Raw genomic sequence first — 114,213 nt, forward strand, 5'->3', positions numbered from 1 at the left:
AGCCGGAGCCTCCGCCGGCCGGGCGTCGACCAAGAAGGGCGCGTACGGCGGCTCGGTGTCGTCCGGGACCGGCGCGGTGATGGGCACGAGCGGCCCGTCGTGGACCGGTGGCGGCGAGGTGCGACTGGCCGACGGCCGGGTGCTGGCCGCCGATGCGGTGATCTCGACGATCGGGGTGCCCCGCACCCTGGGGGTGCTGGCCGACGAGGCACCCACGCTGCGGGAGGCCGGGGCGAGTCTGCACAGCGGTCAGTTCAACGTCGCGGAGCTGACCGTCACGATCGTGCACGCCGCTCCGGTCGCGCTGCCGTGGCAGGACACGGACTCGATCTGGTACGCGGCTGCCGCGCCCGACGACGTACGCCAGAACTTCGCCGAGGTGATCGCCGGTCAGGTGCCGTCCTCCCCGTGGTCGATGGTCGGCACGGTGGCACAGCCCGAGGGTGTCAGCGGCGGCGCGACCTGGCTGTCGGGGATCGTTCCCCTGGTGCCGGCCGACGGCCCGTGGACCGCCGAGCGCGAGCGCGAGGTCGGGGAATGGCTGATCGACCACGTCTCGTCCGTGATCGGGGTGGACCTGCGCGCCGGCCTGGTCGATGTGATCGTCTCGGGCCCGTTGACCTGGGCCCGCCGGATCGGGGGCGACGGCTCCCCCAACCACCTCGACAACACCCTCGACCAGCTGCTCGGCTGGCGCACCCCCGGCCACGCCGACCAGCGCACCGAGCTGCCGTGGCTCTTCCTGGCCGGGGCCGGGCAGAACCCCGGCGGAGGTCTCACCGGTGCCTCCGGCACGGCCGCCGCGGCGGCCGTGACCACCCCGGTCGGTGCCTCCGGCCGGTGGACGCAGCGGCTCGGTGCCGAGGCACGCGGCCTGCGACAAGGACTCAAGGCCTACGTGGCGATGCGAAAGGGACTCCAGTGACCGACCCGACCCCCGACCTCGGCGTCTACGCCGTGATCGACCTGATGACCGGCTACCAGCAGGCGGCGCTGCTCACCGCGGCCGCGCGGGTGGGCGTCTTCGACGCACTCCTGGCCGGGCCGCTGAGTGCGGCCGAGGTCACCGCGACCCTGGGGACCGATCCGGCGACCACGCTGGCGCTGCTCGACTCCCTGGCCGGACTCGGGCTGCTGGGGGCCGACGGCGCGGCGTCCGAGCGGCGCTACGCCACCACCCCGTCGGCGACCCGTCTGGCCAGCGGCGGGGACCTCCGCCTGGTCGCGGAGAAGGAGGCCTTCTTCGCCGGGGTGTGGCAGTCCTTGGAGACGACGGTCCGGACCGGGGAACGCCAGATCGCCTCGTGGCGCTCCCGCCTGGCCGGCGATCCCGCGCAGAGCCTGAACTTCCTCCGGGCGCTGGTGGTGCTGGGCCGCGAGACCGGCCCCGACCTGACCCGGCTCCCGGGGATCCGGACCGGCGCCAGGGTGGCCGATCTGGGCGGCGGTCTGGGTGCCTACGCGGTGCCGCTGGCGAGCGCCGGGGCCGACGTCACCCTGGTCGACCTGCCCCAGGTCTGCGCCTGGGCCGAGGCCGAGCTCGCCGACCTCGACGCCGCGGTGCGGGACCGGATCACCCTGGCGCCGGTGGATCTGGCTGAGGCCGGGGCGGCGGAGGTGCTGGGCGAGGACGGGTTCGACGTCGTCCTGCTCTCCCACCTGATGCACGAGGGCGACGATGCCGAGGCCGCTGCCCTGCTGGAGGTGGCCACGGCGATCGTGAGGCCCGGTGGCACCGTGGTCGTCTTCGAGCTGCCCGGCGATCCGGCTCCGGGGGTGGGCACGATGGCCGCCTTCGGCCCGATGTTCGACCTGATGATGCGGATCGAGACCGGCTCTCGGGCGCGGCGCTTCGCCGAGTTCGAGGCGCTGCTCGCCGGGGCTGGCCTGGTCGACGTACGTCGGCTGGAGTTCGCTCTTCCCGCCGGTGTCGTCGCAGGCACCCGCCCCTGAGCCGCCCCGGACTCCCCCCTCCACGAAGTTATCCACAGATCGGAGAAACCCCCTAGCGCCGGCTCCTCCGAGCAGGGACGGTGGACCCCACTCACCCACCTCTCTGGAAGGACTCCCATGACCGCCGCAGCAGCATTTCCACCAGTAGCGCTAAATCAGCGCTATCCTAGGGCTATGGCCACCATTCAGATCCGCAACGTCGATGACGCGACCTACACCGTTCTGCGCCGCCGCGCGGAGAAGTCCGGGCGCTCCCTTCAGGAATACCTGCGGCTCAGGCTCGCGGAGCTGGCGCGGCCGACCTTCGACGAGGTCGTCGGCGCCGCTCGCGCGGGCCAGACCTTCGACGACGCTCCGACGACGGAGCAGATCGTCCAGGTCATCCGCGAGGGCCGGGACGACTGAGCGATGCTGGTCGTCGACGCCTCCGCCATCGTCGATCTCCTCGTCGGCCGACAGCAGGTCAGCGACCTGCTGCGCAGCCACCTGGCCGACGCCGTCGCCCTCTGCCCGGAGTTGATGGACGTGGAGGTCACGCAGGCGCTCCGGCGCCTCCATCGCAGCGGCCACCTCAGCCGCGAGGGAGCCGAGCGCGCCCTGGGACAGCTCGGCCGACTGCCGGTCGAGCGGATCCCCCACCACGCCCTGCTGCCTCGGGTGTGGGAGCTGCGCGACACCCTCTCGGCCTACGACGCGACCTACGTCGCCCTCGCCGAGACGGCCGGGGCGGCCCTGCTCACCGGCGACCAGCGGCTGAGCGAGGCACCGGGTCTGCGGTGCACGGTGGAGCTGGTCGCCTGACCTTCAGGCGACTCCGTCAGCGGTCAGGAGTCGATCAGAGCAGGTGCCGCGGCTCCCACTCCCGCGCCCGCTCGGCAGCCAGGGCCGCACGAGCCTCGCCGACCTGGGTCCGCCCGGTCGCCACTCCCCCGGCGACGGTGGCCCGCCACTGCTCAGCCAGGGTCCGGAAGCGGCCCTCGATCGCGGCCAGGTCCAGGCCGGGAAAGGTCCGGTCCTGGTAGACGAACCGGCCACCGACCATGACGTCGGTGACATCGCCCGAGCGGGCTGCGGTGAGCACCTGGTTGGCCAGGTCGTTGGCCGGCAGGAACGCCCGGGCGCGCAGGTCGAGGAACGTCAGGTCGGCGCGGTAGCCCGCCTGGATCCTGCCGACGTCGTCCCAGCCACAGGCAGCGGCCCCGCCCTCCGTCGCCGCCGTCAAGGTCTCCTCGACGCTCAGCCAGTCCGCGGCCGGCTGCACGAACGCCCGCGACATCAGGGAGGTCAGGCGGACCGCGTCGAGCATGTCCAGCAGGTCGGCGGAGTTCGCCCCGTCGGTCCCGATCCCGATCCGTACGCCGGCACGGAGCAGCCCACGGACGTCGGCGACCCCGGACCCGAGCCGAAGATTGGAGCCCGGCACCGTCACCACGACCACCCCGGCCCCGGCCAGCGCGTCCCGGCTCTCCGCCGAGAGCCAGATCCCGTGGGCGGCGGTGAGCCGCGGGCTCAGCACGCCGAGCCGGGCCAGCTCGGAGACGATCGGGTGACCGAACCGCTCCTCCCCCGCCAGCGCCTGGACCTTCGACTCGGCCAGGTGCAGGTGGATCCGCAGGCCGTGCTCGACGGCGAGGGACTGCAGGCCCCAGATCAGCTCGGCCGAGCAGTGCGCGGGGATCGTCGGCGCGACCGCGGGTCCGACGCCGGCCAGGGCCGGGAAGCCCTCGACGTAGGTGCGGGTGCGGGCCACGATCTCCTCGGCGTCCAGGCCGGAGACGGGCACGCCGCAGCACTCCCCGATCACCGGCACCGCCTCGTGCACCGACCGGTCAGCGACCATCGGGGCGATCACGGTCCGCAGTCCGACCGAGGCGTAGCCGCGCGCGGCCGCCCACAGACCCTCGGGCTCGGGTCCGCCGGTCTGGCCGAGCAGGTCGAACGCCCCGGTGGCGCCGCTGGCGACCATCTCGGTGGCGGCGATGATCGCCGACAGCTCGCTGAGCTCCGCCGGTCGCGGACCCGCCATCCAGGCAGCGCCGAGCAGGGAGTCCTCCAACGTCGCCTGCCGCAGCACGCCCCGCACCGGCAGGGTGTGGGAGTGGGTGTGGCCGTTGACCAGGCCGGGCATGATCAGCCGGTCGGTGACGTCGAGCGTCGCCTCACCGGCCAGTGTCCCGGGTGCCCCGAGCGCGGCGATCCGGCCCTCGGCGACCTGCACGTCCAGCGGCGTCGGGACCCAGTCGGGACCGGTGAGCACGACGCCGCCACGCAGCAGGAGATTCATACCGGCTGAGTCTGCACCCAATGACGGGCGATCTCGGCCCGTGTCGCGACCCAGACGTCCTCGTGTCGCGCCACGTGGTCGAGGAACCGTGCCAGCCCGGCAGCGCGGGCAGGGTGCCCGGTCAGTCGCGGGTGCACCGAGACCACCATCATCCCGGCGCTGCCGCGGCGCCCCTCGTCCAGCAGCACGTCGAAGCAGTCACGCAGGTAGACGAAGGCGTCCTCCGAGGTCGACCACCACCCCTTGGCGTACTTGTTGTCGTTGTTGGAGAACGTGTGCGGGATGACCAGCTGGCGTGCGGGCTCGCCCGACGGCCCGGCGAGACCGGGCACGTCGGCCCAGTACGGCAGCTCGTCGTCGTACGCGTCGGAGTCATAGAGGAAGCCGCCGTGCTCGACCAGCAGGCGACGGGTCTGCGCCGAGGGGCCGTAGCGGCAGTACCAGCCCTCGGGGGCCGCGCCCCAGGTCCGCCGGAACGAGGCCACCGCCCGGGCCAGGTCAGCCCGTTCCTCGTCCTCGCTCATCAGGTAGTGCTTGGCGAACCGGTAGCCGTGCCCCATCAGGTCCCAGCCGGCCTCGCGGGCGGCGACGGCGATCTCGGGGTTGGCCTCCAGCGCGAGCGCGACCGCCGAGGTGGTGGCGACCATGCCGCGCTCGGTGAGCAGCCGGTGCACCCGCCAGAAGCCGACCCGGGAGCCGTAGTTCATCATCGACTCCCCGGCCAGGTCGCGGCCGGGGACGTCGGCGGAGGCCGCTGCCGCGTCGGTGAGGGGCGTCTCGGAGCGGTCGAAGCCGAGCAGCGGCGACTCCTCGCCGCCCTCCTCGACGTTGACCGCGATGGTCAGGGCGAGCCGGGCGCCGCCGGGCCAGGCCGGGTCGGGGCGGTGGCGTCCGTAGCCGACCAGGTCCCGGGCGGGGACGGCGTCACGGAACGGCAGGTCACTCATGGTGCCCATTGTGCTGTGCGTCGGGACGGCCGAGGTCGACCAGCTCGACCAGCCCGAAGTCCACGTAGTCGTCGAAGAACGCCGCACGGTCCTCCAGGAAGAGCGAGCGCGACAGCGCCTCGGCCAGCCGCCGACCGCCGGCCCCGAGCCCGGAGTTCATGTTGCCGTTGAGGCCCATCGAGAGCCGCGCGCCGTAGGTGAAGTCGTAGACCCGCTCCACCCAGGCGTCCTGCCCGGCCTCGGGGTCGCGGGCGGTGAACTCGAAGCTCGGACCGAGATAGGGGTACGCCGTCAGGCTCGGGTCCTCCCAGCCCTCGGGCGCCGTGAACCGGTCGGCCCAGGTCGCGACCAGGGGTGCGACAGCCTTGAGCTCGGGCCGGGCGGCGAGGTCGACGTTCGGCCCGGTGCCGGAGATGACGGCGTCGAAGCGGTAGCGCCGACCGCCGGCCAGCACCTCGATCTCCTCCCCCGGGGCACCGTCGGCACGCTGCACCATCCGCACCTCGTCCCACCCCGCCGAGGTGTGCCAGGCGAAGGTGTCATGCACCGTGCAGCGGTACCAGGTCGGCTGCGGCGGCGGCTGGTTGGTGCGGCCGAACTGGACGGTGAACTTCCACTTCTCCTCGTCGGGCAGGTCGGGGAAGTGCGCGCCGAAGGCGTAGAACTCCATCCACCGGAACGGGTTCACCCGCGGGATCTGCGCCCGCCGGTAGAAGAGGTCGACGCTGGCCGCACCGTTCTCCAGGGCCGAGCCGGCGTAGTCGAACGCGGACGCGCCGCCGCCGAGGACACCCAGGCGTTGCCCGGCGAAACGGGTGAAGTCGAGGCGCTCCCCGGTGCCGACGTACCGCTCGGAGGGGAGGTTGTCGCGGATCACCGCCGGCACCGTCCACTCCCCGTTGCCGGCCAGCCCGGAGGCCAGCACGACCCGGCGGGCGAGGAACTCACCGGCGGTGCTGCTCACCCGGAGCAGGTCGTCGACCGGCTCGATCCCGGTGACGGTGACGCCGTTGCGCATCTGCGGGGCGGTGACGGCGCGGAACCAGTCCAGGTAGGCCTTCCACTCCTCCTTGGGGATCTTGCCGAGGCTCTCCCAGGCCTCGTCGCCGTGGGCGGCCCTGAACCAGGACTCCGGGGTCAGCCCCGGCACGCCCTGGTCGGGGCCGGTGAGCCCCTTCGCGGTGCGCAGCGTGTGCATGGCGGCGTACGTCGTCCACGGACCCTCCTGCCCGGCGGGCTGCGCCTCCAGGATCAGGGTGTTGGTGATGGCACGACGCTTCAGGGCGAATGCGAGGGTGAGTCCGGCCTGGCCGCCGCCGACGATCAGGACGTCGAGCACGGGCTCGTCTCCGGAGCGACGCGGCTTGACCCAGGCGGGCCGGGGGAAGGCGGTCAGCTCCAGCTGGCGGACCACCTCGGCCTCCAGCGCGGCCAGGCGGGTGCTGCTGGGCGACTCCGTCGGGGTGGTCTGCTCGGTCATCTGGTCTCCTCCTCCAGGGCGGCCAGCCGTCGGGCGACGGCCAGCAGGTCGGTGTCGCGGCCCTCGAAGCCGAGCAGCTGGGCGCCGTGCGGCAGGCCCTCGACGCTCATCCACGGGGCGCTCAGCGCCGGGATGCCCAGCAGCGACGAGGTCGCGGGCATCCGGCGGTCCCCGGTGCCGGCATGGCCGGGCGGGGCGGGGTTGACCACCGCATGGGTGATCAGGACGTCGTAGTGCTCGGCCAGCCCGGCCCACTGGGCGCGCAGCCGGCCACGGTGGGCCCGTGCGTCGGCCAGGCCGACGGGGCCGATCCGGTCCGCGTGGGTGACCATCTCGGCCAGCCGCGGGTCGGGCTCCCCGGCGGCGACGTAGCCGCGCAGGGTCGCCGCAGACTCCCCGGCGAAGACGTCGAAGCAGGTCTGCCCGGAGCCGGCCAGGGCGGCGTCCATCGCGTCGAGGTCGGCGGTGTGCTCGCTCACCTCGACCGCAGGGTCGGCACCGAGCCGGGCGACCAGGTCGTCGAGCGCCTGCCGGGTGGCGGGGCGGGGCAGGCCGCCGTCGTCGAGGCGGAGCCGTCCGATCCGCAGCGGCCGACTGGTCACGTCGGCGGGCGTCGGGTCGGTCGCCTCGCCGCGCAGCACCGCGACGGCGGCACTCAGGGTGTCAATCGTGTCGGCGAAGACCCCCAGGTCGTCGAGGGTGTCGGCGAGCAGGTGCATCCCGTCACGTGGCAGCGCCAGGTGCGAGGGCTTGAACCCCCAGGCCCCGCAGTAGGACGCCGGTCGCAACGTGGACGCCTGCGACTGGGAGCCGAGGGCGAGCCGGACCATCCCGGCGCCGACCGCCGCACCGGACCCGGCCGAGGAGCCGCCCGGGGTGTGGTCGAGAGCGTGCGGGTTGCGGGTCGCCGTCGTCGTCCCGCAGGCGTACGGCGTGGTGGTGACCATCCCGACCACGACCGCCCCCGCAGCCCGGAGCAGAGCGACCGAGGCGGCGTCGCGTTCGGCGATCCGGTCGGCGTACAGCGGGGAGCCGTAGGTGACCGGCAACCCGGCCACGTCGATGATCTCCTTCACCGCGACGGTGACCCCGGCTAGCGGACCGCCGTCGGCGGCGGCCCGGGCGGCCTCGGCCAGCACCTCGGCCTCGGGCACCCGGTAGGTGAAGGCGCGCACCTCGGGCTCGCGCTCGGCGATGGTGCGCAGGCTGCTCTCGACGCTCATCGGCCGACCTGACTGGCCCGGCTGGCCTGATCGAGGGCCGCGACCGGGGCCGGCACCTGGGCGGCGTACCAGTCATGCACGGCCGAGGCGGTGACGAAGGCCGCCTCCTCGGTGGCCTGCACGGCCGCGACGATCCGCTCGATCTCGGCGATCCGGTGCGGGACGCCGACGATGTGCGGGTGCAGCCCGATCGGCATCACCGCGGGCTGCCCGCCGGGGGCGACGGCCTCGGCGACGTGGCGGGACAGGGTCCGCTCGACCCGGTCGGCGAGGGTGCCGTCGGCGGCCTGGGCGACCTGATAGGTGGTGACGTCGTTGAGGGTCAGGGTGTACGGCAGCCCGAGGATCGGCCCGGCGGCCGTGGTCAGCCAGACCGGCCGGTCGTCGATCATCCAGTCGTGGTTGAACTCCAGGCCGACCGCGCGCATCAGCTCGAGCGAGTCGTCGGTCTGGTTCATCCCCGGGGAGAGCCAGCCGCGCGGCGCACCGAAGCGTTCGGTGATCCGGCGTACGGTCTCGGCGATGACGGCCGGCTCGGCACCGACCGGATAGGACTGGATCGACTGCTGGCGTACGCCGTGGGCGACGACCTCCCAGCCACGCTCCTCGATCAGGGCGGCGACGGCCGGGTAGTGGTCGATGACGTCGGCGTTGAGGGCGACCGTGACGTGACGTCCGAGCGGGGCCAGGGCAGCAGCGAGCCGGGGCAGCCCGGCCCGCAGGCCGTAGAGCACCCAGGAGTGGTTGGCCACGTCCGGCACGACACTGAGCCCGCCCGGGGCGGGCAGCGCGGCCCGCGGCATCGGCCGGTCCAGGGTCCAGTGCTCCAGGTTGATCACCACGGTGACCAGCACGCTGGCCCCGTCCAGCGGTGCCAGAGCGGGACCGTCCGTGGCGAGTCGGAACGGAGCGGGGGCGACCCGCTCGGTCGGCGACGTGGTCATGCCTGCTCCCCTGCGGTGAGGGCGGCGGCGAGGCGCAGCAGCAGCTCGTCGTCCCCGGCCAGGCCGAGCAGGCTGACCCCGACGGGAGCGCTGGTGCCGGTCCTCGGGTGCGCGATCCGACCGGCCGGGACCGTCAGCTGCGGCACCCCGGCGAGCGAGGCGGGGACGACCAGGGCGAGGTTGCGGTCGCGCCAGGCCATCAGGTCCGAGTGGGGCAGGGTGCGCGGCGGGGCGGCGTCGATGGTGGTGGGCAGCACCGCGACGGCCCCGTCGAGCAGCGTCCCCAGCCGAGCCACCAACGCGTCGCGCCGTGCTGCCGCGGCGGCGACCTGGTCGTCGGTGACGTCGGCGGCGGCGAGGATCCGTTCCTCGATCCCCTCCCCCAGCACCGGTCGCTCGGCGCGCACCCAGGCACCGTTGGCGAGCCAGAGCTGGCGACTCATCAGCGGCCAGAAGACGGAGACGAGGTCCGCGGACGGGTCCTCGACGAGGCGTTCCTCGACCAGGTCGAGGCCCCAGGTCCTCGCCCAGCGTTCAGCCGTACGCCGGGTCAGCGCGGCGACCTCGTCGGTGGCCTGCTCGACCAGGTCGGTGAGGAGTACCAGCCGGGTGAGGGTGGCGGCGCTCCGTGGTCCGGGTCCGTCACCCAGGGCCGCACCCACGCCCCGGGCCAGCACCGCGAACGCCGTGGCAACGATCGCCACGTCCCGCCCCAGCAGCCCGCAGGTGTCGAACGCCGGAGCCATCGGGACCACCCCGTCGAGCGGGATCCGGCCGTGCGTGGGCCGCAGCCCGACCAGGCCCTGGAACGAGGTCGGCACCCGGATCGAGCCGCCGGTGTCGGTGCCGATCCCGAGCTCGGCCTCCCCGGCTGCGACCAGGGTCGCCGAGCCCGAGGTGGAGCCCCCGGGCATCCGGTCGGCCGCGGCCGCGTTGAGCGGGGTGCCGAAGTGGGTGTTGGCGCCGAACATCCCCATCGCCAGCTCGTCGGTGGCGGTCTTGCCGACCACGTCGGCCCCGGCGGCGAGGAGCCGTTCGACCACGGTCGCCGACCGCGTGGCGACCTCGGCGCTCAGCCGCGCAGGGGTGCCGGCGACGGTGCGCGTCCCGGTGACGTCGTACAGGTCCTTGATCACGACCCGGACCCCGTCCAGGGTCCCCGAGCCGGTGGGCGCAACGGAGACGGGGCCGCCGGGCGCCCACGCCGACCCGACCGGGCCGCTCTCAGCCACCGGCCACCCCGGCGCCGTAGCCGGCCAGGAAGTCCGCGACCAGGCCCTCGGCCTCGGCGAAGGGGTAGTGCCGGTAGGCGTACCCCTTCACCACCATCGCGTTGCCGGAGTAGAACCGCTCGTACTGGACGTGGCGTCCGGCGAACTCAGAGCCGACCACGTCCCAGGCGAGCTTGAACAGCTTGACCCGCTCCACCACCGGGAGCTGGTCCGAACCCATCACGACGTCCATCGCGGCGACCTCGTCGGGGTTGTCGAAGTCCGAGACGTGCGAGGGCACCTGGATCACGCCGCCACCGACGAGCTCGCCGAGCAGCTTGACCGCCCGCGGGTAGACCTCGGTCTGCTGGCCGAGCGCGGCGTAGAGGTACTTCCCCTCGGGCCGCCACACGCCCTGGGCGTCGGGGGCGGCGCAGCGGTGCGCCATCTCGGCCAGCGCCTCGGTGACGGTCTGGATGGTGGCGATCTCGGCGAGCTGACCACGCAGCGCCATGTCCTTGTCGCGGCCGTTGGCGGCCAGGATCCGCGAGGCGATCCCGGTCACGAAGCGCAGCTTGGCCGAGAGCCGGAGGATCGACTGCAGGTTGCCGATCTGGTGGGCGGCGGTGCCGAAGAACTGCGCGTTCACCGCCTCCACCGACCCGGCTGCGAAGACGTCGGACCACGGCACGAACACCTGGTCGAAGACCATCATCGCGTCGGTCTCGTCGAACCGGTTGGCCAGCGGGTAGTCGAACGGCTCCCCGGCCGAGGCGTAGGGCCGACGGCACAGCAGGCTCAGGCCGGGGGCGTTGATCGGCACCACGAAGCTGAGCGCCCGCGCGGTCTCGGTCGGCCCCAACGGGCGTACCGAGGTGACGAAGACGGCGTCGGCGACGGCCGCTCCGGTGCCGAGCATCTGGGCGCCGTCGACCACGATCCCCTCGGCGCTGACAGCGACCAGCTCGACCGGGCGGACCCGCGAGGTCGGGTCGGCGGGGTTCATCTGCGGCGGCACGATCGAGTTGGCCAGCCACAGACCCTCGGCCGCGGCCCGGCGGCGGTAGGCGACCACGTTCGCCCCGAGGGCCCGCTCCTCGGTGTCGAACACCTCGGGTCGGGAGGCGAACCCGGCCAGCAGTCCGGCGACGTGGTCGGGGCCGCGGCCGATGAAGCCGTGGCTGAGCCGGGACCACTCCTCCAGTGCGACCTTGCGCCGCTCGTGCTGCTCGGCCGTGTACGGCGTGGTGAAGATCGCCAGCTCACCGGTCTCGGGGTCGACCAGCACCGAGCCGGGCTCGCACGAGGCGTCGTAGATCCCTGCCATCGTCTCCACCACACCCGCGAAGGCGGGGTGGTCGGCGACGTTCTTCACCCGCTCGCCGTCGACGTAGACGGTCCGGCCGTCGTCGAGGGCGGCACGGTAGTCGGCACCGGTACGCATCAGAAGAGCTCCTCCACGGTGAAGCGCCGCGAGATCAGCCCGTCGGCGAGGCAGTAGTCGATGAGGGCGTCGAGCATCGGGCGGTTCGCCTCGATGCCGCTCGCCCAGTAGTCGGGGCCGAGCAGTCGCTCGGTCTCGATCAGGTGCTCCAGCTGCCAGGGCAGCATGGTGTCGACGGCGGCGGACTCCCAGAGCTGGGCGCGGGCGGCCTCCTGGGCCTGGGTGAACGCGGTCAGCAGGGCGTCGGTCAGGCCGGGGTGGGCCTCGGCGATCGGGCGCTTGACCGCCAGCACGTGCATCGCCGGGAGGATGCCGGTGGCGAGGTAGTAGTCCAGCTCGGCGGCCTTCGGGTCCTCGAAGAGGCGGCGCACCCGGTCGCCCGCCGCCCCGGTCCAGGTCGAGGGGGCACGTGCGGTGACGATCGCGTCGATGCTGCCCTCGGCCAGTGCCTGGGCCAGCGAGGTCTCCCGCTCGAAGTCGAAGGTGAAGCCCTCGGGATAGAACTGCGGGTGCTCGTCCCCGGCGTACGGGAACTCCAGACCGCCGATGACGTACGTCGGCGAGTGCCGGTCGACACCGAAGTGGTCGTGCAGGATCCCGCGCAGCCAGACCCCGGCGGCCATGTCGAAGACCGAGATGCCGATCCGCTTACCGACCAGATCCTCGGGCTTCACGATCTCGGAGTCGGCGTTGACGAAGAGGCACGAGAGCCGGAAGTGGCGCGAAGGGAAGACCGGGATGGCGAGGTAGGGGCGTTCGGGCGTCTCCAGGGTGCGCAGGTAGGTCGCCATCGGGAACTCGCAGGCGTCGAACGTGTGATGCACCATCTGGTGGTTGAAGAGCGCCTGGACCCCCATCAGGGTGACCTGGGGTTCGACGCCGGCGATCGGGATCTCTCCGCTGGCCAGGGGGCGGGTGCGGGCCGAGTCGGAGAGACCGAGGGTCAGGGCGAGCGGTGGCGTGGAGTCCACGGGTGGTGCCTTTCCGGTGAGGTCAGCGCGATGCGCTGATCACCTGGTCGATGCGGCCGCGCAGGGCCGGGGCGAAGCGGGCGTCGAGCTCCCACTCGATCGGGATGAGGTGCTCGACGGTGTCGGTGATCTCGGCAGGGACGGTGGCGGCGTTGTTGACCACCAGGACGGCGCTGCCAGCCAGAGCGGCCAGGTCGGCGGGAGGGCAGGTGGCGCTGTCGACCCCGACGATCCGGCCCGGGTAGTACTGCCCCACCAGGGCCGTCATCCACTGCACGCCGCGGTTGCTCGGGGCCACCACGGTGAGCTCGGGGTGGTCGCGCACCTCGATCAGGCGGCGCAGCGCCCGGGGCGAGGCCACCAGGTTGAGCTCGACGACCTGGTCGAGGGCGGTGACGTGGTCGGCGATGTCGTTGAGGTGGAAGATCGGGCAGGCGACGGCGTCGAACTCCTCGTCGAGCACCCGGCCACCGAGCTCGGAGAGCAGCACCGGGGCGACCTCGACGCCGCTGGCGAGCTGGACCAGCTGCTGGAGGCTGCGCAGGTCGCGCTCGTTGCACTCGACCACGGCGATCCGACGCATCGCGTCGACCCGGCCCAGGGACTCGGTCACCATCTCGGTCAGGTCGGCCGCGCTGAAGCCCAGCCGTCGCGAGCGCAGCAGGATCTCCTCCAGGTCGGTGAGGATCACCGCGCGGGCGTCGACCACCCCGGCGTCGGTCTCGGACACGAACGTGCCCCGGCGCGGCACGGTCCGGACCCGCCCCGAGGCGGCCAGCCGCCCGATCGCACGGTCGACGGTCGACGAGTTGGAGCCCAGGTCGGCCGCGAGCGCCCGGCACGACGGCAGCCGGGACCCGGCCGGGTAGAAGCCGGTGAGGATCCGGTCCAGCAGCCGGCGGTGGACGACCTCGACGCCCGGAGCGACCTCCATCGCCGGCTCAGCCGTTCCCCGGGCCCGGGGCCGCAGCCGCAGCCAGGACGGAGAGGTGACTCAGGCCGGCGCTGGAGACCAGGTCGCGGGCGTGCTCGCGCGAGACCGCGGCGACCTCGCGCGGGTCGACCTGGGTGACCTCGAAGTCCACCAGCGAGGCGGCACCGTCGACCCAGACCTCCCGGATCTCGCGGGACCCGGCGACGAAGACGAGGGCCTGGTAGGGGTCGTGGATGTTCGCCAGGGTCGGACCCTCGCCGTCGAAGACCACCAGGTCGGCACGCTTGCCGACCTCCAGGGAGCCGATCGTGGCCTCCATCCGCAGCGCCCGGGCACCCCCGATGGTGGCCATCTCGTAGGCCTCCTTCGCACTCATCGCGGTGGCCTGGAGGTCGCGCACCCGCGCCAGCAGCGGGGCGGTCTTGAGTGCCTGGAGGAAGTCCTGCGAGTCGTTCGAGGCGGCCCCGTCGACACCGAGCCCGATGTCGATCCCGAGGGCGTGCATCTCGGCGATCGGGGCGATGCCGGAGGCGAGGATGCCGTTGGCGACCGGGTTGTGCGCGATCCCGACCCGGTGCTCGGCCATCAGCTCCCGGTCGGCACGGTCCATCCAGACGCAGTGGGCCGCGAGCACCGGAGCCTCGAAGAGCCCGGCGTGGGCGCACTGGCCGACCACGGTGCGGCCGAAGCGCTGGTAGGTCGCGGTGACCTCCTCGCGGATCTCCTGGACGTGCATGTGGACGCCGTGCCCGCCGTCGACCGCGTAGGCGACGCTGGCCTCGAACATCTCGTCGGAGTGCGCGCCGATCGCACCGATCCCGAGCCTGAAGGTCTGCAGCCGCGAGCCGCGAGTGGCCTCCAGCAGGGCGTCGTGCTCGGCGAACTCGCGCAACAGATCGGTGTTCGGGTTGTGGTCACCCGACCCGTAGGAGATCACCCCGCGCAGCCCGATCTCGTCGAGCGCGCGCACCACGCCCGGCGTGATCGGCTGATCGGCAGGGTCGGTGACGAACATGTCGTTGGCCGTCGTGACACCGCTGCGCAGCATCTGCACCGCCGAGAGCATCGTGGAGACGTAGGCACGCTCCTCGGTGAAGTACGGCCGCACCGGCGCGATCAGGTCGTGGATCCACTCCCACAGCGTCAGGTCGGAGCCGATCCCGGTGATCAGCCCTTCGGAGAAGTGGCCGTGGGTGTTCACGAACCCCGGTCCGATCAGGTCGTACGCCGACCCGCGGACCGTGGCGGTCGGGAACCGGTCCCGCAGCGCGGCCCAGGGCCCGACGGCGACGATCGTGTTCCCCTGGATCGCCACGGCCCCGTCGGCGATCGGGGTCGGGGCCATCACCCAGCGACCGCGGAACAGGGTGATCGGTCCGGAGGCGGTGGGGACGGGGGTGGCCGCCTCCGGACCAGTCTGGGTGGGCGCGCTCATCGCGGCATCCCGGCGGCGTAGTCGAACGCGTCGGCCTGGGGCGCCACGAGATCGGCGTACAGCTCGGGACGACGGGCACGGAGCAGGCCGGGCACGGAGTCAAAGAGCTTCGGCTCGGCGATGGAGTCGTCGATCCCACGCAGGTGGCGCACGCGGTCCAGGTCGAGGTCGGCGACGACGACCTCCTCACGTCCGGCGAAGGCGAGCGGGTACTCGGGGCCGGTGATCATCGCGGCGCCGACCTCGTCGCCCCACAGGTTGTTGGTCAGGCCGACGTAGCAGATGTTCTCGATCGCACGGGCCTGGTTGATCAGCTGCCAGTTGCGGGTCAGGCTGGTGAAGCCGCCACCGGCCGGGCTGAGGATCAGCTCGGCGCCGCGCAGCGCGACGATCCGGGCGACCTCGGGGGTCCACATCTCCGAGCAGACCACGATCCCCATCTCGATGCCGTCGAGGGTGAAGTTCGCGAACTGGTCGGCCGGGCTGGTGAGCTGCCCGAAGGTCTCGGCCGCGGGGATGGTGGCGGGGTGGGTGCGCAGGTAGTGCAGCACCTCGGTGCCGTTGCGGTCGAGGACGTGGACCGCGAGGTGGTTGCGGGTCCCGTCGGGTCCGGCGACCTTCTCGTTGGCCGACCACACCACGTTGATGTGGTGCTCCCTCGCCGCCTCGGCCATCGCCGGAGCGGCGTCGTAGAACGCCTCGACGTCGATCGGACCGGGGCTGAACTCGGGGAAGCAGGCCAGGTCCGCGCCGGCCGCCGCGGCCCGTGCGATCAGCTCGACACCATGCTCGACGTCGGCCATCGAGCCGGGGCCGTGGCCGCCGACACGGAGGGGCTGCAGCAGGGCGAGGCGGTAGCGGGAGGGACTGCTCATGCCTCGAACAGTAGGGAGCGAAAACACCCGAAATGCCTGCCGTAACTGGCTGTTTACGGACCCCTCGGAGTCTTCTTTCCGGTGTTACACAGACCGGGACAGAGTGACACCGGCTGACACGGGAAAGCCCGCCGCAGGCCCGATCGGGGCGCCACACGGACGCAACATCACACGGCTACGGTGACCCTCGTGCGTCCCTGGATCCTCCTGCTCGCGTTGGTCGCGGCGTTCTCCACGGCCTTCACGGTCGTCGGGCTGCCGACGCCGACGCTCTTCGGCGGCCTGGCCGGTGCCCTGGTCTACGCCATCGCCCGTCCCCGCCGCCCGCTGGCCCTGCCCGCCTCCGGCTTCACCTTCGGTCAGGCCGTGGTCGGCATCGTGATCGGCCTGTCGGTGGACTGGGAGGCACTGTGGTCGCTGGGCTGGACCTGGCTGCTGGTGGTGGTCGTCTCGTGCTTCTCACTCGTGGTCTCGGTGCTGGTCGGCCAGCTGCTGATGCGCCACGGCGTAAGCCGGGTGACGGCGACGTTCTCCTCGATCGCCGGGGGCGCGGCCGGGCTGACCGCGATCGCCGACGAGCTCGGCGCCGATGCCCGCGTGGTCTCCACGCTGCAGTACCTCCGCCTGCTGGCGGTCCTGGTCACGATGCCACTGGTCGCCACCGTCGTGTACGGCGTGCACACCGCCGGGACCGACACCGGGACGACGTACCTGGATCTGGAGCACCTGCCGCTGGACCTCGCCTTCACCGCGGTCGCCCTGGGGCTGGGGCTGTGGCTCGGCCGGGTGCTGCACTTCCCCACCCACGCGATCCTCGGCCCGCTCTTCGTCTCGGCGCTGATGAGCCTCGTCCCGTGGTTCGACGGCGTCGAGGTGCCCTGGATCGTGGTGACGCTGGGCTACGTCTGCATCGGCGTGCAGGTCGGCCTCAAGTTCACCCTCGCCTCGCTGCAGCAGATCGGCCGGATGATCCCCACCGCGATGGTGACCATCGTGGTGACGATCCTGGCCTGCTTCGGGCTGAGCTGGGTGCTGGTGGCGCTCACCTCGGAGTCACCCCTGGACGCCTACCTGGCGACCAACCCCGGTGGCGTGTACGCCGTCCTCGGGATGAGTGCTGCAGCAGGCGGCTCGGTCACCTTCGTCGCAGCCGCCCAGGTGCTGCGTACGTTGATCATCCTGGCCTCGGCCCCGTTCGTGTCGGCGTACCTGACCCGTGGCGGCAGCTCGCACCGGGAAGTTTGACCAAAGCCCCCTCACCCGCTGGGAATCACCCGTACGGTCGACCTCTGCCCTCCAGCGGCAGACCGTCGGAGTGCTCGGGCGCACCACGGCGCACCACCGTTGTCGTCTTGCCGTGCCATCTGAATCTGTGGAGCCCTCATGCGTCGCCGCCTCGACCGTCTCGCCCTTGCCGCCACCGTGCTCCTGGCAGGAAGCAGGCACCGCTCGGGGCACCGCCCGGTTCAGCATCGACGGCAACCCCGTCACCCTCAACGGACTCTCGCAGGTCGGCGGCGTTTACCAGGTCAAGGCCGGCCAGTCCTCACCGCCGCCGGCCGTCCGCAGTGTCTCCGGCTTGTATCGACCGGCGCGCTGCAGAATGTCGCCCGAAAGTACTGCAGAATGTAGTTTGAAAAATCTGCAGATTGTAGTCTCAACGGGTGACCTCGCCTGCCAACCGCCGCGGCTACCGACCCCGCGTCCTTGACGTTCTCCTCAAGGATCGCCTTGAGTCATCCGGAGCTGTCCTGCTCGAAGGACCCAAAGCGTGCGGGAAGACCTCGACCGGCGAGCGACACGCCAGGAGTTCGGTCTTTCTCGACCGCGATCCCGCAGCGTTGACCGCGATCGCGGTGGCACCCGACGTTGCCCTGAACGGCACTCCGCCCATGCTGATCGATGAGTGGCAGTTGGACGCGACCAGCGTGTGGAACCACGTCCGAGCCGAGGTTGATCGCCGAGCCGAGTCCGGCCAGTTCATCCTCACCGGTTCGGCGACTCCGGACGACGACGCACGCCGTCACACCGGTGCCGGTCGTTTCGCACGCCTGATGATGCGACCGATGAGCTTGTTCGAGAGCACCGACTCCAGCGGGGCCATGTCGCTGGCAGCCCTCATGGCCGGCGAACGGCCTACGGCCCGGTCTATGTTGACCGTCCCTGACCTCGTGGACCTGGTGGTTCGCGGGGGTTGGCCCACCAATCTGGATCGCACGGTGAAGGCGGCGACCCAAGCAAACGCGGACTACATCCGCACGATCGCCGACGTCGACATTCCTCGCGTCGACGGCTCCCGCAAGAACCCTCAGGTGGCACTGCGCCTCATGGCCGCACTGGCCCGCAACGTGGCAATGGAGGAGAACGTCTCCAAACTCGCAGCCGAGGCAGGCGGCGAGTCCCCCGCCATCGCGCGAACAACCGCGTACGCGTATATGAGTGCACTCACTCGCCTCATGATCCTGGAATCGCAACCTCCGTGGGCGACTCATCTTCGCTCACGTGCTCGTCTGCGCGAGAAGGCCAGAACCCACTTCGTCGACCCCTCACTGGCAGTGGCGGCTCTGGGCGGCAACAGCGCACGTCTGCTGGGAGACCTGAACTCATTCGGCTACCTGTTCGAGTCGCTCGTGGTTCGCGATTGCCGCATCTACGCAGGCCCTCTGGACGGAACCGTCCACCACTACCGCGACAGCAGCGGCACGGAGGTAGATGTCATCATCGAGACCCTCGACGGCTCGTGGGGTGCGTTCGAGGTGAAACTCGGCGGTGAGGAAGCGGTTGAAAGTGCCGCAGCGGGTTTGCTGAAGTTCGCCGCCAAGGTAGACACGGCGAAGGCCGGGCGGCCTGCCGTCCTGGGCGTCATCACCGGAGGCCCCTACGGGTACACCCGCCCCGACGGGGTGGTCGTGATTCCGATCGGAGCCCTTGGCCCCTGACTCGGAAACCACACGAGCAGGCCCCCTCGCCCCACCACCAGGGCGTTGCGGAGGCCTGCTCGCAGGCGATCAGGAAGGCGCCAGCGACGCCGGAGGTCAGCGGAAGGAGACCCGACCGCCGTCGATCGCGACGCCACGTTCGGTGGCGACGGTGAAGAGGGTCTCGCCGGTCTCCGCGGAGTCCCACGTCGAGACGGTGAGCTCCTCGCCGGGGAAGACCACCGAGCTGAACCGGCCCTCGAGCGAGGTCAGGTCGGCGGGGTGGACGCCCGCGGCGTCGGCCAGCACCAGGGTCGCCGAGGCGACGGTGGCCAGGCCCTGCAGGAACGGCTTGGGCTGACCCGAGGCCTGGGCGGCGACCGGGTCGATGTGGATGTGGTGCCGGTCGCCAGTGAGGCGGTAGAGGGCAGCGGAGTTCTCCGCGACGGTGAGCGAGCCGGAGCCGGTCGCCTCACCCTCGGGGCCGGCGGGGCGCGAGGGGCCACGCTCGCCACCGAAGCCACCGGCGCCGGGCGCGAAGATGGACCAGGTGGCGACGACGTACGGCGACGTCACCTCGATCTCGAAGACCGCTGCCGCGCCCTTGTCCCACACGTTGGCGACGCGGGCCGACATCTCCATCTCGCCCGCGATCGGGATCTCGCCGAGCACGGTCAGCTTCTGCGAGCCGTGCAGCGCGGTGGCGACCTCCCACGCCCCGGCCTCGGCGAGGACGTCGGGGGCCCACTGGGCCAACGTCAGCGCGAAGGTCGGGAGCACCCGCATCCGGTCCTCGAAGACCAGGTCCAGGCGGTCGGCCGGAGCGCCGACGGCGAGGGCGTACAGGATCGCGTCGCGGTCCGTCCACGACACCGTCCGGGTGCCGAGGTCGCGGCCGATCCACTCCCCGGCGTGGGCCGGAGCGTTCACGGCGGCGCTCACCCGAGCCGCTCGATGATCGTGACGTTGGCCTGGCCGCCGCCCTCGCACATGGTCTGCAGGCCGTAGCGGCCGCCGGTGCGCTCGAGCTCGTTCAGCATGGTGGTCATCAGCCGGGTGCCAGTGGCGCCGATCGGGTGACCCAGGGCGATGCCGCCGCCGTTGACATTGACCTTCTCGTGCGGGACGCCGATCTCCTTCATCCAGGCCAGGACGACGGAGGCGAACGCCTCGTTGCACTCGAACAGGTCGATGTCCTCGACACTCAGGCCGGTCTTGGCCAGCGCCCGCTTGGTGGCGTTGATCGGGCCGGTGAGCATCCAGATCGGGTCGTCGCCGAGCACGGAGAGGTGGTGAATCCGGGCGCGCGGCTTCAGGCCGTGCTCCTTGACCGCTGCCTCGGAGGCGATCAGCATCGCCGAGGCGCCGTCGCAGATCTGCGAGGCGACACCTGCGGTGATCCAGCTGCCCTCGGCCAGCGGGTTGAGCCCCGCCATCTTCTCCAGCGACGTCTCGCGCGGGCACTCGTCGGTGCTGAAGACGGTGCCGTCGGCCAGGGTGACCGGGACGATCTCGTTCTCGAAGCGACCCTCGGCGATCGCGGCCTTGGCGCGCTGGTGGGAGGCGAGGGCGTACTCCTCCATCTCCTCACGCGAGGAGTCCCACTTCTTGGCGATCATGTCGGCGGAGTTGAACTGCGAGACCTCGACCGTGCCGTAGCGCTCGACCCAGCCCGGGGACTCGGCGAACGGGGTGGTGAAGCCGAGGTCGGCGGCAGCGGTCATCGCCGAGGAGATCGGGATGGCGCTCATGTTCTGCAGCCCACCGGCGATGACGAAGTCCTGGGTGCCGGACATGACGCCCTGGGCGGCGAAGTGGACCGCCTGCTGCGAGGAGCCGCACTGCCGGTCGATGGTGACGCCGGGGACGGTGTCGGGCAGACCGGCCACCAGCCAGGCGGTGCGAGCGACGTCGCCGGCCTGGGAGCCGATCGTGTCGCAGCAGCCCATGATGACGTCGTCGACCAGCGACGGGTCGATGCCGGTGCGCTCGATCAGGGCGCCCAGCACGTGCGCGCCGAGGTCGGCGGAGTGGACGGCCGCGAGCGAGCCGCCGCGCTTGCCGACCGGCGTACGGACGGCGTCGATGATGTAGGCCTCAGCCACTGGACTCTCCTTCGAACTGTTGGGTCGCGCCGCTCAGGCGTGCTGGCTGGACACGGCGACGACCTCGCCGGTCATGTAGGACGAGTAGTCGCTGGCCAGGAAGACCATCACGTTGGCGATCTCCCACGGGGCGGCGGCGCGGCCGAAGGCCTCCTTGCCCTTGAGCTCGGCGAGCAGCTCGGGGCTGGTGACCTTCTCCAGGAACGGGTGCATCGCCAGCGAGGGCGAGACCGCGTTGACCCGGATGCCGTACTGCGCCAGGTCGGCGGCGGCCGAACGGGTCAGCGCCTTCACGCCGGCCTTGGCGGCGGCGTAGTGCGACTGGCCGTCCTGGAAGCGCCAGCCGATCACCGACGAGTTGTTGACGATGACGCCCTTCTTGCCCGCCGCGACGAAGCGCTTGCCGGCCTCGCGGATGGCGCGCATGGTGCCGGTCAGGGTGACGTCGAGGACCAGGTTCCAGGTGTCGTCGGGCATCTCGAGGATGTCGTTGGTGCCACCCAGGCCGGCGTTGTTGATCAGCACGTCGACCCCGCCGAACGGCTCGGCGGCGTCGAAGAGGGCCGTGATGTCGGCCTCCTGGGTCACGTTGCACACGATCGAGGCGACCCGGTCGGCACCGAACTCGTCGGCCAGGGCCTGGTGGGCCTCGGCCAGCCGACGCTCGTGGGTGTCGGAGATGACGACCGCCTTGCAGTTCTCCTCCAGCACCTTGCGGGCGACGGCGGCACCGATGCCCGCGCCGGCGGCGGCGGTCACGACGACGACGCGGCCCTCCAGCAGGTTGTGGCCGGGGACGTAGGCAGGGGTGGGCTGCTCGGGCTTGCTCATGGGCGGGGCTCCTTCGGCATGCCGAGCACGCGCTCGGCGATGATGTTGCGCTGAATCTCGTCCGAGCCGCCGTAGATCGTGTCGGCACGGGAGAAGAGGAAGAGGGACTGCAGGCGATCGAGGTCGTACGGCGCCGCGTCGACGGTCAGCGCGGCACCGCCGGCGACGTCCATCGCGAGCTCGCCGAGGTCACGGTGCCACCGCGCCCACAGCAGCTTGGCCACCGACGCCTCGGGGCCCTGCGACCCGGAGTCGTACGCCGACAGGGTGCGCAGCGCGTGGGTGCGCAGCACCTCCAGGCCGAGGGCGGCCTGGGCGATCCGGTCGGCGATGTCGCCGTCCTTGATCCGCCCGGTGGCGGTGGCGAGCTGCTCGACCTCGGCCAGCTCGCGGGCGAAGCCGACCTGCTGACCGATGGTGGAGACGCCACGCTCGAAGCCGAGCGTGGCCATCGCGACCTTCCAGCCCTCACCGGGCGCACCGACGACCAGGTCGGCCGCGGTGCGGGCACCGTCGAAGAAGACCTCGTTGAACTCACTCGTGCCGGTGAGCTGGATGATCGGGCGGACGTCGACGCCGGGCTGGTCGAGCGGGACCAGCAGGTAGGACAGACCCGCGTGACGCTGGGAGTCGGGGTCGGTACGGGCCACCACGAAGCACCAGTCGGCCTGCTGGGCCAGCGAGGTCCAGACCTTCTGGCCGTCGACGATCCACTCGTCGCCCTCGAGCCGGGCCTTGGTCCGCACCCCGGCGAGGTCGGAGCCGGCGCCGGGCTCGGAGTAGCCCTGGCACCACAGCTCGGTGACGTTGACGATGCCGGGCAGGAAGCGCTTCTTCTGCTCCTCGGTGCCCAGGGCGATCAGAGTCGGGCCGAGCAGGGTCTCGCCGAGGTGGTTGACGCCGGCGGGGGCGTTGGCCCGGGCGTACTCCTCGTGGAAGATGACCTGCTGGAAGAGGGACAGCCCGCGGCCGCCGTACTCCGTCGGCCATCCGATGCAGGTCCAGCCCGAGGCGGCGAGGTGCTGGTTCCAGGCGAGACGCTCGTCGTGCGCCTCGTGCTCACGGCCGGAGCCGCCGAGCCCCTTCAGCTTCGCGAAGTCGCCGACCAGATTGTCCGCGAGCCAGGTGCGGACTTCGGTCCGGAAGGCCTCGTCCTCAGCGGAGAACGTGAGGTCCATGATGCTCCTACTCTCGCCCTCACCGGGCCGTGGGCTTCTGCTGTCACTGGACGGGATCGGTCGAACCGATCGCCGCACCGGAATCACCATAGCCCACCAAGCACTTGTTTGGTACTGTTCAAACCGCCCCACCGAGACGGGGCAATCCCCACCCGATCAACGAGGCAACGGCGGAGGACACGCATGAGTGACCACGGAACCGACAGCGGCAGTGGCCAGGTGACAGCCAGCCTGAACACCCAGGGCGAGCCGGTCGTCACCTACGAGGTCCGGGGCGAGATCGCCTTCGTGATGCTCAACCGCCCGGAGTACAACAACGCCCAGAACTCCAAGGTCACCTACGCGCTCGACGCCGCCTTCACCCGCGCGGTCAACGACGACGCGGTCAAGGCGATCGTGCTCGGCGGCTCCGGCAAGCACTTCTGCGCCGGCCACGACATCGGGACCCCCGGTCGCGACGTCGACGAGTCCTTCGAGCGCAAGGCAGTGATCTGGTGGGACCACGTCGGCGCCGAGGGCGTCGACAACCGCTTCGCGCGCGAGTCCGAGGTCTACCTCGGGATGTGCCGCCGCTGGCGCGAGATCCCCAAGCCGATGATCGCGATGGTCCAGGGCGCCTGCGTCGCCGGTGGCCTGATGCTGGCCTGGTCGTGCGACTTCATCGTCGCCTCCGACGACTCGTTCTTCCAGGACCCGGTCGTCCGGATGGGGATCCCCGGCGTCGAGTACTTCGCCCACCCGTGGGTGATGAACCCGCGTGCGGCCAAGGAGTTCCTCTTCACCGGCGACCGCTTCAGCGCTGCCCGCGCCGAGGCGCTCGGGATGGTCAACAAGGTCGTGCCGCGCGCCGACCTGGAGGCCGAGACCCTCGCCATCGCCGAGCGGATCGCGAAGATGCCGCGCCTGGGCCTGGCGCTCACCAAGAAGGCCGTCAACCAGGCCGAGGACCTGATGGGGATGCGGACCGGGATGGACTCCGTCTTCGGTCTGCACCACGCCGCGCACGCCCACAACGCCGAGGTCGGACTGGACTCGCTCGCCGGCCTCGACGCCAAGGCGATGGCCGCCGCCAACAAGAAGGCCGAAGCCGAAGGAAAGGGTCAGTGACCACACCGATGACAACCACCCGCCAGAACTCCGAGGAGACCCTCGAGTTCACCGAGGCCGAGGAGGCGTTCCGGGCCGAGGCCCGCGCCTGGCTCGCTGCGAACAACCCGGGCCGTCTGCCCTCGATGGACACCGCCGAGGGCGCCGAGCTGCACCGCGCCTGGGAGCAGAAGCTGGCCGAGGGCCGCTACTCCGTGGTGACGTGGCCCGAGCAGTACGGCGGCCGCGACGCCACCCTGACCGAGTGGGTCATCTTCGAGGAGGAGTACTACCTCGCCGGGGCGCCGACCCGGATCGCGCAGAACGGCATCTCGCTGCTCGCGCCGATCATCTTCGAGCACGGCACCCCCGACCAGCAGGCCCGCTTCCTGCCCAACCTCGCCAACGGCACCGAGATCTGGGCCCAGGCCTGGTCCGAGCCCGAGGCCGGCTCCGACCTCGCCGGGATCCGCTCGCGCGCGATGCGCGACGACGCCCGCGGCGGCTGGGTGCTCACCGGCCAGAAGACCTGGAGCTCGCGGGCGCCCTTCGCCGACCGCGGCTTCGGCCTGTTCCGGTCCGACCCCTCGGCCGAGCGGCACCGGGGCCTGACGTACTTCCTCTTCCCGCTCGACGCCGAGGGCATCACCGTCCGCCCGATCGACCAGCTCGACGGCACTCCGGGCTTCGCGGAGATCTTCTTCGACAACGTCTTCGTCCCCGACGCCGACGTGCTGGGCGGCGTCGGCCAGGGCTGGAACGTCGCGATGAGCACCGCCGGCAACGAGCGTGGCCTCTCGCTGCGCTCGCCGGGTCGCTTCTGCGCCGCCGCCGAGCGCCTGCTCACGCTGTGGGCCGAGCGCGGCGCCGACGCCCCGCACCTGGCTCCTCGCGTGGCCGACGCCTGGATCAAGGCGCAGGCCTACCGGCTCTACACCTGGAACACCGTCACCGCGGTCAACGGCGGTGCCTCGGTCGGCGCTGCCGGCTCGGTGAACAAGATCTTCTGGTCCGAGCTCGACCTGGCCCTGCACGAGACCGGCCTGGAGCTGCTCGACGAGGACGCCGAGCTGCGCGACGAGACCGCTGCCGACGACGGCCGGTGGGTGGAGGACTACCTCTTCGCCCTCGGCGGCCCGATCTACGCGGGCACCAACCAGATCCAACGGAACATCGTGGCCGAGCGCATCCTCGGAATGCCACGTGGCGACAACAAGAGGGCAGGCGCATGAGGTTCGGACGCACCGCGGAGCAGGAGTCGTTCGCGACCGCACTCAAGGACCTGCTGAGCTCCTCCGACGTGCCGGAGACGGCCCGTGCCTGGGCCGACGGCGACCACGAGCTGGGCCTGGCCCTGTGGGGTCGCCTCGCCGAGCTCGGCGTACCGGCGCTGCTCGTCGGCGAGGACGAGGGCGGCATCGGTGCCGAGCTCGCCGACGCCGTGATCGCCTTCGAGGCGCTCGGCTACCACGGTGCCCCCGGCCCGTGGATCGAGACCGCCGTCGTGGCCCCGCTGCTGCTGGCCGCCACCGACGCCGACACCTCGAAGCTCGCCGGCCAGATCGCCGAGGGCGAGGTGCAGGTGTCGCTGGCGACCGCGAGCACCCCGTTCTCCCCGCGCGCCCTGGACGCCGACATCGCCGCCACCACCCTGGTCGTGGACGGCACCACCCTGGCCACCGGCACGGTCGGGGCGGCCCGCCGCTCCGTCGAGCCGGCCCGCCACCTCTTCGAGGTCAGCGCCGGTGACACCCTCGGCACCCTCGACCCGACGGCCGCCGCCGTCGCGCTCGACGCCGGTGCCCTGGCCTGCTCCGCGGTCCTGCTCGGTGCCGGTGAGCGGATGCTGGCCGAGGCCGTCGAGTACGCCAAGTCCCGCACCCAGTTCGGCCGCCACATCGGCGAGTTCCAAGCGCTCAAGCACCTGCTCGCCGACGTCCGCGTCGCCCTGGACTTCGCCCGTCCGCTGATCGAGTTCGCCGCCCTGGAGCTCTCCGCCGGCACCGCGACCGCGAGCCGCGACGTCTCGGCCGCCAAGGTCGCCGCCTCCGACGCCGCCTACCTCGCCGGCCGCACCGCTCTGCAGGTGCACGCCGCGATCGGCTACACGATGGAGTGCGACCTGAGCCTGTGGCTGCTCAAGGTCCGGGCCCTGGTCACCGCCTGGGGCACCCCGGCCTTCCACCGTGCCCGGGTCCTCGAGGCCCTCGCCGCCGACGCGTCGAACGGGAGCAACTGATGCACTTCGCCCTGACCGAGGAGCAGATCGAGCTGGCCTCCACGGTGCGTGCCCTGGTGGCCCGCCGGGCCGGCACCGTCGACGTGCGGGCCGCGATCGTGACCGAGGCCGGCTACGACACCGAGCTGTGGAGCACGCTGTGCGAGCAGATCGGCGTGGCCGCTCTCGCCATCCCCGAGGAGTACGGCGGCGCCGGATTCTCCAGCTTCGAGACGCACGTCGTGCTCGAGGAGCTGGGTGCCACCCTGACCCCCACTCCCCTGCTCGGCTCCGGCGTGATCGCCACCCAGGCCCTGCTGCGCAGCGGCAACGCCGCGGCCTGCGAGCGGATCCTGCCCGACCTGGCCAGCGGTGAGTCCACGGCCGCCCTGGCCTGGGCGAGCGCCGACGGCGAGCTGCGCCCCGACGGTGCCGCGGTCACGGCGACCGGCTCGGCCGACGCCTGGACCCTCTCCGGTGCAGCCGGTCTGGTGCTGGAGGGTGCCGCGGCCGACGTACTGCTCGTCATCGCCGACACCGGCGCCGGGATCGGCCTCTTCGAGGTCGCCCCCGACGCTGCCGGCGTGACCCGGGAGGTGACGCCCGCGCTCGACCCGACGCTGCGCTTCGCCACGATCCGCTTCGAGAACGCCGCGGCGACGCCGATCAGCACCGACTACGCCGGTGCCCTGGCGGCGCTGTACGCGATCGGTGCCACGGCGGTGACCGCCCTGCAGACGGGGGGCGCCCGGCGCGCCCTGGAGCTGACCGTGGCCTACCTCAAGGAGCGCGAGCAGTTCGGTCGCCCGCTGGCCTCGTTCCAGGCACTCAAGCACCGTGCCGCGGACCTGGTCGTCGACACCGAGACCAGCGTCTCGATGTCCTGGTCGGCAGCGTGGGCGATCGCCCAGGCCGACCTGAGCGACTGGGCCCCGACGGAGGCCGCCGAGGCGGTCCGCCAGGCGGGCCTGGCCAAGGCCTGGTGCTCGGACGCGTTCAGCCACGTCACCTCGGAGATGATCCAGCTGCACGGTGGCATCGCGATCACCTGGGAGCACGACGCGCACCTGTACTTCAAGCGCGCGCACGCCTGCGCCCAGCTCTTCGGCCGTGCCGCGGAGCACCGCCGGTCGATCAAGGTGCAGCTCTAGCCGCGTCCCCCTCGGGGACGCGGCCTGAGCGGCGCATGTCAGCGGCGGAGGAGACCACCGTGGAGCAGGTCGAGGTAACGCTCAGCCAGCGTCTCCCAGGTGGTCTTCCCGCCGGGGCGGTACCAACGCACCGTGCCCCAGACCGCGTCGCGGATGAAGCGGTAGGTCATCTTGACCTCGAGGTCCTCCCGGAACTCACCCGAGGCGCGGCCGGCCTCCAGGACGCCGAGCCAGGTGTTCTCGTTGCGCTGCCCGCCCTCACCGACGAACTCGAAGCCGGCGACGCCGGCCAGGTAGTCCTGCTCGGACTGGTACAGCGCGACCGCGTGGCGGTCCACGTGGATGGTGCGGAACGACTCCACGACGAGGCCGTCGAGCGCCTCGCGCGGGCCGGCACTCTCGGCCACCACGGTGCCGAAGCGCTCCTCCAGACCACCCAGGAAGCTGGCCAGCAGCTCGGTGAGCATGGCCTCCTTGCTCGGGAAGTGGTGGTACAGGCTGCCCGACAGGATGCCGCCCGCATCGGCGATGTCGCGGACCGTGGTCTGCGCGTAGCCGCGATCGGCGAACATCTCGGCGGCGATCTGCAGCAGCTGGGCCCGGCGGGCCGAACCGGCAGCCGCGGACTTCGACTTGCTCGCCCGCGGTGCGCTCTTGTCAGTGGTGGTCATGGCCAGCCTTCCCGGCCGATCCGACGGCCCCTGCGATCGCCTCCCCACACGCCTGTACGGCGGGGGCGTCACCAGTCATTATCGTAACAAACAAGCACTTGTTCACAGGAGTTGTTCTCATGGCACCACGCACCATCCCGGGCCTGCTCGCCTTCGGCGCAGAGACCTTCGGCGACCACCCGGCGATCGTCGACGGCGACGTCACGATCAGCTACGCCGACCTGGCCCGTCGGGTGAACGAGGCGAGCCGTGGCTTCCTCGCGGCCGGCGTCGTCCCGGGTGACCGGGTCGCGATCTGGGCACCGAACCGCTACGAGTTCATCATCGCACTGCTCGCGGCGGAGAACATCGGAGCAGCGATGGTCCCGCTCAACACCCGCTACCGGGGCCAGGAGGCCCGCACCATCCTGGAGCGCTCGCGCGCCGCGGTGCTGGTCACCTCCAACGGCTTCCTGGGTGCCGACTACGTCTCGATGCTCGAGGAGTCCGGCGAGCCGCTGCCCTCGCTGAAGACGGTCGTCAACCTCGGCCCGACGCCGCACCCGCACGCCCTGGACTGGGACGCCTTCCTCGCCGCCGGCGCCGCGGTGACCCCCGAGCGCCTGGCCGAGGTGCAGGCCGAGGTCACCGAGGAGACCGTCGCCGACATCCTCTTCACCTCCGGCACGACCGGTGTCCCGAAGGGCGTGATGAGCGCTCAACGCCAGACCGTCGGTGTCGCCGACGTCTGGGCACGCGGCGCCACCCTGACCCCGGCGGACCGCTACCTGGTGGTCAACCCGCTGTTCCACAGCTTCGGCTACAAGGCCGGCGTGATGGCCGCTTTCACCGCCGGCTCGACGGTCTACCTGCAGGCCACCTTCGACCCGGTCCAGGCGATGGAGATCATCGGCCGCGAGCACATCACCGTCTTCCCCGGCGCCCCCACGATCTTCATCACGCTGCTCAACCACGAGCGGCGCTCGGAGTTCGACCTCTCCTCGCTGCGCTTCTCCATCGCCGGTGCCGCCTCGGTGCCGGAGAACCTCTTCCAGCAGATGCGCGACGACCTCGGCATCGACCAGGTCGCGCAGGCCTACGGCCTCACCGAGTGCGTGGTCGCCACCCAGTCGCGCCCCCACGAGGACCCGCTGCACATCGCCGAGACCACCGGCCCGGCCGTCCCCGGCCTGGAGATCCGCACCGTGGGCGCCGACGGTGCCGACGTCGCGATGGGCGAGGACGGCGAGATCTGGATCCGCGGCGACAACGTGATGCTGGGCTACTTCGAGGACCCGAAGTCCACCGCGGAGACGATCGACGCCGAGGGCTGGCTGCACACCGGTGACGTGGGCCGCCTCGACGAGCACGGCTGCCTCAAGATCACCGACCGGATCAAGGACATGTTCACCGTCGGCGGCTTCAACGTGTACCCCGCCGAGGTGGAGAACGTGATCGCCTCCCACCCGGACGTGATGGAGACGGCCGTGATCGGCATCGACGACGAGCGGATGGGCTCGGTCGGTCGCGCGTACGTCGTGCCGCGGCCCGGCCACGAGGTGTCGGCCGAGGCGCTGACGGCGTACTGCCGCGAGCGGCTGGCGAACTTCAAGGTACCGCGCGAGCTCGTCGTCCTCACGGAGTTCCCCCGCAACGCCAGCGGCAAGATCCTGAAGAAGGACCTGGCCTAGACCGCCCTTGGTCCCAGTCTTTCGGCCCCGGGTCGAGGTCGCACCCGTGCGACCTTCGACCCGGGGCCGTTGCCGTTCGGACAGGGCCTCTTGGGCCGTCCCGGCTTTTGTTACCCCGATGCCAAGTTATTGCAACAGTTTGGCCGCTTCCTGCCGATTGCATTGACCGGCCCTCCAGGGTGCTCAAGAGTTGAAGCACCAGACCAACGACCTCGGGGGATGTGAAAGGAAGCAGGACACCATGCCACGGTGGTCGACTCATCTGTCTGCGGGACTGCCGCATGCCAACCCCAAGCTCGCCATCGTCGGCGCCGTGCTCGTGATCGCCGGGATCGGCGGCTGGATCACCACGGAGTCGGTCTCCGCCCACCAGCCCGACTCCCAACAGGACACGCCCTCCCTGGTCACCCCGGCACTCAGTGCCTCTGACGTGCGCTGAGTCGCAGCTGCAGACCCGAGACTGATTTGTAAGCCGGATGACAACATTTGCATCCGTTTGAGATTCGGCAGCATCGAGCCTTTGCCCCTGCTGCCCCTTCGGCGCAGTGTCACAAACACTCAGCTCGACGAAGAAGGCTTCAGTGGTGTCATCACCAACGCTGTTCGCACGGCCCACCCCCAAGACGCTCCTAACACGAAGGGGCAGTCTTGTCGCGCTAGCAACCCTCACCCTGATCGGAGCGACATCGCTTCCAGCGACAGCTGGCGTTGACGGGACGTACCGGAAGAACAACGTCAAGATCCGGAGCGGTCCCTACACGTCATCAACCCTCCGAGGCCAGGGCTTTCTCGGGCAGGACGCCTGCGTCTTCTACGCCGCTACAGGAACGACCGTGGACGGCAACTCGACCTGGTGGTATCACCAGAACTACTCAACGGGTGTCGAGGGATTCAGCGCAATGGTTCGAATGGCGCTCTACGCCCCAGCTATCACCTGCCAAAAGGTCTAAGGAGACGCCATGAACTTCCACTATGTTCGTCGCCACAAGGCACTGACTGTCACCATCGGGTCGGCCGTCCTCGTTACGGCCATTGGCGGCCTTTCGGTCGCACAGGCTGTCGACTCACCCACCTCGGCCGGGAAATCAGTCAGCACCTCGCCGGCAACCTTGGACTCGACTACGAAGGTCACCGCAACGAGCACGAACGCGACGACCGGATGCCCTGACGGGACACTGCCTCACCTGGATATCGCCAGATTCCCAGACGACTCTGAAGCGGGCGCAGACACGGTGCTCTCAGCCTTGCAGGAGTTAGACCCATCGATCAAGGGCGACGACGTGACGACGACACCCTTTGGGCCCCAAGAGGACGCACCCGTATGGGCCGATGCGAGCGGGACGACCTACCTCGTTTCGGCGCTAGCCAAAGGTGGCTGGTTCGCCTCCCCCTCAACACTCAGCGGATGCGACTCACTGGACTCATCGATGAGTGTTGCGCGTTGACCTTGCACGTCATTCATGGGCGCACCCGCGCCTGACCTGCCTCTCATACATATGAACCAGGGCGAAGTAACGACGGCTGTCAATGCTTCGCCCTGGTTCACATGTATGGGGCATTACTCTCCCCCCGGCTCACCCGATCAGTTCAGGAGAGGCGCTCGAGCACCAGCGCCATGCCCTGGCCGCCGGCCGCGCACATGGTCTCGACGCCGAACTGCGCGTCACGCTCCTGGAGCGAGTGGATCAGCGTGGTCGCCATCCGGGCACCAGTAGAACCGAACGGGTGACCCAGCGCGATCGCGCCGCCATTGACGTTGACCCGGTCGATGTCCAGGCCGAGCTGGTCGATCGTGGGCAGCACCTGGGCAGCGAACGCCTCGTTCATCTCGACCAGGTCGATGTCGCCGATCGACAGACCGGCACGGGCCACGGCCTGGCGGGTCGCCTCGACCGGACCAACACCCATGATCTCCGGGCTCAGCGCGGAGACGCCGGTGGAGACGATCCGAGCCAGCGGGGTCAGGCCGAGCTCACGCGCCCGGACGTCGCTCATGATGACCAGCGCCGCGGCACCGTCGTTGAGCGGGCAGCAGTTGGCCGCGGTGACCGTGCCGTCGGGGCGGAACGCGGGCTCCATCGCGGCGAGCTTCTCCAGCTTCACGCCACGACGCGGGCCGTCGTCGGTGGAGACGACGGTGCCGTCGGGCAGCGTCACCGGGGTGATGTCGCGCTCCCAGAAGCCACGGTCGGCGGCCGCCTCGGCGAGGTTCTGGCTGCGGACGGCGTACTCGTCCTGCGCGGCACGGGAGACGTTGTAGAAGTCAGCGACGTTCTCGGCCGTCTCCCCCATCGCGATGTAGATGTCGGGCAGCTCGCCGTTGGCGCGCGGGTCGCTCCAGCGCTCGCCCCGGGCGATCCGGTCGGCGTTGCGCGCACCGGCCTTGAGGTAGACCGGGTCCTTGGTGTTCTCCATGCCGTCGGACTTGCCCTGCGCGAAGCGCGAGACCGTCTCGACACCGGCCGAGATGAAGACGTCACCCTCGCCGGCCTTGATCGCGTGGAACGCCATCCGGGTGGTCTGCAGCGACGAGGCGCAGTAGCGGTGCACGGTGGTGCCGGGCACCGAGTCCAGGCCGGCACGCAGCGCGACGATGCGACCGATGTTGTAGGCCTGCTCGCCGGCGGGCTGGGCACAGCCCATCATCAGGTCGTCGACGGTGGTCGGGTCGAGCGAGGGCACCTGGGCCAGCGCGGCGCGGACCATCTGCTCGGCGAGCTCGTCGGGGCGGAGGTCCTTGAGCGACCCCTTGAAGGCACGACCGATCGGGGAGCGGGCGGCGGAGACGATGACTGCTTCAGGCATGAGGCTTCCTTCAGGTGCTGGGTGGTGGAAGGTCGGACGGTTCAGGCGTTGGGCGTGTGCTGCAGGAAGGCGGGCCACTCGCCGCCACCGTCGACGTTGAGCACCGCGCCGGTGATGTGGGTGGCCAGCGGCGAGGCGAGGAAGAGGACGGCGTTGCCGATCTCCTCGGGCTGGGCGAAGACGCCCCGCGGGATGGTCGCCGCGACGGCGGCGTACTGCTCGGGCGTGCCGTAGTGGTCGGCCGAGCCGGGCGTGGCGACCAGGCCGCAGCTGACCGAGTTCACCCGCACGTCGGGGGCCCACTCGACACCGAGGCTGGTGGTCAGCGACTCCACGCCGGCCTTCGCCGCGCCGTAGACGGCCGTGCCCGGGCTGGGACGACGTGCCGAGATCGACGTGATGTTCACGATCGAGCCCTTGCTGCGGGCCAGAGCCGGGTACGCCGCGTGGCTGACGTAGATCGTCGCCATCAGGTTGAGGGCCGCGATCTTGTCGTGGAAGCGCGGCGAGGCGTCGGAGAAGTTCGAGTACGGCGCGCCACCGGCGTTGTTGACCACGATGTCGAGGCGACCGTGGCGGGCCTCGATGTCGGCGACCCAGGCAGCGACCTGCTCGGGCTCGCGCACGTCGACCGAGGTGAAGACGGTGGTCCGCTCGACGCCGTCGGGACCCGTGCCTGAGCGGAGCACCTCGGGCGCGGTGCGCCCACAGATCTCCACGTCCGCACCGGCAGCGAGGAAGACAGCGGCGATGCCGTCTCCGACACCGCGAGCACCGCCGGTGATGGCCACCACCGAGCCGGTCAGATCGACCTGAACCGCCGCCATTGTTGAACGTCCTCTCGTCACACCGTCTCCGATTCGGACGGCGAAAACCGATGCTAGAGGCAAAACCAAACAAATGCTAGGTTGCTGAGCATGAGCAGAGTGAGCGTCGTCACAGGTGGAGCACAAGGGATCGGCGGCGCGACCTCGCGACTGCTCGCAGCCCAGGGAGACCAGGTCGTGCTCAACGACATCGATGCCGGGGCCGCAGCCGTCACTGCTGCGGCGATCACCGAGGCGGGCGGCCGCGTGGTCGTCGTACCGGGCGACATCACCACCCCCGAGGTCGTCGCCGCCGTCCTGGAGGCCGCCGACGCGCTCGGCGGCGCCGACGTGCTGGTCAACAACGTCGGTGACTTCCGGCCCGCCTCACGGGACTTCCTGCACTCCAAGCCCGAGCAGTGGTCGCGGCTCTACGAGCTCAACCTCGGCCACGTCATCGCCGTCACGCACGCACTGCTGCCCGGCATGATCGAGCGCGGCCGCGGTGGCGCGATCATCAACAACTCCACCGTCGAGGCGTTCCGCGGCATCCCCGGCCACGTCGTCTACTCCGCCTTCAACGCCGGCGTCTCGGCGTTCACCAAGTCCCTGGCCATCGAGGTCGGCCGCTACGGCATCCGGGTCAACGCGATCGCCCCCGACCTCGCCGACTCCGAGCAGACCCCCGCCTCGGCGATGCTGCGCGGGCGCGACCCCGAGCTGATCAAGACCTGGGTGCCGCTCGGCTCCTTCGGCCGCGTCGAGCAGTACGCCGACGTGATCGGCTTCCTCGCCTCCGAGGCCGCCTCGTTCGTCACCGGTCAGACCGTCCCGGTCGACGGCGGCACCCTGGCCGCCTCGGGCTGGTACACCCGCGTCGACGGCAAGGGCTGGACCAACATGCCCGACCGCGCGTGAGCGCCCGCCGTACGCCGGCCGCGGCCGGCCCCGTGCTGCACAGCGTCACGCTGCGACTCGGGTACGCCGACACCGACCCCGCCGGGATCCTCTACTACGCCGCCTGGTTCCCCTGGATGGAGCGGATGCAGAGCGAGTGGTTCTGGCTCAACGACCTGCGCCAGGACGAGCTCTCGGGCCGGCACGGCTTCTGGACCGTCACCGGCCACACCGAGTGCGACTACCTGGTGCCGGTCGGCCTGTTCGACGAGATCCGGATCGACCTGCGGGTCGGCCGGGTCGGGCGCCGGTCCTTCGACATGTCCCACACGATGGTGCGCACCAGCGACGACGTGGTCGTGGCCCGGGCGCTGATCAGCATCGTCTCCGTCGCCCCCGACGGCACCTCCCTCGACCTGCCCCCGCTGCTGCGCGACCACCTCGCCGCGTGGAGCGAGGGCCGTCGCCTCGTCCCCCGGGAGTCCTGATGTCGGATGACCTCGTCCTCATCACCGGTGCCGGCGGCGGCATCGGTGCCGCGATCGCCCGCCGCCTGGTCGCGTCGGGTCGCCCGGTCGCGCTGCTCTATCGGCGTACCCGCCCCGAGGCGCTGATCGAGGAGCTCGGCGACGCCGTCGGCTTCGCCGGCTCCTGCGACCTGACCTCGACCGACGCCCTCGCCGCGACCCTGGAGAGCCTCACCGCAACCACCGGGGCACCCACCGCGGTGGTGCACTCGGCCGGGCCGCACGTGCCGATGGTGCACCTCTCGAAGGTCTCCCCCGCGCAGTTCGCCGAGCAGATCGGCCAGGACCTGGTGGCGACGTTCAACCTCGCCCACGCCGTCCTGCCCGCGCTGCGCGAGGCCCGCGGGTCGCTCACCTTCGTGACCTCGGCGGGCACCACCCGCTACCCGGTCCGCGACGGCCTCTCCTCGATCCCGAAGGCCGGCGTCGAGGCCCTGGCCCGCGCACTCGCCGCGGAGGAGGGCCGCTTCGGCGTCCGGGTCAACAGCGTCGGCCCCGGCATGCTCACCGACGGCATGGCCGAGCGGCTGATCGCCAACGGCGACCTGGACCAGCGTGCCCTCGACACCGCGATGGGCAACATCCCGCTGCGCACCTTCGGCTCGGCCGACGACATCGCCGAGGCGGTCGAGTACCTCGCCTCGGACCGGGCCCGGTTCGTCACGGGCCAGAAGATCGACATCGACGGTGGCTACGGCGTCTGACCGCCGACTTCCGGGTTCACCACCGCCCACATCCGGGTTCACCACCGCCCACATCCGGGTTCACCACCCCTCGAAAGGAATGCCCGTGGACTCCCCCCTCGTCTTCTTCTCCTTCGTGACCCTGCACGACGCAGGGCCCGAGGAGCATCGCGCCTACAACGAGTGGCACCAGCTCGATCACCGTCCCGAGAACCTCGCCCTGCCCGGCGTGGCCTGGGGTGACCGGTGGGCGCTGCCGGCGGCGTACCGCGACCAGACCGACGCCTCCGAGGCGCACCGCGGCACCGACTACGTCGCGATGTACTGGTTCCGCGACCCGATCGACGAGGCGCTGCGGGAGTGGACCCAGCTCGGCACCGACTCGTTCCAGTGGGGTCGCGGGCCGTTGATCCCGGGCGTCGAGCGGACGATGCTCGGCTTCTTCAGGCCGGTCAAGGGCTACGCCGCGCCGAGCGCCCTGGTCAGCGCCGACGTGCTGCCGTACCGCCCGAACCAGGGCCTACACCTGAGTCTCGTCCGGTACGACGACCCGGTCGGTTCCGACACCCACGAGCACTACGCCTGGTCGGATCGGGTCGAGATCCCTGCGCTGCTCGACCTCGACGGGGTGGCCGGGGCCTGGACGTTCTCGTTCGCCTTCCACCAGCGGCACAGCGACCTGCCGCTGGCGACCGGAGACGACGACGCCCCGGGCTCGCTGCGGCTGCGGCTGCTGTACCTCGATGGCGACCCGCAGGCCACGACCGCCCGGATCGAGGAGCGCACCGCGGCTCTGGCCACCTCCGAGCCGGCCGTTCGGGCCGAGACCCTGCTCCGCACGCCGTTGAAGACGATCGTCCCCTGGCAGGACTGGTAACCGCCGAGATCCGGGTTCGCCACGCGCGAGATCCGGGTTCCTCACGCACGAGATCCGGGTTGCGCACAGCTTGCTGTGCGCAACCCGGATCTCGTTGGTGGCTAAGCCGGATCTCGGCGGTGGTGAACCCGGATCTCGGCTAGGCGCGGACCGGCAGGGCGGCCAGGATGTCGCCGACCTTGTCCTTGGCGTCCCCGAACAGCATCTGGGTGTTGTCGCGGAAGAAGAGCGGGTTCTGCACCCCGGCGTAGCCCGAGGCCATCGAGCGCTTGAAGACGATCACGTTCTTCGCCTCCCAGACCCGCAGCACCGGCATCCCCGCGATCGGCGAGGACGGGTCCTCGGCCGCGGCCGGGTTGACGGTGTCGTTGGCGCCGATCACCAGCACGACGTCGGTCTCGGCCAGGTCGTCGTTGATCTCGTCCATCTCCAGGACGATGTCGTAGGGCACCTTCGCCTCGGCCAGGAGCACGTTCATGTGGCCCGGCAGACGACCCGCGACCGGGTGGATGCCGAACTTCACGTCCACTCCCGCATCGCGCAGCTTGCGGGTCAGGTTGGCGACGTCGTACTGCGCCTGCGCCACCGCCATGCCGTAGCCCGGCGTGATCACGACCGACGAGGCGCCGGCCAGCATCTCGGCCGCACCTGCGGCGTCGATCTCGCGGTGCTCGCCGTAGTCGGCGTCGTCGGCCGAAGCGGGAGCCTCGATACCGAAGCCACCGGCAATGACGGAGATGAACGACCGGTTCATCGCCTGGCACATGATGTAGGACAGGTAGGCACCCGAGGAGCCGACCAGCGCGCCGGTGACGATCAGCAGGTCGTTGTTGAGCAGGAAGCCCGAGGCGGCCGCGGCCCAGCCGGAGTACGAGTTCAGCATCGACACCACGACCGGCATGTCGCCGCCGCCGATGGAGGCGACCAGGTGCCAGCCCAGGGCCAGGGCGACCAGGGTCAGCAGGATCAGGACGATCGTGGAGGAGGCGGGGCTGCCACCGTCACGGGCGACGACGACGTAGACCACGGTCAGGACGGCGAAGACGGCCAGGGAGCCCAGGTTGATCAGGTTCTTGCCCGGCAGCATCAGCGGCGAGGACTTCATCCGGGCCGAGAGCTTGAGGTTGGCCACGATCGAGCCGGTGAAGGTGACCGCACCGATGAAGATGCCGATGGCGACCTCGGCCGAGCGGATGTTCCACAGCGACTGCAGGCCGTAGTCGCCCACACCGCCGATGTGGCGGCCTTCCAGGTGTCCCACCCACCCGATCAGCACGGCCGCGAGACCGACGAACGAGTGCAGCAGGGCGATCAGCTCAGGCATCCCGGTCATCTGCACGATCCGGGCCCGCCACAGGCCGACCGCGGCACCGATGGCCATCGCCACGATCAGCAGGACCACCGACAGCGAACCGCCCGAGCTGAGGGTGTCGTCGCTGGTGGTGTCGATCACGAGGATGACGGTCGCGATCACGGCCACCGCCATACCGGCGATTCCGGCCGACAGCCCGCGCTTGGAGGTCTCGTGCTTGGACAGGCCTGCCAGGGACAGGATGAACAACAGCGCCGCGATCAGGTAGCCGGCGGTCGCGATGGAGGAGGCGGTCATGGGTCAGTTCCCCTTGCTGAACATCGCGAGCATGCGACGGGTGACGGCGAAGCCACCGAAGACGTTGATCGAGGCGAGCAGGATCGCCACGGCGGCCAGGATCTGCTCGAGGTGGTCCGAGGAGCCGACCTGCAGCAGCGCTCCGACCACGATCACGCCCGAGATCGCGTTCGTGACGCTCATCAGCGGGGTGTGCAGCGCGTGCGCGACGTGGCCGATCACGTAGAAGCCGACGACGATCGCCAGCGTGAGCACAGTGAAGTGCTGCGGGATCGGGTCGGGAGCGGTGGCGTTGACCAGGAAGAAGATCACCAGGCCCGCGACGACCAGGCCGAGCTTCGTGCTCGGCGCCATCGTCGTCGGGGCCGGCTTCTCCACCACGGCGGCAGCCGGGGCTGCGGCCGGAGCGGCCGAGACCTGCACCGGTGGCGGGGGCCACAGGATCTCAGTGGCCGAGCCGTCGTTGTGCGTCACCGTCAGGCCACGCTGGACGACGTCGTCGAAGTCCAACGCCAGTACGCCGTCCTTGGCCGGCGTCACGAGCTTGAGCAGGTTGACCAGGTTGGTGCCGTAGAGCTGCGACGCCTGGGCCGGCAGCCGACCCGCAAGGTCGGTGTAGCCGATGATCGTGACGCCGTTGGGGGTGGTGACGACCTGGTCGCGGACCGAGCCCTCGACGTTGCCGCCCATCGCGGCAGCCATGTCCACGATCACCGAGCCCGGCTTCATCGAGGCCACGTCGGCAGCGGTGATCAGGCGGGGCGCGGGGCGGCCCGGGATCAGCGCGGTAGTGACGATGATGTCCACGTCGGCGGCCTGGTCGGAGTACAGCTTCGCCGCGGCAGCGTCATAGGCCTCCGACGTGGCCTTGGCGTAGCCGTCGCTCGACTTCTCCGCCGACTCGCCGGCCACCACGACCGGCAGGTACTCCCCGCCGAGGGACTTGACCTGGTCGGCCACCTCGGGACGCGGGTCGGTGGCGCGCACGATCGCACCCAGCGACGACGCCGCCCCGATCGCGGCCAGACCCGCCACACCCGCACCGGCGACCAGCACCTTGGCCGGGGGAACCTTGCCCGCGGCGGTGACCTGACCGGTGAAGAAGCGCCCGAACACGTGAGCGGCCTCGACCACGGCACGGTAGCCGGCGATGTTGGCCATCGAGGACAGCACGTCCATCGACTGCGCACGGCTGATCCGCGGCACCGCGTCCATCGCCAGCGCCGTCACGCCCTGGGCGCGCAGCGCCTCGAGCAGCTCGGGGCTGAGCGCCGGGGAGATCAGAGAGGCCAGCACCGCACCCGACCGCAGCCGAGGAACGTCGGTGATCTCGGGGGCGTTGACCCGCAGCACCACATCAGCACCCCAGGCATCGCCAGCGGCACCGATCAGGGCACCGGCCTCGGCGTACGCAGCATCGGAGAACGACGAGAGATCACCCGCGCCGGACTCGACCACCACCTCGTACCCCAGACCGATCAATTGCCTGACGGTCGTCGGTGTGGCGGCCACCCGGGTCTCCCCGGTGCGTTCGCGCGTGACTCCGATGCGCATCCTTGCTCCTCACTTGTACTGACGTGTGCCAACGTGCTCGTAGGGACCGGCCCAACGGGCCGGTCCCATGACATTGAGGGGTGAGCCTGCCAGTCCTGCAACGAACGTGGAAGGGATGTCTTGATGGCGAGATTGTTCTCCACCGCTAGGAACGTTCAAAGAGACGTACATCACACCGAACCGGCGACCTTTACAGTAGGCCGCGTGAATGACACCCCCCGCTGGCTCTCGCCCGCCGAGCTCGAGTCCTGGATGTCGCTGACCTACATGCTCTCGATGCTCCCCGCCGCCCTCGGCGAGCAGCTCCAGAGCGACGCGGGGCTCTCGTTCACGGAGTACTACGTGCTCGCCGGACTGTCGGACGCACCGGAGCGCAGCATGCGGATGAGCCAGCTCGCCCTGTTCGCCAACGCCGAGCTCTCCCGGCTCTCGCACATGGTCTCCCGGCTGGAGAAGCGCGGCTTCGTCACGCGCCGCCCCGACCCCACCGACGGCCGCTACACGCAGGCGATCCTCACCGATGCCGGCTTCGCCCACCTCGCCACCGCAGCGCCGGGTCACGTCACCCGGGTGCGCGAGCTGGTCTTCGACGCCCTGTCCCCCGACGAGGTCGACGCCCTGCACCGGATCACCGACAAGATCAACCGCCGGCTCAACCCGGAGGACTGCGGATCCCGGCCGTGAGCAGCCTCACGACCACTCCGTGAGCACCGTCGGCGGCGGCACAGCCGACCTCGCTAACGTCGATGGGTGAGCTCCACCGCAGCATCCGGCACCCCTGAGGCGCCGGGCCTTCCCCTCAAGCTGATCTGCGTCCTGGCGCTGCTCTCAGCCACCCCGCCGGTCTCGACCGACCTGTACCTGGCCTCCTTCCCGGAGATGACCAGCGGTCTGCACACCGACGCCCAGCACGTGCAGCTCACCCTGACCGCGTTCCTGCTCGGCATCGGCCTGGGCCAGCTCTTCTGGGGCCCACTCTCGGACCGGTACGGGCGCTGGCGCCCGATGTTCGTCGGCACCGTGGTGGCCACCGTGGCCTCGCTGATCAGCGCGATGGCCCCGTCCGTCGAGCTCCTGATCGGGGCCCGCTTCGTGCAGGCGCTGGCCGCGTCGGCGACGCTGGTGATCGGGCGCGCGGTGATCTCGGACCTGGCCCGCGGGTTCCGTGCCGCCCAGGCGATGAGCCTGATGATGACGATCAACTCCTTCGCCCCGATCGCGGCACCGGTGCTGGGCGGCCTGCTCGCCGGGCACGTCCCGTGGCGCGGAGTCCTCGGCGTGATCGGTGCCGTGATGGTGATCCAGACGGTCTGCGTGCTGCTCGTGGTGCGCGAGTCGCTGCCGGCGGACCGGCGTGCCCCAGCGCTCTCGTTCAGGCCGCTCGGCACGATGATCGCCCAGCCGACGTACCGCTCGTACGCCCTGACCGTCGGGTTCTGCTTCGGTGCGCTGATGTCGTACATCTCGAGCTCGTCCTTCGTCTACCAGAAGGTGATCGACCTGCCCGGGTGGGCGTTCGGCGTCGGCTTCGGGGTGAACTCCGTGGCCCTGCTGATCGCCGGAGCGCGCTCGACCCGGCGGGCGCACCGCCAGATCCACCCTGCGACGACGGTCAGGCTCGCCCTGCCCTGGCTGCTGGGCGGCACCGTCGGCGTGCTGGCCTGCACGCTCTCCCCGTGGCCGGCGCTGTTGCTGGCACCGTTGCTGGTGACCGTCACGGCGGTCGGCTTCATCATCGGCAACGTGGTCACCCTGGCGATGAACCAGGCCCGCCTGCACAGCGGCGCGGGCTCCGCCCTGGTCGGGGCCTCGCAGTTCCTGGTCGGCGGCGCCTTCTCCGCCCTGACCGGCGTCGCCGGCGAGGAGACCGCGGTCCCGATGGGGATCTGCATGGTCGTCTCGGCCCTGCTGTGCGTGCTCTGCTTCGGCCGGGCCCGCGCCACCCTCACCCCTGCCAGCGAGGCCGTCTTCGCCGCACCGGCGCCCACCCAGGAGGCGCCGGCCGACGAGGCGACCTGGGTCGGAGCCTCAGCCGAGCGGGGCGACGCCGCCGATCGCTGAGGTGGCCGCAGCGGTCGCAGCCAGCAGCGCATCGGCGTACTCGCTGACGGTGGCGGCCGGGACGGAGCCGGGCGGCCCCCAGACGGTGAGGGTGAAGGCGACGTTGCCGGCCGCGTCGAAGACCGGCGCCGACAGCGAGCGCAGCTCGACGGTCTCGTCGACCTGGTCACGGTTGTAGCCGTCGGCCACCCTGACGATCGCCTCGCGCAGCGCCTCGGGCGAGGCCTCGCCGGCGTGCAGCAGGGTGGAGGTGCGCTCCAGGCTGGAGGACTCCGAGTGCCCCAGCGCGATCGCGTAGCCGCGCTGCCGGACCAGGTCGGGCACGCCGACCAGCCGCTCGGACTGCTCCGGGGTGAGGTGGTCGGAGATGGTCGCCAGCCACTGCCGCCGTACGTCGTCCTCGCTGAAGGCCGCGAAGCAGCTGCCCAGGGGCGCAGCGAAAGGGATCCGCTGGCCGACGCGGGTCGGGTCCATCGCGATCTCGGCATGCCCGGCGGAGGCGGCCAGCACCAGCTCGCCCCGGACCAGGGCGATCGCGGTGACCTCGGTGCTCTTGTCCGCGGCGAGGCGCTCCATCCAGGGCCGGGCGAGGTCGACCAGGCGGAGCTGGTCGAGCAGGTCGGCGTCGCGGGCGGCCAGCGAGTGCGGCGTGAAGGAGCCGTAGCCGCCCCGGAAGAAGAGCAGCGGCGAGGCACCCTCGCCGAGCTCCAGGGACTGCACCCGGCCGATCACGATGTGGTGGTCACCGGCCTCGTGGATCGCCTCGGTGTCGCAGTCGATCCAGGCGACGGCGCCGGCGATCACCGGGTTGCCCGCGGGCGAGGTGCTCCAGGCGATGTCGGAGAACTTGTCGATCTTGCGCATCGCGACCTTGCGGCAGACGTCCTCCTGGTCGGCGTCGAGGACGTTGACGCAGAACCGGGTGCCCGACTCACGCAGCGCCTTCCACGAGCTCGAGCCCTGGTCGGGCAGGAACGCGACGAGCGGCGGATCGAGGGAGACCGAGGTGAAGGATCCGACGGTCATGCCGATCGCCTCGCCGGCTTCGTCGCGGGCGGTGACGACCACGACGCCGGTCGGGAACTGACCGAGAACCTGGCGGAAATGACCCGGGTCGATCACCGGGACAGCCTCGACATGGGCTTCAACAGACATCTTCTCCACACTTTCTCCGTAACGATCACTACAGAGATTGGCATGGACAGACCCGCCTCAGCAAGAGCCGCGGAGAGAAAGTTGTGACGCCGGGCACAGACGTGCCCGGCGTCAGCAGCGCACGTCAGCTGTGGCGCGCAATGGCCGACTCGACGGTCGAGGCGATCAGCTCGGCGAAGTGATCGGGCTCGTACGGCATCCCTGCCTGACCGGCCAGGAACGCCCCATCGGTGGCCGCCAGCACGATCCGCGCCAGCGACCGGGCGAGCCCGGGATCGCCTGCCACCACCTCGGGCCCGAGGTAGGACTCGACCCAGGAGGTGATCTCCCGCTCGGTCTCGGCACGGACCGCGAGGAACCACTGCCGCGCCTCGGGCTCGACGTCGCGACCCTGGAGCAGCAGCATGTGCCCGATCCGAAGGAAGGCAGGGCCGTCGGCGAGGCTGCGGATCGAGCGCGCCAGGATCGACCGGGCGACCTCGCCGATCGGCCGCGAGTCCCACTCGGCGTGCTCCCAGCGCGGCTGGGTCTCGTTCCACTCCGCGAAGCTGTGCCGGATGACCTCGGCCATCAGCTGTTCCTTGTCCTTGAAGAACCAGTAGACCGAGCTCGCCGGCAGCCCGGAGCGCTTGGTGATCTTCGAGATCGACGCCCCCTCGTAGCCGGCCTCGGCCGCCACCTCGGCGGCGGCCCGCAGGATCCGGATCCGCGAGGCCTCGTGCTCGACCCCCGGGGCTGCGCTGCGCGCGCCGCTCATGCCGCCTCCTTCAGCCACCGCACCGCTTGCGCGGAGAGTCCGTCCGACACCAGGTCGATCATGGTGTTGAGATCCCAGTCGTCGTTGGCGATCAGGCCCACGAACAGGCCGTCCATCAGGGCCAGGTGGAAGCGCGCCAGACGCCCGGCGAACTCCTCGACGTCCGCATCGCCCGGCGGCTGCGGAGCGGCACCGGACTCGATGATCGAGGCCAGGACCTGCGACCACCAGTGCGCGATCGCACGCTCGGTGTCGAGCCTGACGTCGAGGTAGCGACCCCGCGCCGAGGGCTCCACCGGGCGGCGCTCCAACCCGAGCATCAGCCCGAGTCGCCAGAAGGCCGGCGACTCCAGCAGCGCCCGCGCGGCGCGGTGCAGCCGGTCGTGGATCTCGGCAGTGGTGTCGCCGAACTCGACCCGGGTCTCCCAGGTCGGCGCACCCTTGCGCCAGGTGACGTAGCTGTACTCCACCGTGGCCGCCAGGAGCTCGTCCTTGTTGCGGAAGTGCCAGTAGATCGAGCTGGCCGGCAGGCCGGTGCGCTCCGTCACCAGGGCGATGGACGTGCCGTCGTACCCACGCTCTGAGGCGAGCTCCAACGTCGCCTGCAGGATGCGGTCGCGCGACTCGTCGCCTTGTTGATGGCGGCGCGGTGTCTTCCGAGTCACCTGGTCCCCTCTCTTTGACAGTCCCTTGTCATTGTTCCGCAACTTCGAGTCACAAAAACTTTTCGACTCCAACGCTTGTGACCGCGGCCACATTGTGGCTACGGTCACACCTGTCTCTGTAGTGACTGTTCCAGGCACTGTAGTGACCGATACGGATCGTTCGGGAGATCAGCACCCCCTGTCAACACCTCATCTGCTCGCCAGAGCTTCAAGGCCAGAGGAAACAGAACATGTTCACTTCGCTTCGCACGAGTCCCCTGAGGTTCGCCCCCATCGCGGTCTCCGTGATCGGCGCCCTCACGCTGTCCGCCTGCGGCAGCTCGTCTGACGCCACCAGCACTCCCGCCTCGGACGGTGCCAGCACCAGCGCGAGCAGCAGCGCCGGCGTCACCCACGCCAAGGAGCAGATCGAGAAGTACGCCGCTCCCCGCGAGCACTACGGCACGGTGCCCGCGATCTCCAGCGTCCCCAACCTCCAGGGCAAGACCGTCTGGTACGTCCCGATCGGCACCTCGGTTCCGGTGCTCCAGGCGATGGGCCAGGGCATCACCGAGGCCTTCAAGGCGCTTGGCGCCAGCGTCCACATGTGTGACGGCAAGTTCACCCCGACCACGGTCGCCAGCTGCATGGAGTCGGCCGCGAACCAGAAGGCCGACGCCGTCATCACCGGCTTCGTGGACTACGAGGCGGTTCCCTCGGCGTTCCAGAGCCTCGCCTCCCAGGGCATCCCGACCCTGGCCGCCGGCGTCGCCCAGCCGAAGGGTGTGCAGTCGAGCAAGACCCTCGGCTTCTTCGACCCCTCGGCCCTCACCCACATCGCCTACCAGCTGATGGCCGACGCCGTCATCGCCGACAGCAACGGCTCCGCCAATGTGATCCAGGTCGGCCTGACCGACTCCAGCACCACCAAGGGCAACACCCAGGCTGCCGCCGACGAGCTCAAGCAGTACTGCCCCTCGTGCAAGGTCACGACCGTCGAGACCACCACCGCCGACGCCTCGAACCTCGGCTCCCTGGTCAGCGCGAAGCTCTCGGCCAACCCGAAGACGAACTACCTGATCCTCCCGCAGGACTCGTTCTTCCAGGCCGCCCTCCCCGGCCTCCAGAGCGCCGGCTTCACGGACAAGGTCAAGGTCGTCACCGCGTCCGGCAGCCCCGCCGGTCTCCAGGCCGTCAAGGCCGGCCAGATCGCGTACAACATCGGCCAGGGTGCCATCGAGCAGGGCTGGGCGATGGCCGACGGCGCTGTCCGTCTGCTCTCCGGCGTCGAGGTCGTGCCCGAGGTCGACGGCCCGGTCCGGGTCTTCACCAAGGCCAACGTCGGCGACCTCGACATCAGCGACGCCAACTACAACAGCTCCGTCTGGTACGGCGGCGACGCCTGGAAGCAGGACTTCCTCACCGCCTGGGGAGTCAAGTAAATGGCACTCCCGGCCGCCCCGCGACTCCAGGTCGCGAACATCAGCAAGACCTTCGGACCCACCCGCGTCCTGACCGACGCGAACCTCGTGGTGCGGCCGGGAGAGCTTCACGCCCTGCTGGGCCAGAACGGCTCCGGCAAGTCCACGCTGGTCAAGATCCTCACCGGCTACCACGCCCCTGACGCGGGCGGCACGATCACCATCGACGGCCAGGACCTGCGCCTGCCCGTCGCCTGGGACGACGCCCACGCCGCGGGCGTGGCGGTCGTCCACCAGGACTTCGGCCTGCTCGACCACCTCAGCGTCGCCGAGAACATCGGCGTCGGAGGCTTCGAGCGGACCCGCTACCTGCGCCGCGTCGACTGGCGCGCCCAGCGCCGGGTCGCGGCCCGGGTCCTCGGCGACCTGCAGCTCGACATCTCCCCCACCACCCTGGTCGGCGAGCTGAGCGCCTCGCACCGCGCCGGCGTCGCGATCGCCCGCGCGATGCGCGACCTCGTCCCCGGCGAGGGCCTCGTCATCCTCGACGAGTCGACCCGCTCCCTGGGCCGCGAGGAGCTGGCCCAGTTCCACGCCATGCTCAAGCGGATCCGGTCCACCGGCACGGCAATGCTGCTGGTCAGCCACAGCCTCGATGAGGTGCTGCACCACACCGACAACGTCACGGTGCTGCGCGACGGCCACGTCGTCGGCGCCGGGCTCCCGACCGCCGAGCAGTCGGAGCAGTCCATCGCCCGGATCATGCTGGGCAAGGAGGTGGACAGCATCGAGGCCCGGCCGAGCGCGGAGGCGACGTACGCCGCCCAGGTGAGCATCACCGGACTGCGCGGCCCCGGGGCCGACGGCCTCGACCTCCGGATCGGAGCCGGCGAGGTGGTCGGCCTGACCGGGATGCCGGGCAGCGGCTTCGAGTCGCTGCCGTACCTGATCGCCGGCGCCACCCCCGCGTCCGCGGGTCGGCTGACGATCGGCGCCCAGGTCGTGGACCTGGCCAAGGCCACCGTCGACGCAGCGATCCGCGCCGGGGTGGTGCTCATCCCCGAGCGCCGCGACCGTGACGGGCTGGCGATGAGCCTCAGCGTCCGCGACAACATCAGCCTCCCGACCCTGCGCACGCACGGCAAGCGGTTCTGGGTCGGCAAGGAGTGGCAGGACAAGCAGACCTCGGAGGCGATCCGCACCCTCGGGATCCGCCCCAACGCCCCGAGCCGCCTGATCTCGGAGCTGTCGGGCGGCAACCAGCAGAAGGTGCTGCTGGCCAAGTGGATGTCGGTCGGACCGACGCTGATGATCATGCACGAGCCGACGCAGGCGGTCGACGTCGGCGCCCGCTCCGACATCCTCAACGCCGTGCACCGCGCGGCCGCCTCGGGCGTCTCGGTGCTGCTGGTCAGCGTCGAGTCCGCCGATCTCGCCGCCGCCTGCGACCGCGTCCTCGTCTACGAGGGACCCGACCGGCTCCGCGAGATCCGCTCCGACGACCCCGACGTCATCCTCGACGCCGTCTACGCCGCGGCCTCGGCCTCTTCCCCCTCCGCCTCCTGAAAGGCAGGACCATGAACTCCGATCACACCCACGACACGGGCCTCCTCTCCGAGGGCTCGCACGCCGACGGCCCCGAGCACCAGTACGCCACCCCGGCCGCCGACGCTGCGCTGGCGACCAACGAGGTCTTCCACCCGAGCGCGACCGATCTCGAGGAGCCCGCGCCCGTCGACCGCTGGGCCTGGGCCCGGTCACTGCCCAGCAAGTACGCCCTGGTCCTGGTCTGGGCCGTGATGGCGGTGGTCTACCTGATCGCCATGCCCGACACCTTCGGGCAGACCACCACGATCCAGTCGATCTTCGGCTCCCAGCAGCTGCTCGTCTTCCTGGCGATGGCCACGCTGACCACCCTGATCGTCGGCGAGTTCGACCTCTCGGTGGCCTCGGTGATGGGTCTGGGCGCCACGATCGTCCCGGTGCTCAACGGCCAGCACGGGGTCAACATCTGGCTCGCCTGCCTGATCGCCGTCGCCGCCACCACCGCGTGTGGGGCGGTCAACGCCTTCTTCATCATCAAGCTCAACGTCCCGTCCCTGGTGGTGACCCTCGGTAGCGGAACCCTGTTCATCGGCTTCGCGAAGTACCTGGTCGGCACCGGTGCGGCCTCGATCATCCCGAACGACACCTTCCGCAACCTGACCGTCTACCGGATCGCGGGCCTGCCGGTCAGCTTCTGGTACGGCCTGCTCCTGGTCGGCGCCTTCGCCTACATCTGCTCGTGCACCCCCCTGGGTCGCCACCTGATGTTCGTCGGCGCCAACCGCGAGGTCGCCCGCCTGGCCGGGATCAAGGTCAACCGGATCCGGGCCGGCTCCTACATCGTGGCCGGCTTCCTCGCCGGTCTGGCCGGCATCGTGCTGATCTCCTCGGTCGGCGGCTTCGACCCGACCAGCGCAGCGACGTACCTGCTGCCGACGCTGGCCGCGGTCTTCCTCAGCACCGCCGTCGTCCAGCCGGGCCAGTTCAACGCGATCGGCACGATCATCGGCATCTACTTCCTGGAGACCGGCATCTTCGGTCTGCAGCTGGCCGGTCTGACCGGCTGGATCCAGGACGTCTTCTACGGCGGCGGCCTGGTCTTCGCCGTCGCCCTGGCCACCGTGGTGCGTCAACGCGCCAAGAGCGCCTGACCGTCCTCCCCCTTCGAAGGCCCCGTGCTCCGTCAGGACACGGGGCCTTCGTCATCCACTCCCCCCACCCGTTCACGCCCGAAAGCGAGCAGATGAGCCTCACCATCGACCAGATCCCCGGCATCGCCACCATCGTCGGAGAAGGACCGTGCTGGGACGTACGCCGGCAGGCGTTGTGGTTCATCGACCTGCTCGGGCAGGAGGTACACCGGCTCGACGCCCAGGACCAGGTGACCTCGTGGCAGGTGCCGGAGTCACCGGCGGCCGTGATGCCCGCTGCCGATGGCCGGATCGTGGTCGTGGTGGACCGCGGCGTACGGCTCCTCGACCCGAGCAGCGGCGAGTTCAGCGCGCTGACCGAGCTCGAGCTGCCCGCCGGGGCCCGGTTCTCCGAGGGCAAGGTCGACCGGGCGGGGCGCCTGGTCGCCGTCGGCGGTGACGCAGGCTTCCGGGACCCGATCGGATCAGTGGTGCGCTGGAACGCTCCGGGCGAGCCCACCACCCTGGCCTCCGGCTTCACCCTCGGCAACGGCCCCGCGTGGAGCCGCGACGGTTCGGTCTTCTACGTCGCCGACAGCCTCGTCGACACGATCTGGCGGTACGCCGACACCGGCGGCGCCCTGCATGACCGGACGGCGTTCTTCTCCTCCGCGACTGAGCCCGGCTTCCCCGACGGTGCCACGGTCGACGCCGAGGACCACCTCTGGGTCGTGCTGCACCACTCCCCCTTCATCGTGCGACTGCGCCCGGACGGGACCGAGGACCGCCGCATCGAGATGCCGACCGACCAGATCTCCTCGCTCGCCTTCGGCGGGTCCGATCTGACCGACCTCTACGTCACCTCGATCGACCCCGCCCGACTGCCGATGCTGCCCGGGATGGAGGCCCACCGCCCCGAGGTCGAAGAGGCCCCCGGCGGCGGGCTCTATCGGGTGCGGGGCCTCGGCGTCCGCGGGGTTGCCGAGGCCCCGGTCCGGGTCGGCATCGGGGCGCCGGAGGTGCCGGCATGACCCACACCGAGGTCAGTGCCGAGGCCGCCCTGGCCGCGCTGATCGCAGCGCCGCCGACCTGGTCCGAGGCCACCCTGGAGGCGGGCCGCCGTGCGCTTGCCGACACCCTCGCCGGCGGGATCGGTGGCCTGTGGGAGCCGCAGACCGAGATCGCTCGCGCCGCCGTCGTACCGTCCTCGCCGGGAGCGCTGGCGTATCTGGGTGGCGTGGCCTGTCACGCCCTGGACTGGGACGACTACATGCATCCGCTGCACGGCCACGGTTCGTCGGTGCTGCTCCCGGCAGCCTGGTCGTTGCTGGCGGGCACCGGCTCGGGAGCCGATCTGCTCGACGCCTATCTGGTGGGCTACCAGGTGACGTACGCGATCGGGCTGGTCACCTCCCACCAGCACTACCACCACGGCTGGCACGCCACCTCGACCGTCGGCGCGGTCGGGGCCGCCGCGGCCGCCGCGCGAGCCCTGCACCTGGACGCCGCACAGGCGGGACATGCCCTCGGCATCGCCGCGTCGGCGGCGGCGGGACTGCGCGCCAACTTCGGCACGTCGACCAAGGCCCTGCACGCCGGGCAGGCAGCACGCGCCGGGGTGGAGGCGGCCCTGATGGCCCAGGCCGGAGCCACCTCGTCGAGCACCTGGCTCTCGGGCCGATTCGGCCTGGCCGCCGTGCTCTCGGCCGAGGTGGCCGGCTCCGAGGCCGCCTCCGTCGTCGGGACGTTCCTGGCCAGCGGGGTCCACGGCCTGGAGACCGCCTGGGGTCTGGCCCAGAAGCCGTACGCCTGCTGCGGCACCTGCCACGCCGGCCTCGATGCCGTGATCGCCCTGGTCACCGAGCATGACCTGCACCCCGATCAGATCACCGCGATCGAGCTGCACGTCGACCCGGTGGTCCCCACCGTGATGTCCGAGCCCTTCCCCGGCGACGGCTTTCAGGCGCGCTACTGCCTGCCGTGGGTGGTTGCCGCCGCAGCACACGACCGCACCCTGGGTCCGGCCCAGCTCTCGACCGAAGCGCTCGCCTCAGACCCCATCCGTGCCCTGATGGCCCAGGTCTCGATCATCGGCGACCTGGAGACCACCGACGCCGACCGCTACGCCGGCCGCGCCGTGATCCACACCGCCACCGACCGGTTCGAGCGCACCGTCCGACACGCCCAGGGGCACCCAGCCAACCCGATGTCAGCCGCGGCGTTGCGCGCCAAGCAGACCCAGGCACTGACGTACGCCGGCCACGGTGACCGGCTTGAGGAGATGCTCGACTTCCTCGCCGCCCTCTCCACCCTGGAGACCCTGCCGTTGCACTGGACGAGGTGACCGTCTGCCTGACAAAGGGCGTGATTGGTTGTCCCCACTACATCCCCCACGCCTCTCAATGAAGCGCACTTGGGGGATCTTTCTTTTCCGCGACCGCGCCCCGCACCCGGCTCAATGACGACAGCCCGCCGCGCCACAGAGGCACGACGGGCTGTCAGAGAGTGAGGGGATCAGCGGAAGGTGTGCTCCAACTCGCCCAGACCCTCGACCCAGGTCCGGAGGGTCTCCCCGGACTTGAGGTAGCGCGGCGGCTCCATGCCGAAGCCGACACCGTCCGGCGTACCGGTGAAGATGACGTCTCCGGGCTGGAGCGTGATGACCTCGGCCAGCTTCGCGATCGTGGCGGGGATCGAGAAGATCAGCTTGGAGGTGTGGCCGTCCTGGACGGTCTCGCCGTCGATGGAGCAGCCCAGAGCGAGGTTGTCCTTGTCGAAGCCGTTCGCCTCGAGCTCGTCCAGGGTGACCAGCCACGGGCCGATCGGGGCGAACTTCGGGTAGGACTTCGCGAACCCGAACTGCGGCGGGGCGACCCGGAACTGCAGCGCCCGCTCGGAGATGTCCTGGCCGACGGAGAGACCCGCGACGTAGTCCCAGGCGTCCTCGGCGGAGATCTTGTGGGCCGGCTTGGAGATCACCGCGACCACCTCGACCTCCCAGTCGGTGTTGCCACCGGGCGGCAGGTCGATCTCGCCGGTCGGACCGGTGAGCGAGGAGGAGAACTTGGTGAACACCGGCGGCAGGTCGGTCGGGATCGCCAGACCGGTCTCCTCGGCGTGCTCGACGTAGTTCAGGCCGATCGCGACGATCTGGGACGGCTTCGGCGACGGCGAGCCGAGCTGGTCGCGGTCGATGGTGACGTCAGCGGTCAGCGACGCCGCATCGGCGCTGCCGGCCCAGGCGACGAACTCGTCCCAGCGGTCGTAGATGCCCTGCAGGTCGGGTCCGAACGTCCCCGCCGAGGCGGTGGCGATGTCCGCGCCCTTCTCGTCGTCGAGGACGAGGACGGCACGGCCGTCGAGGTTGGCGATGCGCATGTGGCTCCTTAGAGGTGGCCATCGAGCAGCCCCAGCAGGAGCGTCTCGAAGGTCTCCGGGTGCTCGATCTGGGTCCAGTGACCACACTGACCGAGCACGTAGAGGTTGGCGTTGGGCAGGTGCGAGGCGAAGTACTTGCTGGCCTCGACGGGGATGATCTGGTCGTCGCGGCCGTGCACGCACAGCACCTCGTGGGGCAGTGTGGCCAGCTCCTCGGGAGAGAAGAAGCGACGCGTGCCATTCGGGTCGAACGACGCCTCGTGGGAGCGTCGGACGTCCTCACGGGTGACGTAGGACATCCGCTCGGCGACCACCCGGTCGACGGTGCCCTGGAGCGGCTCGATGTCGTAGACGAAGGCCGAGAGCAGCCCCTCCAGCGACTCCGCGCTCGGGTCGGCGTAGAACTCACGCAGGTGCGACAGGCCGGGGCTGACCGGCATGTTCGGCGCACCGCCCGAGCCCATCAGCAGGATCTTGCCGACCAGCTCGGGGCGGGCCAGCGTCATCAGGAGCGCGAGCTGACCACCCATCGAGTTGCCCACCAGGTGGACCTTGGTCAGGCCGAGTACGTCGACCAGCGCGAGCAGCGCCTCGGCGCGGAGCTCGTTGTTCGGACCCATCCCCCGGGGCGGGTCGAGCGGGTGGGTGGAGTCCCCGAACCCGATCTGGTCGGGTGCCAGGCACCAGTACCGGTCACCGAGGTCCTCGATGATCCGCGACCAGTTCGACAGGCCGGTGGCACCGGGGCCGGAGCCGTGCAGGAAGAGGATCGCCTCCTGACTCCGGGCGCCGGTCTCGTGCAGCCGGAAGGTCAGGTCGCCGTCGCCCGTGGTGACCGTGACGTCGGTCGACGTGATCGGGGAGGTCGTGGCGGAAGCGCTCACAGGTGCACCGCCTCGAGCTTCTCGGCACCGAGGTGACGGCCACCCCACGCCTTGGCGAGCACGTCGTCGAAGAGGAACGCGTGGCTGCTGGCGGCCATCACGTCCTGGAACTTCGACTGCAGCGGGTGGTCGATGAAGGCCGAGCGACCCGAGGAGACCCGCATCAGCGACTGCACCGCGTCGACGGCGACGTTCGCGGCCTTGGCCACGTCCCAGCGCCAGAACGCACGCTGCTCGGGCGTGGGCAGCTCGCCACGCTCGGCGTACTCCATCAGCTCGGCGCCGGTGCGCTTGATCTTGAGGATCGCGGCGTCGATCTTCCAGGCCGCCTCGGCGAGGTGGTTCTGGACCAGGTGCTCCTCACGGAGCATGACGCCGTAGTTGGTCCGACGCGTCCGGGTCTCGGCGACCCACTGGTCGTAGAAGCCGAGCGCGGCGCCGACGGCACCGGCGGCGATGATCAGGTTGAACACGACCGCCCACGGGGTGCGGTAGAGCGCGCCGTCGTTCTTGGCCTGGCCGGGCAGCGGCGTGCCCAGACCGTGGGTGTAGAAGAGGTGCGACTGGGCACGGTGCTCGGGGACGAAGGTGCCCTCGACCACGATGTCGTTGGAGCCGGTGCCGCCGAGGCCGGCCACGTTCCAGGCCTGCTCGATGCGGTACTGGTCGGCGTCGAGGATGACCGAGACGAAGTCGGGGTACTCGGTGCCGTTGATCTCACGCGTCCCGGCGATGCCGCCCAGGATCACGCCGTCGGCGACGCCGGAGCCCGAGGAGAACGACCAGCGTCCGGAGACCTGGAAGCCGCCCTCGACCTTCTCGATCGTGCCGGTCGGCGTGTACGACGACGCGACGCGGCGTGCCGGGTCGGCACCCCAGATCTCCTCCTGGGCCTGCTCGTCGAAGAGCGCGATCTGCCAGGGGTGGACCCCGACGACGGAGGCGACCCAGCCGGCCGACGCGGAGTGGCGGCCGATCTCGATGATGGCCTCGGCGTACTCGTCCAGGCCGACCTCCCCGCCGCCCCAGCGGGCGGGCTGGAGGGCCCGGAAGATGCCGGTCGACTCCAGCGCGGCGAGCGCCTCGTCGGTCAGCCGGCCCTGGGCGCAGCTCTCGGCGTCGGCGGCGGCCAGGGTCGCGCCGGCGGCGCGGACCTTCTCGACCAGGCCGCTGCGGCCCGTCACTGTGGTGCTCATCAGAGCCTCCCGTTCGCAAAGTCACGCAGGATCGCGGAGAACCGCTCGGCCTGCTCGATCTGGGTCCAGTGACCGCACTTGTTCATCACGTAGAGGTCGGCCTGCGGCAGGTGCTCGGACAGGTAGTAGCTCGACTCGATCGGCACGACGATGTCGTTGCGACCGTGGATGACCAGCGCCGGGACGTCCATCTTGCCCAGTTCCTCGGGCGTGTAGGTGAGGAACTCGGGCTGGAACATGGCGCGGTGCCCGGCTTCGATGTGCGGGCGGCGGACGATGTCCATCCGCTCGGCGGCGACGTCGTCGACCTTGTCACCGAAGGTGGCCTTGTCGTAGACGAACTCGATCAGGAGCTCGGCCATCGCCTCGACGGTGGGGTTGTCGAAGTAGGTGACCAGCTTGATCATGGCCTCGCCGAGCGGGAGGTCGGGCATGCCGCCCGAGCCCATCAGCACCAGGCCCTCGACCAGGTTCGGGCGCAGCTGCGTCATCCGCAGGGAGTACATCCCGCCCATCGAGTTGCCGACGAGGGTGACCTTCTCCACGCCGAGGGTGTCGAGCAGCGCGAAGAGCGCGTCGATCCGGACCTCGGCCTGGTTCTTGAAGCCCTGGGGCTGCGGGTCGGGGTACGACGAGTCGCCGAAGCCCAGCACGTCGGGAGCGATGCAGTAGAACTCGTCACCGAGGGTCTCCATCACCGCCTTCCAGTTCGAGGACGCGGTGACACCGGGGCCGGAGCCGTGCAGCATCAGCAGGGCCTTCTTCGACGGGTCGCCGGCGAAGTTCACCCGCAGGTGCTGGCCGTTGCCGATCTCGACGTCACGGGTGGTGACCTCGGCCAGCGGCGCGATGGCGGTGGCGGTCACTGGGCGTCTCCTTCGAGCATCCGGAAGATTCCGGGAGGGCCGTCGATGTAGGCCTGGGAACGGTGGTGGCCCCAGATCGACGGGACGTCGTGGTAGCCGGCGACCCAGGTCAGGTCGTCGACGGCGATGCCGCCGTGGCCGTACTCGATCTGCAGGCTGGAGGGAGTCTGCACGTAGATCGAGGTCATCAGGTCGTTGGAGTGACGGCCCAGGGAGAGCAGGATCTCGCGCTCGGGGTCCTCGGTGAACAGGTCGATCCCGGAGCCGACGTCGTCGAAGTTCTCCAGCTCGAGCATCAGGTGGTTGATCCCGGTCATGCCCGGGATCTCCGCGACGGCGAGCGAGTGGTGGCGGCCGTTGCAGTGGTAGAAACGCAGGTTGAAGATGTCGCTCTTGACCTTGTCCGAGAGCCGGAAGCCCAGCGTCTTGGCGAAGAAGTCGTCGGCCTGCTCCAGGTTCGGGACGATCAGGACGACGTGGCCCAGACCGAGGTCGCCGGTGACGAAGCGGCCGCGCATCTCACGACCCGGGAAGAACGAGTTCGGGTTGGAGTACTGGCCCCAGATCAACTCGTGGCGGTTGCCGAACGGGTCGTTGAACCAGTACAGCTCGGCGACGCGGCGCTCCTTGAGCTCCTCCTCGGTGCCCTCGGTGAGCTCGATCCCCTTGCCCCGCAGGTCGGCGACGTACGAACGCAGCTCGGTCTCGTTGTGGCAGGCCCAGCCGACGTAGCGCAGCTCGTCGGTCTCGGCAGGGTGGATCGCGATCCGGTAGCCCATGTCGTCGACCTTGATCCGAACCGCGCCGTCGGGGCCGTCCTCGGCGATCGAGGCGCCGAGCAGGCGGGTGGCGTAGTCGCGCCACTCCTCGGACTTCGGGGAACCGATGCCCAGGTAGGCGAGTTGGGTGATCACAGCATGACCTCCGGTGCAGAAGAGTTGAGAAGGGAAGCGCCGTAGTACTGGCCGACGGCGTCGGAGACGAGGAACGCGTGCCCGAGCTCGGCGATGACGTCCTGGTAGAGGCGGTGGAGCGGGTGGTCGACGAAGACGGTGCGGCCCGAGGAGACCCGCATCAGCTCGTTGATCGCGAAGCCGACGTTCTGGCAGCCCTTGGTGATGTTCCAGCGCATCCGGGCCCGCTCCTTGCGGTCCAGGAAGACGCCGTCCTCAGCGGCCTGGGTGATCGTGTCGATGGCGTCGTACATCTTGAGAACGGCGGCCTCATGGGTCCACTCGGCCTCGGCCAGGTGCATCTGCATCAGGGCGTCGTCGGCGTACGAGCCGCCCCAGTTGGCCTTGCGCACGGCGCAGTCGGCGGTCCACTCGTCGAGGAAGCGACGGCTCAGGCCGAGCATCGGGGCGACCAGGACGAGGTTGAACATCACGGCCCACGGCAGCTTGTAGAGGGCGCCGGTGTTCTCGGCCAGGCCGGGCGCGGGGCGCTCGGGGTTGTACTCGTACAACGGGCTGGACAGGAAGCGGCGCTCGGGGATGAACGCGCCCTCGACGACGATGTCCTTCGAGCCGGTGCCGCGCGAGCCGCGGACGTTCCAGGTGTCCTCGATGACGTACTGGTCGCGGTAGAGCAGCGCGGAGCCGTAGTTGGGCACCTCGACGCCGGGGGCGACCTCGACCTTGCCGGCGAAGCCGCCGAGGATCACGCCCTGGGCGTGGTCGCAGCCCGAGGAGAACGACCAGCGGCCCGAGACCTGGTAGCCACCCTCGACGGGCTCGATCTTGCCGGTCGGGGCGTAGGAGGAGGAGGCGTTCCAGTCCGGGTTGTCGGCCCAGATCTCGGCCTGCGTCTCCTCAGGGAAGAGCGAGAGCTGCCACGGGTGCGAGCCGACCACGCCGGAGACCCAGCCGGCCGACGGGGCGATCCGGCCCAGCTCGTAGACGCTGGCCAGGTGCTCGCGCAGGCTGAGCTCCAGGCCACCCCAGCGCTTGGGCAGCAGACCGCGCATGAGGCCGGATTCCTGCATGTACTTGTAGGCCTTGTCGGTCAGCGAGCGCTGCTCGGCCGACAGGTCCTCCTCGACCCGGAGGTCGGGTTCGAGGCGACGGAGCTCGTCCAAGACGGTCATCAGGCGTCAGTCCTTCGGAAGTGCGTGAAGTAGGGAACACAGAGACGCCGGCGAGTGCCGGAAGATGTGACCCGGGTCTCTGTAACGGCCACTACGGAGACAGTAGAGTGATCACTACAGGGAACGCAAGGGGCTCTGCCGTTTTTTTGTGACCGCAGCCACATCTCGACGACGACGACCTCGTGCGCAGGCGCCCGGCCCGGTAACTGCTGGCGAAACCGGGCGGGATGGCCGCCCAGGAGAGCGTTGACCAGCAGTTAACCCCGAAGGATGGTTGCGCAATCGCGGTGACCGCTGTCACAGTAGCGCCTGTAGTGATCACTACACGGATGAGGAGTCACCCCATGAATCCCCCTTGGGACGCACACGTCACGACCGCACTCACCGGCGTCGGACCGGGTCCCACCGCACACCACAAGCGCCTCGCTCTCCGGGCCGCCCTGGCCGCCACGGCGCCGAGCCCCGAGAACCCCGCGGTGGCGCCGATGATCCTTCCCGGAGCCACCGACGCCCTCGGCGCGCGCCTGATCGAGCAGGCCGGCTTCGCCGCCGCGTACGCCACCGGCGCCGGACTGGCCAACGCCGTCTACGGCCTGCCCGACATCGGCCTGCTCTCCCAGACCGAGGTCGCCGAGCACGCCGCCCGCCTGGTCGACGCCCTGACCATCCCGCTGATCACCGACGCCGACACCGGCTACGGCGGCCCGCTCGCCACGATGCGCACCGTCCGCCTGCTGGAGCGTGCCGGCGTCGCCGGGCTCCAGCTCGAGGACCAGGAGATGCCCAAGCGCTGCGGCCACTTCGACAGCCACACCCTGATCCCCGCGGCCCACATGCAGACCAAGATCGCCGCCGCCTGCGACGCCCGCGAGGACGACGACCTGGTGATCATCGCCCGGACCGACGCGCGATCGGCGTACGGCATCGAGGAGGCGATCAGCCGTGGCCGTGCCTATGTCGAGGCCGGCGCCGACGTGCTCTTCATCGAGGCGCCGCGCACCGTCGACGAGCTGCGCCTGGTCGGCGCCGAGCTGGCCGGCACTCCCTTGATCGTCAACGTCGTCGAGGGCGGCAAGACCCCCGAGCTGACCCTGGCCGAGTACGCCGACCTCGGCTTCGGCGTGATCCTGTTCGCCAACTACCTGATGCGCTCGATGCACGCCGCCGGCCGCGACGCCCTGGCGCACCTGCGCGAGCACGGCGAGACCGGCTCGCGTGCCGGAGCGATGGCGAGCTGGTCGGAGCGCCAGGGCCTCTTCCACCTGCCCGAGTTCTCCACCGCCGAGGCCCTGCTCGACCGCGGCTACGACGAGCTGCAGGGGCTGCGCTGATGGCCGCCACCACCGCCGCGGCCATCCCCGGCCTGCCGGTCGAGACCGAGCTGCCCGACCAGGTCGGCGTGCTGGTCCTCGGTGCCGGGCTCGCCGGCTGCGCGGCCCTGCTCGCCGCCGCCGAGGCCGGTCAGTACGCGTTCGGAATCGAGAAGACCGACGCGATCGGCGGCTCGACGGTGAAGTCCGCGGGCCTGTCGGCCTTCGCCGGCACCGACGAGCAGGCCGCCCAGGGCATCGACGACTCCGTCGACCTGCTCCGCGCCGACCTGCTCGAGGTCGGCAAGCACCGCAACGACCCGGCCCTGGTCGACCTCTACTGCGCGCACCAGCTCGAGACCTACCGCTGGCTGAAGTCGCACGGCATCGAGTACGGCGAGATCCATGCCGCCTCGGGCCAGTCAGCGCCCCGCTCCCACCCCACCGACACCACCGGGATGCTGGTCCACCTGCTCAAGGCGGCCGGCAAGCTCGGTGCGCGGATCCGCTTCGAGACGCCCGCCACCCGGCTGCTGCACGACGGCACCCGGGTCACCGGCGTGGAGGTCCGCACCGCCGACGGCGCGACCCACCAGATCCTCGCCGACGCGGTCGTGCTCGCCACCGGCGGCTTCTCGATGTCGCCGGAGATGCTGGAGACCTTCGCGCCCCAGATGGAGCACGCCCTGCGGCAGGGTGGCGTCGGGAACACCGGCGACGGCCTCAAGATGGGCATGGCGCTCGGCGCCGGCCTGCGGGACACGCCGTACATCAAGGGCACCTACGGGCACTACTACACCGAGCACCCCGACGAGGACGGCACCGGCATCCTGGCCGTCTACAAGGGCGCGATCGCGGTCAACCGCGACGGCCGGCGGTTCGTCGACGAGTCGAAGAACTACAAGGAGATCGGCGACGCCGCCCTGGTCCAGCCCGACGTCACCACCTGGCAGATCTTCGACGCCGCCACGATGGCGCTGTCCAACGACGAGGTGCCGATCTACGAGTTCGCCGGTCGGCTGCGCGCCGGTCTGCTGATCGAGGCCGACACCATCGCCGACCTGGAGACCAAGGTCGGGCTGCCCAGCGGCTCCCTGGTCGCCACCGTCGACGCGTACAACTCCGCGATCGCCGAGGGCACCCCCGACCCGCTCGGCCGGGTACACCTGTCCGGCGGCGTCGGCGAGCGCCGCCCGATCGCGACCGGGCCGTTCTACGCCCACGCGTCGGGCACGGTCGTGCTGGCGACGTACTGCGGACTGACCGTCGACACCGACCTGCGCGTCCTGGACTGGTGGGGCGCGCCCATCGAGCGGCTCTACGCCGCTGGCGAGATGATCGGCGGCCTGCACGGCGCCGGCTACATGACCGGAACGTCGATCGGCAAGGCGGGCATCTTCGGCCGCCTCGCCGGTACCCACGCTGCAGCTGAGGAGAGTGACCTCGAATGGTGAGCCCCTTCTACCTGGGAGACCGCAAGGCCCTGGTGATCGGCGCAGGCGCCGGTGGACTCGGTGCCGGTGCGGCGATCGCGCTGGCCGAGCACGGTGCCGACGTGGCGCTGTGCGACCTGCCCGGTCGCCGTGAGGACCTGGTCTCCACCGCCGCCTCGGTGCGTGCGGCCGGCCGTGAGGTCTCCACCCACGACATCGACGTCACCAACGAGACCTCGGTCCGGTCCGCCTTCGCCGCCGCCCAGGCCGTGCACGGCCGGATCGACATCGTGCTCAACTGCGCGGGCACCATGCTGCGCAAGGAGTACGACCAGACCTCGGTCGAGGAGTTCGAGCGCGTCCTGCGGATCAACCTCACCGGCTCCTGGCTGGTCGCCCGCGAGGCCGGCAAGCTGATGAGCGCCCAGGTGCCGGTCGCCGACGGCTCCACCACCCCGGTCCGTGGCCGGATCATCAACCTGACCACGGTGTACGCCGAGCGCGTCGGCCCCGTGCCGGAGACGGCGTACTACGCCTCGAAGGCAGGCGTCACCAACGTCACCCGCGGCATGGCCCAGGAGCTCGGCCCGCTCGGGATCACCGTCAACTGCCTGGCGCCGGGCGTCTTCTTCCCGACCGGGATGACCGCGGCGCTGGCCGAGTCGCCCGAGCGCCTGCAGTGGTTCTCCGGCCGCACCATGCTCGGTCGCCTCGGCAAGCCCGGCGTCGACTTCAACGGCCCGGTGCTCTTCCTGGCCTCCCCCGCCTCGTCCTACGTCACCGGTCAGGTGCTGTACGTCGACGGCGGCTGGTCGGCCTGGTGACTGGTTCGACCCGCACCTGCCCTCTCTCCACTCCCCGCTCCCTGCTCTCACTGAACTGAAGGAATCACCATGTCTGCCGTGCACACCAAGAAGGCCCTGCTCATGCTCGACTACCAGGTCGGCCTGTGCGAGGAGGGTCCCCACCTCAAGGCTCCGCCGCTCCAGGCCCAGATCGCCGAGCGTGGCGTGATCGCCACCGCCGCCTCCGTGCTGGCCGCTGCCCGCGCCGCCGGGACCCTGGTCGTCCACGTGCGCCTCGCGTTCGACCCGTCGTACAAGCTCCGCACCAACCGGCTGCCGCGGTTCGACCCCTACGAGAACAACCGGGTCATGCTGGCCGACTCCCCCGAGGCGCAGATCATCGACGCGCTCGCCCCGATCGAGGGCGAGCCGGTCGTCGACAAGGGCTGCGTCAACCCGTTCATCGGCACCGCGCTGCGCGACATGCTCGCCGCCGAGGGTGTCACCGAGGTCGTCCTCGGTGGTGTCGCCACCAACCTGGTGCTGGAGTCGGCCGCGCGCCACGCCTCGGACTCCGGCCTGCAGGTGACCGTCGTCGAGGACATGTGCGCCTCGTTCTCCCCCGAGATGCACGACTTCGCGTGTCAGAAGGTGCTGCCGCTCTTCGGCGCCATCACGTCGGCCGCCGACCTCACCTTCTGATCCGCGCCGAGCGCAACCGAGAGGACACGCCATGACTGAACAGACCCACTCGTACGACGTCGTCGTGGTCGGCGGCGGCATCGCCGGCCTGTCGGCCGCCGTCTCGGCCGCCGAGGCCGGCGCCCGGGTCGCGATCCTGGAGCGCGCGACCGAGGCCGAGACCGGCGGCAACACCCGCTACACGGAGGCGTTCTTGCGGATGGCCTCGCTCGACGAGGTCGCCGAGGGCTTCGAGGAGATCCTGGTCGACGACTTCATGGGTCACCCGGACCCGTCGGTCGTGCGCGACGCGGCCCTGATGCCCGACCGGCAGGGGCCGCTCTACCGCGCCACCCACACGGTCAACCCCGACTACGTCGCGGCGCTGGCCGAGAACGCTCCCCTGGCGCTGCAGTGGCTGGCCGGTCACGGCGTGACGTTCGACTTCATGCCGACCCCGTTCCTGACCCAGTCGACCACCCGGATGGCTCCGGTCGGCGGCGGTCTGGCGCTGGTGGAGACGATGGGCAAGAAGGCCCGTGAGCTCGGCGTGGAGTTCCACTTCGAGACCACCGCCCGCCGGCTGACGTTCTCCACCGCGGGGATCAACGGCGTCTTCGCCCACACCTCGTCGGGCCCGGCCGTCTTCGAGGGCACCGTCGTGCTCGCCTCGGGCGGCTACCAGGGCAACTTCGAGATGATGGCGCGCTATCACGGCGCGCACGCGCTCACCGCGCGGCCGGTCGCCAAGGGCGGCAACTACAACAAGGGCGAGGGCCTGGAGATGGCGCTCGCGCTCGGTGCCGCCACCGCCGGCAACTTCTCCCTCTTCCACGCCGAGCCGGTCGACCCGCGCTCGGGTGAGCCGGAGGCGGCGATCTTCTGCTTCCCCTACGGCATCCTGGTCAACCGCGAGGGCCAGCGCTTCGTCGACGAGGCCCGCGGCACCATCGACGCCTGGTACGAGCGAACCACCCGCGTGATCCAGGCCCAGACCGAGGGCATCGCCTGGGTGATCCTGGACCAGAAGGGCCTGGCCGTGCCGAACATCATGGCCGGCGTCCGCACCGACATCGCCCCGATCACCAGCGCGACCATCGGGGCCCTGGCGGCGAAGCTGGAGATCCCGGCCGACGCGCTGGAGGCCACGGTGGCGGCGTACAACGCGGCCTGCCCGGCGGGCGAGGGGTTCGACCCGCTCACCCCCGACGGTCTGGCCACCTCCGGCCTGAGCCCGGCGAAGTCGAACTGGTCCACCCCGATCGCGGAGGGTCCGTTCACGGCGTACCCGATCATGGCGGCCAACGTCTTCACCTTCGGTGGCCTCAAGACCACGCCCGAGGCCGAGGTCGTCGACCGCGACGGCAACCCGATCACCGGCCTGTACGCCGCCGGCGAGCTGACCGGGCTGTACTACTCGAACTACACCGGGTCGACCTCGGTCCTGCGGAGCGCGACGTTCGGTCGGATCGCCGGGGCCGAGGCAGCCAAGCTGCGGGTGGCGGTGAACGCCTGATGCGGATCTGGCACCAGTCCTTCACGGTGCTGGACGATGTCCCGCACTACCGCGACGCGCTGGCGCGGCACCTGACCTCGCAGGCGCAGCCGGGCACCACGATCGACCTGCACGGGATGAAGCCGGGCACGTACCCGTCGGACTACCCGGGCACGCACATCGGCTACGCCTACCTCGCGGGGCTGCACAGGGAGCAGTTCATCGAGGGTGCGCTGCGGGCTCAGGACGAGGGGTATGACGCGTACCTGATCGCGACGATTCCCGACACGGCGTACGAGGAGGTCCGGACGGTCGTCGACATCCCGGTCGTCACGTTCGGCCAGACCTCGGTGCTGGCAGCCGCGGCGCTGGGCGACTGCGTCGGGATCGTGAACTTCATCGCGGCCCTGGAGCCCCAGTTGCGGCGCAACATGCGTAACTACCGGCTCGACTCGCTGGTGGGTCCGATCGTCCAGGTGGAGGCGGCGTTCCACGACGTGATGGCGGCGTACGCCTCCCCGGAGGGGCTGATCGCCGCCTTCGAGGCCGCTGCTCGCACGGCCATCGCGGCGGGGGCGAACGTGATCGTGCCCGGCGAGGGTCCGCTCAACGTCTTCCTCGCCGACCAGGGCATCTCCCGGGTCGACGACGTTCCGGTGCTCGACTCGCTGGGCACCCTGGTCCGGATGGCCGAACTGCGGGCCGCGCAGTATCGCGCGACAGGGTTGAAGCCGTCGCGGGTCGGGTTCTACGGCGCTCAGCCCGAGCGCGGTCTGCTTGACGCGGCGCGGTCGTTCTACGGCGTCGACAAGGCGCTGTCGTGACGCAGCACCTCGACTGGGATTCTGAGGTCGATGTGGTCGTGGTCGGCGGTGGCGCGGCCGGTCTGATGACCGCGCTGCGGGCCGCCGCCAACCCCGACCTCGTCGTCGCGGTCTTCGAGAAGTCCACCCAGGGGGGCTGCAACGCCGCGATCTCGTCGGGCTCGCTGGCCGCCGGAGGCACCCGCTTCCAGGCCGCCGCCGGGATCGTCGACTCGCCCGCCCAGCACGCGGCCGACATCATCGCCGCCAACGGCGATGAGGGCTGGCGCCCCGTCATCGAGGCGCTCTGCGAGGTCGCCCCCGCCCTGGTGGAGTGGGTCGCCGATTCGGGCTACCCGATCGAGATCGGCACCGACATGCCCCGAGCGGGGATGTCGGTGCCGCGCCTGCACACCGACGTCGGCCGCCTCGGCGGCGGACGGCTGATGCGGCACCTGCGGGACCTGGCCGAGGCGTGCGACAACATCGCGTTCGTGGACGAGGCCCCCGTGGTCGAGTTGGTCACGGCCTCCTCGACGCACGGCAGCACCGGTGTGGCCGGGGTCGTGGTGGAGCAGAACGGCACGCGTCAACGGGTCGGTGCGTCGGCCGTCGTACTGGCGTCGGACGGGTTCGCGAACTCGCCGACCCTCGTCGCCGAGCACCTCGCGCACCTCGGGGCGCCGTTCTACGGTGGGGTGTCGACCTCGACCGGGGACGCGCTCACCATGACCGCGGCGGCCGGGCTCGACGTCGCGCTGCGCAACATGGGCGCCGGGCTGCGCTCGGGGCTCGTGGTCGTGGACTACGGCACCCGGGTCTCCCCCGCACTGCCGTTCAACGGCGCGGTCCTGGTCAACACCGACGGGCAGCGGTTCGTCGACGAGGAGTCGAAGGGCTACTCCTCGATGGCCGGCGTGCTCCAGGGCCAGCCCGGCGAGCGCGCCACGATGATCTGGGACGAGACCGCGATGGCCGCGACCCGGGAGTCGGAGATGATGCGTGAGTGCGACGCCGCCGGTGCGTTCCGGCACGCCGCCACGCTGGCCGACCTCGCCACGGCGTTGGGTCTGCCCCTCGACGACGTGGCCACGGCCCTGGCTCCCCGGGACGGCCGGCGCGCCCTGGAGGCACCGTTCCACTACGCGACGGTGACCCACGGCCTGCTCACCACCCAGGGCGGCCTCGTGATCGACACCGCCGGCCGAGTGCTGACGTCGTCCGGAACCCCTGTTCCGGGCCTGTACGCCGGCGGCGGTGCTGCCTGTGGCCTGGCCGGCTCCCACTCCGACGGCTACATGTCCGGCAACGGGCTGCTGAGCGCGTTCGGGATGGGCTGGATCGTGGGCAACGCCTTGGCGGCTGCGGGCGTCTGAGGCACGACGGCGACCACGGATCGACTGTTAGCACTCGTGTTAACGCCGATCCATGGTCGCCGTCCACATTCGCAACGTCCCGGAGGAGACCGTCGCTCGACTCAAGGCGCGCGCGGCGAGCAACGGCCGCTCCTACGAGGCCGAGCTGCGGATCGTGCTCGATGAGGCAGCGCTGGCTCCGGCCGCGCGGCAGCGGCGACAGATCGCCTGGCCCCCACCCCCGCCGGTGAGTGTCACGATCGAGGATCGCCACGAGCTGTACTACCCCGACGACGAGAACCATCTGCTCCGGTGATCGCACACCGCGTCGAACGAGCACTGGTCGACACCGACGTGATCGTGACGGCCTACGACCCTGCGCGCGCCGGACATCATCAGGCGCGCGCACTCCTGGAGAGCGACCCCCGCGACCTGATCGTCGCCACCCAGAGCTTCCGCGAGTTCGTCGACACCGGACTGGCTAGCAGCCAGCCGATCCACGACGCGCACCTGGTGGCGGTCGCCCTCGAACACCGGGCCAACGCGATCATCACGTCGAACGTCCGCCACTTCGAGCGTTTCAACGCCATGATCCGGGTCGAATCACTCCGGTGACGGCGTACGCCGGCCCTCGCCGCAGTGGTACGCTATCTGGTACCAGCAAGCACGAGGAGTGACGCTATGGCCATTACCGCAACAGAGGCGCGACGCAGCCTCTTCCCCCTCGTACAGCAGGTCAACGACGACCGCACCGCTATCGAGATCACCTCGAAGAACGGCAACGCCGTCTTGATGTCAGCCGACGAGTACTCCGCATGGCAGGAGACGGCCTACCTCTTCCGCTCGCCAGCCAACGCGCGCCGCTTGCTGGAGGCCATCGAGGATGCCGAGCGAGGCGATGTCGTCACCCACCCGCTCGCAGACGTTGACTAGCCACGAACGTGGCACGGATTCTTGCGTGGACGCCGGGCGGCTGGGACGACTACGTTCATTCGCAACAGGCGGACCGAACGCTGGGCAAACGGATCAACCGACTTCTCACCGACGTTCTTCGCGACCCGTTCGAAGGCATCGGGAAGCCTGAGCCACTGAAGTACGGCGCGCCGAACGCCTGGTCACGACGCATCACCGAGGAGCACCGACTGGTGTACCTCGTCCACGACGACCAGATCGTCGTCCTCCAGGCGCGCTACCACTACTGACAGCTACCAGCGGGCCAAGGCCTCACCTCAGCCCGCTGGAGTGTCCCAGGCTTCCGATCAGAGCAGCGTGATCGGCAGCCGCTCAGCCAGCTCCGCCACCGAGATGCCGTACGTCTCCCGCACGCGCGCGCCCGCGGGAGACAGATCGAAGACGCCGTAGTCGGTGTAGATCCGGCTGACGCAGCCCACGCCGGTCAGCGGCATCGTGCACGCCTCGACCAGCTTGGCGTCGCCGTTCTTGGTGAACAGCGTCATCATCACGTAGACGTCCTTCGCCCCGATGGCCAGATCCATCGCCCCACCGACGGCGGGGATGTCGCCGGGCTTGCCGGTCGACCAATTGGCCAGGTCGCCGGTGGCCGAGACCTGGAAGGCGCCCAGCACGCAGACGTCGAGGTGACCGCCGCGCATCATCGCGAACGAGTCGGCGTGGTGGAAGTACGAGCAACCCGGCGTCTCGATGACGGGGACCTTGCCGGCGTTGGTGAGGTCGGCGTCGACCTCGTCGCCCTCGGCCTTGCGGCCCATCCCAAGCATGCCGTTCTCGGTGTGCAGGACCACCCCCAGCTCGGCGGGGAGATGGTCGGCGATCTTGGTCGGCTGGCCGATGCCGAGGTTCACGAACGACCCCTCGGGGATGTCGCGGGCGATCACCTCGGCGAGCTCGTCCATCGAGAGCGGACCGCGGTCCAGGTGTTCAACGGTCATCAGCGGGCTCCCTGCACGGTGTAGTGGCGGGCCTCCACGGCGACCACGCGGTCGACGTAGATGCTCGGGGTGACGATCGCCTCGGGGTCGAGCGTGCCGGTCTCGACGATCTCGTTGACCTGGACGAGGGTGGTCGCAGCCGCAGTGGCCATCACGGGGCCGAAGTTCCGCGCGGTCTTGCGGTAGACCAGGTTGCCCATCCGGTCGGACTGGTGGGCGCTGATCAGGGCGTAGTCGCCCTTGATCGGGTACTCCAGGATGTAGTCGCGGCCCTCGATCGTGCGGGTCTCGCGGCCCTCGGCCAGCGGGGTGCCGACGCCGGTCGGGCAGAAGAACGCCCCGATTCCGGCACCCGCGGCACGCATCCGCTCCGCGAGGTTGCCCTGCGGCACGACCTCGAGCTCGATCTTGCCCGCGCGGTAGAGCTCGTCGAAGACGTAGGAGTCGACCTGGCGCGGGAACGAGCACAGGATCTTGCGCACCCGACCGGCCTTGAGCAGCGCGGCGAGACCGACCTCGGCATTGCCGGCGTTGTTGGCGACGATGGTCAGGTCCTTGGCGCCCTGGCGGATCAGGGCGTCGATCAGGTCGAACGGCATGCCCGCGAGACCGAAGCCGCCGACCAGGACGGTGGCACCGTCCTCGATGCCGGCGACGGCCTCATCGGTGGTGTCCAGGATGGAGGTCTTGGCCATCAGGCAACCCCAGCTTCCGTGTTCTCGAGGACGACGGCGAGGGCCTGCCCCACACCGATGCAGATGGCGGCGACGCCGTACCGCTGCTTCTTCTCCCGCAGTACGGCGGCCAGCGTGCCGATCAGGCGGCCACCCGAGGCGCCGAGCGGGTGGCCGATCGCGATCGCGCCGCCCTTGACGTTGACGATCTCGGGGTCGATCCCCCAGACGTCGACGCAGGCCAGCGACTGGACGGCGAACGCCTCGTTGACCTCGACCGCACCGACCTGGTCCCAGGTGATGCCGGCGGCCTTGAGGGCCTTGTTGGCGGCTTCGACCGGAGCGAAGCCGAAGTCCTGCGGTGCGAGCGCGTGTACGCCTCGGCCGGCGATCCGGGCGACCGGGTCGAGCCCGATCGCGGCGGCAGCGCCCTCGGAGCCGAGCAGCACGGCGGAGGCGCCGTCGTTGAGCGGGGAGGCGTTGCCGGCGGTGATCGTGCCGCCTGCGGCCGGGTCGCGGAAGACCGGTTTGAGGCCGGCCAGCGTCTCGGGGGTGGAGCCGGGGCGGATGCCCTCATCGCGGCTCAGGGTCTCGCCCTTGCCGAGGTCGACCGGGGTGACCAAGGCGTCGTAGAAGCCCTCGTCCCAGGCCGCGGCGGCGAGCTGGTGGGACCGGGCGGCGAAGGCGTCCTGGCGCTCACGGGAGATGCCGAAGCGCTCCCGAAGCTGCTCGTTGGCCTCGCCCAGGGAGACGGTCCACTCCGCCGGCATCGCCTTGTTGACCAGGCGCCACCCCAGGGTGGTGGAGACCAGGGTCTCGTTGCCGGCGGAGGGGAACGCCTTGGACGGCTTGGGCAGCACCCACGGTGCGCGGGTCATCGACTCCACCCCGCCGGTCAGGACGATCTCGGCGTCGCCGGTGTCGATCGCCCGGGAGCCGATGATGGCGGCGTCGAGGCTGGAGCCGCAGAGCCGGTTGACCGTGGTGGCCGGGACCGAGACCGGCAGCCCGGCGAGCAGCAGGCCCATCCGGCCGACGTTGCGGTTGTCCTCGCCGGCCTGGTTGGCGCAGCCCCAGACGGTGTCGTCGATCAGGGCCGGGTCGAGGCTGGTGCGCCCGATCAGGTCCTTGATCACGACGGCGGCGAGGTCGTCGGGGCGCTGGCCGGCCAGCGCGCCGTTGAACCGGCCGAAGGGGGTGCGGGTGGAGGCGTACACGTAAGCCATGCCTGCCACGGTAGTCACCGCCGTCCATATGCTGAAGTATCAATATCCTTCCCGATTGAGATGCCTGACGTCCTAGACTGGGCGGATGGACCTGAGGCACCTGCGCTACTTCGTCGCCGTCGCCGAGGAGTGCCACTTCGGCCGCGCCGCCGAGCGGCTGCACATGGCTCAGCCGCCGCTCTCCCAGGCGATCCGACAGCTCGAGGCCGAGGTCGGCGCCACGCTGCTGCACCGCACCACCCGACGGGTGGCGCTCACCGATGCCGGTGCCGACTACCTGGAGCAGGCCCGCGCGATCCTGGCCTCGGTCGACGAGGCGGCCCGCCGGGCGCGCCTGGTGGCGTCGGGAGCGACAGGTCATCTGGCGTTGGGGTGCGTCGGTTCAGCGACGTACTCGGTGCTGCCGCAGCTCTCCCGGCACCTGTCCGCCGAGCTGCCCGGGGTGGAGTTCTCGTTCCGCGGGGAGATGCTGGTCCCCGACCAGATCGCGGCGCTGCGCTCGGGCGAGATCGACGTCGCCCTGCTGCGCCCGCCCGTCGGCGACGCCTCCCTCGCGGCGGCGACGCTGCGCCGCGACCGGCTGGTGGTGGCGCTACCGGCGGACCATCCGCTGGCCGAGCGCGAGCGACTCGCCCCGACCGACCTGGCCGGCGTGGACCTGATCATCCACTCCGCCGAGCGGCGTTCGGTGATGTACGACGTCGTGCTGCGGCTCGCCCACGAGGCGGGCGTCGACCCACGCGTGCGTCACGAGGTCGGCGAGACGTCGACGCTGATCACCCTGGTCGCCGGCGGGCTCGGTGCGGCGATCGTGCCCGAGCCGGTGACGGCCCTGGCCCTGGAGGGGGTGACGTACCGCCCTCTCGCCGAGCCGGCGGCCACGATCGACCTGGCGGTGGCCTACCGCGCCGACCGCGACGAGGCCCATCTGGGCCGAACTGTAGGCATCATCCAAGAACTGATCACCGATCATTGACGAGGTTCCACTTGCCGGAACGCGGCGCTTGACGGGGGTCGCCGCCGGTTTGACAAGTCCGCTCTAGCACGGTGTTAACGTTAAAAGAGGACTTGAAAGAAGAGGGCACGGATGACCATCACGACCAACGAACTCACCGAGAAGCGCGCACACCGCGAGTCGGTTCGAGTCGACGACGCCAACGCCCGTTCGTGGCAGCTGGTGAACGCTCTGTGGGTGGACCAGTTCGACGACGCCCACCTCGGTCGCGCCGACCAGATCATCCTCGACATGGAGGACGCGGTCGATGGTTCGCTGAAGGCGACCGCCCGCGAGAACGTCGTGAACTGGCTGCGCGGCGGCGGCCGGGCATGGGTGCGGATCAACGACTGGACCACGCCCGACTGGAGCGAGGACCTCGCCGCCCTGGCCGGCACCCCCGGCCTGGCCGGCGTCATGCTGGCCAAGGTCGAGGCGGCCGAGCAGGTCACCGACACCTTCCAGCGCCTCGGCGGCAACACCCCGGTGGTCGCCCTGATCGAGTCGGCGCTCGGGATCGAGGATGCGGTCTCGATCGCCCGCGCCCGCGGCACCTTCCGGCTCGCGTTCGGCTCCGGCGACTACCGCAAGGACACCGGCGCCGAGAACGACCCGCTGGCGATGGCCTACCCGCGCACCCGGCTCGTGCTGGCCTCGCGGATCGGCAACCTGCCCGGCCCGATCGACGGCCCGACGGTGACCAAGCAGCACGCCGTGCTCCGTGACGGCTGTGCCGACGCGGTCGCGATGGGCATGACCGGCAAGCTCTGCCTCGACCTCGACGCCCCCGCGGTGATCAACGAGTCGATCGCCCCCACCCCGGCCGACGTCGCCTGGGCCCTGGACTTCCTGACGAAGTTCGAGGAGGACGGTCGCGTGATCCGCGACGGCTCCGACAAGCCGCGTCTGGCGCGGGCCGAGACGATCAAGGCACGTGCCGCGATCTTCCGGATCCAGCCCTCCGCAGTCTGACCCCTTCGATCGGCGTAGCGTGACAGTCACCTGGTGACGGTCACGCTACGCCGATCGTGCATGTTGAGGACGGTGCACCGGAGCCGTCAGACCACCGGTGGCCCTGAGAGACTGGTGCCGTGAAGTTCTCCGACCACGAGCTGACCCTCGCCGCCGACGCCGGGGCGCGGTTCCTCTTCGCCGCCCGCCAGATGCCGTGGCGGCGCGGGAGCGTCGCGGCGCGCTGGAAGGCGATGAAGCCCGCCCAGAAGTACCCGCACCGCTCCGCTGCGGGTGAGTTGGTGCTGCCCGCGTTGGCGGCCCTGCCCGAGCGGGACACCCCTGGCGAGGTGCCGACCTTCACCGCCGATGAGCTGGCCGCTGCGGCCCGGGACGGCGCGCGAGCGGCGTACGAGCAGGGTGGGCGCAGCTGGACCGACCTCGGCGAGAAGAAGCAGGCCCGCCGGGCGGCGGTGACCCTGGTGGTGCTGCGCGCCGCGGTCGCGGGACTGCCGCGCCGGGCCAACCCGCAGGCGCCGCCCGCGGTGCCCGACTTCGTCCCCGACGACCTGATCTGAGCCCGCGTGCCCTCCGAGAACGACGAGATCGCCGCCCTCAAGGCGGCACTCGCCGCGCAGAGCGCCGAGCTGGAGGCGACCCGCGCCGCGCTGGAAGAAGCCCGCAGCGGTACGCCGTCACCGGCACGCCCCGCTGCCCGTCCGGCCCCGCGCTGGCGCGAGAGTGACTCCGGCGCCTGGACCTGTGCCGTCGGCCGCGCCGTGACGCGTGGCGAGGAACGACTCGCGGCCCTGCCCTGGCCCGACGGCTGGCTGTTGGCGTTCGGCTTCGAGATCGCCGACCACACCCGCACCCGCGAGGTCGACGCGCTGGTGATCGCCCCCGGCGGCGTGCTCGTGATCGAGCAGAAGGACACCGCCGCCCGGGGCCGGCTGGAGCTGACCGCCAACGGTCCCGCCCTGGTCGACGGGGTCGAGGTGCCGCGGCTGAGCGGCGCGCTGCGGCAGGCGCGGCTACCGGCGCAGATGCTCAGCACGGCACTGCGCGAGCACGGCGTCCGCGGCGGCTACGTCTCCGCGATGCTCTCGATCCACGGGCGGGTGACGCTGCGTGCCGAGCAGATCGGCGGGGTGCACGTCGTACCGACGGCGCAGCTCGTCCGTGCGGCCGCCTCCCTGCTGAAGGTCCGCGACCCCGAGGAGACGCTCACCGCCGGGACAGTGCTGGGCGTGCTGAACGCGGTCGGCCTCCCGCTGACCGGGCTCCCGCCGCTGACCGAGATCGGGTTCCCCGAGACCACCTGGTGACTTCCGGGTTCACCACCGCCGAGATCCGGGTTCACCACCACCGACTTCCGGGTTCAGCACCACCGAGATCCGGGTTCACCACCACCGACTTCCGGGTTCAGCACCACCGACTTGCGGGTTCAGCACCACTCCCGCGGCCCGTGGGGCGCGAGCTCCAGATCGGCGTACACCACCGACGCACGCGTGCTGATCTGACGGCACGCCTTCCGGAAGTCGACCCGCCGATATTCGATATCGATCACCCGGGAGCCGAAGTGCGCAAGATACGGACCGCATTCGTTCCATTGGGCGCATGATTCAGCGATGGCGACGTCGAAGCCGAGCTTGCGGCCGTCGAAGTCGGCGCGGTTCTTCTGCCCGGCCGCGAGGCCCGAGCGGTGCGCGATCCCGACCAGGGTACGGGCGAACGCGTTCGCGTGCCGGGCCTTGATCAGGCCACGGGAGCGGCTGAACGAGTTGAAGTTGTCGAACTCGACCGCTTGATACCCCGCCTTCGCGCACCCGCGGATCCACCCGCCGACGATCCGGGCGAGCCGCGTGCGCTTGGACGCCCGGGAGATGTCGAGCAGCCACTCGTCGGGCCATTCCTTGTCGATCACGGGCTTGCCGCCGCGCCGCAGGATCAGGCTGGGCCGCGCGCGCCAGTACACCTTCGCGCCGGGCTGGGTCTGGAACGCGTTGACGTAACAGATGTTGTAGAGCCCCGCCGCCGGAGCCTCCGTCGAGTCGCGTACGACGATGCCGACGTTCGCAGCCGGGGCGTACCCGCCACCGAGCTGGTAGTCCACGTCGACCCCGACGGGCAGCGGTGTGATCGCCGGCTCGGCCGCATGCGAGGCGGGCAGGCCGACCGCACTTCCGCACACCACCATCGCCGCCATCGCCAGCCCAGTCATCCGCCGCCACGTTCGCCCCACGCCAGCATCGTGCCGACGCCGGGCGGTGCCCTGGCGGCCGGGCGGGTCCCGGGTCCGCGCGGCGGCTCAGCTCAGCACCACTCCCGGGGCCCGTGGGGCGTGAGCTCAAGATCGGCGTACACCACCGACGCACGCGAGCCGATCTGACGGCACGCGGTGGCGAAGTCGGACCGCCGGTACTCCACATCGATCACGTGATCCCCGAAGTGCGCCAGGTAGGAACCGCACTCGTCCCACTCCGCGCACGATTCGGCGATCGCGAAGTCGAAGCCCACCGTCCGCCCGTCGAAGTCGGCCCGGTTCTTCTGCCCTGCGGCCAGGCCGGCGTCGTGGGCGAGGGAGACGATCGCCCTCGCGAAGGCATCAGCGTCGTCGGTGCTGATCGCACCGTGCGAGCGGCTGAACGAGTCGAGGTTGTCGAACTCGACGGCCTGATACCCGGCCTTCGCGCAGCCGGCGATCCATCCCCCGACGATCCGCACCAGCCGTTGGCGCTTCGCCGCCGTCGAGATGTCGAGGAGCCACTCGTCGGGCCAGTCCGGGTTGGCGACGGGCTTCCCGTCCTGCCGCAGCACCAGGTCCTGCCGAGCGTTCCAGAACGCCGCGGTCCCGGGCTGGGTCTGAAACGCGTTGAGGTAACACACGTTGTAGAGCCCCGTCGCGGGCTTGTCCGTCGAATCCCGTACGACGATCCGAACGCCCGACTCCGGGGCGTATCCGCCACCGAGCTGGTAGTCGGCACGCGCTCCTGCGGGCGGCAACGAGATGGGTGCGGCGCTGCTTGAGGACGCCGGGGGTGCACCCGAGCCGCTGTCGTCGCTACCGCACGCGCTCACCGTCAACCCCGCCGCCAGGACGGCCACCGCCGCCGCGCCCCTCTTCCATCGCCGCACGTGCCCATGGTGCCAAGGCGCCGAAGCCACCGCGCTCCTGCGAGTGGTGAACCCGGATCTCGGCCGTGGTGAACCCGGATCTCGGCCGTGGTGAACCCGGATCTCGCGCGTGGTGAACCCGGATTTCGCTAGAGCTGGCGACCGATTCCCCGAGCCGCCACCTGGAGGGCCGTCACCATCCGCCCCCGGTCGCGTTGCAACGTCGGGACGACGACGCCGATCGCGGCGACGACCTCGCCGTGGCGGCGTACGGGGACGGCGATCGAGGCTCCGCCGAGACTCATCTCCTGGTTGGTGGTGGCGACGTCGTCGCGGCGGACCCGGGCGAGCTCGGCGCGCAGGACCGCAGGGTCGGTGATGGTGTGGGCCGTGACCGGCTCCAGCCGGCCCAGCACCCGGTCGACGACGGCGGCCGGAGCGTGGGCGAGCAGGACCTTGCCGACCCCGGTGGAGTACAGCGGCAGCGAGGAGCCGACGGTGGAGACGATCTCGACCGAGGCCCGACCACGCAGCCGCTCGACGTAGAGCACCTCGTCACCGTCGCGGACGGCCAGATGGACGGTGGCGAGCGTGGCCGCGTAGAGGTCGTGCAGGAACGGCGAGGCCGCCTCCCGCAGCGGCGTCTGCACCGGGGCGAGCAGGCCGATGTCCCAGATCCGGCGTCCGATCACGTAGTCCCGGCCGCCCGAGGCCCCCGGGTCGGGCGCGAGCGCGCCCAGCGAGACCAGCTCGGCGACCATCCGGTGCGCCGTCGACAGCGGCAGCCCTGCGCGGCGGGCGATCGAGGTCAGCGAGAGCGAGCGGTGGTGCTCGTCGAAGGCGCCCAGCACGGCCAGCACCCGCCCCGTCACCGTCGCCCCTGGCGTCCCCGTGTTCCCCGACACGACCGCAATTCTTCCACCCGGTGGAAGCCTGATGGAACACCCCACCCCAGCCGAGGAGAGTCACCACCATGACCCTCGACTCCCAGGCGACGGTGAGCACGGAGATCGCCGCCATCGAAGCCGACGCTGAGGCGGCCGGCTTCGACACCGTCCCCCAGCCGCTGCTGGACTACCCGCCGTACCGCTCCAGCGTCCTGCGCCACCCCACCAAGGACCTGCGCCACGCCGACCCCGAGACGATCGAGCTGTGGGCCCCCGCCTTCGGCCACCGCGACGTCGACCCGCTGGAGGCCGACCTCACCATCGGTCACGCGGGTGAGCCGATCGGCGAGCGGATCATCGTCACCGGCAAGATCACCGACGGCGAGGGCCGCCCGGTGCGCAACCAGCTCGTCGAGATCTGGCAGGCCAACGCCGGTGGACGCTACGTGCACAAGCGCGACCAGCACCCCGCACCGCTCGACCCGAACTTCACCGGTGCCGGCCGCTGCCTGACCGACGACGAGGGCAACTACCGGTTCCAGACGATCAAGCCGGGGCCGTACCCGTGGCGCAACCACCACAACGCGTGGCGCCCCGCGCACATCCACTTCTCCCTCTTCGGGCACGCGTTCACCCAGCGCCTGGTCACCCAGATGTACTTCCCGGGCGACCCGCTGTTCGCCCTCGACCCGATCTATCAGTCGATCACCGACCCGGCCGCCCGGGACCGGCTGGTGGCGGCGTACGACCACGACATCACCACCCACGAATGGGCCACCGGCTACCGCTGGGACATCGTGTTGACTGGGGCGAGCCGGACCTGGATCGAGTCCACCGACGCCGCCGGAGAGGACCACTGAGATGAGCGAGACCACCACCGGGCTGCTGCCCACGCCCGGCCAGACGGTCGGCCCGTTCTTCCACTACGGCCTGCCGTACGAGGGCGACCGTGACCTCGTCCTGCCCGGGAGCGCGGGTGCCATCCGCCTCTCCGGCACCGTGTACGACGGCCATGGCGCGCCCATCCCCGACGCCCTGATCGAGATCTGGCAGGCCCGGCCCGACGGCACGATCAGCCAGGCACACGGCTCGATCCGCCGCGACGGCTGGACCTTCACCGGCTTCGGCCGCGCCTCGACGGGCCGCGACGGGAGCTACAGCTTCTCCACCCTGACCCCGGGCCCGACCGAGGAGGGCAAGCCGGCGTTCTGGGCGGTCACGCTCTTCGCCCGCGGCCTGCTCAACCGGCTCTTCACCCGGGCCTACCTGCCCGGCCCGGCCACCGACGCCGACCCGTTCCTGGCCTCGCTCACCGCAGCGGAGCGGGCGAGCCTGATCGCCACCCCCGACGCTCAGGGGTTCGTCTTCGACCTCCACCTGCAGGGCGAGGCAGAGACGGTCTTCCTGCAGCATGGCTGACCTGTTCTGGCCCGGTGAGGAGCGCGCCGGCGCGCTCCTGTCCGACGCAGCCCTGCTCGACGCGATGATCGCGGTCGAGCAGGGCTGGCTCGTCTCCCTGGCCGCCCACGGCCTGACCCCGCCGAGCGACCTCACCGGCCTGGTCGGCAGTGCCGACCTCGAGGCCCTGGCCGTCGAGGCCGAGGGGATCGGCAACCCGGTGATGGCCCTGGTCTCCCTGCTGCGCGAGCGCAGCGGCAACGCCTGGGTGCACCGCGGCCTGACCAGCCAGGACGTCGTCGACACGGCCCTGATCCTGTGCCTGCGTGACGCCGTCACCCAGGTCCGCGTCGAGCTCGACGCCCAGGTCACCGCGCTGGCCGCCCTGGCCGAGGCCCACCGCGACACCGTGATGGCGGGGCGCACCCTGGCCCAGCACGCGGTGCCGATCACCTTCGGCACCAAGGCGGCGGTCTGGCTGAGTTGCCTGCTCGACGCCCGCGACGTCCTCGACGCCCTGACCTGGCCCGCCCAGCTCGGCGGCGCGGCCGGCACCCTGGCTGCGGCCCGCGCCCTGGTGCCCGACGACGCCGCCGCCTGGGACCTGGTCGTCGCCACCGCCGACGCCCTGCACCTGAGCGCACGGACGCCGTGGCACACCACCCGGCGTCCGATCACCGCGATCGGTGACGCCCTGGTCGTCTGCACCGACGCGTGGGGTCGGATCGCGGCCGACGTGGTGACCCTGAGCCGGACCGAGATCGCCGAGCTGGCCGAGCCCGCCGGGGAGGGCCGCGGCGGCTCCTCGACGATGCCGCACAAGCGCAACCCGGTGCTGTCGGTCCTGATCCGTCGGGCCGCGATCACCGCCCCGGCTCTGGGCTCGACCCTGCACCTGGCCGCCGCGCTGGCCGACGACGAGCGCCCCGACGGCGGCTGGCACGCCGAGTGGGCGACCCTGCGCGACCTCGGGCGCCGGACCGCGACCGCAGCCAGCCAGGCCACCGAGCTGCTCGGCGGCCTGGAGGTGAACGCCGACCGGATGGCCGCCACCGTCGCCGCCCACGACGCCGACCTGCACGCCGAGCAGGCCTCGATCACCCGGTTCGCCGGCACCGAGGCCTCCGCCGGACCGGCCGCCGACCCGGGCTACCGGGGCCTGGCCGACGACCTGATCTCACGCGTCCTGCGACGCGCCGCCACCCAGAAAGAGTCACAGTGACAGTCCCGCACCTCTCCGGCGTCGAGCTCGCCGGCTCCGCCGACCTCCCGCTGCTTGTCGTCGGCCCCTCGCTGGGCACCGGCGTCGCGACCCTGTGGGGCCCCGTGGCCGAGCGCCTCGGTAACGTCTTCCACGTCGTGGGCTGGAACCTGCCAGGCCATGCCGGTGCTGCGGTGGGCGATCCGTTCACGATGGCCGACCTGGCCGCCGGCGTACGCCGTTTCGTGGCGGGTGTGCGCGAGGCGCGGGCCACGCAGCGGCCCGCCGCTGCGGCGGAGCGTTACGTCGTCGCGGGTGACTCGGTGGGCGGCGCAGTAGCGCTCCAGCTCCTGCTCGACGCCCCCGACGAGACCGCTGCCGGTGCCCTGGTCTGCACCGGCGCGAAGATCGGCGAGGCCGAGGGCTGGGTCGAGCGGGCCGCCGGGGTCCGGGCCTCGGGGACGCCGTCGATGGTGGCCGGATCGGCCCAGCGCTGGTTCGCCCCGGGCTTCCTGGAGCGCGAGCCGGTGCTCGGCACCGCGCTGCTGACCGACCTCCAGCACGCCGACGCCGAGGGGTACGCCCAGGTCTGCGAGGCGCTGGCGGCCTTCGACGTCCGCGCGCGCCTGGCCGAGGTCACCCAGCCGGTGGTCGCGGTGAGCGGCTCGGACGACGTGCCGACCCCGGTCGCCAGCGGGGCGCAGATCGCCGACGGCGTGCGTGATGGCCGTCTGGAGGTCCTCGACGACGTCGCACACCTGGCTCCGGCCGAGGCGCCGGGTCGGGTGGCCGGCGTACTGCGCAGGATCGCCGAGCAGATCGCCGCCTCGATCGCCGGGACCGCCGAGACCACCGCCGCGACGTACGCCGCCGGAATGACGGTGCGTCGGGCGGTCCTCGGCGACGCCCACGTCGACCGGGCGACGGCGAACATCACGGAGTTCACCGCCGAGTTCCAGGAGATGATCACCCGCTACGCGTGGGGGACGATCTGGACCCGGCCGGGGCTGAGTCGGCGTGAGCGCTCGATCGCGGTGCTGACCGCACTGATCGCGCGCGGCCACCACGACGAGCTGGCGATGCACGTCCGGGCGGCGATCACCAACGGCCTGACCCCCGACGACATCAAGGAGGTCGTGCTGCAGTCGGCGATCTACTGCGGGGTCCCGGACGCCAACACCGCGTTCCGGATCGCGCAGGAGACGCTTCGCGACCTAGGTTTCCTGAACGTTTCCTGAATGTCGCCTGCGCGAGTGGGGTGTCGATAGGGCAGGGTTGCGGCCATGAGCTACCAGTCTCCGGGTGTCCAGCCCATGTATGTGCCGACCTACAACTACGCCAGCTGGATCCAGCGTGTCGGCGCCTACATCGTCGACCAGCTGGTCGGGCTCGCCTCGTTCATCCCGGCCGGGATCGGGATCGTGCTCCTCATCGCCGGCTCGGACATCACCTCGCACACCGACTACGACGGCACCGAGGTGATCGACCACTGGTCGCTCAACGCCCTCGCCGTGGTCGGCATCGTGGTGATCGTGCTGGGCTCGATCTTCGCGATCGTCTTCGCGTTCTGGAACATCGTCTTCCGCCAGGGCCGCACCGGCGCCAGCATCGGCAAGAGCGCGATGGGCCTGGTGCTGCTCAACGAGAGCACCGGACGTCCGGTCGGCGCGGGCATGTCGTTCGTCCGCCAGCTCGCGCACATCATCGACGGGATGATCTGCTACCTCGGCTACCTGTGGCCGCTGTGGGACACCAAGCGCCAGACCATCGCCGACAAGTGCGTGAGCAGCGTGGTCGTCCGCACGAAGGGCTGACAGTCCCCCGACAGTCCCCCGCGACAGTCGTCTGACACCGCCGGCACCCGATCCTCCTGAGCGGAGGGGTCGGGTGCCGGCTCTCATTTCCGACGAAACTTACAAACAGGCTTGACTGTTTGTTGAGTCCGACGGAGACTCCTGGTGTGAGTCAGGCCACTGCACGGGTGCCCCAGGAGGAGCGGACGCGGTTGATGCGCGCCCGGCTCCTGGAGGCCACCATCGATCTCCTCGCCGAGCGCGGCTTCGCCGGCACCACCTCCACCCTGGTCTCCGAGCGCGCCGGGGTCTCCCGCGGTGCGCAGCTGCACCACTTCCCCACCAAGAACGACCTCGTCGTCGCCGCCGTCGAGCACGTGATGGCCGCCCGGGTCGGCGAGCTGCGCGTCGACACCGACTCCCTCCCGGCCGGATCGGCACGCACCCGTGCCGTCCTCCAGGTCTTCGCCGACCACTTCACCTCCCCGCTCTTCATGGCCGCCCTCGAGCTCTGGGTCGGCGCCCGGACCGACCCCGACCTGCTCGCCCAGGTCGGCCCCCTGGAGCAGCAGGTCGGCCGTGACGCGCACCGGGCCGCCGTACGACTGCTCGCGGTGGACGAGTCGATCCCCGGCAACCGTGAGCTGGTCCAGGCGACCCTCGACCTCGTCCGCGGCCTCGGTCTGGCCTCCACCATCAGCGACGACACCCCCCGGCGTGACCGGATCCTCGACCACTGGGCCGAGGTGCTCGACCGCGAGCTGCTTCGCACCACCCCGAAGGAGAACCGATGACCGTGCTCGAGGCCCTGCTCGCCGACCTGGCCGAGGTGGGCGACCACCTCCGGGCCGCGGTCGCCGACCTCACCGAGGAGCAGTGGCGTACGCCGACCCCGGCCGAGGGCTGGGACATCGCCACCCAGATCGCGCACCTGGCCTGGACCGACGAGGCCGCCGTTCTCGCGGCCCGCGCCGCCGCCGGTGACCAGGCCGGATGGGACGAGCTCGTGCTCGCCGCGATCGCCGACCCCGAGGGCGTGATCGACGCCGCGGCCCTGAGCGGCGGCGCCGTCGCCCCCGCCGACCTGCTGCAGCGCTGGGACGCCAGCCGCGCCGCCCTGGCCACCGCCCTGCGCGGGACCGACGCCAAGCTGCCCTGGTTCGGGCCGCCGATGTCGCCCGCCTCGATGGCCACCGCCCGGCTGATGGAGACCTGGGCCCACGGCCTCGACGTGTACGACGCCCTCGGCATCGCCCCACCCCGCACCGACGCCGTCCGCCACGTAGCCCACCTGGGTGTCCGCACCCGCGGCTACTCCTTCGCCGCCCACGAGCTCGACGCCCCGACCGAGGAGATCCAGGTGACCCTGGTGCTGCCCACCGAGGAGGTCGTCACGTTCGGCCCCGACGACGCCCCCCAGACCGTCACCGGATCGGCCTGGTACTTCGCCCAGCTGGTGACCCAGCGGATCCACCGCGACGACACCGACCTGGTCGCCCACGGCGCCGACGCCGAGCAGTGGCTGCAGATCGCCCAGGCCTTCGCCGGCCCGGCGGGCGGCGGACGAGAGGCGAGCCGATGAGCACCACCGCACCCCTGAAGATCGCCAACGTCTCCGGCTTCTACGGCGACCGGCTCTCGGCGATGCGCGAGCAGCTCGACGGCGGGCCCGTCGATGTCATCACGGGTGACTGGCTGGCCGAGCTGACCATGCTGATCCTGGGCAAGGACACCCTCAAGGACCCGAGCCTGGGCTACGCCAAGACCTTCCTCACCCAGCTGCGCGAGTGCCTCACCCTGGCGATGGAGAAGGGCGTCAAGATCGTCTCCAACGCCGGTGGCCTCAACCCCGCCGGCCTCGCCGCCGCGATCACCGCCCTGGCTCAGGAGAGCGGCGTGGAGTGCCGGGTCGCCTACGTCGACGGCGACGACCTGCGCGAGTCCGGGCTCTTCCCCGGCGCGCTGACCGCCAACGCCTACCTCGGTGCCTTCGGTGTCGCCGAGGCACTGCGGGCCGGAGCCGACGTGGTCGTCACCGGCCGCGTCACCGACGCCTCGATCGTGATGGGGCCGGCGATCTGGCACCACGGCTGGACCCGCGACCACCTCGACGAGCTGGCCGGGGCGGTGATCGCCGGTCACGTGATCGAGTGCGGCACCCAGGCCTGCGGCGGCAACTTCGCCGGACTCTTCGACGCGATCCGCGCCGACCGCCTGACCGACCCGGAGAAGCCGTTCGGCTTCCCGATCGCCGAGATCGCCGCCGACGGCTCGTGCGTGATCACCAAGCACCCCGGCACCGGCGGACTGGTCACCGAGGACACCGTCTCGGCCCAGCTCTTCTACGAGATCCAGGGCGCGACCTACCTCAACCCCGATGTCAGCACCGACCTGACCTCGCTGCGGGTCGCCGAGGTCGGCCACGACCGGGTCGAGATCAGCGGGGTGCGCGGCGACCTGCCGCCGCGTGACCTCAAGGTCGCCGTCAACGAGATCGGCGGCTGGCGCAACAGCGTCGAGTTCGTCCTCACCGGCCTCGACATCGAGCCGAAGGCCGAGCTGCTCCGGGCCCAGGTCGAGGCGGTCCTGCCCGCCGGGCTGCGACACTCCTGGTCCCCGTTCCGCGTCCCCGCCCCGGACTCGGCGACCGAGGAGGGCGCCGCCGTCCTGCTCCGCCTGACCGCGTGGTCGAGCGACGCCGACGAGGTCGGCAAGGCGTTCACCGGGCCGGCGATCGAGCTGGTGCTGGCGAGCTTCGCCGGATTCCACGTGACCGCGCCGCCGGGACGGCCCAGCGCCTATGGCGTCTACCGGCCGGCGTACGTCGACAGGGAGCACGCCACCGAGACGGTGCACCTGCCCGATGGCACGGTGGTGAGCATCGACCATCCGACGGCCTTCAGCACCGCGTCGGCGACCACCACCCCGGACCTCGCGCCGCCGGCCGAGCCGTTCTCGCTGCTCGCCGAGGACACCGACGACACCGCCGGCGCCCCGGACGCAGCGCCGTCGGCGCGACGGATGGAGCTCGGCCGCGCCGTCTACGCCCGTTCGGGGGACAAGGGCGGCAACGCCAACATCGGGCTGTGGATCCCCGCCGGGCGCCCCGAGGCCGGGGTGGCGTGGCTGCTCGCCACCGTCACCCCCGCCTGGGTACGCCGTCTCCTGCCCGAGACCGCCGGGCTGGAGATCGACGTGGTGCCGCTGCCGAACCTGCGCGGCGTCAACGTGGTGATCCACGACATCCTCGGCGCCGGGGTCGCCGAGGGGGTCCGCTTCGACCCGCAGGCCAAGGCCCTGGGCGAGTGGATCCGTAGCCGCACCGTGGAGATCCCGGACGCCGTCCTGGGCGAGAAGCGCCGATGAGCGGCTACGACGCCGAGCGCGGCGCGCAGATCCGCGAGCTCGGCGCGGAGTTCGCCCGCCGCGAGATCGCCGACCACCTCCAGGACTGGGAGGACGCCGGGGAGATCCCGCGCTCGCTGCACGCGGCCGCGGCCCGCCAGGGTCTGATGGGGCTGAGCTTCCCCGAGTCCGCCGGGGGCGAGGGCGGCACCCTGATGGACTCCGTCGACCTCACCGAGGGGATGGTCTCCACCGGTGCCAGCAGCGGCCTGCTGGCCGGGCTCTTCACCCACGGGATCGCCCTGCCCCACCTGGCCCGGCACGGCAGCGCCGACCTGATCGACCGCTACGCCAAGCCGACCCTGGCCGGGGAGATGATCGGCAGCCTGGGTGTCACCGAGCCCGACGGCGGCTCCGACGTGGCCCACCTGCGCACCACCGCGGTGCGCGACGGCGACTCGTTCGTGATCAACGGCTCCAAGACGTTCATCACCTCCGGGGTCCGCGCCGACTTCGTCACGCTGGCGGTGCGCACCGGCGGCCCCGGTGCCGGCGGGATCTCCCTGATCGTGGTCGACAAGCAGACGCCCGGCTTCACCGTCACCCGCACGCTGCGCAAGATGGGCTGGCACTGCTCCGACACCGCCGAGCTGAGCTTCGTCGACGTCCGGGTGCCGGCCTCGCAGCTGATCGGGGAGGAGAACGCCGCGTTCTTCTACATCGCCGAGGGGTTCGTCTCCGAGCGGATCGCGATCGCGGTGCAGGCCTACGCGATCGCGGCCCGGTCGCTGGCGCTGACCCTGGAGCACTGCCGACTGCGGGAGACCTTCGGGGCTCCGCTGATCAGCCGCCAGGTGGTGCGCCACAAGCTGGTCGAGATGCACCGCCAGGTCGAGGTCGCGCGGGCCTACACCCGCTCGGTCGCCCAGGCCTACGTCGACGCGGACTCGACCGCGACCCCGGAGCACATCGCCGCCGCGGCACTGGCCAAGCAGACGGCCGTCGAGGCGAGCCAGTGGGTCTGCAACGAGGCGGTGCAGCTGCACGGCGGCACCGGCTACATGCACGGAACCGAAGTCGAACGGCACTACCGCGACACCCGCATCTTGCCCATCGGAGGAGGAGCCACCGAAGTGATGACCGACCTGGCAGCCAAGCTCTTGGGGTACACCGCATGAGCGCCCCCACGACCACCAACCGCGACGCGATGCTGGCCAAGCTGGCCGACCTCGACGCCGAGCACGCCAAGGCGGTCAACGCCGGTGCGAAGTACGTCGATCGCCACCACGCCCGGGGCAAGCTGACCGCCCGGGAGCGGATCGAGCTGCTGCTTGACGACGGCAGCCCGTTCCTGGAGCTGATGACGCTGGCGGGCTGGGGCACCGAGTTCACCGTCGGCGGCTCGACGGTCACCGGCATCGGCGTCGTCTCCGGCGTGGAGTGCATGATCGTGGCGCACGAGCCGACCGTGAAGGGCGGCACGATCAACCCGATCTCGATGAAGAAGACCGGCCGCGCGATGCAGATCGCCGAGGAGAACCTGCTCCCCACGGTCACCCTGGTCGAGTCCGGCGGCGCCGACCTGCCGCACCAGAAGGACATCTTCCTGCCGGCCGGGCGCGGCTTCCGCGACATCACCCGGGCCAGTGCCCGCAAGCAGCCCACCGTCGCCCTGGTCTTCGGCAACTCGACCGCCGGGGGCGCCTACATCCCCGGGATGAGCGACCACATCGTGATGGTCGACGGCGGCGCGAAGGTCTTCCTCGGCGGTCCGCCGCTGGTGAAGATGGCCACCGGTGAGGAGAGCGACGACGAGGAGCTGGGCGGTGCCTCGATGCACGCCACCACCTCCGGGCTGGCCGACTACCTGGCCGCCGACGAGCACGACGCGATCCGGATCGGCCGCCGGATCGTGGCCCGGCTCAACCTCACCAAGAAGGGTCGACGGTTCACCGGGGAGTACGCCGAGCCGCTGCACGACCCCGAGGGTCTGCTCGACCTGATCCCGACCGACCTCAAGGAGCCGTTCGACCCGCGTGAGGTGATCCTGCGCCTGGTCGACGGTCCGAGCGAGACCAACGCCGTCGCGTTCGACGAGTTCAAGCCGCTCTACGGCCCCTCCCTGGTCACCGGCTGGGCGCGGATCCACGGTCGCCCGATCGGGATCCTGGCCAACGCACAGGGGATCCTCTTCTCCAAGGAGGCGCAGAAGGCGACGCAGTTCATCCAGCTCGCCAACGCCACCGACACGCCCCTGCTCTTCCTGCACAACACCACCGGCTACATGGTCGGGCGTGAGTACGAGCAGGGCGGGATCATCAAGCACGGCGCGATGATGGTCAACGCCGTCTCGAACTCGAGCGTGCCGTCCATCTCGATCCTGATCGGGGCGTCGTACGGCGCCGGCAACTACGGCATGAACGGCCGCGCGTACGACCCGCGCTTCCTCTTCACCTGGCCCAACGCCAAGTGTGCGGTGATGGGCCCCCAGCAGCTGGCCGGCGTGATGGAGATCGTCTCCCGCGGTGCCGCCGCGGCCAAGGGCGTCCCCTACGACGAGGAAGCCGGTGCTGCCACCAAGGCGTTCGTCGAGGAGATGATCGAGGCCCAGTCGCTGCCCTACTTCCTGTCCGGGATGGTCTACGACGACGGGATCATCGACCCGCGCGACACCCGCAACATCCTCGGCCTGTGCCTGTCCGTCATCGAGAACCAGCCGATCGAGGGCAACCTCAACTTCGGCGTCTTCCGGATGTGAGTGAACCCATGACGACCACCTCCCGCGTCATCACCCGCGTGCTCGTCGCCAACCGCGCCGAGATCGCCTCACGGGTCTTCCGTACCTGCCGCCGGCTGGGGATCTCCACCGTCGCGGTCTTCTCCGACGCCGACGAGCAGCTGCCGTACGTCGCCCACGCCGACCTGTCGGTGCACCTGCCGGGCAACACCCCTGCCGAGACGTATCTGCGCGGCGACCTGATCATCGCCGCAGCCCGGCGTGCCGGGGCCGACGCGATCCACCCCGGCTACGGCTTCCTCTCCGAGAACGCCGAGTTCGCCGCCGCCGTCGAGGCCGCCGGCCTGACCTGGATCGGCCCGGCCCCGGAGTCCATCACCTCGATGGGATCGAAGGTCGGCTCCAAGGAGATCATGCGCGCCGCCGGCGTACCGGTGCTCGAGGCTCCGGCCGATCCCACGGAGGCCGACCTCCCGCTGCTGGTCAAGGCCAGCGCGGGTGGCGGTGGCCGCGGGATGCGGATCGTGCGCTCCCTCGCCGACCTGGACGGCGAGATCGCCCGGGCGGCCGCCGAGGCGACCAGCGCGTTCGGCGACGGCACCGTCTTCGTCGAGCCGTACGTCGAGCAGGGCCGTCACGTCGAGGTCCAGGTGATGTCCACGACCGTGATCGGCGACCGGGACTGCTCGATCCAGCGCCGTCACCAGAAGGTGGTCGAGGAGGCGCCCGCCCCGGCGTTGCCCGACCACGTCCGGACCGCCCTGCACGATGCCGCCCGGCTCGCGGTCGAGGCGATCGACTACCGCGGGGCGGGGACGGTGGAGTTCCTCTACGACCCGGCCAAGGAGCGGTTCTGGTTCCTGGAGATGAACACCCGCCTCCAGGTCGAGCACCCGGTGACGGAGGAGACCAGCGGCCTGGACCTGGTCGAGCTGCAGCTCCAGGTCGCCGCCAACCCCGACTTCCGGGTTCACCACGGCCGACTTCCGGGTTCGCCACCGTCGAGTTCCGGGTTCGCCACGGATGCACACTCGATCGAGGTCCGGCTCTACGCCGAGGACCCGGCCGCCGACTACGCCCCGCAGACCGGGCGCCTCACCGCCTTCGAGATCCCCGAGGGTCCGGGCATCCGGGTCGAGTCCGGCTTCGAGAGCGGCAACGAGGTCTCGACCTTCTACGACGCGATGGTGGCCAAGGTGATCAGCACCGCCGCCACCCGCACCGAGGCGGCTCAGGCCCTCGCCGCCGTCCTGCGCCACGCGCGGATCCACGGTCTGCGGACGAACCGGGACCAGCTCGTCGCGATCCTGGAGTCGCCGGCCTTCCTCGCCGAGGAGGTCTCGACCGCGTTCCTCGCCGACGGCGGCCCGACGCTGCCTGCGGCAGGTGCCGAGGTCGACGCCGCGGTCCGGCTGGCGGCCGCACTGGCGATCACCGCAGCCGCCGACAGCCGCCGCACCGTCTCCACGGCGATGCCGACCAGCTGGCGCAACGTGGTCAGCCAGCCGCAGCGGATCGACTTCACCGACGGGACCCACGCCGAGTTCCTCGGCACCCGGACCGGGTTCACCGCCGACGGATTCACCGTGGTGAGCGCCACCGCCGAGCGGGTGGTGCTCGACGGCCAGGGCCTGCGCACCCCGTACGCCACCACCGTGCGCGGCCTGCCCGGCCACGAAAGCGTCGACGTCGACGGGCTGCACGGACACGTCGCCCTCACCCGGAGCCCGCGCTTCACGGACCCGGCCGACCGGATCGAAGCGGGCAGCCTGCTCGCCCCGATGCCCGGCGCGGTGGTCGCGGTGCACGCCGCCGTGGGCGATCACGTCGAGGAGGGCCAGACCCTGCTCGTCCTGGAGGCGATGAAGATGCAGCACACCATCGCGGCCCCCCACGCCGGCCTGCTCAGCGAGCTCGGCGTGCAGCTCGGCGACCAGGTCACCGGCGGGACCGTCCTCGCCGTGGTCCACCCGCCCGAGTCCGACACCACCGACACCACCGACCAGACCGAGAACGCCGCACAGCAGGAGCAGTCATGAGCACGAGCACCTTCACCGAGCCCGAGGAGCGCCTCGAGCTGCGCAAATCGGTCGCCAAGCTGGCTGCCAAGTACGGCCAGGAGTACTTCCTGACCAAGGCCCGCGCGGGTGAGAAGACCACCGAGCTGTGGGCCGAGCTGGGCAGATGCGGCTACCTCGGGGTGAACCTCCCCGAGGAGTACGGCGGCGGAGGCGGCGGCATCGGCGACGTGGCCGCTGTGCTCGAGGAGCTCGGCGCGGCCGGGTGCCCGATGCTCCTGATGGTGGTCTCCCCCGCCATCTGCGGCACCGTGATCGGCAAGTTCGGCACCGAGGAGCAGAAGCAGCGCTGGCTGCCCGGGATCGCCGACGGCACCGCCACGATGGCGTTCGCGATCACCGAGCCCGAGGCCGGCACCAACACCCACAACATCACCACCACCGCGCGCCGCGACGGCGACGAGTGGGTGCTCAAGGGCCAGAAGGTCTTCATCTCGGGCCTGGACGAGTCGGCCAACGTGCTCGTGGTGGCGCGTACCGAGGACGCCAAGACCGGCAAGCTCAAGCCCTGCCTCTTCATCGTGCCGACCGACGCACCGGGCTTCTCCTTCACCCCGATCCCGATGGACTTCGTCTCCCCCGAGACCCAGTTCCAGGTCTTCATCGACGACGTCCGACTGCCCGCCGACGCCCTGATCGGCGACGAGGACGGTGGCCTCTTCCAACTCTTCGCCGGCCTCAACCCCGAGCGGATCATGGCGAGCGCCTACGCCACCGGGATGGCCCGGTTCGCCCTGGCCAAGGCGACCGCGTACGCCAAGGAGCGCACCGTCTTCAAGGCGCCGATCGGCACCCACCAGGGCATCGCCCACCCGCTGGCCCAGGCCCACATCCAGGTCGAGCTGGCCCGGCTGATGACGCAGAAGGCGGCGGCCCTGGTCGACGCCGGAGAGGACCTCGCGGCAGGCGAGGCGGCCAACATGGCGAAGTACGCCGCCGCAGAGGCCTCGGTCTTTGCCGTGGACACCTCGGTGCACACCTTCGGCGGCAACGGCCTCACCCAGGAGTACGGCATGGGTGCCCTGGTCGCCGGAGCCCGGGTGATGCGGATCGCCCCGGTCTCCAAGGAGATGATCCTGAACTTCGTCGCGATGCACTCCCTGGGCCTGCCCAAGAGCTACTGAGCACGCCCCCTCGCACCACCCGTCAGACCCCCGTCGGCCCCGCCGGCGGGGGTCTCGTCGTACCTGAGCGAAGCCACCGACTGTTCACCTGATCGGTCGCAGAGCGCCGCCTGGACCGGGCGCGAGATTCACAGCCGGTCCCCGAGGATCGCATCCGGGTCGCCTGAGCGGCGGCTGTGAACCCTCCCCACGAAGGACCTGGTCCCGTCATGCCCTCACCCGTGCGCAGCCGTGCCCTGGCGCTCGCCGCCACGCTGCTGGCGTTGGTGGCGGTGGCTGCTCTCGGCGGCGGTACGACGCCACCGGACCCGACCGAACGGCTCTGGACCACGACCGACGCCTGGGAGTCGACCGAGGCTGACGACCCGGAGGCGAGCGAGGGCGAAGGCGACATCGAGGCCGGGCCGACGCTCCAGACGGCGACGAGCACCCCGCGCGCCCTGAGTACCACGGCCGACCCCACCACCAGCACCACCGACCACCCGCAGCACTCGCCCGCTCCGCTCCTCAGCACCGCACCCACCGAGGCACCCACCCACACCACCCACACCCCCGGCACCAGCATCCAGCTCACCGCCACCGCGGCCGGGCTGCTCTGGTTCCGCCGGCGCGGACGACGCGCCATCCTCCCCGCGACGACGGCATCACGCCCCAGCCGCGAGGGTGAGGTCACTCCTGGCATCACGCCGGTCGAGACGACCTCCCCTCGCGGCTTTTTCGTCGCCCCACGATCGTCAGTGGGCGCTCAGGTCCCGCTGGCTCTCCCGGTTGCACCCCTACACACGAAGGAGATGTCGTGAGATCACGACGAAGCCTCACCGGCTGGCTGCAGCGCGCAGCCACCGCCGCGGTGGGCGTCGCGGTGGCGGTCACAGCACTGATGGACGTGCCCGCGTCCGCCGCCACCCCGACCCCGATCGCCCCTGCCAGCACGGTGATGGCGGCCCTGCCCGCCGCCGCCCCGGCCGCCCTGCCGGTCGCCGACATCCTCGATGTCGACGGCACCGACGGCGCCAGCCCGTTCAAGGACAAGGCCGCCGGCCGCGCCGGGGTCGTCTACGGCGCCCCGACCGCCGCCAACGACGCCTCCCTCAAGCGGAGCGTGGCCACGTTCGACGGCACCAAGGACGCGGTCGTCTTCCCGCTTGCCGACGCCTGGAAGGCCGAGACCAGCCCGAACATCACCCAGTCGGTCTCGATCGAGTGCGTCTTCCGCTTCGAGGGCACCCTGCCCACCACGGCGGAGAAGGACGTCTGCTCCGGCAAGCAGGCCGGTGGCTACACGATCCGGGTCAGCGGCGGGAACATCCAGGCCCAGATGTACGTCGGGGGTGCCTACCAGTACGCCTCGGCGCCGCTCGCCACGAACACCTGGTACCACACCGTGGCGACGTACGACGGCACCGCCGTCCGCCTCTACGTCAACGGCGTCCTCGCCGCGACCACCCCGGTCTCGGGCACCGTGACGCCCCCGCCGGGCGGCTACTTCGCGCTCGGTGCCGACAGCTCGACGACGGGGACGGCCGAGTTCCACGCCCCGGTCTCGATCGCGCTGGCGCGGATCTACAGCGCACCGCTGGCGGCCTCGTCGGTGGCGGCGCTGGCCACGGCCGTCGGTCTGACCCCGAAGGCGCCGACGCCCGACGTCCTCGACGTCGACTTCAGCACCGGTGCTCCCCGCGAGACGGCCGCCTCGATGGCCGCCACCACCTGGGGCACGCCGACGTACCGCACCAACGCCGACCTCCAGGCCGGTGTGATGGCGGTCGACGGGGTCGACGACGCGGTCTCGTTCGCCGACTTCGCGGGCCAGTGGTCCAAGCTCGGCTCGGCCTTCACCGTGGAGTGCGTCTTCCGGGTCGACCAGGCGCTGCCGGTCACCGGGGAGAAGGACCTCTGCTCGGACAAGGAGGCCGGTGGCCTGTCGATCTACGTCAACGGCGCCACCCTCGGCACGATGGCCTACATCGGCGGCGGCTACAAGACCGTCACCACCCCGATCGACGGCGAGCGCTGGTACCACGCCCTGTCCGTCTGGGACGGGTCGACGTTGAGCCTCTACCTCAACGGCGTCCTGGCCTCCAGCACGGCGGCGACCGGCGCCCTGACGGTGCCGCCCAACGCGACCGCCCGGCACTTCGTGATCGGTGGCGACGCGAGCCCGAACGGGATCGTGGCCCAGTGGGCGCCGCCGTCGTCGTACGCGGCCGCCGGCGTCTTCAGCCGTGCGGTGAACGCGGCCGAGGCCAAGCTCCTGGCCGGCCAGTGGAACACCACCCCGCCCGCGCCGAAGGCCGACATCGTCGACGTCGACTTCGCCGACGGCACCTCGGTGGACCACGCGCAGAACCTGACCGTCACCCGCCTCGGTGACCCGCAGATCGGCACCGAGGAGGCGCTGGACAAGAAGGTCGGCACCTTCGACGGCTCCGACGACGCCTACGCGTACGCCTTCGGCAACGAGTGGTCCAAGCTCGCCGGCGGCTTCTCCCTGGAGTGCACCTTCCGGTTCAACGGCACCCAGCCCGCGGCCACCGAGAACGCGATCTGCTCCGACAAGGAGTCCGGCGGCTTCGCCACCGTGGTGAACTCCTCGGGGCTGACCTTCATGGCCTACGTCGGCGGCTCGTACAAGAGCGTCTCGGTGCCGATCAACACCGGCCAGTGGTACACCACCCTGGCCACCTGGGACGGCACGACGATCAAGCTGTACGTCGACGGCGTCCTGGCCGGATCGGTCGCCGCCAGCGGCACCCTCGGGCTGCCCAGCGGCGACGCGAAGACGGCGCTGATGCTCGGTGCCGACACCAACACCAACGCGGTCGGCCAGTTCTTCGGGGCCGCGACCGTGGCGACGATGCGGGTCTTCGGTCGCGCGCTCGGTGCCGCCGACGCGATCGGCCTCAACGTGGCCGCTCTGGGCGACCACCGCGACGCGGGCGTGGAGCTGGTCTCCACCACCCCCAAGCGCGGCGCCCTGGTCAGCTCGCCGGTCGAGTTCGACGCCACCATCACCCACGTCGGCTCGGCGACGAGGTGGCGCTACACCCTGGACGGCGCCACCATCACGCCCGGCCAGCGGATCGGGGCCGGCCTGAGCGCCGGCACCCACACCATCGCGATCAGCGCCACCGACGTGTTCGGCAAGGCGATCAGCTGGACGGTGACCTTCACCTCCACGACGATCCCGACCGGGACCGGCACCCAGACCGGTCAGGGCAAGGGCAAGGTCACGCTCTCGGCGATCGCCGAGTCGAACGACGGCTCCGACGTCACCACGACGTTCAAGCGGGCCAACGCCACGGCTGCCAGTGGCGGCTTCAGCGGCGTCGTACCGGTGCTGCCCTCGACCCTCGACTTCACCTACACCCACGGCGCCACGATCAGCGGCTCCGCGGTGCCCGACGGGAAGACGCTCGACAGCCCGTCGACCGGCCAGATCCCGTTCCAGCGCTTCGACATGACCCTGCCCAGCAGTGTCGACGGTCAGGAGATCGTGTGGAGCGGCGTGGTCGACCCGGAGCGCTCGGTGAGCCTGCGGGCCTGGAACGTCGCGACCGGCGCGTGGTCGGTGCTGGGCACCGCCCGCGGCACCGCCGAGGGCGACACCACGCTGTCGGGCGCGGTGCGTCCGACGATGCTGGACAAGGGTGTGGTGCACGTCCTGGTCACCGGTGACGACCCGTTCGCCGACGACCTCTCGCCGCACGACTCCTCGGCGCAGAACACCAAGGACTCCTTCGAGAAGCCCGAGGACTACGACTTCTCGATGGTCCACTTCACCGACACCCAGTACCTCGCCGAGGGCGCTGCGGGCGGCACGTACGACAACTGGAACGGCGTGGCCGAGTCCAAGGACGTGATGAAGATCGAGGAGCAGGCGGTCTGGCAGAAGGCCTACACCGCCTCCACCGAGTGGATCCGCGACAACGCCGCCGCGCGCAAGATCAAGTACACCGCGCACACCGGCGACGTGATCGAGAACGACTACTACGACCCGCTCAAGAAGGACGGCAACGGCAACCTGCTCTACCCCGGCCTGAACGAGGAGGTCGACAAGGAGCTGGCCTTCACCTCGGGCGCGCACAAGGTGCTCGACGACGCCGGCCTGGTCAACCAGGTCATCGCCGGCAACCACGACAACCAGCTCGGCGCCGAGACCGGTCCGACCAGCCGGTTCAGCAGCACCTTCAGCGCGGCGCGCTACTACGCCTCCTCGAAGCTGTGGCCGGCCGACCAGAAGGCCTCGTTCCACACCTGGGACGAGACCACAGCGGCCGACGGCTCCACCACGGTGGCGGGCAAGGACAGCCAGAACAACTACGTGCTGTTCTCCGCCGGCGGGCTCGACTTCGTCGCCGTCGGTCTGTCGTACGGCGTCACCGCCGAGGAGGCCGCCTGGGCGAGCTCCATCTTCGCCCGGTACCACGACCGCAACGGCATCCTGCTCACCCACGCCTACCTGGCACCCTCGTCGAACCCCGACGGACGCGGCGCGAGCTTCTCCGCCGACGGCTCGCGGCTCTACAACCAGGTGGTCACCGCCAACCCGAACGTCTTCCTGGTCCTGGCCGGCCACGAGCACGGGGTCGGCACCAACCTCAAGACCGGTGTCGGCGTGACCGTCGCGCACAACGTCGTCGAGCTGCTGGCCGACTACCAGTTCTACACGGTCTCGGCCGGGGAGCTCTTCCCCGGCAAGGCCGACAAGAACGGCAACATCGACCTGGACGGGGACGGCACCACCGACCACAAGTCGACCGACCAGCTGCAGTTCGGCGCGAGCTTCCTGCGCCTGCTGCAGTTCGACGTGAAGCGCTCCGAGATGCACGTCGACACCTACTCGCCGCTGCTGAAGAACTTCGGCGCGACCGAGTACGACACCGCGAAGCGCTACAACGGCGCCGAGGACAACATGGTCCTGCCGGTCGACCTCTCCAGCCGCACCACCAGCTTCGGCACCGACGGGCTCACCCTCGTCACGCCGGGCGACACGGTGATCGGCGAGTCGACGGCGCGCTCGGGGTGGCCCGCCACAGCGACGTGGTCGGGTCTGACCGAGGGCCAGGTCTACGCCTGGACGGCGACCAGCCGGAACGCGGCAGGGGAGAAGCTCGGCACCGTCGACCAGTTCGGTGGCGTCTTCGTCGCCTCGGCCGGCGGCACCGACGTCACCGCCCCGGTGATCACCGTCCCGGCCACGACCACGCTGAGTGTGGGGGCGACATTCGACCCGCTGGCCGAGGTGAGCGCGAAGGACAACGTCGACGGTGACGTGACCTCCTCGCTCCAGGTGCTGGGCAGTGTCGACACCACCAAGGCCGGCACCTACGCCCTGACCTACCTGGTCAGTGACGCGAACGGGAACCAGGCGATCGCCACGCGCAGCGTGAGCGTGACGGCTCCCACCACGCCGAGCAAGGCCGCCACCACGATCACGGCCGGCAACGCGTCGGTGACCTTCGGCGGCTCGCTGACCCTGAGCGCCCAGGTGACGGCCGCGAGCGCGACCGGCACCGTCACCTTCATCACCGGGGAGGAGATCTGGTGCACCGCGCAGATCTCAGCCGGGAAGGCCTCGTGCCAGGCGGGCCAGCTGCCGCCGCCGGGCACGTACGCCGTCCGGGCGGTCTACTCCGGCGACACCACCCACGAGGCGTCGCAGAACGCGCTCGCGGTCGTGGTGAAGGAGGCCACCTCGGCCCTGCGTGCCACCAGCACGACGGTCCGCTACGGCGCTGCGACCACGGTCGCGGTGAGCGTCACCGGGGCGACCAGCGGCACCGTCACCCTGACCGAGGCGGGCCGGACCCTTGGCTCGGCGCCGATCAGCGGCGGCGTGGCACGGATCGGGCTGGCGGCGCGGAGCCTGCGGCCCGGCGCACACCGACTGGTGGCGACGTACGCCGGCACGGGGACGGTCTCGGGATCGAGCACCACCCTCACGGTGAACGTGACCAAGGTGTCCTCGGCCGTCCGGCTCTCGGTCGTGAAGGCCAAGGCCGGCAAGGTCACCGTCCGGGTCCAGGTCACCGCGGCGGGCCTCAGCCCGACGGGTGTGGTCACGGTGAAGGTCGGTCGCAAGACGCGGACCGTGACGCTGCGTGGCGGCGCCGCGAGCGTCACCGTCACCGGCCTGGGCAAGGGCAGGACCAAGGTCACCGCCGGCTACGCCGGTGACGCCCTGACCGCGGCCTCGGCGACCTCCACCACGGTCGTGGTGAGACGCGGCCGCTGACCCTGCGGCACCACGGGTGCGGGCACGGTGCGGTCTAGACCGCAGCGTGCCCGCACCCCCTATTTCGGACGATGTCGACGCTCTGTGGCACCGGATACCGAAAATTTGGCGTTCTTTGCCGTCATACCTGCGACCGGGCCCAGTTACTCCCTACATAGGGACCAACGTCCCCATGCTGCAACCGAGCAGCTGGGGCCTTTTTTCTGGGGGATGCAGTGATCGGAAGCTGGAAACGACGCCTGATGGCGGGGACCGTGACCGGTGCCCTGACCGTCGGCATGATGATGTGGGGCGCACCTGCTCATGCGGCAGGTGAAGCACTCACCGTCACGTTGTCACAGACCACCGGCACAGCGCCGTTCGACACGACGGCAGGCGCGACGGACACCAACGGCCTGGACCTCAACGACAGCAACGACGTGGTGCGGACAAACGACACCGTCACCTACAACGTCGGCGTCCGGTACGAGGGCGGTGCCCAGACCAACCCGACGATCACCTTCACCCTGCCCCGGGGCGAGGAGCTGACCAGCCTCCCGGCCTGGTGCAAGAGCGGCTCCTCGGTCACCCCGGCCAGCCTCCCCGCCCCGACCGTCCCGGTGACCGCCACCTCGTGGACGACGCTGCCGCAGCAGACGGTGGTCTGCATCGTGGCCGGCGAGACCCAGGGCACCTCGCGCAACTACCCGTTCATCAGCAAGGTCCGCCCCGAGGTCCCGAACAACACCGTGCTCGGCCCGGTCTCGGCGAACGTCACCTCGGACCAGGTGACCGCCGCTGTGACCACGCCCACGGTGCAGCACACCGTCTCCTCGGCACCGCGGGTGGACCTCTCCAAGCGGCTTGCCTCGACCTCCAACACGTCAGGGCCAGTCGGCACCGGTTGGTCGGTGTGCAGCTTCGACAAGACCCAGAGTTGTCTGCTGCAGACCTACCCGATCACGATGAGCGTGCCCAGCGGAGGCAAGGGCGGAGCACCCTTGGCCTCGCCGATCACCTTCACGGACGATCTTTCCCCCGATGTCTTCTACGGCCCGGGTACGACGTCCTCGGCGGCGTGGACGGCCGCGGGCGCCAACGCCACCACCAAGTACGCCCCTCGCTTCACCGAATGCGGCGGCGGACAGTACATGTTCCCGTGGGCGCTGCCCAACGCGACCATGACGGTTGCCGGCGCGACCACCGACAACTCGGTGCGTAACTCCGGGACGATGAAGTGCACCCAGTCAGCGCCCGGACAGCCGGTCAGCATCACCGTGACCGGCACCGACACCACGGCGTACACCGTGCCCAGCACCGATCACAACGGCAACGCGCTCGACGCCAGCCTCGGTCTGATCATCTCGCTCTACATCCGGGTCGAGGTCCCGCTCCAGGCGGTCAAGGACCTCGGCATCGACGACGGCGGCACCTGGGCCCTCAACACGCACAACAACCTGACCAACCTCAATGCCACCAGCGTCACCGGTCAGCCAGCCATCGAGACCGACCCGGCCAACAACCGTCGCGACCTCAACATTCGCGCCGAGCGTGGTGGCCCCGGCGGTATCACCAAGGCGTTCGTCGGCATCACCGGCAAGCCCGGCAACACTCCCGCGAGCAGCTTCTCGCCCAACCCCGAGTTCGAGGGCCTGCCCGGCGCGGGCACCTGGCGCGACGGCAACACCGTCGCGGTCAAGGGCCAGACCGTGCTGAGTGCGGTGACCTACACCCGTCACGGCATCCCGCCGAACGGCGACGACTCCTTCCTCAACACCGTCGAGGTCTGCGACACCTGGGACTCCACCAAGCTCCAGCTGCCCGAGACCTTCACCTTCACCGGTGCGACCTCGACCCTGATCCAGCGGCCCTCCAACGGCAATCCGGTGTGGGCGAGCTACTGGGGTGACGGCACGCCGATCACCAGCCAGACGCCGCGCAACATGAAGGTCCAGTACGGCTACGTCGCCACCCCCGGCAACGGCGCCAGCTCCGACTGCACCAACTCCGGCTCCACCGCCGTCGCCTGGGCCGACAGCCCGGCCGACGTGCCCGGCGCCACCCTGGTCGACGGCTCCTGGCAGGGCATCAACCGGGTGCGGATGTCCTTCACCGACATCGCTCCGCGGGCTACCGACTACTTCCAGTTCAACATGGCCGTCGCGCTGAAGGTCGTCTCCACCGACGCCGTCGGCACGATCCTGCCGAACTGGGCAAGCTTCGCGGCCCTACCGAAGATCACCACCCTGGATGACGTCGTCTCCAACGCCGCGACCCAGAAGTCCAACTCCGGCTACAACGCCAGCACCACCACCGGTGGCACCCAGGGCGACCGGCTGATCCTGGGCAAGGTCTCCGCACGGCTGAAGAAGTCGGTGCAGAACAAGACCACCGGCGCCTGGGTCTCCTCCGGTGCCTCCTACACCGCCGGTGACACGGTCACCTACCGCCTGGCCCCGAGCATCGTCGCCGACGTCGACGCCGGCCTCTTCAGCCAGGTGTACGTCGAGGACTGCCTGCCCGTCGACGAGGTGTTCGTCTCCTCGCACCGGGCCAGCGGCGCCGCGATTACGCCGATCCTCGTCCAGTCCGGTGCCCCCGCGGGCTCCGAGATCACCTGCCCCGCAGGCCGGACCTACATCAAGTGGGACCTGGGGATGAACGAAATCGGTAAGACCATCGACCCGGTGCTCTACGACGCCGAGCTGCTCGACACCGCGCTGCCGACCTCGACCACCGCCCCGGTCGTCGACTACACCAACACCGCGCTGGTCAGCTCCCCCGACGACGGTTCGTCGCTCGCTGCCCGCACGGCCAAGGCACAGATCCTGGTCGCGGTGCCCTCGGGCATCAAGATCTCCAAGTCCGTGGACAAGGGCGTCATCGAGCTGAACCCGGGCGGTGCCACCCACCCCCGGAAGTTCACCTGGACCGTCACCTTCGCGAACCTGAACAACCCGACCACCGTGGCGAACGCCGACGTGATCGACGTACTGCCGGCCAACGGCCTGGGCGGGACGTCCTTCCACGGCACGCTGACGCTGAACTCGGTGACCGTGACGACGGGCACGGGCGCCGGTCTCCAGACCGGGGCCGCGACCAACGTCACCACCCTGTACACGAAGTCGACGCCCAGCACACTGAACTCGGACCCGACCGACGCCACCAACGCGGCCTCCGGGTCGACGGTGTGGTGCTCGGCCGCCGACGGCACCGGCACTGTTGTCTCCGGCAACGGCACCACCGCCGACTGCCCGAGCACGATGGCCCAGGTCACCGGCCTGCGCTTCCAGCGCCCCGGTGAGTTCAAGCCGACCGACACGCTGCGCGCGATGATCACCCAGACGCCGGCCGACAACCGCGCCGACGACGTCTACGACAACGTCACCTCCGGCAACGCCACCGGCGTCAGCCAGCCGGTCGGCCCCGCCTCGCGGACCGTCACCGTGATCGGCTCCTCGCTGGGCGACACGGTCTGGCGGGACACCAACCGCAACGGCCTGCAGGACGCCGGCGAGCCCGGCGTCGCGGGCTTCGCGGTGAAGCTGAGCGGCACCGACGTCGACGGCAATACGATCTCGGCCACGACGACGACCAACGCCTCGGGGAAGTACCTCTTCGACAACCTTCCCAGCGGCTCGTACGTCGTCACGTTCGCGCCCGCCAGCCTGCCGGCCGGCACCGCCTTCACCACCCAGAAGGTCGGTACCAACGACAAGATCGACTCCGACGGTGACGCCACCACCGGTGTCACCGGGACGATCACGCTGGGCGCCAACACCGCCGACCTCGACGTCGACCAGGGCATCATCGAGAAGCCCGGTGCCCTGACCTGGACCAAGACGGACCAGGGCGGCAGCGCGCTGGCCGGCTCGTCGTGGACCCTGACCGGGCCGTCGTACCCGACCGGCACGACCGTGGCCGACAACGGCCCGCTCGACGCCGACCCTGCCGACGGTGCCTTCAAGGTCACCGGCCTGGACTGGGGCAGCTACACGCTGACCGAGGCCACCGCCCCGACCGGCTACCAGCTCGACACCACCAGCCACCCGGCGACGGTGGACGGGTCGCACCTGGCCGTCGACCTCGGCGCGATCAAGGACGCCCCGATCCCCGGGGAGATCGTCTGGACCAAGACCGACGGCCACGGCTACCCGCTGGCCGGTTCGGAGTGGACCCTGACCGGACCCTCCTACCCGACCGGCACCACCATCGTCGACAACGACCCGCTCGACGCCGACCCGGCCGACGGCGCGCTCAAGGTCACCGGCCTGGACTGGGGCAGCTACACGCTGACCGAGTCGACCGCTCCGACCGGCTACACGCCGAGCTCGACGACGTACACCGCCGTGCTCGACGCCACCCACCTGAGCATCGACGTCGGAGCGATCGCCAACACGCCGATCCCCGGTGACCTGACCTGGTCCAAGACCGACGCCGGCGGCGCCGCGCTCGCGGGCTCGGAGTGGACCCTGACCGGACCGTCGTACCCGACCGGCACGACCGTGGCCGACAACGGCCCGCTCGACGCCGACCCGGCCGACGGCGCGCTCAAGGTCACCGGCCTGGACTGGGGCAGCTACACGCTGACCGAGACCACCGCCCCGACCGGCTACGTGCTGGACCCGACGGTGCACACCGTCAGCATCGGTGCGACGGCGCTGCACGGTGCCGTCGGCGCGATCGTCAACGCCCCGACCCCGGGCAGCGTGACGTGGACCAAGTCCGACCCGAGCGGGAAGGCGCTGGCCGGCTCGGTCTGGTCGCTGACCGGCCCGGGCGGGTACGCCGCCACCATCACCGACAACGGCAGCGGCGACGAGGACCCGGCCGCGGGTGCGTTCAAGGTCAGCGGTCTGGCCTGGGGCAGCTACACGCTGTCCGAGACCAAGGCCCCGGCCGGCTACATCAAGGCCACCGGCTCCCGGACGGTCACGATCGACGCCACCACCCTGGCCACCACCTTCGGTCCGGTGACCAACTCCAAGGTCGTCGTGATCCCGCTGAAGAACGCTCCGACGATCACGACCCGGACCTCCGCGGCCCGCGTCACCGTCGGCTCGCCGCTGCGCGACAAGATCACGCTGCGGAACTTCACCGCCGGTGGCACCTCGCAGGGCACCGTCCGGCTCTACGGTCCGTACGCCTCCCGGGCGGCCGCGACCTGCCAGCCGGCCAAGCTCGTCGCCACGCGTCACTTCACCCCGCGCAACGGCACCCAGACGAGCCCGGCCGTGACGGTGAAGGTCGCCGGCTACTACACCTGGGTCGCCTCGACCTCGGCCGACGCCAAGAACGAGGCCACCACGCACCGGTGTGGTCTGGCCAGCGAGACCACCCTCGTGCACAAGCCGACGTACGGGCACCCGATCGTGGAGGCCGGCTACTCGGGCATCGAGTACTCGTTCATCCGCGACGTCGCCCGCACCGTGGCCTCGGCCGTCAACACCGCGCGGCTGAGCTACCAGGCGATCGGCGCGAAGGCCACCGCCACCCCGGTCGGGATCAGCCGGAACAAGGTCGAGATCCCGTCCAACGTCGCCACCCTCGGCATCATCGGTCGCTCCGCCGGCCTGGGTGACGTCGTCGGCACCACCGTGATCGTCGGGCACGTCTCCGACAAGTACGACCGGGCCGGCGCCTTCTACAAGCTGTCGAAGGCCAAGCGCGGCCAGATCATCTCGGTCGTGCAGGGCGGCACGACGTACCGGTTCAAGGTGACCAGCACGTCGACCTACTCCCGCAAGGCCGGTGCCGGTGTGCCGACCCGGTTCTTCTCCACCACGGGAGCCCACCGCCTGGTCCTGATCAGCTGCACCGGCAAGGTCCAGCTCGGCGGCGGCCGGTTCCACTACACCCGCAACCAGGTCGTGGTGGCGAAGCCGATCAAGTAACACCCGTCGGGGTGGTGCTGCCCGTTCGGGCAGCACCACCCCACCCAGAGGGCCTGCCGGGTCCGCCGCTCGGGAGCGGATCCGGTGGGCCCTCACGCTTTCCCTTCCTCGGGTCCGCGTTCTCCTTGATACTGGGTCGATGCCGACTGAACTGGTCCACTACGCCGCCCTCGACGGCGTCGCCACGATCACGCTCGACTCCCCGCACAACCGCAACGCGCTCTCCCGGCAGCTCGTCAGTGAGCTGTCGGCGCACCTCACGGCCGCTGCCGCCGATGAGTCGGTACGCGCGATCGTGCTGACCAGCGCCGACCGGGTGTTCTGCTCGGGTGCGGACCTGTCCGAGGCCTCGACGACGCCGATGCTCGAGGGCGCCCGCGCGATCGTGGCGCTGCAGCGACTGATCCTGGAGCTGCCCACGCCGGTCGTGGTCGCGCTGCGGGGCCCGGTCCGCGCCGGGGGCACCGGCCTGGTCGCGGCCGCCGACATCGTGATCGCCTCCGACGCCGCGAACTTCCAGCTCACCGAGGTCAAGCTCGGCCTTGCCGCGGCCGCCATCTCGCTCACGGTGCTGCCCCGGATGACGTCGCGGGCCGCGGGCCTGACGTTCCTGAGCGGTGCGAAGTTCGGGGCGACCGAGGCGGCGGCGTACGGCCTGGTGACGCGGGTCGTCCCCGCCGACACCCTCGACGCCGCGGTGAGCGAGGTCGTCGCCGAGCTGATCACCGGCGCGCTCCAGGGCCTGCGCGAGACCAAGGGCCTGCTGAACGCCTCGATCCTGGCCGGCTTCGACGCCCGGGGCGAGGAGGTCGCCGCCCTGTCGGCACGCCTGTTCGACAGCCCCGAGGCGCACGAGGCGATGACGGCGTTCCTCTCCCGCTAGCCGACTTCCGGGTTCACCACCGCCCACATCCGGGTTCACCACCGTCGACTTCCGGGTTCACCACCGCCACGGCACACCCCGGGAACGACGAATCCCGCCCCGCACGAATGCGGGACGGGATCCTGAATCATTCAGAGGTTCGCGTGGCGAACCCGGAAGTCGACGGTGGTGAACCCGGATCTCGCGCGTGGCGAACCCGGATCTCACACGTGGCGAACCCGGAAGTCAGCGGCCGGCGCTGAAGTCGGCAGCCGAGCGAGTGCGCCCGCCGCCGTTACCGCGACCCGAGCGACCGGCGGGACGGGAACCACCCTGACCGCCCGAGCGCGAGCCACCCTGACCACCCGAGCGGGAACCGCCCTGGCCGCCGGAGCGGGCGCCACCCTGACCCTGGGCCGAGCGCTGCTGGCCCTGCCCCGAGCCGGTACGTCGACGCTGGCCGCCGTTGCCGGACTTCGGCTGAGCGCCTGCGCCGGCCGACGTACCCGTGCCGGCGGCTTCTGCTGCCTGGCGCTTGCGCGCGCGGCTGCCGGGGCGCGACTTGCGGGTGCTCTCACGGTCGCCGGTCTCGCGACGGGCCGGCTGCGTGGCCGCCTCGGGGACGTAGGCACCCGGACGGGTGCGCTCGCCGGGGGCGATCTCGGTGAGGATCGGGGCGCCGACGCCGTCGATCCGGGTGATCGCCGGCTTGATCCCGGCGGCACGGGTCAGGTCGCGGACGTCCTTGACCTGGTCCGACGTCATCAGGGTGACGACGGTGCCCGACGCACCGGCGCGAGCGGTACGACCCGAGCGGTGCAGGTAGGCCTTGTGCTCGGCCGGCGGGTCGGCGTGGATGACCAGGGCGACGTCGTCGACGTGGATGCCGCGCGCTGCGATGTCGGTGGCGACCAGCGTCGTGGCGGCGCCGGAGTGGAAGGCCTCCATGTTGCGGGTACGGGCGTTCTGCGACAGGTTGCCGTGCAGGTCGACCGACGGGATGCCGTTGGAGTTGAGCTGGCGGGCCAGGGCCTTCGCGCCGTGCTTGGTGCGGGTGAAGACGACGGTGCGCCCGGGCGCGGAGGCCAGGTCGCACAGCACCGCGAGGCGGTGGTCACGGGCGGCCAGGTGCAGCACGTGGTGCTCCATCGTGACGACCGGCGACTGCGCGGAGTCGGCCTCGTGGGTGACCGGGTTGGCCAGGAACTGCTTGACCAGCACGTTGATGCCGTTGTCCAGGGTCGCGCTGAAGAGCAGCCGCTGCGAGCCCTTCGGGGTCTTGGACAGGATCCGCTTGACGCCCGGGAGGAAGCCGAGGTCGGCCATGTGGTCGGCCTCGTCGAGGATGGTGACCTCGACCGAGGAGAGGTCGGCGTAGCCCTGACCCATCAGGTCCTCGAGCCGGCCGGGGCAGGCGAGCACGATGTCGGCGCCCTTGCGCAGGCCGGTGACCTGCGGGTTCTGGCCGACGCCGCCGAAGACGGTCTGCATGGTGAGGCCGTAGGCCTGGGCCAGCGGCTCCAGCGACTCCTTGATCTGGCCGACGAGCTCACGCGTCGGGGCCAGGATGAGGCCGCGGGGCTGGTAGACGCCGGCCTTGCGGCCCGACGCGACGAGGCGCGCGACGAGCGGAATGAGGAAGGCGTACGTCTTGCCGGAGCCGGTGCGGCCACGACCGAGCACGTCACGCCCGGCCAGGCTGTCGGCGAGGGTCGCCGCCTGGATCGGGGTGGGGTCGATGATGCCGCGCTCGGTGAGGGCGCTGACGATTTCTGCGGGCACGCCGAACTCGGCGAAACCCTTCACAACTGAAGACAAGAGTGTTCTCACATCTGGCATGTCTCGCCAGGGATCGCCACCGATCGGTGGCGGGAGCCGGAGGGATTCCGGCCTCATGATCGATGCCGTGACGGCCGATCGCAGAGTGGCAGCCGAAGGCAAGACTGGACCGGCTGCGTTGTCAGAGTACGGCGAAGGGGGCGCCCCGGCCTAAACCGGAGCGCCCCCTGGCGCTACGTGGGTGATGCGTGGCGAACCCGGATCTCACCGGTGGCGAACCCGGATCTCGCGCGTGGCGAACCCGGAATTCGGCGGTGGTGGAGCCGGATCTCAGGCGGGGAAGGACTCGCCCTTGGCCGCCATCTCCCGCAGGTACGCCGTCGGCGCGAACCTCTCGCCATAGCGGGCGGCCAGCTCGTCGGCCCGGACGAGGAACGCCTCGATGCCGTGCGAGCCGTCGGCAGCGTCGTACCCGGTGATGAACTGCGCCGCACCACCGGTCAGCGCCGGGAAGCCGATGCCGAAGATCGAGCCGATGTTGGCGTGCGCCGCCGAGGTGACGACGCCCTCCTCGAAGGTCTTCGCCGTCTCCAGCGCCTCGATGAACATCTGCCGGTCACGCAGGTCGGCCATCTCCGGCTGCACCTGCGCAGCCGGGAACAGGTCGGCCAGGCCGGACCAGATCGAGCCGCGCTTGCCGTCGACGTAGTCGTAGAACCCCGCCCCGGCGAGCTTGCCCGCCCGGCCCGCGTCGATCAGGGCACCGGCGACCTTCTCGATCGTGGTCAGCTCGCTCACCCCGGCCGCCTCGCGGGTGGTGGCGGCGATCTTCACCATCAGCTGGAGGTTGAGCTCGTCGGCGAGCTGGAGCGGCCCGACCGGGTAGCCGGCCTGGGTGGCGGCGCGCTCGATCGAGTAGGGGTGCACGCCGTCGGCGAGCATCTGCAGACCCTCCTGGATCACCGTCCCGATCACCCGCGAGGTGTAGAACCCCCGCGAGTCGTGGGCGATCATCGGCGTCTTGCGGATCGCCTGGACGACGTCGTACGCGCGAGCCAGGGTCTCATCGGAGGTGTCGCCACCGCGGATGATCTCGACCAGCGGCATCTTGTCGACGGGCGAGAAGAAGTGCAGCCCGATGAACCGCGACGCCGCATCGGCACCGTCGAGCCCCTTGGCCAGCTCGGTGATCGGCAGCGTCGAGGTGTTGGAGCACAGCAGCGCCCCTTCGGCCAGGAACGGCGTGATCTCGTTGAAGACCGTCTGCTTGAGGGCGACGTCCTCGAAGACGGCCTCGACCACCAGGTCGGCACCGGCGGCGGCCGCCGGGTCGGCGGTCGCGGTGATCCGGCCGAGCAGCTCGGCGGCCTTCTCCTCGGTCAGCTTGCCGCGGGCGACACCCTTGGCGTTGAGCCCCTCGGTGTAGGCCTTGCCGCGCTCGGCCGCCTCAGCAGACACGTCCTTGAGCACGACCTCGACACCGGCGCGGGCCAGCACGTAGGCGATGCCCGCACCCATCATCCCGGCGCCCAGCACGACCGCCTTCGTCGGCTTGTACGTCGGCACGCCGGCCGGCCGCAGAGCGCCGGAGTTGATCGAGCCCAGGTCGAAGAAGAAGGCCTGGATCATGTTCTTCGCCTGCTGGGAGGTGACCAGCGAGACGAAGTAGCGCGACTCGATCCGCGAGGCGGTGTCGAAGTCGACCTGAGCACCCTCGACGGCGGCCGACAGGATCGCCTTGGGGGCGCGCATGTCGGTCTGCTTGATCTGCTTGCGCAGGATCGGCGCGAGGGCGGGCAGGAACGCCGCCAGCGACGGCGAGGACGGCGAGCCGCCGGGGATCTTGTAGCCCGGCTTGTCCCACGGCTGGGAGCCGGCGCCCTCGACCTCGGCGTTGGCCAGCACCCAGGCATGGGCCCGGTCGAGCAGCTCCGCGGCCGGGACGACCTCGTCGACCAGACCCTTGGCCTGGGCGGCCTCGGGCTTGAACCGGGTGCCCTGGCCGAGGATCTCGGTCAGGGCGGTGACGATGCCGAACATCCGCACCGTGCGGGTGACGCCGCCACCGCCGGGCAGCAGGCCGAGGCTGACCTCGGGCAGGCCCAGGTCGTAGCGGCCCTCGGCGGCGATCCGGTGGTTGGCGACCAGGGTGATCTCCAGGCCGCCACCCAGGGCGGCGCCGTTGATCGCGGCGACGACAGGGCGCGGGAAGAGCTCGAGGCGACGCAGCGTCGCCTTCATCGACTCGACCTCCTCGAAGATCTGGTCGGCGTTCTCCGCGCGGACCGGCATCATCCGCTTGAGGTCACCGCCGGCGAAGAAGGTCTTCTTCGCGCTGGCGATGATCACGCCGGTGATCGGGTCGGTCTCGTGGTCGGCGTACAGCCGATCGATGGCCGCGCCCATGCCGGCCTTGTAGGCCTCGTTCATGGTGTTGGCGGACTGGGTCGGGTCGTCGAGGGTGAGGGTGACGACGCCGTCGGCGTCGCGCTCGTACTTCACTGCAGATTCAGTCATCAGATTTCCTTAGACGAGCTCGACGATGGTGGCGATGCCCATGCCCGCGCCGACGCAGAGCGTGGCGAGGCCGCGGCGCTTGCCCTGGCGCTGGAGCTCGTCGACGAGCGTGCCCAGGATGATGGCGCCGGTGGCGCCGAGCGGGTGGCCCATCGCGATCGCGCCACCGTTGACGTTGGTGACCTCGGGGCCGATGCCCATGTCCTTCATGAAGCGCAGCGCTACGGCGGCGAAGGCCTCGTTGATCTCCCACAGGTCGATGTCGTCGACACCGAGGCCGGCCTTGGCGAGCGCCTTGCGGGCCGCGGGCGCGGGGCCGGTCAGCATGATGGTCGGCTCGGAGCCGATCACGGCGGTGGAGATGATCTTGGCCTTCGGGGTGAGGCCGTAGTCGCGACCGACCGCCTCGTTGCCGATCACCATCAGCGCGGCACCGTCGACGACGCCCGAGGAGTTGCCGGGGTGGTGGACGTGGGTGATCGACTCGATCCAGTGGTACTTGGCCAGCGCTACCTCATCGAACCCGCCGTCGCGGCCCTGGGCCTCGAACGAGGGGCGCAGTCCGGCCAGGGACTCGACCGTGGTGCCGGGACGGATCAGCTCGTCGTGGTCGAGGACGAGGACGCCGTTGCGGTCGTAGACCGGGACGACGGCGTTGTCGTAGTAGCCGGCCTTCCAGGCGGCGTCGGCGCGGGCGTGCGACTCGGCGGCGACCCGGTCGACGTCGGTGCGGGTGAAGCCCTCGAGGCTGGCGATCAGGTCGGCACCGATGCCCTGCGGGATGAAGTCGCAGGCGAGGTTGGTGGCCGGGTCCTGCGCCCAGGCGCCACCGTCGGTGCCCATCGCGACCCGGCTCATCGACTCCACGCCACCGGCGATGATCAGGTCCTCGAAGCCGGAGCGGACGCGGGCGGCAGCCTGGTTGACGGCCTCCAGGCCCGAGGCGCAGAACCGGTTGAGCTGGACGCCGGCGACGGTCTGCGGCATCCCGGAGACGATCGCCGCGGTGCGGGCGATGTCCATCCCCTGGTCACCGATCGGGGTGACGACGCCGAGGACGATGTCGTCGATCCGGTTGGTGTCGAGGGTCGGGTTCCGCTTCTGGGTCTCATCGAGCAGTCCGGCGACCAGGTCGACCGGCTTCACTTCGTGCAGCGCCCCATTCTTCTTGCCACGGCCGCGGGGCGTGCGGAGGTGGTCGTAGATGAAAGCTTCAGCCATGCACCAATCATGACACCAGAACTGTCAAGGTCAAGGGCCCGACAGTCGGCATCACCGATGCACGCGTCCTAGCGCTCGGTCGGCACCGCACCCAACGAGCGCGAGATGACGTCGTTCATCGCGTCCTGGAAGGCGACCACCACCGCCTCGACGGTCAGGTCCCGCAGCCGGGGCAGGCCCTCGGCGCGCCGGGCCTCGGCGTCGTCGTCGGGATGGGAGGCGGTGAAGACGTCGAGGATCTGAGCGTGGAAGATCTCGTCGAGCTCCCCGGCCAGCTCGGCCATGTGCCGAGTGGTGGCCTGGTGCGCGGCCTCCAGGGCATCACGCGGCAGGCCGAGCTCACGCAGTTCCCGCCCGATCCGGACCTGGACGTCCTCGGGTGAGTCACTGGTCCACGACGTGATCATGGCGCGCTGCATCGCCAGGTCCTCGACGCTGGCCCCGGCACCGCGGCGCTCCAGGTAGCGGCCGATCGCCTCCAGGGTGAACCCGTGCTCCTGGAGGGCGGTGATCAGCTCCAGTCGAGCGCGATGGTGGGCGCCGTACACGGCGATCCGGCCCTCCCGCGTCGGCGAGGGCACCAGTCCGAGACCGGTGTAGTAGCGGATGTTGCGCACCGTGTGGCCGGTCAGATCGGCCAGTACGTCGACGGTGTACCGCTCATTCATGGCCGGGACGCTAGCACCCGCGGTGTGAGTGTCTGGACGACCTAGGGACCGTCCAGACACTCACACCATGCTCAGAGCAGGCCCTCGACCAGGGACGTCGGGGAGCCGAAGCGGTGCGCCGTGACGGCGACCGCCTGCTCGTGCACGAAGGTCAGCAGCTCGATCCGACCGGCCTCGAGCACCGGCTGGGCGTAGAGCGCCACGTCGGCACGACCCTCGCTGGCGGCGGCGAACACCTCCCGGCTGCCACCGATCAGACGCACCCGGTGGGGCGCATCGGCGCCGGTCAGCGTGCGGGCCCACTGCGCAGCGTCGGCGGTGACCGGGACGACGCCGGACCGCGCCAGGGCTGCGGCACCGTCGGCGCTCAGCGGGGTGGCCAGCGAGACCGTCAGCGGCGCGCCCGCAGTCAGGCCCGCCCCGACGACGCGGAGCAGGTCGGTCTCGGAGCCGCCCTCGAACCGCACCGTGACCGGCACCGGCAGGTAGCGGAAGTGGTTCTGCTCGGCGAGCAGACCCGAGACGTCGCGGACCACACCGATCTCATCGGCCCAGGCGGCGGCGTCGGAGCCGAGCGAGCGCGCCAGGCGTCCCTCGGGGTCCAGTCCGCGCTCGGCCGCCGCAGCCAGCAGCGCAGCGGCAGCGCCGGTCACCGGCGCGGTCCGGGTGGCCGGGGCCGACTCCCAGTCGCTCAGCCCGATCAGGTAGTTCGGGCCACCGGCCTTCGTCCCGGCACCGACGGCCGAGCGCTTCCAGCCACCGAACGGCTGCCGGCGTACGACGGCGCCGACGGTCGACCGGTTGACGTAGGCGTTCCCCGCCTCGACCGTGGCGATCCAGGTCTCGATCTCCTCGCGGTCCAGCGAGTGCAGACCGGCGGTGAGGCCGTAGTCGGTCTCGTTCTGGATCGCGATCGCCTCCTCCAGGGAGTCCGCGGTGATCAGGCCGAGCACCGGACCGAAGTACTCGGTGCGGTGGAACTCCGAACCGCGCTTGACGCCGGTCTTGACGCCCGGGCTCCACAGTCGACCGGTCTCGTCGAGCTGGCGGGGCTGGACCAGCCAGGACTCGCCGGGAGCCAGGGTGGTGAGGGCGCTGAGCAACTTGCCGGCGGCAGGCTCGATCAGCGGACCCATCTGCGTGGTCGGGTCGCTCGGCAGGCCGACGGTCAGCGACGAAACGGCGTCGACGAGCTGGTGCCGGAAGCGCTCGGAGGTGGCGACCGAGCCGACCAGGATGCCGAGCGAGGCCGCCGAGCACTTCTGGCCGGCGTGACCGAAGGCGGAGTAGGCCAGGTCCTTGACCGCGAGGTCGAGGTCGGCGTCGGGGGTGATCACGATCGAGTTCTTGCCCGAGGTCTCGGCCAGCAGCGGCAGGTCGGCGCGGAAGCGACGGAAGAGCGCGGCGGTCTCGAAGGCACCAGTCAGGATCAGGCGACCCACCAGCGGCGAGGCGACCAGGGCCTGACCGGCCTCGTTCTCGGGCACGTGCACCAGGCGGAGCACTTCACGCGGTACGCCGGCCTCCCACAGGATCTGGGTGAGCAGCGAGCCACACCGGGCGGCCTGCGGGGCGGGCTTGATCACAACGGCCGACCCGGCGGCCAGGGCGGCGGCGACGCCACCGGTCGGGATCGCGACCGGGAAGTTCCACGGCGGGGTGACCACGGTCAGCCCGACCGGCACCGGGCGGGCGCCGTCGACGGCGTCGAGGCCCTCGGCGAGCTCGGCGTAGTAGGTGAGGAAGTCGATCGCCTCGGAGACCTCGGGGTCGCCCTGGTCGAGGGTCTTGCCGCACTCGCTGCCGGCGACCTCGAGCAGGTCGGCACGGCGGTTCTCGAACTCGATCGCGGCAGCGCGCAGGATCGCGGCCCGCTCGGCGGCGGGGCGGGCGGCCCAGGCGCGACCGGCCTCGGTGGCCTCGGCCAGGACGGCCTCGACCTGGGCGACCTCGGTCAGCGAATAGGCGGCGACCAGGTCGACGCCGAGCTGGGAGCCGGCGATCCGGGCGGTGATGTCGCGGCCCCAGGCCTGGTTGGCCGGCAGCGACGGGTCGGTGTCGGGCACGTTGGCGAAGCCGGCGGCCGGGTCGTGTGGGGCCCGCTCCAGGGCGTGCACCGGGCGGCGCCGGTCCTGGGTGCGGTTCGGTCCGGCGACGACGTCGGTGACGGCACGCAGCGCGGCCACGAACCGACCCCGCTCCCGCTCGTAGAGCCCGCCGCGGGTGTTCATCTCGGCGTACAGGTCGAAGACGGCGGACATGAAGTTGTCGGTACTGGCGCCCTCCTCCAGGCGGCGCACCAGGTAGGAGATCGCGACGTCGAAGTCGCGCGGGTGCACCACCGGGACGTAGAGCAGCAGCCCGGCGCCCTCGGCAGCGAGGGTCTCGCGGACCGCCTCGGCCTGGCCCTCGGCCATGCCCAGCAGCATCTCGATCTCGATCCGGTCCCGGACCCCACGGCGACCGGCCAGGGTCCAGGCGTAGGCCACGTCGAAGAGGTTGTGTCCGGCGACGCCGAGCCGGACGTTGGCGGCGCGCTCGGGGGTGAGCGCGTAGTTGAGCACCTGCTTGTAGGAGGTGTCGGAGTCCTGCTTGGAGCCCCAGGTCGCCACCGGCCAGCCGTACAGCGAGCTCTGCACCCGCTCCATCGGGAGGTTGGCGCCCTTGACCAGGCGGACCTTGACCGGCGCGCCACCGCGGGCGACACGGGCCGCGGACCACTCCTGGATCCGGATCATCGCGCCGAGGGCGTCCGGGAGGTAGGCCTGCAGCACGATCCCGGCCTCGAGGTTCAGCATCTCCTCGCGGTCGAGGATGCGCTGGAAGACCTCGATGGTGATGTCGAGGTCGTGGTACTCCTCCATGTCGAGGTTGATGAACTTGCGCCGGCCCGCAGCGGTCTCGGTGGCGGCGTACCGGTAGAGCGGCAGCAGCTCGTCGACGACGTGGGCGACGGCCTGGTCGTAGGACCAGGCCGAGTGCGGCGCGATCACGGCGGAGACCTTGACCGAGACGTAGTCGACGTCGGGGCGCTCGAGCAGGGTGCGGGTGCCGGCCAGGCGGCGGGCGGCCTCGGCGTCACCGAGCACTGCCTCACCGAGCAGGTTGATGTTGAGGCCGACGCCGCGCTCGCGCAGGCGGGAGATCTGGGCGCCGAGCTTGGAGTCGGTGGCGTCGATCAGGAGGTGGCCGACCATCCGGCGCAGCACGCGGCGCGCGACCGGGATGACGACGCCGGGGGCGACGCGGGAGAGGCCGGAGCCGGCCTTGAGCGCACCGCGCTGATACCAGGGCAGGAACTCCGGGGTGCACAGCGTGAGCTCGCGCAGGGCGCGGGCGGCGACGCCCAGGTCCTCGGGGCGGATCACCCGGTCGACGAAGCCGACGGTGAAGTCGAGGCCCGCGTCGTCCTTGAGTACGTCGGCCAGGCGGCGTGCCGAGGCGTGCACGGGCTTCGTGGACGCAGACTCCAGCCAGGCCCGGACGAGGGCCTCCACCTCGGGCAGGCACTCCTCGCCCAGGATCGGCGCGGTCATCACCGCAGCGGGGTTCACAGCAGACTCACTCATAGAGCGATCATCTCCCCGCCGAACAGGTCACGTAAAGCGATGTTTTCCGACCGATAACGTTCGGGTTTGCTTACCCTTTGCTAGGGTGCTGCCATGCTCGACGTACGCCGCCTCCGACTGCTCCGCGAGCTCTCCCTGCACGGCACCCTGAGCGAGGTCGCCGACGTGCTGCACCAGAGCCCGTCCTCGGTCTCCCAGCAGCTCGGGCTGCTGGAGCGGGAGGTCGGCACCAAGCTGCTGCGCAAGGTCGGGCGGCGGGTCGAGCTCACCCCGGCCGCCGAGCGGCTCGTCGAACACACCGGCGAGATCCTGGCGCTCCTGGAGCGTGCCGAGGCCGACGTCGCAGCACTGGCCGCCGAAGATGGGGAGGTCTCGGGGACCGTCCACATCGCGGCCTTCCAGTCCGCCGCGCTGGCGTTCATGCCGCAGCTGCTCACCCGGCTGGCCACCGAGCACCCGCGGCTGAAGGTGACGATGTCGCAGCGACTGCCCGAGGAGGCACTGCTGGAGGCACGCTCGAGCGAGTTCGACCTGGTCATCGCGCAGCAGTACCCGCATCATCCCGCCCCGCTGCACGCCGACCTCGACCGGGCGCCGCTGACCACCGACCTGCTCCGGCTCGCGGTCCGTCCCGGTGACGAGCACGCGGCGATCACCTCGCTGGCCGACGCGGCCGCGATCCCCTGGGTGATGGAGCCGCGCGGGGCGGCCTCACGGACCTGGGCCGAGCATGCCTGCCGGGAGGCCGGGTTCGAGCCCGACGTACGGTTCGAGACCGACGACCTGGAGGCGCACATCGCGCTGGTCGAGACCGGCGTCGCGGTCGCGATCCTGCCCGGCCTGATGAGCGTGCGGCGCGCCCCCCAGGTGCGCTGGGTCGACCTGCCCGGCGACCCGCACCGCGAGGTCTTCACCTCGACCCGGGCGGCACTGGCGAACGCTCCCGCGATCCAGGTCTGCCGCGAGGCGCTGGCAGCCGTCGCCCCCTGACCCCGCCTTGTGAGCGTCAGCCGAAGGCGAGGTGCCCGTCGGAGTGCACGTCGCCGGGGGCCATCCGGCGCATGTCGATGAAGTAGTTCTGCTTCGCCTGGTAGGCACCGTGGTCACCCTGCCGGGGCATCCCCGGCGCGCCGCGCAGCAGGTAGCCCGACTTCATGTCCATCAGCGGCCGCGACCCGGCCTGGGCGGGCTCGGTGACGCGGACGACGGTGTGGCCGTGCTCGGTCATGTCGCTGAGCAGGTTGCTCACCCAGGCCGAGACCAGGTCGGCCTTGAGCGTCCAGGAGGCGTTGATGTAGCCGATCGTGAAGGCGAAGTTCGGCACGTGGGTGAGCATCGTGCCGAGGTAGGCGGTGGTCTCGCCGGGGTCGATCTTCTCGCCGTCGACGGTGATGTCGGCACCGCCGAAGAGCTTGATGTTGAGGCCCGTCGCACTGACGATGATGTCGGCCTCGAGGGTCTCGCCGGACTCGAGCTCGATCCCGGTCGGGGTCAGGGTCTTGATGTGGTCGGTGACGATGGTCGCCGAGCCGTTGCGGATCACCCGCCACAGGTCGCCGTCGGGCACCGCGCACAGCCGCTGGTCCCACGGGTCGTACGGCGGGTTGAGGTGCTTGTCGACGAAGGCGGTCGCCTCCTCGCGGGTGAACCCCTGGCCACCCTCCCGGGCGGTGAGCTGTCCGATCTGGCTGTCGCGAATGAAGGCGCGGGCGCGCTGCGGGAAGCGCTGGGCGAAGAGGTAGAGCCCGAGGCTCAGGCCCAGGTTCTCCCAGCGCAGCGCCTCGCGCGCCGCCTTCGCCCTGACCCCCTTGAACGGCAGCCGGCCCACCAACGGGACCTTCTTCATGCCGCCCGCGACCGGGTCTTTGCCCGGTCGCGACACGATGTACGTCGGCGTGCGCTGGAGCATCGTGACGTGCTCGGCCCCGGAGTTGGCCATCGCGGGCACCAGGGTGACGGCGGTCGCGCCGGAGCCGATGATGACGACCTTCTTGCCGGTGTAGTCGAGGTCCTCGGGCCAGAACTGCGGGTGCAGGAAGGTGCCCTCGAACTCCTCGACGCCGGGGAAGGTCGGCTGGAAGCCCTGGTGGTAGTCGTAGTAGCCCGAGCAGTTCCACAGGAACCGGGTGGTGATGGTGCCGGTGCCGCCCTCCACACCGGGACCCTCCACGGAGATCGTCCACAGCTCGGTGCGCGAGTCCCAGCTCGCCGCGGTGACCCGGTGGCCGTAGCGGATCACGTCGTCGACGCCCTCCTCAGCGGCGACCGTGGTCAGGTACTCCTTGATCAGCGGCCCGTCGGCCAGCGTCGTGTCGGACTCCCACGGACGCCAGCGGAAGGCGAACGTGAACATGTCGGAGTCCGACCGGATCCCCGGGTACTTGAACAGGTCCCAGGTGCCGCCCAATGCGTCACGCGCCTCCAGGATCGCCACCGAGCGGTCCTTGTTGTTGCGCAGCAGGCTCGCCGCCGCGTCGATGCCGGACAGCCCGGCCCCGATGATGAGGACGTCGACGTCAGGAGCGCCAGTGCCAGCCGAGGTGTGAGTCACCGCACAGACGTTACCCGCGAGTAGCCAAGAGCGCAGCCCCCCACTTGCGGGCTTTTTTCGGACGCCTCCGGCCGGGCGCCGACTGCTTCTGGCAGGATCAGCTGGCCGTGCAGCCGGGAGGGATCCATGCGTGCAGAGACGAGCGCCGAGCTCGCCCTCGGTGCCCCGATCGGTCAGGGCGCCGCACGAGAGACCGAAGCGGCGCGACGGATCCTGCGCCGCGGGCGGTGGGCGATCACGGCCAGCGTCGCCGTCATGATCATCGGCTTCGCGATCGGCCAGCCCCTCTCCCGTCGTCGCATCCTGCGCCAACCAGGGAGCAGAAGGAGGTCAGCTTTTGTCGGTGGCTTCCCATACTGTGATGGGCATGAAGTCGAGTGGCTCGGAGCCCGTGACCAGCAGTGCTGAGGCACTGTTGGAGGGCTGGCGTGTGGACCAGGCCAAGGCCCGCCGTCGCGAGGTCAAGGCCCTGGACAAGGCGATTCGCTGGCTCACCGTGGTGGCCGACGCTGAGCCTGCTGAGCAGCGGTACGGCCTGGAGATGCCCGTCGGTGGTGACGGCTGTCCTCGCATCGGGGAGGAAGCAGTGGCCGAGTTCGCTGCGTTCGCTCAGATGAGCCCCCGCGCTGCACTGGCCTATCTGGCTGATGTGTGGGACCTGGCGTGGCGGTTCCCCGAGACTCTGGCTGCCGTCCGAGAAGGTCGGGTTGAGGTGTGGCGTGCCCGTCAGGTCGCCGCGACGCTGCGCGGTGTCCCGGCCGAGGGTGCGCGGTACGTCGACGAGGCCATCGCCCCGATCGCCCATCGGGTCGGGATGGCCCGCCTCCGACGCATGGTCGTCCTGGCCGAGATCCTCAGTGACCCCGACGCAGCTGTGGCCCGCGCGAGGGCGGCAGCGGAGGGCCGGTCGATCAACATCTCCGGGACCGGGCAGCCCGACGGCCTGGCCGATGTGTTCGGCCGCCTGGACGCCGCCGATGCTGCTGACTTCGAGGCAGCGATCCAGGAGGTCGCCGCCGAACTTGCAGGGGCGGATGAGGGGTCTGAGCCCGAGCCGTTGGACATCCGCCGCGCCAAGGCAGTCGGGGTGATCGCGCGGCGCCACCTCGCCGGTATAGCCGGTTCAGGGACGTCGGAGGTGGTCGTGACGCGGGTGGTGCACACCTACGTCCACCTCACCCCCGACTCACCCGTCGCCGAAGTCGAAGCCGGCAACACTCTCGCCCCGGTC

98 protein-coding genes and 1 pseudogene (1 of these 99 running past the window's edge) are annotated in these 114,213 nt (G+C 70.8%); 58 read left to right on the forward strand and 41 right to left on the reverse strand.

Annotation, left to right across the window (positions count from 1 at the left end; all coding sequences use genetic code 11):
• The 4 genes from Q1V88_RS18965 to Q1V88_RS18980 all read left to right on the forward strand — a co-directional run.
• Window positions 1–925, forward strand: the 3' portion of a protein-coding gene (locus Q1V88_RS18965) for an NAD(P)/FAD-dependent oxidoreductase (protein ID WP_300683434.1). 791 nt of this gene lie to the left of the window's left edge; only the last 925 of its 1,716 coding nucleotides appear in the window; its start codon lies off the left edge, out of view; the stop codon is at window positions 923–925.
• Window positions 922–1,953 carry a methyltransferase dimerization domain-containing protein gene (locus Q1V88_RS18970; protein ID WP_300683437.1) on the forward strand — a complete coding sequence of 344 codons (1,032 nt, stop codon included), beginning with the start codon at window positions 922–924 and terminating at the stop codon, window positions 1,951–1,953. Before Q1V88_RS18965 ends, Q1V88_RS18970 begins: the two co-directional genes overlap by 4 nt.
• Before the next feature lie 174 nt (window positions 1,954–2,127).
• On the forward strand, window positions 2,128–2,358 hold the full coding sequence (locus tag Q1V88_RS18975; RefSeq protein WP_300683440.1) for a hypothetical protein: 231 nt from the start codon (window positions 2,128–2,130) through the stop codon (window positions 2,356–2,358).
• Window positions 2,359–2,361: 3 nt separating this feature from the next.
• The gene (locus tag Q1V88_RS18980; protein ID WP_300683443.1) at window positions 2,362–2,754 is read left to right on the forward strand and encodes a type II toxin-antitoxin system VapC family toxin; all 393 of its coding nucleotides are present in this window, start codon (window positions 2,362–2,364) and stop codon (window positions 2,752–2,754) included.
• A gap of 34 nt (window positions 2,755–2,788) precedes the next feature.
• Here the strand turns inward: Q1V88_RS18980 and Q1V88_RS18985 are convergent, their stop codons facing one another.
• Genes Q1V88_RS18985 through Q1V88_RS19035 form a run of 11 tightly spaced genes read right to left on the reverse strand, consistent with a single transcriptional unit; the run spans window position 2,789 to window position 15,701 of the window.
• Window positions 2,789–4,237, reverse strand: a complete 1,449-nt coding sequence (locus Q1V88_RS18985) for an amidohydrolase family protein (RefSeq protein WP_300683446.1) — start codon at window positions 4,235–4,237, stop codon at window positions 2,789–2,791.
• Window positions 4,234–5,184: a polysaccharide deacetylase family protein gene (locus Q1V88_RS18990; RefSeq protein ID WP_300683449.1), complete on the reverse strand. Its 951-nt coding sequence runs from the start codon at window positions 5,182–5,184 to the stop codon at window positions 4,234–4,236. The genes Q1V88_RS18985 and Q1V88_RS18990 overlap by 4 nt, the downstream gene beginning before the upstream one ends.
• A complete protein-coding gene (locus Q1V88_RS18995; protein WP_300683452.1) occupies window positions 5,177–6,664 on the reverse strand; it encodes an NAD(P)/FAD-dependent oxidoreductase in 1,488 nt (495 codons plus the stop codon). Before Q1V88_RS18995 ends, Q1V88_RS18990 begins: the two co-directional genes overlap by 8 nt.
• Window positions 6,661–7,887 (reverse strand): amidase, encoded by a 1,227-nt coding sequence (locus Q1V88_RS19000; RefSeq protein ID WP_300683455.1) that lies wholly within the window; start codon window positions 7,885–7,887, stop codon window positions 6,661–6,663. The genes Q1V88_RS18995 and Q1V88_RS19000 overlap by 4 nt, the downstream gene beginning before the upstream one ends.
• The gene (locus tag Q1V88_RS19005) at window positions 7,884–8,831 is read right to left on the reverse strand and encodes a polysaccharide deacetylase family protein (RefSeq protein ID WP_300683458.1); all 948 of its coding nucleotides are present in this window, start codon (window positions 8,829–8,831) and stop codon (window positions 7,884–7,886) included. Before Q1V88_RS19005 ends, Q1V88_RS19000 begins: the two co-directional genes overlap by 4 nt.
• Window positions 8,828–10,063 carry an amidase family protein gene (locus Q1V88_RS19010; protein WP_300683460.1) on the reverse strand — a complete coding sequence of 412 codons (1,236 nt, stop codon included), beginning with the start codon at window positions 10,061–10,063 and terminating at the stop codon, window positions 8,828–8,830. The genes Q1V88_RS19005 and Q1V88_RS19010 overlap by 4 nt, the downstream gene beginning before the upstream one ends.
• Window positions 10,056–11,486: a 4-hydroxyphenylacetate 3-hydroxylase N-terminal domain-containing protein gene (locus Q1V88_RS19015; protein ID WP_300683462.1), complete on the reverse strand. Its 1,431-nt coding sequence runs from the start codon at window positions 11,484–11,486 to the stop codon at window positions 10,056–10,058. Before Q1V88_RS19015 ends, Q1V88_RS19010 begins: the two co-directional genes overlap by 8 nt.
• Window positions 11,486–12,457, reverse strand: a complete 972-nt coding sequence (locus Q1V88_RS19020) for a hypothetical protein (protein ID WP_300683465.1) — start codon at window positions 12,455–12,457, stop codon at window positions 11,486–11,488. The genes Q1V88_RS19015 and Q1V88_RS19020 overlap by 1 nt, the downstream gene beginning before the upstream one ends.
• A gap of 22 nt (window positions 12,458–12,479) precedes the next feature.
• Complete coding sequence (locus tag Q1V88_RS19025; RefSeq protein WP_300683467.1) at window positions 12,480–13,391, reverse strand: GntR family transcriptional regulator; 912 nt, start codon at window positions 13,389–13,391, stop codon at window positions 12,480–12,482.
• A 7-nt stretch (window positions 13,392–13,398) separates the two neighbouring features.
• Window positions 13,399–14,826 (reverse strand): amidohydrolase family protein, encoded by a 1,428-nt coding sequence (locus Q1V88_RS19030; protein WP_300683469.1) that lies wholly within the window; start codon window positions 14,824–14,826, stop codon window positions 13,399–13,401.
• The gene (locus Q1V88_RS19035; RefSeq protein ID WP_300683472.1) at window positions 14,823–15,701 is read right to left on the reverse strand and encodes a carbon-nitrogen hydrolase family protein; all 879 of its coding nucleotides are present in this window, start codon (window positions 15,699–15,701) and stop codon (window positions 14,823–14,825) included. Before Q1V88_RS19035 ends, Q1V88_RS19030 begins: the two co-directional genes overlap by 4 nt.
• Window positions 15,702–15,890: 189 nt before the next feature.
• Between Q1V88_RS19035 and Q1V88_RS19040 the strand changes: the two genes are divergently transcribed.
• A complete protein-coding gene (locus tag Q1V88_RS19040) occupies window positions 15,891–16,946 on the forward strand; it encodes an AbrB family transcriptional regulator (protein ID WP_300683475.1) in 1,056 nt (351 codons plus the stop codon).
• Between the two features lie 419 nt (window positions 16,947–17,365).
• On the forward strand, window positions 17,366–18,640 hold the full coding sequence (locus Q1V88_RS19045) for a DUF4143 domain-containing protein (RefSeq protein WP_300683477.1): 1,275 nt from the start codon (window positions 17,366–17,368) through the stop codon (window positions 18,638–18,640).
• Window positions 18,641–18,736: 96 nt separating this feature from the next.
• Here Q1V88_RS19045 and Q1V88_RS19050 read toward each other — a convergent pair whose 3' ends face one another.
• Genes Q1V88_RS19050 through Q1V88_RS19065 form a run of 4 tightly spaced genes read right to left on the reverse strand, consistent with a single transcriptional unit; the run spans window position 18,737 to window position 22,733 of the window.
• Window positions 18,737–19,561 carry a MaoC/PaaZ C-terminal domain-containing protein gene (locus Q1V88_RS19050; protein ID WP_300683479.1) on the reverse strand — a complete coding sequence of 275 codons (825 nt, stop codon included), beginning with the start codon at window positions 19,559–19,561 and terminating at the stop codon, window positions 18,737–18,739.
• Window positions 19,558–20,724 (reverse strand): acetyl-CoA C-acetyltransferase, encoded by a 1,167-nt coding sequence (locus tag Q1V88_RS19055; protein WP_300683481.1) that lies wholly within the window; start codon window positions 20,722–20,724, stop codon window positions 19,558–19,560. The genes Q1V88_RS19050 and Q1V88_RS19055 overlap by 4 nt, the downstream gene beginning before the upstream one ends.
• 33 nt (window positions 20,725–20,757) lie before the next feature.
• Window positions 20,758–21,555 carry an SDR family oxidoreductase gene (locus Q1V88_RS19060; RefSeq protein WP_300683484.1) on the reverse strand — a complete coding sequence of 266 codons (798 nt, stop codon included), beginning with the start codon at window positions 21,553–21,555 and terminating at the stop codon, window positions 20,758–20,760.
• Window positions 21,552–22,733 (reverse strand): acyl-CoA dehydrogenase family protein, encoded by a 1,182-nt coding sequence (locus Q1V88_RS19065; protein WP_300683486.1) that lies wholly within the window; start codon window positions 22,731–22,733, stop codon window positions 21,552–21,554. The genes Q1V88_RS19060 and Q1V88_RS19065 overlap by 4 nt, the downstream gene beginning before the upstream one ends.
• Before the next feature lie 183 nt (window positions 22,734–22,916).
• Between Q1V88_RS19065 and Q1V88_RS19070 the strand changes: the two genes are divergently transcribed.
• The 4 genes from Q1V88_RS19070 to Q1V88_RS19085 are packed head-to-tail and all read left to right on the forward strand — an operon-like array spanning window position 22,917 to window position 27,188.
• Window positions 22,917–23,840, forward strand: a complete 924-nt coding sequence (locus tag Q1V88_RS19070; RefSeq protein WP_300683488.1) for an enoyl-CoA hydratase — start codon at window positions 22,917–22,919, stop codon at window positions 23,838–23,840.
• Window positions 23,841–23,848: 8 nt separating this feature from the next.
• A complete protein-coding gene (locus Q1V88_RS19075) occupies window positions 23,849–25,051 on the forward strand; it encodes an acyl-CoA dehydrogenase family protein (protein WP_300683490.1) in 1,203 nt (400 codons plus the stop codon).
• On the forward strand, window positions 25,048–26,058 hold the full coding sequence (locus tag Q1V88_RS19080) for an acyl-CoA dehydrogenase (protein WP_300683491.1): 1,011 nt from the start codon (window positions 25,048–25,050) through the stop codon (window positions 26,056–26,058). The genes Q1V88_RS19075 and Q1V88_RS19080 overlap by 4 nt, the downstream gene beginning before the upstream one ends.
• Entirely contained in the window at window positions 26,058–27,188 is a 1,131-nt protein-coding gene (locus tag Q1V88_RS19085) for an acyl-CoA dehydrogenase family protein (RefSeq protein WP_300683494.1), read from the forward strand. Before Q1V88_RS19080 ends, Q1V88_RS19085 begins: the two co-directional genes overlap by 1 nt.
• Before the next feature lie 38 nt (window positions 27,189–27,226).
• Here Q1V88_RS19085 and Q1V88_RS19090 read toward each other — a convergent pair whose 3' ends face one another.
• Window positions 27,227–27,859, reverse strand: coding sequence for a TetR/AcrR family transcriptional regulator (locus tag Q1V88_RS19090; RefSeq protein WP_300683497.1), 633 nt, complete (start codon window positions 27,857–27,859; stop codon window positions 27,227–27,229).
• A 119-nt stretch (window positions 27,860–27,978) separates the two neighbouring features.
• Here Q1V88_RS19090 and Q1V88_RS19095 point away from each other — a divergent pair, with 119 nt between their 5' ends.
• From Q1V88_RS19095 to Q1V88_RS19105, 3 genes are all read left to right on the forward strand, one after another.
• Complete coding sequence (locus Q1V88_RS19095; RefSeq protein WP_300683499.1) at window positions 27,979–29,529, forward strand: AMP-binding protein; 1,551 nt, start codon at window positions 27,979–27,981, stop codon at window positions 29,527–29,529.
• Between the two features lie 241 nt (window positions 29,530–29,770).
• Entirely contained in the window at window positions 29,771–29,968 is a 198-nt protein-coding gene (locus Q1V88_RS19100; protein ID WP_300683501.1) for a hypothetical protein, read from the forward strand.
• Window positions 29,969–30,488: 520 nt separating this feature from the next.
• Complete coding sequence (locus Q1V88_RS19105) at window positions 30,489–30,974, forward strand: hypothetical protein (RefSeq protein WP_300683503.1); 486 nt, start codon at window positions 30,489–30,491, stop codon at window positions 30,972–30,974.
• A 142-nt stretch (window positions 30,975–31,116) separates the two neighbouring features.
• Here the strand turns inward: Q1V88_RS19105 and Q1V88_RS19110 are convergent, their stop codons facing one another.
• The gene (locus tag Q1V88_RS19110) at window positions 31,117–32,334 is read right to left on the reverse strand and encodes an acetyl-CoA C-acetyltransferase (RefSeq protein ID WP_300683505.1); all 1,218 of its coding nucleotides are present in this window, start codon (window positions 32,332–32,334) and stop codon (window positions 31,117–31,119) included.
• A 41-nt stretch (window positions 32,335–32,375) separates the two neighbouring features.
• On the reverse strand, window positions 32,376–33,161 hold the full coding sequence (locus Q1V88_RS19115) for an SDR family oxidoreductase (protein WP_300683507.1): 786 nt from the start codon (window positions 33,159–33,161) through the stop codon (window positions 32,376–32,378).
• Window positions 33,162–33,251: 90 nt separating this feature from the next.
• Between Q1V88_RS19115 and Q1V88_RS19120 the strand changes: the two genes are divergently transcribed.
• From Q1V88_RS19120 to Q1V88_RS19135, 4 genes are all read left to right on the forward strand, one after another.
• On the forward strand, window positions 33,252–34,058 hold the full coding sequence (locus Q1V88_RS19120; protein ID WP_300683509.1) for an SDR family NAD(P)-dependent oxidoreductase: 807 nt from the start codon (window positions 33,252–33,254) through the stop codon (window positions 34,056–34,058).
• The gene (locus Q1V88_RS19125; RefSeq protein ID WP_300683511.1) at window positions 34,055–34,525 is read left to right on the forward strand and encodes a thioesterase family protein; all 471 of its coding nucleotides are present in this window, start codon (window positions 34,055–34,057) and stop codon (window positions 34,523–34,525) included. The genes Q1V88_RS19120 and Q1V88_RS19125 overlap by 4 nt, the downstream gene beginning before the upstream one ends.
• Window positions 34,525–35,268, forward strand: coding sequence for an SDR family oxidoreductase (locus tag Q1V88_RS19130; RefSeq protein WP_300683513.1), 744 nt, complete (start codon window positions 34,525–34,527; stop codon window positions 35,266–35,268). Before Q1V88_RS19125 ends, Q1V88_RS19130 begins: the two co-directional genes overlap by 1 nt.
• A gap of 85 nt (window positions 35,269–35,353) precedes the next feature.
• Window positions 35,354–36,124, forward strand: a complete 771-nt coding sequence (locus Q1V88_RS19135) for a hypothetical protein (RefSeq protein ID WP_300683515.1) — start codon at window positions 35,354–35,356, stop codon at window positions 36,122–36,124.
• A 139-nt stretch (window positions 36,125–36,263) separates the two neighbouring features.
• Here Q1V88_RS19135 and pntB read toward each other — a convergent pair whose 3' ends face one another.
• The gene (gene pntB, locus Q1V88_RS19140) at window positions 36,264–37,733 is read right to left on the reverse strand and encodes a Re/Si-specific NAD(P)(+) transhydrogenase subunit beta (protein ID WP_300683517.1); all 1,470 of its coding nucleotides are present in this window, start codon (window positions 37,731–37,733) and stop codon (window positions 36,264–36,266) included.
• A gap of 3 nt (window positions 37,734–37,736) precedes the next feature.
• Window positions 37,737–39,287, reverse strand: coding sequence for a Re/Si-specific NAD(P)(+) transhydrogenase subunit alpha (locus Q1V88_RS19145; protein ID WP_300683519.1), 1,551 nt, complete (start codon window positions 39,285–39,287; stop codon window positions 37,737–37,739).
• 204 nt (window positions 39,288–39,491) lie between these two features.
• On the opposite strand from Q1V88_RS19145, the gene Q1V88_RS19150 reads away from it, so the two are divergent.
• Both Q1V88_RS19150 and Q1V88_RS19155 read left to right on the forward strand, forming a co-directional pair.
• Window positions 39,492–39,971 carry a MarR family transcriptional regulator gene (locus tag Q1V88_RS19150; protein WP_300683520.1) on the forward strand — a complete coding sequence of 160 codons (480 nt, stop codon included), beginning with the start codon at window positions 39,492–39,494 and terminating at the stop codon, window positions 39,969–39,971.
• 66 nt (window positions 39,972–40,037) lie between these two features.
• Window positions 40,038–41,348, forward strand: coding sequence for a multidrug effflux MFS transporter (locus tag Q1V88_RS19155; RefSeq protein WP_300683523.1), 1,311 nt, complete (start codon window positions 40,038–40,040; stop codon window positions 41,346–41,348).
• Here Q1V88_RS19155 and Q1V88_RS19160 read toward each other — a convergent pair.
• The 3 genes from Q1V88_RS19160 to Q1V88_RS19170 form a co-directional block, all read right to left on the reverse strand.
• On the reverse strand, window positions 41,316–42,503 hold the full coding sequence (locus Q1V88_RS19160) for a flavin reductase (RefSeq protein ID WP_300683525.1): 1,188 nt from the start codon (window positions 42,501–42,503) through the stop codon (window positions 41,316–41,318). The genes Q1V88_RS19155 and Q1V88_RS19160 overlap by 33 nt on opposite strands.
• 124 nt (window positions 42,504–42,627) lie before the next feature.
• Window positions 42,628–43,260 carry a TetR/AcrR family transcriptional regulator gene (locus tag Q1V88_RS19165; RefSeq protein ID WP_300683527.1) on the reverse strand — a complete coding sequence of 211 codons (633 nt, stop codon included), beginning with the start codon at window positions 43,258–43,260 and terminating at the stop codon, window positions 42,628–42,630.
• Window positions 43,257–43,925 carry a TetR/AcrR family transcriptional regulator gene (locus Q1V88_RS19170; RefSeq protein WP_300683529.1) on the reverse strand — a complete coding sequence of 223 codons (669 nt, stop codon included), beginning with the start codon at window positions 43,923–43,925 and terminating at the stop codon, window positions 43,257–43,259. Before Q1V88_RS19170 ends, Q1V88_RS19165 begins: the two co-directional genes overlap by 4 nt.
• 230 nt (window positions 43,926–44,155) lie before the next feature.
• On the opposite strand from Q1V88_RS19170, the gene Q1V88_RS19175 reads away from it, so the two are divergent.
• The 5 genes from Q1V88_RS19175 to Q1V88_RS19195 all read left to right on the forward strand — a co-directional run bounded on the left by Q1V88_RS19175 (window position 44,156) and on the right by Q1V88_RS19195 (window position 50,344).
• The gene (locus Q1V88_RS19175; protein ID WP_300683531.1) at window positions 44,156–45,346 is read left to right on the forward strand and encodes a sugar ABC transporter substrate-binding protein; all 1,191 of its coding nucleotides are present in this window, start codon (window positions 44,156–44,158) and stop codon (window positions 45,344–45,346) included.
• Entirely contained in the window at window positions 45,347–46,891 is a 1,545-nt protein-coding gene (locus Q1V88_RS19180; RefSeq protein WP_300683534.1) for a sugar ABC transporter ATP-binding protein, read from the forward strand.
• 11 nt (window positions 46,892–46,902) lie between these two features.
• Window positions 46,903–48,021 (forward strand): ABC transporter permease, encoded by a 1,119-nt coding sequence (locus Q1V88_RS19185; RefSeq protein ID WP_300683537.1) that lies wholly within the window; start codon window positions 46,903–46,905, stop codon window positions 48,019–48,021.
• A 92-nt stretch (window positions 48,022–48,113) separates the two neighbouring features.
• A complete protein-coding gene (locus Q1V88_RS19190; protein WP_300683540.1) occupies window positions 48,114–49,031 on the forward strand; it encodes an SMP-30/gluconolactonase/LRE family protein in 918 nt (305 codons plus the stop codon).
• A complete protein-coding gene (locus Q1V88_RS19195) occupies window positions 49,028–50,344 on the forward strand; it encodes an MmgE/PrpD family protein (RefSeq protein WP_300683543.1) in 1,317 nt (438 codons plus the stop codon). The genes Q1V88_RS19190 and Q1V88_RS19195 overlap by 4 nt, the downstream gene beginning before the upstream one ends.
• A gap of 170 nt (window positions 50,345–50,514) precedes the next feature.
• Here the strand turns inward: Q1V88_RS19195 and Q1V88_RS19200 are convergent, their stop codons facing one another.
• Genes Q1V88_RS19200 through Q1V88_RS19225 form a run of 6 tightly spaced genes read right to left on the reverse strand, consistent with a single transcriptional unit; the run spans window position 50,515 to window position 56,410 of the window.
• A complete protein-coding gene (locus tag Q1V88_RS19200; protein ID WP_300683546.1) occupies window positions 50,515–51,378 on the reverse strand; it encodes a fumarylacetoacetate hydrolase family protein in 864 nt (287 codons plus the stop codon).
• 8 nt (window positions 51,379–51,386) lie between these two features.
• Window positions 51,387–52,262 (reverse strand): alpha/beta hydrolase, encoded by an 876-nt coding sequence (locus Q1V88_RS19205; protein WP_300683548.1) that lies wholly within the window; start codon window positions 52,260–52,262, stop codon window positions 51,387–51,389.
• Complete coding sequence (locus tag Q1V88_RS19210) at window positions 52,259–53,458, reverse strand: acyl-CoA dehydrogenase (protein WP_300683550.1); 1,200 nt, start codon at window positions 53,456–53,458, stop codon at window positions 52,259–52,261. Before Q1V88_RS19210 ends, Q1V88_RS19205 begins: the two co-directional genes overlap by 4 nt.
• Window positions 53,458–54,324, reverse strand: a complete 867-nt coding sequence (locus Q1V88_RS19215; protein WP_300683553.1) for an alpha/beta hydrolase — start codon at window positions 54,322–54,324, stop codon at window positions 53,458–53,460. The genes Q1V88_RS19210 and Q1V88_RS19215 overlap by 1 nt, the downstream gene beginning before the upstream one ends.
• Window positions 54,321–55,238: a VOC family protein gene (locus tag Q1V88_RS19220; RefSeq protein WP_300683554.1), complete on the reverse strand. Its 918-nt coding sequence runs from the start codon at window positions 55,236–55,238 to the stop codon at window positions 54,321–54,323. The genes Q1V88_RS19215 and Q1V88_RS19220 overlap by 4 nt, the downstream gene beginning before the upstream one ends.
• Window positions 55,235–56,410, reverse strand: coding sequence for an acyl-CoA dehydrogenase family protein (locus Q1V88_RS19225; protein WP_300683556.1), 1,176 nt, complete (start codon window positions 56,408–56,410; stop codon window positions 55,235–55,237). Before Q1V88_RS19225 ends, Q1V88_RS19220 begins: the two co-directional genes overlap by 4 nt.
• A 344-nt stretch (window positions 56,411–56,754) precedes the next feature.
• On the opposite strand from Q1V88_RS19225, the gene Q1V88_RS19230 reads away from it, so the two are divergent.
• The 11 genes from Q1V88_RS19230 to Q1V88_RS19280 all read left to right on the forward strand — a co-directional run bounded on the left by Q1V88_RS19230 (window position 56,755) and on the right by Q1V88_RS19280 (window position 65,474).
• Complete coding sequence (locus Q1V88_RS19230; protein WP_300683558.1) at window positions 56,755–57,741, forward strand: isocitrate lyase/PEP mutase family protein; 987 nt, start codon at window positions 56,755–56,757, stop codon at window positions 57,739–57,741.
• Window positions 57,741–59,174, forward strand: coding sequence for an FAD-dependent oxidoreductase (locus tag Q1V88_RS19235; RefSeq protein ID WP_300683560.1), 1,434 nt, complete (start codon window positions 57,741–57,743; stop codon window positions 59,172–59,174). The genes Q1V88_RS19230 and Q1V88_RS19235 overlap by 1 nt, the downstream gene beginning before the upstream one ends.
• Entirely contained in the window at window positions 59,168–59,977 is an 810-nt protein-coding gene (locus Q1V88_RS19240; protein WP_300683561.1) for an SDR family oxidoreductase, read from the forward strand. Before Q1V88_RS19235 ends, Q1V88_RS19240 begins: the two co-directional genes overlap by 7 nt.
• 69 nt (window positions 59,978–60,046) lie before the next feature.
• Window positions 60,047–60,640 (forward strand): isochorismatase family cysteine hydrolase, encoded by a 594-nt coding sequence (locus Q1V88_RS19245; protein ID WP_300683564.1) that lies wholly within the window; start codon window positions 60,047–60,049, stop codon window positions 60,638–60,640.
• A gap of 31 nt (window positions 60,641–60,671) precedes the next feature.
• Entirely contained in the window at window positions 60,672–62,135 is a 1,464-nt protein-coding gene (locus tag Q1V88_RS19250; RefSeq protein ID WP_300683567.1) for an FAD-dependent oxidoreductase, read from the forward strand.
• Complete coding sequence (locus Q1V88_RS19255) at window positions 62,135–62,938, forward strand: aspartate/glutamate racemase family protein (protein WP_300683569.1); 804 nt, start codon at window positions 62,135–62,137, stop codon at window positions 62,936–62,938. Before Q1V88_RS19250 ends, Q1V88_RS19255 begins: the two co-directional genes overlap by 1 nt.
• Window positions 62,935–64,293, forward strand: a complete 1,359-nt coding sequence (locus Q1V88_RS19260; RefSeq protein ID WP_300683572.1) for an FAD-binding protein — start codon at window positions 62,935–62,937, stop codon at window positions 64,291–64,293. The genes Q1V88_RS19255 and Q1V88_RS19260 overlap by 4 nt, the downstream gene beginning before the upstream one ends.
• 52 nt (window positions 64,294–64,345) lie before the next feature.
• Complete coding sequence (locus Q1V88_RS19265; protein WP_300683574.1) at window positions 64,346–64,588, forward strand: hypothetical protein; 243 nt, start codon at window positions 64,346–64,348, stop codon at window positions 64,586–64,588.
• Window positions 64,585–64,887 carry a hypothetical protein gene (locus Q1V88_RS19270; RefSeq protein ID WP_300683576.1) on the forward strand — a complete coding sequence of 101 codons (303 nt, stop codon included), beginning with the start codon at window positions 64,585–64,587 and terminating at the stop codon, window positions 64,885–64,887. Before Q1V88_RS19265 ends, Q1V88_RS19270 begins: the two co-directional genes overlap by 4 nt.
• A 66-nt stretch (window positions 64,888–64,953) precedes the next feature.
• Complete coding sequence (locus tag Q1V88_RS19275) at window positions 64,954–65,205, forward strand: type II toxin-antitoxin system prevent-host-death family antitoxin (RefSeq protein WP_300683579.1); 252 nt, start codon at window positions 64,954–64,956, stop codon at window positions 65,203–65,205.
• Window positions 65,206–65,213: 8 nt separating this feature from the next.
• Window positions 65,214–65,474 carry a Txe/YoeB family addiction module toxin gene (locus tag Q1V88_RS19280; protein ID WP_300683582.1) on the forward strand — a complete coding sequence of 87 codons (261 nt, stop codon included), beginning with the start codon at window positions 65,214–65,216 and terminating at the stop codon, window positions 65,472–65,474.
• Between the two features lie 57 nt (window positions 65,475–65,531).
• Here the strand turns inward: Q1V88_RS19280 and Q1V88_RS19285 are convergent, their stop codons facing one another.
• From Q1V88_RS19285 to Q1V88_RS19295, 3 genes are read right to left on the reverse strand one after another with little or no spacing between them, the layout of a single operon-like run.
• The gene (locus Q1V88_RS19285; RefSeq protein WP_300683585.1) at window positions 65,532–66,182 is read right to left on the reverse strand and encodes a CoA-transferase; all 651 of its coding nucleotides are present in this window, start codon (window positions 66,180–66,182) and stop codon (window positions 65,532–65,534) included.
• Complete coding sequence (locus Q1V88_RS19290) at window positions 66,182–66,877, reverse strand: 3-oxoacid CoA-transferase subunit A (protein WP_300683587.1); 696 nt, start codon at window positions 66,875–66,877, stop codon at window positions 66,182–66,184. Before Q1V88_RS19290 ends, Q1V88_RS19285 begins: the two co-directional genes overlap by 1 nt.
• Window positions 66,877–68,082: a thiolase family protein gene (locus Q1V88_RS19295; protein WP_300683589.1), complete on the reverse strand. Its 1,206-nt coding sequence runs from the start codon at window positions 68,080–68,082 to the stop codon at window positions 66,877–66,879. The genes Q1V88_RS19290 and Q1V88_RS19295 overlap by 1 nt, the downstream gene beginning before the upstream one ends.
• Before the next feature lie 85 nt (window positions 68,083–68,167).
• Here Q1V88_RS19295 and Q1V88_RS19300 point away from each other — a divergent pair, with 85 nt between their 5' ends.
• The 4 genes from Q1V88_RS19300 (at window position 68,168) to Q1V88_RS19315 (ending at window position 71,352) form a co-directional block, all read left to right on the forward strand.
• Window positions 68,168–69,058 (forward strand): LysR substrate-binding domain-containing protein, encoded by an 891-nt coding sequence (locus Q1V88_RS19300; RefSeq protein ID WP_300683592.1) that lies wholly within the window; start codon window positions 68,168–68,170, stop codon window positions 69,056–69,058.
• Between the two features lie 111 nt (window positions 69,059–69,169).
• The gene (locus tag Q1V88_RS19305; protein WP_300683595.1) at window positions 69,170–70,048 is read left to right on the forward strand and encodes an aldolase/citrate lyase family protein; all 879 of its coding nucleotides are present in this window, start codon (window positions 69,170–69,172) and stop codon (window positions 70,046–70,048) included.
• A gap of 119 nt (window positions 70,049–70,167) precedes the next feature.
• On the forward strand, window positions 70,168–70,605 hold the full coding sequence (locus Q1V88_RS19310; RefSeq protein ID WP_300683598.1) for a hypothetical protein: 438 nt from the start codon (window positions 70,168–70,170) through the stop codon (window positions 70,603–70,605).
• Window positions 70,606–70,611: 6 nt separating this feature from the next.
• A complete protein-coding gene (locus Q1V88_RS19315) occupies window positions 70,612–71,352 on the forward strand; it encodes a nuclease-related domain-containing protein (RefSeq protein WP_300683600.1) in 741 nt (246 codons plus the stop codon).
• Between the two features lie 119 nt (window positions 71,353–71,471).
• Here Q1V88_RS19315 and Q1V88_RS19320 read toward each other — a convergent pair whose 3' ends face one another.
• The 3 genes from Q1V88_RS19320 to Q1V88_RS19330 all read right to left on the reverse strand — a co-directional run bounded on the left by Q1V88_RS19320 (window position 71,472) and on the right by Q1V88_RS19330 (window position 74,046).
• On the reverse strand, window positions 71,472–72,248 hold the full coding sequence (locus Q1V88_RS19320; RefSeq protein WP_300683603.1) for an endo alpha-1,4 polygalactosaminidase: 777 nt from the start codon (window positions 72,246–72,248) through the stop codon (window positions 71,472–71,474).
• 92 nt (window positions 72,249–72,340) lie between these two features.
• A complete protein-coding gene (locus tag Q1V88_RS19325) occupies window positions 72,341–73,162 on the reverse strand; it encodes an endo alpha-1,4 polygalactosaminidase (protein WP_300683606.1) in 822 nt (273 codons plus the stop codon).
• 128 nt (window positions 73,163–73,290) lie between these two features.
• Entirely contained in the window at window positions 73,291–74,046 is a 756-nt protein-coding gene (locus Q1V88_RS19330) for an IclR family transcriptional regulator (RefSeq protein ID WP_300683608.1), read from the reverse strand.
• 68 nt (window positions 74,047–74,114) lie between these two features.
• Between Q1V88_RS19330 and pcaH the strand changes: the two genes are divergently transcribed.
• From pcaH to Q1V88_RS19410, 17 genes and pseudogenes are all read left to right on the forward strand, one after another.
• Window positions 74,115–74,888 carry a protocatechuate 3,4-dioxygenase subunit beta gene (gene pcaH / locus Q1V88_RS19335; protein WP_300683610.1) on the forward strand — a complete coding sequence of 258 codons (774 nt, stop codon included), beginning with the start codon at window positions 74,115–74,117 and terminating at the stop codon, window positions 74,886–74,888.
• Window position 74,889: 1 nt separating this feature from the next.
• Window positions 74,890–75,447 (forward strand): protocatechuate 3,4-dioxygenase subunit alpha, encoded by a 558-nt coding sequence (gene pcaG / locus Q1V88_RS19340; RefSeq protein ID WP_300683612.1) that lies wholly within the window; start codon window positions 74,890–74,892, stop codon window positions 75,445–75,447.
• The gene (locus tag Q1V88_RS19345) at window positions 75,440–76,648 is read left to right on the forward strand and encodes a lyase family protein (RefSeq protein WP_300683614.1); all 1,209 of its coding nucleotides are present in this window, start codon (window positions 75,440–75,442) and stop codon (window positions 76,646–76,648) included. Before pcaG ends, Q1V88_RS19345 begins: the two co-directional genes overlap by 8 nt.
• A 137-nt stretch (window positions 76,649–76,785) precedes the next feature.
• Window positions 76,786–77,376: pseudogene (locus Q1V88_RS19620) on the forward strand (3-oxoadipate enol-lactonase); the annotation flags it as partial.
• 81 nt (window positions 77,377–77,457) lie between these two features.
• Window positions 77,458–77,865: a 4-carboxymuconolactone decarboxylase gene (pcaC, locus tag Q1V88_RS19625; protein ID WP_366914111.1), complete on the forward strand. Its 408-nt coding sequence runs from the start codon at window positions 77,458–77,460 to the stop codon at window positions 77,863–77,865.
• A gap of 45 nt (window positions 77,866–77,910) precedes the next feature.
• Window positions 77,911–78,441: an RDD family protein gene (locus tag Q1V88_RS19355; protein WP_300683618.1), complete on the forward strand. Its 531-nt coding sequence runs from the start codon at window positions 77,911–77,913 to the stop codon at window positions 78,439–78,441.
• 146 nt (window positions 78,442–78,587) lie between these two features.
• Complete coding sequence (locus Q1V88_RS19360; protein ID WP_300683620.1) at window positions 78,588–79,214, forward strand: TetR/AcrR family transcriptional regulator; 627 nt, start codon at window positions 78,588–78,590, stop codon at window positions 79,212–79,214.
• Window positions 79,211–80,002 carry a TIGR03084 family metal-binding protein gene (locus Q1V88_RS19365; protein ID WP_300683622.1) on the forward strand — a complete coding sequence of 264 codons (792 nt, stop codon included), beginning with the start codon at window positions 79,211–79,213 and terminating at the stop codon, window positions 80,000–80,002. The genes Q1V88_RS19360 and Q1V88_RS19365 overlap by 4 nt, the downstream gene beginning before the upstream one ends.
• Window positions 79,999–81,786 (forward strand): acyclic terpene utilization AtuA family protein, encoded by a 1,788-nt coding sequence (locus Q1V88_RS19370; RefSeq protein ID WP_300683625.1) that lies wholly within the window; start codon window positions 79,999–80,001, stop codon window positions 81,784–81,786. Before Q1V88_RS19365 ends, Q1V88_RS19370 begins: the two co-directional genes overlap by 4 nt.
• Window positions 81,783–82,943 carry an acyl-CoA dehydrogenase family protein gene (locus Q1V88_RS19375; RefSeq protein WP_300683627.1) on the forward strand — a complete coding sequence of 387 codons (1,161 nt, stop codon included), beginning with the start codon at window positions 81,783–81,785 and terminating at the stop codon, window positions 82,941–82,943. The genes Q1V88_RS19370 and Q1V88_RS19375 overlap by 4 nt, the downstream gene beginning before the upstream one ends.
• On the forward strand, window positions 82,940–84,523 hold the full coding sequence (locus Q1V88_RS19380; RefSeq protein WP_300683629.1) for a carboxyl transferase domain-containing protein: 1,584 nt from the start codon (window positions 82,940–82,942) through the stop codon (window positions 84,521–84,523). The genes Q1V88_RS19375 and Q1V88_RS19380 overlap by 4 nt, the downstream gene beginning before the upstream one ends.
• 8 nt (window positions 84,524–84,531) lie before the next feature.
• A complete protein-coding gene (locus tag Q1V88_RS19385; protein ID WP_300683631.1) occupies window positions 84,532–86,541 on the forward strand; it encodes a biotin carboxylase N-terminal domain-containing protein in 2,010 nt (669 codons plus the stop codon).
• Complete coding sequence (locus Q1V88_RS19390) at window positions 86,538–87,704, forward strand: acyl-CoA dehydrogenase family protein (protein ID WP_300683633.1); 1,167 nt, start codon at window positions 86,538–86,540, stop codon at window positions 87,702–87,704. Before Q1V88_RS19385 ends, Q1V88_RS19390 begins: the two co-directional genes overlap by 4 nt.
• 209 nt (window positions 87,705–87,913) lie before the next feature.
• Window positions 87,914–88,504, forward strand: a complete 591-nt coding sequence (locus Q1V88_RS19395; protein WP_300683634.1) for a hypothetical protein — start codon at window positions 87,914–87,916, stop codon at window positions 88,502–88,504.
• Window positions 88,501–93,942, forward strand: coding sequence for a LamG-like jellyroll fold domain-containing protein (locus Q1V88_RS19400; RefSeq protein WP_300683635.1), 5,442 nt, complete (start codon window positions 88,501–88,503; stop codon window positions 93,940–93,942). Before Q1V88_RS19395 ends, Q1V88_RS19400 begins: the two co-directional genes overlap by 4 nt.
• A gap of 242 nt (window positions 93,943–94,184) precedes the next feature.
• The gene (locus tag Q1V88_RS19405) at window positions 94,185–99,815 is read left to right on the forward strand and encodes a SpaA isopeptide-forming pilin-related protein (protein ID WP_300683637.1); all 5,631 of its coding nucleotides are present in this window, start codon (window positions 94,185–94,187) and stop codon (window positions 99,813–99,815) included.
• A 139-nt stretch (window positions 99,816–99,954) separates the two neighbouring features.
• The gene (locus Q1V88_RS19410) at window positions 99,955–100,698 is read left to right on the forward strand and encodes an enoyl-CoA hydratase-related protein (RefSeq protein ID WP_300683639.1); all 744 of its coding nucleotides are present in this window, start codon (window positions 99,955–99,957) and stop codon (window positions 100,696–100,698) included.
• Window positions 100,699–100,923: 225 nt separating this feature from the next.
• Here the strand turns inward: Q1V88_RS19410 and Q1V88_RS19415 are convergent, their stop codons facing one another.
• From Q1V88_RS19415 to Q1V88_RS19435, 5 genes are all read right to left on the reverse strand, one after another.
• Window positions 100,924–102,483, reverse strand: coding sequence for a DEAD/DEAH box helicase (locus Q1V88_RS19415; protein ID WP_366914110.1), 1,560 nt, complete (start codon window positions 102,481–102,483; stop codon window positions 100,924–100,926).
• Between the two features lie 303 nt (window positions 102,484–102,786).
• Window positions 102,787–104,973, reverse strand: coding sequence for a 3-hydroxyacyl-CoA dehydrogenase NAD-binding domain-containing protein (locus tag Q1V88_RS19420; RefSeq protein ID WP_300683642.1), 2,187 nt, complete (start codon window positions 104,971–104,973; stop codon window positions 102,787–102,789).
• 9 nt (window positions 104,974–104,982) lie between these two features.
• Window positions 104,983–106,194, reverse strand: coding sequence for an acetyl-CoA C-acetyltransferase (locus tag Q1V88_RS19425; RefSeq protein ID WP_300683643.1), 1,212 nt, complete (start codon window positions 106,192–106,194; stop codon window positions 104,983–104,985).
• A 68-nt stretch (window positions 106,195–106,262) separates the two neighbouring features.
• A complete protein-coding gene (locus Q1V88_RS19430) occupies window positions 106,263–106,862 on the reverse strand; it encodes a MerR family transcriptional regulator (RefSeq protein WP_300683644.1) in 600 nt (199 codons plus the stop codon).
• Window positions 106,863–106,933: 71 nt separating this feature from the next.
• Window positions 106,934–110,431 carry a bifunctional proline dehydrogenase/L-glutamate gamma-semialdehyde dehydrogenase gene (locus Q1V88_RS19435; RefSeq protein WP_300683647.1) on the reverse strand — a complete coding sequence of 1,166 codons (3,498 nt, stop codon included), beginning with the start codon at window positions 110,429–110,431 and terminating at the stop codon, window positions 106,934–106,936.
• Between the two features lie 93 nt (window positions 110,432–110,524).
• Here Q1V88_RS19435 and Q1V88_RS19440 point away from each other — a divergent pair, with 93 nt between their 5' ends.
• Window positions 110,525–111,421, forward strand: a complete 897-nt coding sequence (locus Q1V88_RS19440) for a LysR family transcriptional regulator (RefSeq protein ID WP_300683649.1) — start codon at window positions 110,525–110,527, stop codon at window positions 111,419–111,421.
• Window positions 111,422–111,437: 16 nt separating this feature from the next.
• On the opposite strand, the gene Q1V88_RS19445 is transcribed toward Q1V88_RS19440, so the two are convergent.
• Window positions 111,438–112,982 carry an NAD(P)/FAD-dependent oxidoreductase gene (locus Q1V88_RS19445; protein ID WP_300683650.1) on the reverse strand — a complete coding sequence of 515 codons (1,545 nt, stop codon included), beginning with the start codon at window positions 112,980–112,982 and terminating at the stop codon, window positions 111,438–111,440.
• A 367-nt stretch (window positions 112,983–113,349) separates the two neighbouring features.
• Here Q1V88_RS19445 and Q1V88_RS19450 point away from each other — a divergent pair.
• Window positions 113,350–114,213 (forward strand): DUF222 domain-containing protein (locus tag Q1V88_RS19450; protein ID WP_300683652.1); only part of this gene is annotated, 864 nt, incomplete at its 3' end.

This window comes from Nocardioides sp., assembly GCF_030150155.1.
Taxonomy (GTDB): Bacteria; Actinomycetota; Actinomycetes; order Propionibacteriales; family Nocardioidaceae; genus Nocardioides.

Bases quoted from the DNA above. Each gene is read 5' to 3' on its own strand.
- Q1V88_RS19175 (WP_300683531.1), top strand. From the start codon at position 44,156: ATGTTCACTTCGCTTCGCACGAGTCCCCTGAGGTTCGCCCCCATCGCG.
- Q1V88_RS19345 (WP_300683614.1), top strand. From the start codon at position 75,440: ATGGCTGACCTGTTCTGGCCCGGTGAGGAGCGCGCCGGCGCGCTCCTG.
- Q1V88_RS19030 (WP_300683469.1), bottom strand. From the start codon at position 14,826: ATGAGCGCGCCCACCCAGACTGGTCCGGAGGCGGCCACCCCCGTCCCC.
- pcaH (WP_300683610.1), top strand. From the start codon at position 74,115: ATGACCCTCGACTCCCAGGCGACGGTGAGCACGGAGATCGCCGCCATC.
- Q1V88_RS19235 (WP_300683560.1), top strand. From the start codon at position 57,741: ATGGCCGCCACCACCGCCGCGGCCATCCCCGGCCTGCCGGTCGAGACC.
- Q1V88_RS19210 (WP_300683550.1), bottom strand. From the start codon at position 53,458: ATGAGCACCACAGTGACGGGCCGCAGCGGCCTGGTCGAGAAGGTCCGC.
- Q1V88_RS19265 (WP_300683574.1), top strand. From the start codon at position 64,346: ATGGTCGCCGTCCACATTCGCAACGTCCCGGAGGAGACCGTCGCTCGA.
- Q1V88_RS18985 (WP_300683446.1), bottom strand. From the start codon at position 4,237: ATGAATCTCCTGCTGCGTGGCGGCGTCGTGCTCACCGGTCCCGACTGG.
- Q1V88_RS19245 (WP_300683564.1), top strand. From the start codon at position 60,047: ATGTCTGCCGTGCACACCAAGAAGGCCCTGCTCATGCTCGACTACCAG.
- Q1V88_RS19120 (WP_300683509.1), top strand. From the start codon at position 33,252: ATGAGCAGAGTGAGCGTCGTCACAGGTGGAGCACAAGGGATCGGCGGC.
- Q1V88_RS19160 (WP_300683525.1), bottom strand. From the start codon at position 42,503: ATGTCTGTTGAAGCCCATGTCGAGGCTGTCCCGGTGATCGACCCGGGT.
- Q1V88_RS19365 (WP_300683622.1), top strand. From the start codon at position 79,211: ATGACCGTGCTCGAGGCCCTGCTCGCCGACCTGGCCGAGGTGGGCGAC.
- Q1V88_RS19035 (WP_300683472.1), bottom strand. From the start codon at position 15,701: ATGAGCAGTCCCTCCCGCTACCGCCTCGCCCTGCTGCAGCCCCTCCGT.
- Q1V88_RS19435 (WP_300683647.1), bottom strand. From the start codon at position 110,431: ATGAGTGAGTCTGCTGTGAACCCCGCTGCGGTGATGACCGCGCCGATC.
- Q1V88_RS19375 (WP_300683627.1), top strand. From the start codon at position 81,783: ATGAGCGGCTACGACGCCGAGCGCGGCGCGCAGATCCGCGAGCTCGGC.
- Q1V88_RS19355 (WP_300683618.1), top strand. From the start codon at position 77,911: ATGAGCTACCAGTCTCCGGGTGTCCAGCCCATGTATGTGCCGACCTAC.
- Q1V88_RS19275 (WP_300683579.1), top strand. From the start codon at position 64,954: ATGGCCATTACCGCAACAGAGGCGCGACGCAGCCTCTTCCCCCTCGTA.
- Q1V88_RS19115 (WP_300683507.1), bottom strand. From the start codon at position 33,161: ATGGCGGCGGTTCAGGTCGATCTGACCGGCTCGGTGGTGGCCATCACC.
- Q1V88_RS18980 (WP_300683443.1), top strand. From the start codon at position 2,362: ATGCTGGTCGTCGACGCCTCCGCCATCGTCGATCTCCTCGTCGGCCGA.
- Q1V88_RS19200 (WP_300683546.1), bottom strand. From the start codon at position 51,378: ATGCGCATCGCCAACCTCGACGGCCGTGCCGTCCTCGTCCTCGACGAC.
- Q1V88_RS19185 (WP_300683537.1), top strand. From the start codon at position 46,903: ATGAACTCCGATCACACCCACGACACGGGCCTCCTCTCCGAGGGCTCG.
- Q1V88_RS19385 (WP_300683631.1), top strand. From the start codon at position 84,532: ATGACGACCACCTCCCGCGTCATCACCCGCGTGCTCGTCGCCAACCGC.
- Q1V88_RS19095 (WP_300683499.1), top strand. From the start codon at position 27,979: ATGGCACCACGCACCATCCCGGGCCTGCTCGCCTTCGGCGCAGAGACC.
- Q1V88_RS19085 (WP_300683494.1), top strand. From the start codon at position 26,058: ATGCACTTCGCCCTGACCGAGGAGCAGATCGAGCTGGCCTCCACGGTG.
- Q1V88_RS19105 (WP_300683503.1), top strand. From the start codon at position 30,489: ATGAACTTCCACTATGTTCGTCGCCACAAGGCACTGACTGTCACCATC.
- Q1V88_RS19090 (WP_300683497.1), bottom strand. From the start codon at position 27,859: ATGACCACCACTGACAAGAGCGCACCGCGGGCGAGCAAGTCGAAGTCC.
- Q1V88_RS19195 (WP_300683543.1), top strand. From the start codon at position 49,028: ATGACCCACACCGAGGTCAGTGCCGAGGCCGCCCTGGCCGCGCTGATC.
- Q1V88_RS19075 (WP_300683490.1), top strand. From the start codon at position 23,849: ATGACAACCACCCGCCAGAACTCCGAGGAGACCCTCGAGTTCACCGAG.
- Q1V88_RS19110 (WP_300683505.1), bottom strand. From the start codon at position 32,334: ATGCCTGAAGCAGTCATCGTCTCCGCCGCCCGCTCCCCGATCGGTCGT.
- Q1V88_RS19440 (WP_300683649.1), top strand. From the start codon at position 110,525: ATGCTCGACGTACGCCGCCTCCGACTGCTCCGCGAGCTCTCCCTGCAC.
- Q1V88_RS19190 (WP_300683540.1), top strand. From the start codon at position 48,114: ATGAGCCTCACCATCGACCAGATCCCCGGCATCGCCACCATCGTCGGA.
- Q1V88_RS19230 (WP_300683558.1), top strand. From the start codon at position 56,755: ATGAATCCCCCTTGGGACGCACACGTCACGACCGCACTCACCGGCGTC.
- Q1V88_RS19180 (WP_300683534.1), top strand. From the start codon at position 45,347: ATGGCACTCCCGGCCGCCCCGCGACTCCAGGTCGCGAACATCAGCAAG.
- Q1V88_RS19305 (WP_300683595.1), top strand. From the start codon at position 69,170: ATGACCATCACGACCAACGAACTCACCGAGAAGCGCGCACACCGCGAG.
- Q1V88_RS19255 (WP_300683569.1), top strand. From the start codon at position 62,135: ATGCGGATCTGGCACCAGTCCTTCACGGTGCTGGACGATGTCCCGCAC.
- Q1V88_RS19080 (WP_300683491.1), top strand. From the start codon at position 25,048: ATGAGGTTCGGACGCACCGCGGAGCAGGAGTCGTTCGCGACCGCACTC.
- Q1V88_RS19145 (WP_300683519.1), bottom strand. From the start codon at position 39,287: ATGCGCATCGGAGTCACGCGCGAACGCACCGGGGAGACCCGGGTGGCC.
- pntB (WP_300683517.1), bottom strand. From the start codon at position 37,733: ATGACCGCCTCCTCCATCGCGACCGCCGGCTACCTGATCGCGGCGCTG.
- Q1V88_RS19070 (WP_300683488.1), top strand. From the start codon at position 22,917: ATGAGTGACCACGGAACCGACAGCGGCAGTGGCCAGGTGACAGCCAGC.
- Q1V88_RS19295 (WP_300683589.1), bottom strand. From the start codon at position 68,082: ATGGCTTACGTGTACGCCTCCACCCGCACCCCCTTCGGCCGGTTCAAC.
- Q1V88_RS19165 (WP_300683527.1), bottom strand. From the start codon at position 43,260: ATGAGCGGCGCGCGCAGCGCAGCCCCGGGGGTCGAGCACGAGGCCTCG.
- Q1V88_RS19390 (WP_300683633.1), top strand. From the start codon at position 86,538: ATGAGCACGAGCACCTTCACCGAGCCCGAGGAGCGCCTCGAGCTGCGC.
- Q1V88_RS19015 (WP_300683462.1), bottom strand. From the start codon at position 11,486: ATGCGTACCGGTGCCGACTACCGTGCCGCCCTCGACGACGGCCGGACC.
- Q1V88_RS19130 (WP_300683513.1), top strand. From the start codon at position 34,525: ATGTCGGATGACCTCGTCCTCATCACCGGTGCCGGCGGCGGCATCGGT.
- Q1V88_RS19405 (WP_300683637.1), top strand. From the start codon at position 94,185: ATGGCGGGGACCGTGACCGGTGCCCTGACCGTCGGCATGATGATGTGG.
- Q1V88_RS19320 (WP_300683603.1), bottom strand. From the start codon at position 72,248: ATGACTGGGCTGGCGATGGCGGCGATGGTGGTGTGCGGAAGTGCGGTC.
- Q1V88_RS19425 (WP_300683643.1), bottom strand. From the start codon at position 106,194: ATGGCTGAAGCTTTCATCTACGACCACCTCCGCACGCCCCGCGGCCGT.
- Q1V88_RS19410 (WP_300683639.1), top strand. From the start codon at position 99,955: ATGCCGACTGAACTGGTCCACTACGCCGCCCTCGACGGCGTCGCCACG.
- Q1V88_RS19395 (WP_300683634.1), top strand. From the start codon at position 87,914: ATGCCCTCACCCGTGCGCAGCCGTGCCCTGGCGCTCGCCGCCACGCTG.
- pcaG (WP_300683612.1), top strand. From the start codon at position 74,890: ATGAGCGAGACCACCACCGGGCTGCTGCCCACGCCCGGCCAGACGGTC.
- Q1V88_RS19225 (WP_300683556.1), bottom strand. From the start codon at position 56,410: ATGACCGTCTTGGACGAGCTCCGTCGCCTCGAACCCGACCTCCGGGTC.
- Q1V88_RS19430 (WP_300683644.1), bottom strand. From the start codon at position 106,862: ATGAATGAGCGGTACACCGTCGACGTACTGGCCGATCTGACCGGCCAC.
- Q1V88_RS19100 (WP_300683501.1), top strand. From the start codon at position 29,771: ATGCCACGGTGGTCGACTCATCTGTCTGCGGGACTGCCGCATGCCAAC.
- Q1V88_RS19240 (WP_300683561.1), top strand. From the start codon at position 59,168: ATGGTGAGCCCCTTCTACCTGGGAGACCGCAAGGCCCTGGTGATCGGC.
- Q1V88_RS19000 (WP_300683455.1), bottom strand. From the start codon at position 7,887: ATGAGCGTCGAGAGCAGCCTGCGCACCATCGCCGAGCGCGAGCCCGAG.
- Q1V88_RS18990 (WP_300683449.1), bottom strand. From the start codon at position 5,184: ATGAGTGACCTGCCGTTCCGTGACGCCGTCCCCGCCCGGGACCTGGTC.
- Q1V88_RS19370 (WP_300683625.1), top strand. From the start codon at position 79,999: ATGAGCACCACCGCACCCCTGAAGATCGCCAACGTCTCCGGCTTCTAC.
- Q1V88_RS19420 (WP_300683642.1), bottom strand. From the start codon at position 104,973: ATGACTGAATCTGCAGTGAAGTACGAGCGCGACGCCGACGGCGTCGTC.
- Q1V88_RS19290 (WP_300683587.1), bottom strand. From the start codon at position 66,877: ATGGCCAAGACCTCCATCCTGGACACCACCGATGAGGCCGTCGCCGGC.
- Q1V88_RS19250 (WP_300683567.1), top strand. From the start codon at position 60,672: ATGACTGAACAGACCCACTCGTACGACGTCGTCGTGGTCGGCGGCGGC.
- Q1V88_RS19025 (WP_300683467.1), bottom strand. From the start codon at position 13,391: ATGGAGGTCGCTCCGGGCGTCGAGGTCGTCCACCGCCGGCTGCTGGAC.
- Q1V88_RS18975 (WP_300683440.1), top strand. From the start codon at position 2,128: ATGGCCACCATTCAGATCCGCAACGTCGATGACGCGACCTACACCGTT.
- Q1V88_RS19380 (WP_300683629.1), top strand. From the start codon at position 82,940: ATGAGCGCCCCCACGACCACCAACCGCGACGCGATGCTGGCCAAGCTG.
- Q1V88_RS19060 (WP_300683484.1), bottom strand. From the start codon at position 21,555: ATGAGCAAGCCCGAGCAGCCCACCCCTGCCTACGTCCCCGGCCACAAC.
- Q1V88_RS19300 (WP_300683592.1), top strand. From the start codon at position 68,168: ATGGACCTGAGGCACCTGCGCTACTTCGTCGCCGTCGCCGAGGAGTGC.
- Q1V88_RS19005 (WP_300683458.1), bottom strand. From the start codon at position 8,831: ATGACCACGTCGCCGACCGAGCGGGTCGCCCCCGCTCCGTTCCGACTC.
- Q1V88_RS19065 (WP_300683486.1), bottom strand. From the start codon at position 22,733: ATGGACCTCACGTTCTCCGCTGAGGACGAGGCCTTCCGGACCGAAGTC.
- Q1V88_RS19285 (WP_300683585.1), bottom strand. From the start codon at position 66,182: ATGACCGTTGAACACCTGGACCGCGGTCCGCTCTCGATGGACGAGCTC.
- Q1V88_RS18995 (WP_300683452.1), bottom strand. From the start codon at position 6,664: ATGACCGAGCAGACCACCCCGACGGAGTCGCCCAGCAGCACCCGCCTG.